The 99737-nt window shown below is 51.7% G+C and carries 74 protein-coding genes, 1 tRNA gene and 1 pseudogene (1 of these 76 running past the window's edge); 44 read left to right on the plus strand and 32 right to left on the minus strand.

Going from position 1 to position 99737, the window contains the following annotated elements; genetic code table 11:
* Positions 1–460 carry the 5' portion of a hypothetical protein gene (locus tag J2I46_RS28925; protein ID WP_207332589.1) on the minus strand. Its footprint begins 1307 nt before the window's first position, so 460 of the gene's 1767 nt are visible here — the first part of the coding sequence; the start codon lies at positions 458–460; its stop codon lies off the left edge, out of view.
* A gap of 577 nt (positions 461–1037) precedes the next feature.
* On the opposite strand from J2I46_RS28925, the gene J2I46_RS28930 reads away from it, so the two are divergent.
* Entirely contained in the window at positions 1038–2561 is a 1524-nt protein-coding gene (locus J2I46_RS28930; protein ID WP_207332590.1) for a capsule assembly Wzi family protein, read from the plus strand.
* Positions 2562–2679: 118 nt separating this feature from the next.
* Here J2I46_RS28930 and J2I46_RS28935 read toward each other — a convergent pair whose 3' ends face one another.
* Positions 2680–3684, minus strand: a complete 1005-nt coding sequence (locus J2I46_RS28935; protein WP_229380006.1) for a cation diffusion facilitator family transporter — start codon at positions 3682–3684, stop codon at positions 2680–2682.
* A gap of 51 nt (positions 3685–3735) precedes the next feature.
* On the opposite strand from J2I46_RS28935, the gene J2I46_RS28940 reads away from it, so the two are divergent.
* Complete coding sequence (locus J2I46_RS28940) at positions 3736–4284, plus strand: NUDIX domain-containing protein (protein ID WP_207332591.1); 549 nt, start codon at positions 3736–3738, stop codon at positions 4282–4284.
* A 109-nt stretch (positions 4285–4393) separates the two neighbouring features.
* Positions 4394–5041: a LysE family translocator gene (locus tag J2I46_RS28945; RefSeq protein WP_207332592.1), complete on the plus strand. Its 648-nt coding sequence runs from the start codon at positions 4394–4396 to the stop codon at positions 5039–5041.
* A gap of 88 nt (positions 5042–5129) precedes the next feature.
* Here the strand turns inward: J2I46_RS28945 and J2I46_RS28950 are convergent, their stop codons facing one another.
* Both J2I46_RS28950 and J2I46_RS28955 read right to left on the minus strand, forming a co-directional pair.
* Positions 5130–5291: a hypothetical protein gene (locus J2I46_RS28950; RefSeq protein ID WP_207332593.1), complete on the minus strand. Its 162-nt coding sequence runs from the start codon at positions 5289–5291 to the stop codon at positions 5130–5132.
* A gap of 11 nt (positions 5292–5302) precedes the next feature.
* Complete coding sequence (locus J2I46_RS28955) at positions 5303–5539, minus strand: adhesin (protein WP_207332594.1); 237 nt, start codon at positions 5537–5539, stop codon at positions 5303–5305.
* A gap of 95 nt (positions 5540–5634) precedes the next feature.
* Between J2I46_RS28955 and J2I46_RS28960 the strand changes: the two genes are divergently transcribed.
* Positions 5635–6663 carry a glycoside hydrolase family 130 protein gene (locus J2I46_RS28960; protein ID WP_207332595.1) on the plus strand — a complete coding sequence of 343 codons (1029 nt, stop codon included), beginning with the start codon at positions 5635–5637 and terminating at the stop codon, positions 6661–6663.
* 142 nt (positions 6664–6805) lie between these two features.
* Here the strand turns inward: J2I46_RS28960 and J2I46_RS28965 are convergent, their stop codons facing one another.
* Positions 6806–7897 carry a hypothetical protein gene (locus J2I46_RS28965; RefSeq protein ID WP_207332596.1) on the minus strand — a complete coding sequence of 364 codons (1092 nt, stop codon included), beginning with the start codon at positions 7895–7897 and terminating at the stop codon, positions 6806–6808.
* A 201-nt stretch (positions 7898–8098) separates the two neighbouring features.
* On the opposite strand from J2I46_RS28965, the gene J2I46_RS28970 reads away from it, so the two are divergent.
* The gene (locus tag J2I46_RS28970) at positions 8099–8896 is read left to right on the plus strand and encodes an OmpA family protein (RefSeq protein WP_207332597.1); all 798 of its coding nucleotides are present in this window, start codon (positions 8099–8101) and stop codon (positions 8894–8896) included.
* 65 nt (positions 8897–8961) lie between these two features.
* On the opposite strand, the gene J2I46_RS28975 is transcribed toward J2I46_RS28970, so the two are convergent.
* The 4 genes from J2I46_RS28975 to J2I46_RS28990 form a co-directional block, all read right to left on the minus strand.
* Complete coding sequence (locus J2I46_RS28975) at positions 8962–11727, minus strand: T9SS type A sorting domain-containing protein (RefSeq protein WP_207332598.1); 2766 nt, start codon at positions 11725–11727, stop codon at positions 8962–8964.
* A gap of 196 nt (positions 11728–11923) precedes the next feature.
* Positions 11924–12811 carry a DMT family transporter gene (locus J2I46_RS28980; RefSeq protein ID WP_310589098.1) on the minus strand — a complete coding sequence of 296 codons (888 nt, stop codon included), beginning with the start codon at positions 12809–12811 and terminating at the stop codon, positions 11924–11926.
* Between the two features lie 102 nt (positions 12812–12913).
* Positions 12914–14962, minus strand: coding sequence for an NAD(+) synthase (gene nadE / locus J2I46_RS28985; protein ID WP_207332599.1), 2049 nt, complete (start codon positions 14960–14962; stop codon positions 12914–12916).
* A 120-nt stretch (positions 14963–15082) separates the two neighbouring features.
* Positions 15083–15784 (minus strand): HAD family hydrolase, encoded by a 702-nt coding sequence (locus J2I46_RS28990; RefSeq protein ID WP_207332600.1) that lies wholly within the window; start codon positions 15782–15784, stop codon positions 15083–15085.
* Positions 15785–16111: 327 nt separating this feature from the next.
* Between J2I46_RS28990 and rpoN the strand changes: the two genes are divergently transcribed.
* The 9 genes from rpoN (at position 16112) to J2I46_RS29035 (ending at position 28365) form a co-directional block, all read left to right on the plus strand.
* Positions 16112–17569 carry an RNA polymerase factor sigma-54 gene (gene rpoN / locus J2I46_RS28995; RefSeq protein ID WP_207332601.1) on the plus strand — a complete coding sequence of 486 codons (1458 nt, stop codon included), beginning with the start codon at positions 16112–16114 and terminating at the stop codon, positions 17567–17569.
* Positions 17570–17678: 109 nt separating this feature from the next.
* A complete protein-coding gene (locus tag J2I46_RS29000) occupies positions 17679–18317 on the plus strand; it encodes a hypothetical protein (RefSeq protein ID WP_310589099.1) in 639 nt (212 codons plus the stop codon).
* A gap of 13 nt (positions 18318–18330) precedes the next feature.
* The gene (locus tag J2I46_RS29005; protein WP_207332602.1) at positions 18331–19563 is read left to right on the plus strand and encodes a helix-turn-helix domain-containing protein; all 1233 of its coding nucleotides are present in this window, start codon (positions 18331–18333) and stop codon (positions 19561–19563) included.
* A 108-nt stretch (positions 19564–19671) separates the two neighbouring features.
* A complete protein-coding gene (locus J2I46_RS29010) occupies positions 19672–20859 on the plus strand; it encodes an acyltransferase family protein (RefSeq protein ID WP_207332603.1) in 1188 nt (395 codons plus the stop codon).
* Positions 20860–21143: 284 nt separating this feature from the next.
* Positions 21144–22184, plus strand: coding sequence for a sugar phosphate isomerase/epimerase family protein (locus J2I46_RS29015; protein ID WP_207332604.1), 1041 nt, complete (start codon positions 21144–21146; stop codon positions 22182–22184).
* A 191-nt stretch (positions 22185–22375) separates the two neighbouring features.
* A complete protein-coding gene (locus J2I46_RS29020; protein ID WP_207332605.1) occupies positions 22376–22666 on the plus strand; it encodes a Dabb family protein in 291 nt (96 codons plus the stop codon).
* Positions 22667–22708: 42 nt separating this feature from the next.
* Entirely contained in the window at positions 22709–26320 is a 3612-nt protein-coding gene (locus J2I46_RS29025; protein WP_207332606.1) for an alpha-L-rhamnosidase, read from the plus strand.
* Between the two features lie 165 nt (positions 26321–26485).
* The gene (locus J2I46_RS29030) at positions 26486–27451 is read left to right on the plus strand and encodes an NADP-dependent oxidoreductase (RefSeq protein WP_207332607.1); all 966 of its coding nucleotides are present in this window, start codon (positions 26486–26488) and stop codon (positions 27449–27451) included.
* A 5-nt stretch (positions 27452–27456) separates the two neighbouring features.
* Positions 27457–28365, plus strand: coding sequence for a helix-turn-helix domain-containing protein (locus J2I46_RS29035; RefSeq protein WP_207332608.1), 909 nt, complete (start codon positions 27457–27459; stop codon positions 28363–28365).
* Between the two features lie 17 nt (positions 28366–28382).
* Here the strand turns inward: J2I46_RS29035 and J2I46_RS29040 are convergent, their stop codons facing one another.
* Positions 28383–30827 (minus strand): ABC transporter permease, encoded by a 2445-nt coding sequence (locus tag J2I46_RS29040; protein WP_207332609.1) that lies wholly within the window; start codon positions 30825–30827, stop codon positions 28383–28385.
* A gap of 319 nt (positions 30828–31146) precedes the next feature.
* On the opposite strand from J2I46_RS29040, the gene J2I46_RS29045 reads away from it, so the two are divergent.
* The 3 genes from J2I46_RS29045 (at position 31147) to J2I46_RS29055 (ending at position 33402) form a co-directional block, all read left to right on the plus strand.
* A complete protein-coding gene (locus J2I46_RS29045; RefSeq protein WP_207332610.1) occupies positions 31147–31941 on the plus strand; it encodes an enoyl-CoA hydratase/isomerase family protein in 795 nt (264 codons plus the stop codon).
* A gap of 49 nt (positions 31942–31990) precedes the next feature.
* Positions 31991–32064 (plus strand) — tRNA-Arg (locus tag J2I46_RS29050).
* A 105-nt stretch (positions 32065–32169) separates the two neighbouring features.
* Complete coding sequence (locus J2I46_RS29055; RefSeq protein WP_207332611.1) at positions 32170–33402, plus strand: site-specific integrase; 1233 nt, start codon at positions 32170–32172, stop codon at positions 33400–33402.
* A 2-nt stretch (positions 33403–33404) separates the two neighbouring features.
* Here J2I46_RS29055 and J2I46_RS29060 read toward each other — a convergent pair whose 3' ends face one another.
* Positions 33405–34364 (minus strand): hypothetical protein, encoded by a 960-nt coding sequence (locus tag J2I46_RS29060; RefSeq protein WP_207332612.1) that lies wholly within the window; start codon positions 34362–34364, stop codon positions 33405–33407.
* Positions 34365–34368: 4 nt separating this feature from the next.
* Positions 34369–34968: a master DNA invertase Mpi family serine-type recombinase gene (locus J2I46_RS29065; protein WP_207332613.1), complete on the minus strand. Its 600-nt coding sequence runs from the start codon at positions 34966–34968 to the stop codon at positions 34369–34371.
* A 344-nt stretch (positions 34969–35312) separates the two neighbouring features.
* Between J2I46_RS29065 and J2I46_RS29070 the strand changes: the two genes are divergently transcribed.
* The 4 genes from J2I46_RS29070 to J2I46_RS29085 all read left to right on the plus strand — a co-directional run bounded on the left by J2I46_RS29070 (position 35313) and on the right by J2I46_RS29085 (position 38395).
* Positions 35313–36005, plus strand: coding sequence for a hypothetical protein (locus J2I46_RS29070; protein WP_207332614.1), 693 nt, complete (start codon positions 35313–35315; stop codon positions 36003–36005).
* A gap of 484 nt (positions 36006–36489) precedes the next feature.
* The gene (locus J2I46_RS29075; protein WP_207332615.1) at positions 36490–36828 is read left to right on the plus strand and encodes a hypothetical protein; all 339 of its coding nucleotides are present in this window, start codon (positions 36490–36492) and stop codon (positions 36826–36828) included.
* Positions 36829–36989: 161 nt separating this feature from the next.
* Positions 36990–37502, plus strand: a complete 513-nt coding sequence (locus tag J2I46_RS29080; protein WP_207332616.1) for a hypothetical protein — start codon at positions 36990–36992, stop codon at positions 37500–37502.
* A 239-nt stretch (positions 37503–37741) separates the two neighbouring features.
* Positions 37742–38395 carry a hypothetical protein gene (locus J2I46_RS29085; RefSeq protein ID WP_207332617.1) on the plus strand — a complete coding sequence of 218 codons (654 nt, stop codon included), beginning with the start codon at positions 37742–37744 and terminating at the stop codon, positions 38393–38395.
* A 56-nt stretch (positions 38396–38451) separates the two neighbouring features.
* On the opposite strand, the pseudogene J2I46_RS33605 reads toward J2I46_RS29085, so the two are convergent.
* From J2I46_RS33605 to J2I46_RS29110, 5 genes and pseudogenes are all read right to left on the minus strand, one after another.
* Positions 38452–38787 (minus strand): annotated as a pseudogene (locus J2I46_RS33605) (SMI1/KNR4 family protein); the annotation flags it as partial.
* A gap of 1939 nt (positions 38788–40726) precedes the next feature.
* The gene (locus J2I46_RS33665; RefSeq protein WP_229380007.1) at positions 40727–41089 is read right to left on the minus strand and encodes a hypothetical protein; all 363 of its coding nucleotides are present in this window, start codon (positions 41087–41089) and stop codon (positions 40727–40729) included.
* Between the two features lie 385 nt (positions 41090–41474).
* Complete coding sequence (locus J2I46_RS33035; RefSeq protein WP_207332618.1) at positions 41475–41891, minus strand: zincin-like metallopeptidase toxin domain-containing protein; 417 nt, start codon at positions 41889–41891, stop codon at positions 41475–41477.
* Positions 41892–41974: 83 nt separating this feature from the next.
* Entirely contained in the window at positions 41975–43621 is a 1647-nt protein-coding gene (locus J2I46_RS29105) for a sensor histidine kinase (protein ID WP_207332619.1), read from the minus strand.
* Between the two features lie 87 nt (positions 43622–43708).
* Positions 43709–44140, minus strand: a complete 432-nt coding sequence (locus J2I46_RS29110; protein ID WP_207332620.1) for a BLUF domain-containing protein — start codon at positions 44138–44140, stop codon at positions 43709–43711.
* A 456-nt stretch (positions 44141–44596) separates the two neighbouring features.
* Here J2I46_RS29110 and J2I46_RS29115 point away from each other — a divergent pair, with 456 nt between their 5' ends.
* Positions 44597–47161 (plus strand): bifunctional glycoside hydrolase family 9 protein/polysaccharide deacetylase, encoded by a 2565-nt coding sequence (locus J2I46_RS29115; protein ID WP_207332621.1) that lies wholly within the window; start codon positions 44597–44599, stop codon positions 47159–47161.
* A 26-nt stretch (positions 47162–47187) separates the two neighbouring features.
* Here the strand turns inward: J2I46_RS29115 and J2I46_RS29120 are convergent, their stop codons facing one another.
* From J2I46_RS29120 to J2I46_RS29135, 4 genes are all read right to left on the minus strand, one after another.
* A complete protein-coding gene (locus J2I46_RS29120; RefSeq protein WP_207332622.1) occupies positions 47188–48258 on the minus strand; it encodes a dipeptidase in 1071 nt (356 codons plus the stop codon).
* Between the two features lie 42 nt (positions 48259–48300).
* Positions 48301–49419 (minus strand): D-TA family PLP-dependent enzyme, encoded by a 1119-nt coding sequence (locus tag J2I46_RS29125; protein ID WP_207332623.1) that lies wholly within the window; start codon positions 49417–49419, stop codon positions 48301–48303.
* Positions 49419–49895: a RidA family protein gene (locus J2I46_RS29130; RefSeq protein WP_207332624.1), complete on the minus strand. Its 477-nt coding sequence runs from the start codon at positions 49893–49895 to the stop codon at positions 49419–49421. Before J2I46_RS29130 ends, J2I46_RS29125 begins: the two co-directional genes overlap by 1 nt.
* A 114-nt stretch (positions 49896–50009) precedes the next feature.
* Positions 50010–51125, minus strand: a complete 1116-nt coding sequence (locus tag J2I46_RS29135) for a family 20 glycosylhydrolase (protein WP_207332625.1) — start codon at positions 51123–51125, stop codon at positions 50010–50012.
* A 275-nt stretch (positions 51126–51400) separates the two neighbouring features.
* On the opposite strand from J2I46_RS29135, the gene J2I46_RS29140 reads away from it, so the two are divergent.
* Complete coding sequence (locus J2I46_RS29140; protein ID WP_207332626.1) at positions 51401–52483, plus strand: SDR family oxidoreductase; 1083 nt, start codon at positions 51401–51403, stop codon at positions 52481–52483.
* Between the two features lie 313 nt (positions 52484–52796).
* On the opposite strand, the gene J2I46_RS29145 is transcribed toward J2I46_RS29140, so the two are convergent.
* Positions 52797–54119 (minus strand): hypothetical protein, encoded by a 1323-nt coding sequence (locus J2I46_RS29145; RefSeq protein WP_207332627.1) that lies wholly within the window; start codon positions 54117–54119, stop codon positions 52797–52799.
* Positions 54120–54344: 225 nt separating this feature from the next.
* On the opposite strand from J2I46_RS29145, the gene J2I46_RS29150 reads away from it, so the two are divergent.
* The 7 genes from J2I46_RS29150 (at position 54345) to J2I46_RS29180 (ending at position 65776) form a co-directional block, all read left to right on the plus strand.
* Entirely contained in the window at positions 54345–55040 is a 696-nt protein-coding gene (locus J2I46_RS29150; RefSeq protein WP_207332628.1) for an RNA polymerase sigma-70 factor, read from the plus strand.
* On the plus strand, positions 55037–56038 hold the full coding sequence (locus J2I46_RS29155; protein ID WP_207332629.1) for a FecR family protein: 1002 nt from the start codon (positions 55037–55039) through the stop codon (positions 56036–56038). The genes J2I46_RS29150 and J2I46_RS29155 overlap by 4 nt, the downstream gene beginning before the upstream one ends.
* A 30-nt stretch (positions 56039–56068) precedes the next feature.
* On the plus strand, positions 56069–59551 hold the full coding sequence (locus tag J2I46_RS29160) for a SusC/RagA family TonB-linked outer membrane protein (RefSeq protein ID WP_207332630.1): 3483 nt from the start codon (positions 56069–56071) through the stop codon (positions 59549–59551).
* Between the two features lie 41 nt (positions 59552–59592).
* Positions 59593–61056 (plus strand): RagB/SusD family nutrient uptake outer membrane protein, encoded by a 1464-nt coding sequence (locus J2I46_RS29165; protein ID WP_207332631.1) that lies wholly within the window; start codon positions 59593–59595, stop codon positions 61054–61056.
* A gap of 287 nt (positions 61057–61343) precedes the next feature.
* A complete protein-coding gene (locus J2I46_RS29170) occupies positions 61344–62402 on the plus strand; it encodes a cellulase family glycosylhydrolase (protein WP_207332632.1) in 1059 nt (352 codons plus the stop codon).
* Between the two features lie 134 nt (positions 62403–62536).
* On the plus strand, positions 62537–64255 hold the full coding sequence (locus J2I46_RS29175; RefSeq protein WP_207332633.1) for an arylsulfatase: 1719 nt from the start codon (positions 62537–62539) through the stop codon (positions 64253–64255).
* A 363-nt stretch (positions 64256–64618) separates the two neighbouring features.
* Positions 64619–65776 carry a formylglycine-generating enzyme family protein gene (locus tag J2I46_RS29180; protein WP_207332634.1) on the plus strand — a complete coding sequence of 386 codons (1158 nt, stop codon included), beginning with the start codon at positions 64619–64621 and terminating at the stop codon, positions 65774–65776.
* A 114-nt stretch (positions 65777–65890) separates the two neighbouring features.
* Here the strand turns inward: J2I46_RS29180 and J2I46_RS29185 are convergent, their stop codons facing one another.
* Positions 65891–67483, minus strand: a complete 1593-nt coding sequence (locus J2I46_RS29185; RefSeq protein ID WP_207332635.1) for a M28 family metallopeptidase — start codon at positions 67481–67483, stop codon at positions 65891–65893.
* Positions 67484–67739: 256 nt separating this feature from the next.
* Between J2I46_RS29185 and J2I46_RS29190 the strand changes: the two genes are divergently transcribed.
* Positions 67740–68750: an alkaline phosphatase D family protein gene (locus J2I46_RS29190; protein ID WP_207332636.1), complete on the plus strand. Its 1011-nt coding sequence runs from the start codon at positions 67740–67742 to the stop codon at positions 68748–68750.
* 73 nt (positions 68751–68823) lie between these two features.
* Here the strand turns inward: J2I46_RS29190 and J2I46_RS29195 are convergent, their stop codons facing one another.
* Together J2I46_RS29195 and J2I46_RS29200 are read right to left on the minus strand one after the other, a co-directional pair.
* Complete coding sequence (locus J2I46_RS29195; protein ID WP_207332637.1) at positions 68824–69285, minus strand: VOC family protein; 462 nt, start codon at positions 69283–69285, stop codon at positions 68824–68826.
* Positions 69286–69486: 201 nt separating this feature from the next.
* Positions 69487–72768 (minus strand): S41 family peptidase, encoded by a 3282-nt coding sequence (locus tag J2I46_RS29200; RefSeq protein WP_207332638.1) that lies wholly within the window; start codon positions 72766–72768, stop codon positions 69487–69489.
* Between the two features lie 244 nt (positions 72769–73012).
* On the opposite strand from J2I46_RS29200, the gene J2I46_RS29205 reads away from it, so the two are divergent.
* Positions 73013–73321, plus strand: coding sequence for a plasmid stabilization protein (locus J2I46_RS29205; RefSeq protein WP_207332639.1), 309 nt, complete (start codon positions 73013–73015; stop codon positions 73319–73321).
* A gap of 103 nt (positions 73322–73424) precedes the next feature.
* On the opposite strand, the gene J2I46_RS29210 is transcribed toward J2I46_RS29205, so the two are convergent.
* The 3 genes from J2I46_RS29210 to J2I46_RS29220 all read right to left on the minus strand — a co-directional run bounded on the left by J2I46_RS29210 (position 73425) and on the right by J2I46_RS29220 (position 79788).
* The gene (locus tag J2I46_RS29210; RefSeq protein ID WP_207332640.1) at positions 73425–74909 is read right to left on the minus strand and encodes a calcineurin-like phosphoesterase C-terminal domain-containing protein; all 1485 of its coding nucleotides are present in this window, start codon (positions 74907–74909) and stop codon (positions 73425–73427) included.
* An 8-nt stretch (positions 74910–74917) separates the two neighbouring features.
* Positions 74918–76351 carry a SusD/RagB family nutrient-binding outer membrane lipoprotein gene (locus J2I46_RS29215; RefSeq protein WP_207332641.1) on the minus strand — a complete coding sequence of 478 codons (1434 nt, stop codon included), beginning with the start codon at positions 76349–76351 and terminating at the stop codon, positions 74918–74920.
* Positions 76352–76593: 242 nt separating this feature from the next.
* Entirely contained in the window at positions 76594–79788 is a 3195-nt protein-coding gene (locus tag J2I46_RS29220; protein WP_207332642.1) for a SusC/RagA family TonB-linked outer membrane protein, read from the minus strand.
* Between the two features lie 415 nt (positions 79789–80203).
* Here J2I46_RS29220 and J2I46_RS29225 point away from each other — a divergent pair, with 415 nt between their 5' ends.
* The 3 genes from J2I46_RS29225 to J2I46_RS29235 are packed head-to-tail and all read left to right on the plus strand — an operon-like array spanning position 80204 to position 85066.
* On the plus strand, positions 80204–83251 hold the full coding sequence (locus J2I46_RS29225) for a PVC-type heme-binding CxxCH protein (RefSeq protein ID WP_374758111.1): 3048 nt from the start codon (positions 80204–80206) through the stop codon (positions 83249–83251).
* The gene (locus J2I46_RS29230; RefSeq protein ID WP_207332644.1) at positions 83251–84081 is read left to right on the plus strand and encodes an RpnC/YadD family protein; all 831 of its coding nucleotides are present in this window, start codon (positions 83251–83253) and stop codon (positions 84079–84081) included. The genes J2I46_RS29225 and J2I46_RS29230 overlap by 1 nt, the downstream gene beginning before the upstream one ends.
* Before the next feature lie 34 nt (positions 84082–84115).
* Positions 84116–85066, plus strand: coding sequence for a hydroxypyruvate isomerase family protein (locus tag J2I46_RS29235; RefSeq protein ID WP_207332645.1), 951 nt, complete (start codon positions 84116–84118; stop codon positions 85064–85066).
* Positions 85067–85167: 101 nt separating this feature from the next.
* Here the strand turns inward: J2I46_RS29235 and J2I46_RS29240 are convergent, their stop codons facing one another.
* Entirely contained in the window at positions 85168–85476 is a 309-nt protein-coding gene (locus tag J2I46_RS29240; protein WP_207332646.1) for an isoamylase early set domain-containing protein, read from the minus strand.
* Positions 85477–86204: 728 nt separating this feature from the next.
* Between J2I46_RS29240 and gyrB the strand changes: the two genes are divergently transcribed.
* From gyrB to J2I46_RS29255, 3 genes are all read left to right on the plus strand, one after another.
* Entirely contained in the window at positions 86205–88193 is a 1989-nt protein-coding gene (gene gyrB / locus J2I46_RS29245) for a DNA topoisomerase (ATP-hydrolyzing) subunit B (protein WP_229380012.1), read from the plus strand.
* Positions 88194–88327: 134 nt separating this feature from the next.
* A complete protein-coding gene (gene ppk1, locus J2I46_RS29250; protein WP_207332648.1) occupies positions 88328–90667 on the plus strand; it encodes a polyphosphate kinase 1 in 2340 nt (779 codons plus the stop codon).
* A gap of 23 nt (positions 90668–90690) precedes the next feature.
* Positions 90691–91263 (plus strand): Uma2 family endonuclease, encoded by a 573-nt coding sequence (locus J2I46_RS29255; RefSeq protein ID WP_207332649.1) that lies wholly within the window; start codon positions 90691–90693, stop codon positions 91261–91263.
* Between the two features lie 54 nt (positions 91264–91317).
* Here J2I46_RS29255 and J2I46_RS29260 read toward each other — a convergent pair whose 3' ends face one another.
* Positions 91318–91617: a DUF6429 family protein gene (locus J2I46_RS29260; RefSeq protein ID WP_207332650.1), complete on the minus strand. Its 300-nt coding sequence runs from the start codon at positions 91615–91617 to the stop codon at positions 91318–91320.
* Positions 91618–91759: 142 nt separating this feature from the next.
* Here J2I46_RS29260 and J2I46_RS29265 point away from each other — a divergent pair, with 142 nt between their 5' ends.
* The 3 genes from J2I46_RS29265 (at position 91760) to J2I46_RS29275 (ending at position 95437) form a co-directional block, all read left to right on the plus strand.
* Complete coding sequence (locus J2I46_RS29265; protein WP_207332651.1) at positions 91760–92998, plus strand: NupC/NupG family nucleoside CNT transporter; 1239 nt, start codon at positions 91760–91762, stop codon at positions 92996–92998.
* A gap of 105 nt (positions 92999–93103) precedes the next feature.
* The gene (locus tag J2I46_RS29270) at positions 93104–94756 is read left to right on the plus strand and encodes a D-alanine--D-alanine ligase family protein (RefSeq protein WP_207332652.1); all 1653 of its coding nucleotides are present in this window, start codon (positions 93104–93106) and stop codon (positions 94754–94756) included.
* A gap of 210 nt (positions 94757–94966) precedes the next feature.
* On the plus strand, positions 94967–95437 hold the full coding sequence (locus J2I46_RS29275; RefSeq protein ID WP_207332653.1) for a hypothetical protein: 471 nt from the start codon (positions 94967–94969) through the stop codon (positions 95435–95437).
* A gap of 33 nt (positions 95438–95470) precedes the next feature.
* Here J2I46_RS29275 and J2I46_RS29280 read toward each other — a convergent pair whose 3' ends face one another.
* Positions 95471–95701, minus strand: a complete 231-nt coding sequence (locus J2I46_RS29280) for a helix-turn-helix domain-containing protein (protein ID WP_207332654.1) — start codon at positions 95699–95701, stop codon at positions 95471–95473.
* 5 nt (positions 95702–95706) lie between these two features.
* Positions 95707–96429: a DUF2975 domain-containing protein gene (locus tag J2I46_RS29285; RefSeq protein WP_207332655.1), complete on the minus strand. Its 723-nt coding sequence runs from the start codon at positions 96427–96429 to the stop codon at positions 95707–95709.
* Between the two features lie 179 nt (positions 96430–96608).
* Here J2I46_RS29285 and J2I46_RS29290 point away from each other — a divergent pair, with 179 nt between their 5' ends.
* The 3 genes from J2I46_RS29290 (at position 96609) to J2I46_RS29300 (ending at position 99635) form a co-directional block, all read left to right on the plus strand.
* The gene (locus tag J2I46_RS29290) at positions 96609–98369 is read left to right on the plus strand and encodes a phospho-sugar mutase (protein ID WP_207332656.1); all 1761 of its coding nucleotides are present in this window, start codon (positions 96609–96611) and stop codon (positions 98367–98369) included.
* Between the two features lie 465 nt (positions 98370–98834).
* On the plus strand, positions 98835–99056 hold the full coding sequence (locus J2I46_RS29295) for a catalase family protein (protein WP_207332657.1): 222 nt from the start codon (positions 98835–98837) through the stop codon (positions 99054–99056).
* A gap of 111 nt (positions 99057–99167) precedes the next feature.
* The gene (locus tag J2I46_RS29300; RefSeq protein WP_207332658.1) at positions 99168–99635 is read left to right on the plus strand and encodes a catalase family protein; all 468 of its coding nucleotides are present in this window, start codon (positions 99168–99170) and stop codon (positions 99633–99635) included.
* Positions 99636–99737 lie beyond the last annotated feature (102 nt).

Genomic DNA, 99737 nt, shown 5'->3' on the forward strand with positions numbered 1-99737 from the left:
TTCCGCTTTCGACAGTGAAAAAAGGACTGTCGATAACTAAACAATCTGAATTACAGTGCTCTCCTGAGAATGGGTGGTACTTATATGGCAACTCTACGATAGAATTTACCGGTTTTATCGTAGACATCTCAGCTTGGCGCAGTTTTACCGTCAGATCGTTGAATTTAGAATTGCGAAGCGGTGTACTTACCAGCTTTTTATTTCTCCAAACGCTTCCGACGTTAATAACAACCAGACACTCAATACCTATTGACTTTATCGTTTTCCGTTTTACGAAATTCTGATCGGTCTTTTTTATATAACTAATGATGGTGGGGTCTTTTTCATATCGCTCGTAGTCGATGGCAACCAGATCAACCTCAATCCGGTGATCGCTCTCATAGATCCCCACTGGACCTACCCAAGAGAGTAGCCAATATTCACCATCGTCTGGAAATTCTGTAATTGTATAGTTGTGCATCTTCCCCAAGTTACGGTGGTAAACCTAAACGATTCTCATGTGCTTTTGTAATTTCTTATCTTCTAATGTAATTCACAAGAGCGTATAACAGCGCGCTGGCACCACTAAGGACAGCACTTGCCACCAAATACGCCAGGCAAGCAACAAAAAATGCGGCCGAAGCAGCGCTATTTGCCTGTAATCTGACCTGCCCCATCAACCTGACGTGTTGCCAGGGATCAAAAAATACCAATAAGCTTGCTACGCTGGCGGCTGATCTAGCGTCGGATAAACTGAATGACGAAACGGGCATAATTGCAGCCATATCAGGGGCGCAAACTGCCGCCGACGCTGCCCACAAGTCCTTACAGCAATTCAACAATACATCGTGCCCTTTTGCCAACGCAACCTCCAACTGCGTGACCTCGCGGTTTACGGCAACTACGCTCGAACAGGCGGCCAGAGAACTTCTTAAAGATCTTACTGCCGAACAAAATGTAATTCTTCCTCCCCTATTTGACCAAAGCAGGGCGGCCAACACAGAAAAAAGTAGAGCATCGACTGCGTTAAGCCTGTGTCAGCAAACGAATAACTGCCAATGATTTTAGGGATGCGCTACAGGCAGTTTATCGCCACCAACGTCATTGGCCTGGTGGTAACCGGCCTGTTCAGCCAGGCTGTTCGGGGTCAGGTAGCCCACCCACTTCACGCTCAAATTGAAACGGGGGGCATTACCTCATCTTGCGGCGAAACGCCGTTCTGGTTACGAGTGAATCAGTTTGGAATTATTCCGCAAGCGGCACCCCTGGCTATGGTCCGTGTTCGGGTGTCGAGAACAGACAATGCAGTAGATACTGCAACACACCAGACTAACCGGTTTGGCTGGGGATTTGCGCTGAATCCGGTGCTGAATCTGGGGAGCCGAAACCAGCTTTTACTGCCAGAAGTCTACGTGACCGTGCGCAGTAATACGTTTGAGATGTGGGCCGGACGTCGGCGCGAATTAATCGGATTGGGCGACTCGCTGCTTTCTTCCGGCTTTGTCATTGGCTCTGGAAATGCACTGCCAATCCCTAAAATTCAGTTGGCTACGCGGGGCTACGTACCGCTGAAATTTCTGAAGCGTTTCGTAGCAATCAATGCAGGCTACGCCCACGGCTGGTTTACCAATGCTTACATTCAGGGATCATACCTGCATCAGAAATACCTGTACTGGCGATTTGGTAAACCAAAATCATTCTTGAAAGTACACCTGGGTCTCAACCATCAGGTGCAGTGGGGCGGGCAGGCCGATTATCTGCTAACCTCACCCTATGCGTTGAACGGACGTTTACCGGCTTCCTTTTCATATTATGGCAACATCATCATGGCTACCCGGCCCAACGATATCGAGAATGATGATTATAACAGTTTCGATGGAGCCTACCGGATTGGCAATCACGTTGGCGGGCACGACCTGGGCATCCAATTAACAACCACGCGCGAAACAATACTGCTCTATTTCCAGCACCCGTTCGAGGATGTGTCGGGCCTGCTTTGGCAGAACCTTCCCGACGGACTAATCGGCTTTTCGTGGCGACGACTGGTCATCGACAGATTGGCTGCCGGTCAACTTGATCACTTCGTGCTTGAGTACCTGACCACTCTGGATCAGAGCGGTTCCACATTCTGGGTGCCCAATTCGGCTTATCAGGGAGCCGACAATTATTTCAACCATGCTCAGTACCGTGAAGGATGGAGCTACCATGGCCGGGCAATTGGCACACCATTTATTGCGCCCCAAACCGAACTTCGTTCAGCAATCAATCGGTCCGTTTTTTTCGCCGACAACCGGGTAGAGGTGTATTATGCGGGTGCCGAAGGGCGATTAATAAACAAACTGCGCTGGACAATCAAGCTAGCATACAGTTGGCACTATGGTACGTATGCTGAACAGTTCGATCGTGCGCTGACTCAATATTCGTTTTTGCTATCCACCCGGACAGGACTGGGTAAACTCAGCAAAACTTGGTTGCAAACCGCTATCGCGCTCGACTGCGGAGAGGTGTACCCCAGCACGCTTGGCGCATCCCTGAGTCTGTCACATACTATTTTCGGAAAGACGCGTAGCTCCACAAACTGAAAGTAGCCCACCCAAGGCGCGACATCATTACGGCATATTATTACACGAAGGAGTGCTGGGCTGGTGACTTTTCTGAACTTGCCGTTACACGTACCTGGTTTCCAATACATTATACCCCCTATTCCAAATCCCCCAACGGCACAAAGTGCTTCTGATTCAGCGGCAAATTCTCGGCCGTCCAGACAATATCCCGTACAAATTCGTGGACCCGAACCGGGCAGTTGGCGACCCGACAATAATGACAGCATTCTTCGAGGCAGGGGTCAGCATGGACGAAAATTTCTACTTCGCTGGAAAAACCCTGTTGCAAGGTTTCTTCAAAGCGGTGCACTTCATCGTGGGTATTCAGCAGATCCCAATAGTAGGGTAGTGTCAGGTGGCAATCGATGTGCAGGTCGGCACCGTATTTCTGCACGCGCAGATTATGCACGTCAATCCAGTTTCGATGGCGGTTTTCGGCCAGTACAGTCACCACCTTGTCTATAGTTGGCATATCGGTTTCGTCGAGCAAACGACCAACCGATTCGCGCACCAGCGACCAGCCATTGTAGATGATGAACAACGACAGGGCCAGGGCCAGCACCCGGTCGAGCCACATCCAGCCAGTGAACCAGACAAGCCCAACCCCAACGATTACTACTACACTGCTCACACTATCGACCAGCAGGTGTTTGCCATCGGCAACCAGCGCCAGCGAATCGGCTTGCTTTCCCTGCTTTGTCAGCGCATACCCCATCAGGGCATTGGCGGCCGTTGTAGAGGCAATCAGGGCCAGCCCCCAGCCCAGGTCGGTGAGGGTGGTTGGTTCAAAAAAGCTGACAACCGCTTCATAAATAATCACCAGCCCGGCCGACAGAATCAGGGCTCCCTCAAACCCCGACGAGAGGTACTCCACTTTTCCGTGGCCATACGGATGGTTCAGGTCGCGGGGCTGACCAGCTATATACAGGCTGTAGAGCGCAAAGCCACTGGCAATTACGTTCACGATCGACTCCAGCGCATCGGTAAGAATAGCCGTGGAGTTGGTCAGGAAAAAGGCCGTGAATTTGAGTACCAGCAGAATAGTGCCAACCAGCAGAGAGAGGGCCATCCAGCGGGTTTTGGCATCTTGTAATAGCTTCATAGAGCCCATAAAGATACGGCTAACCGGCCAAATCGTTCGTATTTTCGCCGCATGGACGCAACGCAAAACCCCTGGCAAACGCTCGACTCAGAGGTCAGGTACGAAAATAATTGGCTGTCGATCAGGCACGAAAACGTAATTACGCCCGCCGGTACCCCCGGCATTTATGGCGTAGTCAGTTTCAAAAACAAAGCGGTTGGCGTCATTCCGATCGATGCAGAGGGCTATACGTACCTGGTAGGGCAATACCGGTATGCACTCAATGAATACACCTGGGAAATACCGGAAGGTGGCTGCCCCGTTGGCACGGACATGCTGGAATCGGCCCAGCGCGAGTTGCAGGAAGAAACCGGATTTGTTGCCGCAAAATGGACGAAGATGGCCCGTATTCACACATCGAATTCGGCCACTGACGAAGAAGGCTTCATCTACATTGCCGAAGACCTGACACCCGGCCTGCACGCGCCGGAAGAGACCGAAGATCTGCAGTTACTGAAAACACCCCTGTCTGAAGCCGTGCAGATGGTCATGGATGGCCGAATCACCGACTCAATCAGTATGGCGGGCTTGCTGATGCTAGCCCGTCTGCGCGGCATCTGAAAACAAAAGTGCTCAATTGGCAGTAGCAGTAAACAGTGCAGTTACTGTAGAGGCGAGTACACTAGCTCAATGCTACGCAGGCTGCTACTTGTGCCAACTATACCTTTTTATGTTCTTACCTATTCTCATCGGCTTTCTGACAGGTGTGGCGTTGTGCCTGACCTTCGGAACCGTTTTTTTTGCCCTCATTCAGAACAGCGTCGACAACGGGTACAAGGCTGGGTTGACCATCACACTCGGCGTTGTGCTGGGTGATGCTATCTACGTTACGTTCGCCTTACTGGGTACGTCGATTATTCCCCATTCAACGGCGCTGGAGCCTGTTCTGGCGGCCGTAGGTGTTGTGTTCCTGGTAGCGCTGGGGCTGTTCAATATTATAAAAGGCACCCCACGCATTGCCTACCCCAAAACCAAATTTGGTAATTATGCTTACTACTTTACAACGGGGTTTCTCCTGAATGCGCTGAACCCGATCAACTTCGTGTCGTGGGTTACTATAGCCGCCTATATACGGCACTCGCTCAATTACGACACCACACAACAGGTTGTTTTCATGGTATCAGCGTTACTTGGCGTAGCCGCGGCCGAGTCAGCACTCGCCATTTTTGCGCACAAATTGAAGCGATTTTTCACTCCGAAAGTGGCGCTGGCTTTCAATCGAATCACGGGTGTTGTCTTCATCGTCGTCGCTGCCCGGCTAGCCTGGGTCAAGCTCTACGAACCCGTAACGGCACTGATTCACACAATGACCAATTAACAGCTAACAAATATCAACGTACCCGGCTACCCGAAACTCTGCTCTCTGTTCGGGTAGCCGGGTACGTTGATTTTTGTTAACTGAAAAATTACCGCCCGCCTTCTGCCGGTTCGTTTACCCGGCTTCCGGTTTTTTCTTCGTTGATCTCGGGGTTGTTACGTTCGCCTTGGGCAGAGTCTGCCGACGACTGGGTTTCGCTATCGGGCGCTGTTGAGTTGTCCGTGGCTTGTTTTTCTGCTTCCTCTGGCATCGTTTCGTTACTTAAAGGTCATCATCTTCATCATCAAAGTCATCGCCCCGCAGGTCATCGTCGGGGTCTACTTCGAGTGGCTCCTCTATATCTTCATCGTCGCTTAATTCATCGTCGATGGTATCGCCGTAGCCGCTTGTTGCGCCGGAGCCTTCATCGCCAAATTCAGCATCGTCGTCATCTGGATCTGGATTCATCATCAGTACGTCGTCTTGCTCATCATCGAGCAGGTTTTCGTTGTAAGCCATTGTGTGTGTTGAATAGGTTTCTGAACCACTTAACCGACCGAATCGCGGTTGGTTAGTTAAGCTACTATGAATTGAGCCAACGGGCTTCTACTCCGATGCAAAAATACACGCTCCAACGCTACAGTGACCAACCTGTTTTAACAACAACTGATGTAAAACCCTACGGCGACGGCTTCGAGGTACTGGGTGCATTCAACCCGGCAGCCTGCCGGTTCGGCGATGAAATTCTACTGCTACTTCGGGTAGCCGAAGCACCCAGCCCAGCAGCTGGCCGGTTACACGTACCTATTGTCGAAACGATCAACGGTAATTCAGTACTGACGGTAAAGTCGTTTCCTGAGCCCGAGGGGCCCTACGACCCCCGTGTGGTATCGCTCGACGGGCAAACGTACCTGACATCCCTTAGTCACCTCAGACTGGCACGAAGTCACGATGGTATCCACTTTACGATTGATGAGAAACCGTTTATGTTCCCGGCCCGACCCGATGAGGCGTTTGGGCTGGAAGATGCCCGCATCACCCGGATTGATGATACCTACTGGATCACCTATACGGCCGTATCGGCCAACGGACCCGGCGTAGGCTTAGCCAAAACGACCGATTTCGTCCACGTCGAGCGCGTAGGCATGGTGTTGCCGCCGCCAAATAAGGATGCCTGTCTATTCCCCGAGCGCGTGGACGGCAATCTGGTGATGCTGCATCGGCCTATGGTCTCGGATATTGGTAAACCGTCTGTCTGGATTTGTGAATCGCCGGATGGCATTCACTGGGGCAACCACAGGTACGTCTTCGGCGCCGCCGGGTCGGCCTGGGACTATCTGAAGATTGGGGCGGGCCCTGAACCTGTACGTACCGACGAGGGTTGGCTGGTACTTTACCACGGCGCCAGCGAGCAACACGAATATGCGCTGGCGCTGGCGCTGCTATCCATCAACGACCCCGGCCAACTCCTTGATCGATCAACCGCGCCGCTGCTGACACCCGAACTCATCTGGGAAAGGGAGGGCTTCTTCCCCAACGTTGTTTTCAGCAATGGCTGGGTGAGCAAGGGGCCAAACGAATGGTGGGTATACTATGGAGCGGCCGATTCGGGGGTTGGACTGGCTATTCTGACACGTCATTAGGCTTCGCCGTACTGAATTATCATTTCTTTTATCAGAATGAATGGCTATTAAACGATACCGAAACACACTGATTGCCAAGCAAAAGCCCCCAGTTCGTTGCCGAATCGGGGGCTGACTTTCATAGAGGAAGTAATCCGAAAAGTTAATTCTCTTCAGCAGAAGCCGCTACTAACAGCGGTTCAATGACCGTGTTCAATCGTTCGCGAACGAAGCTCTCCTGCAGGTACGTTGGCAGCTTGGCTACCAGTTGGCGATACCGGTCGATGCCCAGTGCTTTAGCGATGTAGGCTTCGTGAATCGAGTTCACATGCGCCACAATGCTGACCAGACTCTGGTGGAACAGCCGCACATCTACTTCCGAATCGACAAACCGTTCAATCTCCCTCGGCCCACCGTTGGGACTGGCTGAGGAAATACGCAGCCGGCTGAGCATGTCGAAATAGGTCGTGTAGCCAATCTGCCGGGCCAGTACTTTGTACTGTTCAGGGCCAAACTTCTGCAGGATCTCACCCGTACGCGCCGAACGGATAGCCGTTTTCGGATTCTTCTGAACGGCATTGCGTAAAGCTTTTATCCGCTGGTCGCGCGTGGTTTTCAGGAACTGCGCTACTTCAATCTGAGCCGATGTGTTCCGCGATGGCAGATTCAGGTCTAACCGACCCGCTTCAGCCATTCGTTTGGCCATAGGCAGGCGCTGAATACGGTAGCTATTGATGGGGCCAAGCGCGTAATAGCCTACTGAGGCCGGATAATGCCCACGAACAACCATATTACCGATCCGCTTACGGATCAGCTCTTCGTTACTGACATTGATGTTCTGGGTGGCTAAAAAAGCCCGGGCGCTAAACAGAATGCTATAGTACGCCTGCGGGAATGTCCAGTGCAATGAACTTTGCAGGTATTGCTCCGAATCGGCCGACCGATCGTTAAGAACGGGCGTGATTCGCAGGGCGTATTCGGCACTCCAACTGTTCAACAACAACTTCTCTAAGACCGACTGCCGATCGGCCGCCCCGAGGCCGCCAAATTGACGAAAGATCGGAAACTTAGCCAGATCGAACAGGTCGTTCTGATGCTGGATGTGGTAATCCATGGCGAAGAAGTGATTCAAAAACACCTGCGCCGGGATCGACTTTCGCTGGACGTCAGTCCGCCAGTTTTCGTCTACCGGAGCAGGCTGCACGGGCATCTGCGTAGGCATAGAAGCCCTCGACACGTTGGTTGTTTCTCTCATACACTATTAACAAAGAAGGCTACTCACGCGTTCATTTTTCACCCCATTTCGCACGAAGCTAAATCACTATAAATCAATAGTTTATAAACAATTTTCTGGACCTTTTTGTCACTCATTTTCACCACGTATAACAAGTCTTTTTTGTGGTTTATCAGCGGCTTCCACGTACTTTTAGCCTCCATTTCCCGTTGCTTAGGTAGTATGACCATATTCAGTAAAGCAGGCCTTATTCTGGGCTTTTTTTGTAGTACGTTACCTGGGTTTAGCCAAAACGATAAGGCATCGCTTGAAGGGCTTGTACTTGACGCCGCTACCCGGCAACCCATTGCCAGCGCAACCGTCATGGGAGTAATGGTGAACGGCCGAACAGTTCAATCCAAGTTCACGGCCACCGATGGTAGTTTCCGGTTAGAGTTGGGCACCAAAGAGCCGTTCAGAGTGGTGGTTAGAGCGCAGAGCTATGTTCCGTATGAGGAATCAATGAATTTTTCGGATGGCCGGGTTAATCGAAGAACAGGGAAAATAATTCTGCTCAACAAAGCCGTGATGCCCCCTGCGCCTGTAGCGGCGGCAGCATCTTCCCCGAAAAAGGTTTCGATTGCTCCAAAAGCCGACCCGGTGAGCACGCCTGCCAAACCGCCGCTGACCATTACCGATCAGACGATTGAGCTGAAGGCCATCCAGTTTGTACAGAGTACAGCGGATATGGTGCCCGAAGCCCAAACCGACCTTGACCGGGTACTGACCTTCCTGACCCAGAATCCGTCGGTGAGTATTGAAGTAGCCGGGCACACCGATAATCAGGGTGATTTTGATCAGAATGTCACGCTATCCAGACAGCGAGCCGAAACCGTGAAGGCATTTCTTGTCGGCAAAGGCATTGCGGCCAGCCGGATCACGACAAAGGGCTATGGTGGCACCCGGCCGGTGGCAACCAACAACTACGAGAAGAGCCGTCAGCTGAACCGGCGCGTGGAGATGCGAATCATAAAGCCCTGACCGGATAATGGGTATCAGCAATGCAGTAGCTGATACCCATTATCCGGTCAGGGGGTGTTTGCCCGCTAGCGGGCAATCAGAAAACGCTTCGATGCAGCCGCCGTACCTGCTTTGATCTTTGTGATATACATCCCCGGGCGCCAGTTTCCGACGTGCATAACATATTGCTGACGTGCCTCGCTACCAGCCAGGTGCTGTGTGTAGATCAATCGGCCGGCCAGATCAACCACCTCCAGCGTAACGGCATCGGCAGTGGGCATCTGGTACAGGTACGTTACGTAGTCATCGGCCGGGTTAGGTGCCAGTTCCAGTAGTGCGGCCGTCTTCGACTCGTCGGTGTCGGGGCACCAGACAATAGGGTCTGGCTCAGACGATGGCACGCCGAAATCAAACCCTATCGTATTTTTGGGACCGGCCGTTGCGCCTTTCCAGACCGTTGCCAGATTCCCGTCCAATGCCGCCATGAAGCCGTTGCTAGTCGTGCTGGCCCCGCTGCCGAACGGTGTTCCTTTCAGCTTGCGATTGCCCATGTAGAACTCAATTTCGGTTAGTTCACCAAAACAATTCCGGGCGGCAACGTACCTGACATAACGCCACGGCTGATCGGCATTGACAACGAAATCGTTCCAGCCCCGCGCAGGCTCGTGCAGAATGGCCAGGGTAGTCCAGGTGGTGCTGTCCTGCGAGCCCTGTATAAGTCCACTACGACACCGGTCGCTACAGGTTGGGCACGCATCTACCCCAAAATTTACCCGAACCCTCGACACGACCGGTACCGGCCCTGTCTGGTTGCAATTCAGGCCGGGAATCTGCGGACAGTACAGATCGGCAATCGCTTTCATGCCAGCATTACCGGGAAACCGTTTCACCAGGCTATCGGCACGGGGCCAGTCGGCCGCCCCCGACAATGCCGCATCGCCACGAATACAGGCCAGGTTTACGAATTGCCATCCCGTTTCATCAGCGACCTGACGAAGTACAGCGTTTGACTTGCTTTGGCCAGGTAAAAAGGAATTGCGTAAAACAACAACGCCGGTTGTCAGGCCGGTCGACACAACCAGTTTCAGCAGTTCGTCTCTGAACGTGGCGGCGTTGAAGTTGGTCTGACTAACATTTTCTGACAGTGAAATGAGCACCAGATCGGGTTTGTTGCCAGCCCATAGGGCCGCTACTTTATCGGTTACTGCCGTTTTGTACGGAAATGTTTTGCTGGCATACGTCTGCTCCCACTCGTCGAGCCGGAGGCGTTGCACAGACACGTCAGCATTCTGCTCTTTTAGTTTTTCTGTCAGCAGACTCACATAATCGTTGGCACGGCTGGTGGCTGCCATGCCCCAGGGGCCACCCGTCCAGCCAATTGACGGGTCCGGGTTCTTTTCGGTGATCGCATTGCCAACCACCAGTACCCGGCTATATCGGGGTGCCTCCTGCGTTGCCGGAAACAGTATATCATCCTGTTGCAGAAAGTTCACGGGTTGCCCGCCGCTCTGATCAAACGTTGTTCGCCAATCCTTATAAGCCTGACAATCATTAGCATACGAATCTCTGTTGGTGCTACATCCATCGGCATACAAAATACCTGACGTTGTGTAGGTAGCCGTCTGTTTTGGCGGTCTGATAACCGGATTGGTGTTAGTTGTATAGCGTTCAGCCGCTTCTTTGAACGCCTCACGGTCGGCTGGGAAGGTAAAGTCGAAATTGAATACGGTTACGATATGGGTACCGTGTTCGAAACATTCCGTGAACTGTTTAAGTAACTCATCTTTGAAAATCGGATTGTTACGCCGCCCAATGTTGCCTTCAATCTCATTGACGATGAGTTTCCCCGGCGAGTTGCTCCGAATCATATCGGTAGAGAAGCGGTAGTCTGAGAAATGGCCATCGTTCATCTTGATGCCATCCAGACTTTCGCCAAGATCTTTAAAGCTGAACGTACCCCGCCGAACGGTCAATTTATCGTAAACTGAGCCATACTCATGAATCACTTTATAGCGATTGTCTACGTTTTTGATAGCTGCCGACGCTTCATACAGAAATGTTTTCATAGCGCTGTAGCGATACCGATACCAGTCCTGACCAGCTTCCCCTTCAAACGCACTCTTCCAGGTGCCGCTGGGCGCCTTGGGGCGAATCTCATCAAAGCTGTTACTAGGCTGTCCGTCGCCCCTCCAGGCGGCTTTCAACCGGCTGATCGACCCTCTGTATTTTGATTTCAGCCAGGTACGGTAGCCACGTACCATGGGCTCAGAGTAATCATACAACCGCTCAAAATCACCTTCCAAACCCCGTGTCGTGTACATTGGATAGGCAAATTCAGCCCCAACCGTAGTCACGGTTATAAAGAGCAATTCATTCGAATCCAGCAGATAGCGGTAGCGCTCAGCCGCACGGGTGGCAAATGACGTTGCCTTATCAATGGTAGCTGGGGCGGCATAGCTGGTCAGCACCCGGAACGTACCTTTTTCCTGATACAGGCCATCAAACTGCTGGAATACCCTGAGATTCTGCCCAAACTGGTTGAAACCCTGCATCCGGTCGGCGGCATCCCATCCATTCATACCGTCAGACAAGTCATCACCCGGGAACGATGGCACATCGAATCGTTGGTTATCGACCCAGAGCCGAATGGCCACCTTCATGCCGTTGCGGCGCGCCGCAGCAATCTGATCGTCATACTGCTTCCAGGGGTTCGGGTTATCTTTATACCAGTTGTTAACTGTACTCCAGAGCATGGTAACCAGAACGGCATTTCCCCCATTGGCTTTGGCCTGATTGATTGTTCCGATACCATCGTCACCATTACCGATATAGTTACTGATGAGCGTAAGCATTACATAACGCTGGTTGTCCTGAGCTGACACCCAAATGGTCATCATACAGAACAACGATAGTAGCAAGGTTCGATAAAGTCGCTTCATAACTGACTAATTGATAGATTTAACGATGAATAAAGGTAGCACGTCAGGTACGTTCCTGCGCGGTTTCCTATGCCCGTAACGAACGTATTCGTTTCATCATATACATAAATTAGTTTGTTGCCACGCTGGTCTGCCGCCCCAGACCCAGACCAGCCACAACCAATATAGTGCCTACCACAGTGTAGGTGGTTATAGGCTCGCCGAGGAGGACCGAGGAGTAAGCGAATCCGAAGATTGGGCATAGAAAAAGCCACATCGAGGCTTTTACGGCATCGGCACGAACCAGCCGGAACCACAATTGCAAAGCGACGACCGACACTGGAATGATGAGCCAACTCACTGATGCCCAGAATCGCCCGTCGAAGGTTGACGCGCTGATGTCGGTCGTAAGCAAGGTTACGGGCAGGATGAGAACCCCGCCGATAAGCACCTGCCAGCCGTTGATCACCAGGTTAGGCAGCCGCCACTCGTAACGGGCATAATAAACCGTTGCCGCAGATATCGACAGCATACTGACCAGCAAAATCAGCAATCCTTCCACGGTGGCGTAAGCTTGACCCAGCAACGGATAGGCCGCTACACAGACGCCCAGCAACCCAAGCAATAGCCCGGCCACTTCGCGCCAGCGTAAGGGTCGCCGCAGAAAAATAGCCGACATCATACTGATAAACAACGGATTAGTGGCCGTAGACAAGCTGCCAATACCGGCCGACACCTGCTTGAGAGCCAGAACAAAAAGCCCCAGGTAAATGGTTGTATTCAACGCAGCGAAGATGGTAAGCCGTTTCCATTCTACGCCCGATGGCATGGGGTTACCCTTCTGGAACACGTAGGCAACCAGCAGCATACTACTTCCCGCAATGAGGAAGCGAACCGTGGCCAGCACCAGTGGCGCCGCCGATTGTACACCAAATTTCGTGGCCACCGACGCCGACGCCCACAGCATGGCAAACAGCAGGCCCGGCACAACCAGGCTGGAACGGGGGGATGAATTCACAACAACAGAAGGGGACCAGTCATTATGCTACGCGGTCATTCATGGAAAACGAGCAATGACAATCAATGACTACTTAATGATCGCACAGCGTAATAGCCTACATTAAAAACCAATCTTGCCTTTCCGGGCACTTTTGCCGGTTTGTTCATTGGCCCATTCGCGCATGTAGGCTAGTTCTTTCTCGAAACCGCCCGACAGGATCGGGAAGCGCATCCAGGTACGTGGGTCGAGGCTGTGGTCGTCGAGGTGGAAGCTGGGGGCGTAGCGTTCGCGTTTCCACTGGTTGCGGCTCCAGAGCTTGAAGAACCGCTCGACCCACATCAGCAGGTTCTCGCGGCTGTGCTGCCCTGCAAACGTTGCCTCGATCAGTTTAAACACGTCTACCGGTGCCTGCTTATCCCGGATACCGGCGTTCTCGATCTCGTTCAGCACGTCGTAAGGCATCAGATCGCTTTCGTCGGTCTGGTTTCGGTCGAGCGGGCGTAACTCGGCGGTGGGTTGCAGGTTATTCACGCGGTTCAGGCCGGTTAGTTTAATGCGCGCATCCGGGCTTGGCGTATTGACCACGTTCAAGCCTTCTGTTTCGAGCCAGCGCAGCCAGCCCCGCAGAAAATGCTTGTCGATACCGGTGATGGGCGAAATACTGCCTGCCGTGTCGCCATCCATTGTGGCATAGCCAACGGCGGCTTCTGACCGGTTCGACGTACTGAGCAAGAGGGCATTTTTCAAGTTAGCCAGCATCCAGACGCCCGGTGCACGCACCCGCGCCTGAATATTTTGCAGGGCCAGGTCATCCGTGTCCCACAACAGTTTACGGCCAATCTGCCCTTCGATCAGGCCCGTATACGTATCCACCAGCCCGTCGATATTGATGTTCATGAACGTAGCACCCAGACTCTCGGCCAGCTCTTTGGCCGAGTTGAACGTATCGTCTGATGAGTTGGAGGTACCCTGGTAAATCGTGGTCAGCAGTTTACCCACCATCGCTTCGGCGCTGTCGCAATCCTGCACCGCTTTCAGGTGGTGCAGTTTTCTCTTTACACCATCGAGGCCAATGTTTTCGACCGCCATACGCACCATCAGGTATACCGTAGCGGCAATGGCCGACGAATCGGCCCCACCCGAGAGACTGAGGACATACCCTTGTGACCGGCTTTTTCGAAGGTAATCGAACAGGCCAAGCGCCACGGCGCGGGCAAATTCTTCTTCTTTAATGCTGCCAAATCGCTCCCAGGGTTCCAGTTCTGCCCGTTGCACCACCGGGCTTATCTCCGGCCAGTTGAAGCGATCAGTTACGCGCAGGTTAGGCAGAGCAAAGGCCAGGTTTCCCCGGTTCTGCGTCTGGTTAAGCCGTGTCATGTCCACGTCCACTACTGCTGGTACAATGTGCATATCCTCATAGCTCAGACGAGGGCCCGATACCAGCAGTTCACCGTTGGAAGCCACCATGGCGTCGCCGTCGTAAATAGCCCGGCCCGCCTCGTTGCCCAACAGGTTGGTATACACGTAGCTAACACCAAACGACCGCGACGCATCAACCACCAGCCGTTCGCGGGTGACCGATTTACCAAACGCAAAATGGCTCGCCGACGGGTTCAGAATAATGTCAACGCCGCGTTCATACAGCGCCCGGCCCGGCCGATTGGCAATCCAGGCATCTTCACAGATCTCGAAACCTACCCGAACGCCAGACAAATCGAATACGATGTCGCCAAAGGGGTAGTTAAACTCGCCGATGTGGGTTTCATCGCGTACGCCCACCGTCCAGGGCTGAAACCAGCGTGGTTCGTAATGAATGCCGTTACCGGGTAAGTACTGCTTGGCTACAAAACCCAGAATACGCTTGTTGACGATGAAGCAGGCTACGTTGAACGTGCGGTTGTTGTGGCGCATGGGTAATCCCACCGACACCGCGATATCGGCCGTATGCCCCACAATATCGAGTAGCGACGCAACAGACTGATCAATGGTATTCTGCGCGTAGAACATGTCTTCGCAGTTGTAGCCGGAGATGCAGAGTTCGGGTAAACAGAGCAGACTTACCCCTTGTTGGCGGGCTGCCTCAATGGCATTGATAATATTTTGCTGGTTGTGGTCCCAATCCAGCGGGGTCTGGTTCAGCACCCCAGCGGCTACTTTTATCAGTTTCATTCAGCGAAAGAGTGACAGAGCGATAGTGCGAACGAGTGACAGACGTACACTTACGCTAACCCATGTATGCGCACAAGGTGAACAAAGATGCATGAAAATAGATTGACGGCGATTGCTACGTTACTCCAGCAGGGCGCAGATATCGGGGGCAGTATGGCCTGGGTACGTTGTTTTGTTGCCTGCGGTTACCAGCAACGTACCCAGGCCGAGGGCTTCGGCACCGGCCATGTCGCGCTCGGGACTATCGCCGATAAACAGGACTCGGTGGGGCGGGCAATCGAACTGGTCGAGGGCCTTTTGGAACAGCTTCGGCGATGGCTTGATCAGATTGTGGTCGGAAGAGAAAACCAGCGTGTCGAACAAATGATGAATGTGGCAACGCCGGAACGACCGCACAAACAGCGCCTTCTCTGACCAGAGGTTACTGACCAACCCCAGCCGATGCGTTTTGGCCAGTTTGTGCAGGGCATGGCAGTGGCTGTCAGGTACGTGTCCGAGTTCGTGATGGGCAAACACATTATGCAGTCGGGGAGCATCGGTTTGAGGGAGGCCCAACGTCTCCAGCGTTTCGGCCACATAGAGGCTGGCAGGCCGGAAATTCTCGTGGTAGGCCGGGTCTGCGTAATGCTCGTTCATGGTATCATATACCTGCTGAATAACCCATTGTACCTCACTATCAGAATGATAGGTACCGCCTAATTTCCGGTAAGTCTGGGCATAGGCCTGTTCATCAGAAAACCGGTTGCCGCCAAACATAAGGGTGTCCATCAGGTCGAGCAGGATCACATCGAACCGGTCTATAAAGCGCTCAGAAGAAGTCATATCATCTCTAACCCGAAACAGCCGCTTAGGTTACCGGCGATGAGCAAAGCGTCCGTACGCTTTATTTAAACAAACATAGTGTCATTTTAGCATTACAAACTTTTTTCCTGCTCAGCCTAACGTGGATTAGAGCTGCTCTTTCCTCAAAAACAATCAGTTACAACGTACCCTGTCAACGGCGTATTATCCGGGCTCCGAAATTTTTCTTGACAGTACCAACAAAACAGGGCTAAATTGGTCTGATAATTGAGGGGCCGCTCTTTACCCAAGCATCTTTTATGCTTAGCTCGCTTATCTAACCCACTCCGCTTCGGCACAACTTTACGTATGCAGAAACTTAGCCTAAGCCAGTCACTACAACAGAAACTGTCGCCACAGCAGATACAGTTTATCAAGTTGCTGCAGATACCGACGGCTGAACTGGAAACTCGTATTGAGGAAGAGTTGGAAATCAATCCAGCCCTTGAAGAGGGAATGGACGAAGAGTACGACACAAAAGACGAATTTGATGAGAGCGGAGAATATGAGGATAAAGACGACTACACAGACCGAAGCGACGATCTAGACATTGATGGCTATCTGGCCAACGATGAGTTTGCGGGGTATAAAATGCAGGGCGACGGTTCGTATAATGAAGAAGACCGCGAGATGCCCATTGCCACGATGTCGAGCCTGATGGATTCGATGATGCAGCAGTTTGGGTACCTCCGCCTCACTGACGATCAGAAGGCAATTGGCCTGCAGCTACTGGGTAGCATTGAGAACGACGGCTACATCCGCCGGTCGTTACAGGCGATCGTGAATGACATGGCCTTTTCGCAAAACATCTTTGTTGATGCCGACGAAGTGGAAGAGGTACTGCACAAGATTCAGACGTTTGACCCACCGGGCATTGCCGCCCGCGATCTGCAGGAATGCCTGCTGCTGCAGCTACGCCGCAAAGATTCGTCAGATCCGTATGTACAATTGGCTATTCGGATCATCACTGAGTTTTTTGAAGAATTCTCTAAGAAACATTACGACAAAATTCAGCGGCGACTTAATGTGAGTGACGAAGCCCTGAAGCGGGTAGTCGAGATCATCATTAAACTGAATCCGAAGCCAGGCTCAGTTGAAGGCGACGACAACACCGTACAATACCTGATGCCTGATTTCCTGCTGACCAACAACGGCGGGAAACTGGAGCTAACACTAAACTCACGCAACGCACCGGAACTGAAAATCAGCCGGTCGTTTGCCGATATGCTCGATACCTACGATAAGAGCAACAAAACCAACAAAAGCCTGAAAGAGACCGTCAGTTTCGTGAAACAGAAGCTCGACGCGGCCAAGTGGTTTATCGACGCCATCAAACAGCGGCAGCAAACCCTGTTGAAAACCATGAACGCCATTGTTCGGTATCAGTATGATTTCTTCCTGACCGGCGATGAGAACAAGCTGCGGCCAATGATCCTGAAAGACATTGCTCAGATGATCGACATGGACGTATCGACGATTTCGCGGGTGGCCAATAGCAAAGCCGTTCAGACTGAGTTTGGCATCTACCCCCTGAAGTACTTCTTTTCGGAAGGAATTGCGACTGATTCGGGCGAGGACGTCAGCAGCCGCGAGGTGAAGAACATCCTCAAAGATATGATCGACACCGAACCGAAAGTCAATCCGCTGTCGGATGATAAGCTCGAAAAAATGCTGAACGACAAGGGTTACAATATTGCCCGCCGCACGGTGGCCAAATACCGCGAACAACTAAATATTCCCGTGGCCCGGCTGAGGAAACAGCTTTGAGGAGTTTTCTGTTTACTGTTCACTGTCTTCTGCTGCTCCGCCGCTCAGAAGTGTGTTGTTAACTTAGCGGAGCAACAGAAGACAGTGAACAGTAAACAGAAAACTCATTTTGCATCCCCGTCTCGCTTACTTCCTGTCTGTTATTTTTCATCCGTTGCTGATGCCCACGTGGCTCATCGGGCTTTTGCTCTTTATTGCTCCCGCCCGCCTCAACGTTGATACCTACTCGCCTGATCTCCGGGTCAGTCTGCTCGTGCTGGTCTTCATCGGTACGTTTGCCGTTCCGAGCCTGCTTATCTATTATTTATACCGGTCGGGTGTTCTCACCGATCTGACTATGCCCGATCGTACCGATCGGCGGCTCCCCTACCTGCTCTCCGGCATTGTGTATCTGGTGGTAACGTACCTGTTCGCGTTCAGGATGAGCCTGTTTTCAGAAACGTCGCCGGAAGTAGCCATTATCCTGGGGAGCATTACCCTGTCTATTCTGCTTGTGGGGCTGATCAATACTGTCTGGAAAATCAGCGCACATGCCGTAGGCATCGGCGGCGTACTGGGCACCGTCATGCTGATGCTGGCGAAGCATGGCGACACCGAGCTATTCGTGCCGTTTGTGATCCTCATCGCTCTGAGTGGCTTACTTGCCACCGCCCGGCTTCAACTCAATGCCCATACCCTCGGTCAGGTAAGCGCCGGCCTGGGCCTGGGCGTACTCGTGAGCGGACTCGCCGTTTTTTGGCTCGTTTAGGTAAGTTTGTGGTATGCGCCTTATACCGCCCCATCTCGATCTGTTTGGCCTGATTATCTTGCTTGGCGTAGCCCAGGGCTTGTTTCTTGGCCTCTTTTTTCTGACCGGCAACCGGGGAAGGAACGTGGCCAACCGTTGCCTTGGCTGGCTGATGCTCGGCACTTCAGCCGTTATTGGCGAAATCTTTCTGGGTTACAGCAATTATATGTTTCAGCTGTTGCCCTGGGTCGACTTTTCGGAGCCACTCAACTTTGCAATGGGCCCGCTATTCTTCCTCTATGTCTTTTCGCGCATTCGGGGTCGATTACCTGACCAGTGGGGCTGGCATCTGCTACCAACGATACTCTGGGCGGTTAATGCCATTACCTGGCTTTACCAGCCGGTTGAGCTGAAGTACAACAATTACCTCGAGGCCTGGCATCCAGAACTGGCGCTCGTTCAGGAACCGGCCGCCTACCTGCCCGAAGATTTTTTCCACCTGCGGCGTTACATTGATGAGCTGACCCTCAGTAGCTGCCTGCTATACAACCTATTGGCAATCAGGCATATCAAACGCGCTTTTCGCCAGTCAGGGCATCCATTTTGGGGAGGCATTCCTACTGTGCTGGTTCGGCTACGGAATCTGACGCTTTTGTTCACCTTGCTGCCTGTGCTAATCCTCCTGGTTAAACCACAATACCATGAAGATCTGGGCGATTTCCTGCTGGCCTGTTACCTGACAGGGGTGATCTACGTCACCAGTTTTCTGGTCATGAGCGGCTCCGATTTCTTCAGGGAGAACGTACCTGAGCAGGTACTCGATCTGCCCCCGGGCGGCCCTGGCAACGTACCAGAAATGGATGTTCCTGACGAGCCCAGAAAGAAATACGAGAAGTCGTCGCTGTCGGAAGAGGTTGAGGATGCCGTACTTCGGAAACTGGATCAGCTTCTGATTACTGAAAAACCTCACCTGCAAACCGATATGTCGCTACCGAAACTGGCGGCTCAACTCGGCACCAGCCCACATCACCTGTCGCAGTTACTCAACGACCGGCTTGGCCAGCGCTTCTTCGACTGGCTGGCGACCTACCGCGTTGCCGAGGCGCAACAGCTTCTGCGCAATGCCAATACGGCTTACCTGAAAATCGACGAGATCGCCGAACGCGTTGGTTATAACTCACCGTCGGCATTCCACACCGCTTTCAAGCGGATTACCAATCAAACGCCAGCCCAGTACCGCGATGCGGCGCAAACCGAGCGTAATTAATGTGTGGCCATACCTTCGTCCCGACCGGGACGAACTTCGAGACGATGGGCAAATAGGGCTTGCAGTAGCGAAAGGAGGCACTTTTGCTGGTAAACAAACGCACGTTGTATGCAACCGACTTCTGCTTCGTCAACGACTCCTGCTCCATTCACCAGCACTGGCCGCCGCCACGACCTCGACTGGCTTCGAATCATCGCCATCATTACGCTCCTTTTTTACCACACGGGTATGATCTACGTGTCGTGGGGGTGGCATATTAAAAGCGAAACGCACAGCCAACCAATGGAAGAAGTAATGCGCTGGCTACACCGCTGGCGAATGCCACTGCTGTTTTTCATTTCGGGCGCGGGTACGTTCTTTGCCCTGCAGAAACGCAGCTACGGAGCCTACGCCAAAGAACGCGTCTGGCGGCTGTTCATTCCGCTTGTTTTCGGCATGTTCGTTGTGGTGCCTCCTCAGATTTACATCGAATGGCTTTTCCGAGGCCGATTCACCGGCAGCTATTCCGACTTCTATCCGGAAGTTTTTCACTTTCAGTCGTACGAAGATGGCGGCACGGGTGGTGCCTTCAGCTGGCACCACCTCTGGTTTATTTGCTATCTGTTTTTTTATTCGTTGCTGAGTATCCCGGTTTTTCGGTGGTTGACAAGTCCCGGTGGTCAACGGGTCACCAACCGCTTGGGTACGTTGCTCAATCGCCCGGGCGGTGCATTGTGGCTGGTGGTACCCTTGCTGATAAACGATGTGGTGCTGGGCGGCTTCTTCCCGAATGAAACCCACGGGCTTACCGATGACTGGGCGTATTTTATGAAGAACCTGCTTATTTTCTGGACGGGTTATGTACTCATCAGCCGCCGGGAATTCTGGCAAATCCTGGCCGATCAGCGACGGTATTATCTGGTGGCGACTCTTGTTTGTACGGCCCTTTTGTATGGCTCGCGCGCTGTGTGGAGTGACGACGTTATTGATCAGCACGCGCTACTGAGAACGGTATACAGTTTCAACAGCATTAGTCTTACGTGGTTTTCGGTATTGATGACGATCGGCTATGGTTATACGTACCTGAACAGAAACCATCGCTGGCTACCACAACTGAATGCGGCCGTGTACCCGTTCTACATTCTCCATCAGACCGTTATCGTATTGATCGGTTATTACGTGTTAACCCGCACTTCGCTGGGTGTCTACACCGGCTTCCTGACAATCAGCTTCTCGTCGCTCGCGATCTGCGCAATAACGTACCTGGCCCTGATTCGCCCTTTTCAACTGATACGACTCTTTTTCGGGGTAAAGTAAGCTTTGTCGTTGTGTATTGCTTCACGCGCAAAAGCAACTAGTACGTTACCCGGTTTGTCGGCTGAAACGCTCAGTCTGTCGGCGTTTCAGAGCGAATAATCGAATTTAGTTGCACATTCTGGCGAAAAAACAGTGCTTTGGCCGGTTAATACCGGCGCAGTGCATCCAGCCTGTTTTGATGAGCCGGAGCGCCCAATCGGTAGTAGATGGACCGGTTAAACGCGTTTGCGCAGTAAAGCCGTCTCATTCCTGATCAACTAAATCCAGTTATAACCAACCAAACCATGAAAAACGCGTCTACTCGTCGTCATTTTTTGGGAACCACAGCCGCTCTTATTTCGGGAGCCATCATTGGAAGCCCTAAACTGTTTGGTGCACCTGCGCTTATTCGCAGCCTCGGCGATAAACCCAATTCGCTGATCGATGGTGTACAGATTGGCGTCATCACCTACTCATTCCGGGATATGCCCGACCAAAGCGCCGAAGCAACCCTGCAATACGTGCTGGATTCGGGCATCAGCGCTATTGAATTGATGGGTGGGCCTGCTGAATCCTTTGCCGGTGCGCCCAAAAATCCGGTCGACATGCGCGCGATCTTCCCCCTGATGCGAAAGCGGCGCGATAAGCAGGAACTCACCCAGGACGAACAAAAACTGCTGGCCGACGCCGATGCGCAGACAAAAGCGTACCGCGACGAAGTGGCCAAATGGCGGCTTTCAGCACCAATGGCCAAGTTTGAGCAGGTTCGGAAAATGTATAACCAGGCAGGTGTGAAAATCTATGGTTTCAAACCTGATGCTTTCGGGATGCAGAATTCAGACGCCGAGATCAACTACGGCATGCAGGCGGCCAAAACGCTGGGTGCCAACCAGGTCACGGTCGAACATCCGGGTAATGACGCACACACCTTGAAGCTTGGGCAGATGGCGCAGAAACACGGCATCCGCGTAGGATACCACGGCCACGAACAACAAACGCCTACCTTCTGGGATACCGCCCTGGCGCAGTCGCCCGGCAACGCCATGAATTTTGACCTGGGGCACTACCTGGCCGCCGGTCAGCCCGACCCGCTGGCGTTGATTCGGCAAAAACACGACCGGATTGCCAGTATGCACATTAAAGACCGCCAAACGCCCGCTCACGGAAAAGGAAACCTTCCCTGGGGACAGGGGGATACGCCCTTATTCGACGTCCTGAAGCTCATGCGCGACCAGAAATACACCTTCCCCGCCACCGTTGAACTCGAATACCAGATTCCGACCGGCTCAAACGCCGTGGCAGAAGTAAAGAAATGTGTTGCCTTTTGCCGGAACGCGCTGAGTTAGGAATAGCTGGTAACTAATAGGCCTATTAACGATTCAATCTATTGGTTACCAATTGTTTACTAAAAAAATGCGCAACTGGCCAAGCGGTAAGAACCGCTGTCAACAAAAGCTATTCCGCATCCAATCAACCCTTCTTCCTGGCGGGCTTGGGTCAGTTCTTCCGTCTAAAGAACCTCTAGTATCGATTCCCCATGATTACCCACACCGTTTTCTTTACCCTGAAACATCCGTCAGACTCTACTGAAGCGAACCAATTTTTCGATGCTGCCCGGGAATTAGCCGCCATCCCGGGCGTACAGCAGTTTACCTGCCTGAAACAGATCAGTCCGAAAAACAAGTTTGACTTTGGCCTGTCGATGGTATTCGATACGCAGGCGCTCTATGATCAGTACACGAATCACCCAGACCATACTCGCTTCGTTGCCCAATATTGGACAAGCAACGTGGCCGATTTTATGGAGATCGATTATCAATCATTCTAGAACTACCGGCCCGTAACCGATCCCATGACGTACCCACCACCTATGAAACGCCTCCCCTTTCTTCTTCTGCTGCTTTTCGTTGTCAGTACCGCATTCGCCAATGTCTCGATCGTTAACCTGAACGTCGATTATCAGCCCACACCACTGGGCATTGATCAGGCGACGCCTCATTTTTCATGGCAAATGAAAGCACTGGATACTAAGACCGGGTACGTTCAGACAGCCTGGCAGCTCGTCGTCACTGACTCGAAAAACCAGGTGGTATGGGACTCAAAACGGGTCAATTCAGACCTGTCGCACGGCATCGAATACGCGGGTAAGGCCCTGCAGCCCACCACCCGCTACACCTGGCGCGTCACGGTTTGGGACAATAACGGGCAAATGGCCACCAACGCATCCTGGTTTGAGACCGGTCTGATGAACCCCGACATCACCGCCTGGTCGGGTGCAAAATGGATTGGCGGGAGCAACGATGATCTGGTGTTCTATTCGCATTACCTCTCGGTTTTCAAATTTCAGGTTGGTCTGCAATTAGACCAGGCCACCAACTCCACCAGAGCGGCGTTTGTGATAGGCGCCAATGACCGTCGACTGATGGACAAAAACCTAAATCTGATGGGGATGCAGAACAGCCACAACCAGTGCTATATCGCCTTCGAGCTTGACATATCGACGGTAACGGATTCGCCGGATGGTCTGGCCAGACTGAACATCTACCGAGTTGGCTATGCCCCCACCGACAAAGCTGACGTTCCGTTTAAGCGCCTCGATATTCCCCAAATGCTGATCAACAACGCCAATAAATACGCGAAGCACACCATTGGGGCCGAATGCAATTTTGGCCTGTTTGAGCTGTTCATCGATGGGAACGATGAGGCCCATAAGCTGAAAGAGAAGAACGCGGCCCCACAGTCGCCCTTCGCCGCGCGCGGTATCAACCTCAATCCGGTAGGTAGTGGCAATAACTTCATCAGCTTTCCGATGGTGGCCGATATCGGCTTTAACGTACCTGAGAAGCAGACAGCCCATTTTTCGCAGGTGGAGATCAGAAACTTTCGGTATCCGTCTAACGCCTTATTTGCAGAAAATCTGAGTAATCAGCCATACAGCGGCATCTTTAAATCGGGCAACCTGAGCGTTGGTAACGGACAATACACGGTGAAAGGCGGGGCGCTGATTACCGCCAACCCCAGCCGGAATGCGGCGCCAATGCTTAGAAATACATTTACCACGCAGGCCAAACGCATTGCCAAAGCGCGGCTGTATGTGACGGCACGGGGCATTTACGAGCTGTACCTGAATGGCAATCGGGTGAGCAACGATTATTTCAATCCGGGCCTGACCCAGTACAACAAGCATCATATGTACCAGACCTACGATATTACGGGGGCGGTGAAGCAGGGGCAGAAGAACGCGATTGGGGCCTGGCTGAGCGAAGGATGGTGGAGCGGCAACATCACCTATAGCGGCGAAAGCTGGAATTATTTCGGCGACCGGCAGTCGCTGTTGAGCAAGCTGGTTATTACCTACGCCGATGGTACGGAACAGATCATCACCTCAACCCCCGGCGAGTGGCGGTTTTTCAACGATGGCCCTGTTCGGTACGGTTCGTTTTTCCAGGGAGAAGTGTATGATGCCACGAAAGAAGCGCTGGTGACGAACTGGGCCACGCCCGCCTATAACGACGCCAGTTGGAAGCCCGCCGTAGAAGTGCCGCTGGTAGGTACGTCCTATCAGGGCACGTTCACCGATCCGTTGGGCCGGACGTCAACCTTCGATTATGCTGACTTTAAACTGGTTGGGCAGATGGGCGATAATGCGGGAAAAGTAAAAACCATGCCCGCCCTGAGCGTTACGGAAGTTCGCCCGACCGTGTTTGTGTACGACATGGGGCAGAATATGGTGGGCTTCCCGCAGATTCTGATCAAAAACGGCAAGAAAGGGCAGATCGTCACGATGCGCTACGCCGAGGTGAAATACCCGAATCTGGCCGAATACAAAGACAACACGGGCATGGTGATGATGGAGAACATCCGGGCCGCACTGACCCAGGACACCTACACGCTGAAAGGCGGAGACGAAGTTATTCAGCCCCGATTCACCTTTCATGGCTACCGCTATCTGGAGCTGACCGGCATCGACAAGGCCATTCCGGTGGCCAACGTTAACGGCATCGTTATCAGCTCAATCTCGGCGCTGTCGTCGCAGTACGAAACCTCGAATAAGCTCGTCAACAAGCTTTGGCAGAACATTACCTGGTCGCTCCGCAGCAATTTCCTATCGATTCCGACCGACACGCCCGCCCGCAACGAACGCATGGGCTGGAGCGGCGATATTTCCGTTTTCTCGCGCAGTGCAACGTACCTGACCAACGCCGATCTGTTTCTGCGTCGGCACCTGCTGGCCATGCGCGATGTCCAGGCCGAAAGTGGTCGGTTTACTGACGTGGCTCCGATGGGTGGCGGTTTTGGCGGTACGCTCTGGGGCAGTGCCGGCATTGTGGTGGCCTGGGAAACGTACCGCCAGTATGGCGACGTGGCCCTCTTGAAGGAACATTACGACGCCATGAAACGCTACACCCAGTTTCTGGAAACAAAAGTTGACAAGACAACCGGTATTCTGAACGAAGGCCCGCTGGGCGACTGGCTGAGTCCTGAAGGAAATAAGAACGACAACACCCTGTTCTGGATGGCCTACTACGCCTATGACCTGGGCATTCTGGCGAAGGTGGCTACGGTTCTGGGGAAACCCGACGAAGCAGCTCAGTTCGCGAAACGGCAGGGCGAAATAAAAGCTACCTGGAACACCATTTATCTGGACCCAACAACGCACAGAACGATTAAATCGGGCGTAAAAACGGGCTTCATGGGAGCGCCTAATGAGCAGCAGCTGACCCAAAAAACGGACAAAGGCGAGTTGATTGACACGCAGGCGTCATATGCGATTCCACTGGCGCTGGGCGTGGTCAATGAGGCAGGCAAACCGGCTGTTGTCCGGAACCTGAACGCGGCGATCGAGCGGAAGAACAAGGACGACGGCGGTGTTGAACGCCCCGCTTATTCCCTGATGACCGGCTTCATCGGAACGGCGTCGATCACCGATGCGCTTTCCGAAAATGGCAGTTCGGCCAATGCCTATCAGTTGGTACAGCAGCAGCAATATCCGTCGTGGCTTTATTCGGTAGTGAACGGCGCGACCTCTATCTGGGAACGTTTGAATTCGTATACCGTCGAGAACGGATTCGGCGGCAACAACAGCATGAACTCGTTCAACCATTACTCATTTGGGGCCGTTGCCGCCTGGATGTACAACTACTCTCTGGGCATTCAGCGCCACCCCGACAAAGCTGGCTTTAAAGAGATCATCCTGAAACCCACCCCCGACCCGACTCACAAGATGACCTTCGCCAGAGGCTACTACGACTCTGTCTATGGCCGAATCAGTGGCGAGTGGACGTGGGAAGGAGCCAAGTGGAGGTATACCACAACGATACCGGCCAATACCAAAGCAACGCTCTACCTGCCCGCAAACAGCACAAGTCAGATTACCGAAAAGGGCAAACCGATTGATCAGCTAACAGGCGTCAGTCAGGCGAATGGCCAGATCCGTATTCCGTTAGGTTCAGGAAGCTACTCGTTCGTCATCAGTCAGTAATCATGACTTGTGCAGCCTCAGTCCGAAAAGCACGTTGGCAAAGGCTGGGTACGTTCTCTTTACTGGCTACGGCTGGTTTGGCTTAAAGAAAGGGCATTCTCACTAAATCTGCTGCCCATCGCCGGCTGACCTTTGTTGCATCAATCAACTAAAAAACGGTTTGTGATGAAGGCAGTTAGAATTCACGAGTTTGGTGGACCCGAGGTACTGAAACTGGAAGACGTGGAGCGGCCTGTTCCCGCGGCTGATGAAATCCTGGTGAGCGTGTATGCCAGTGGTGTGAACCCCACAGACTGGGCGATTCGGGAAGGCGGCAACGATCTGTTGAGACCTTTGTTGACGTTACCGCTGACCCCTGGATGGGATGCGGCAGGTGTTGTTGCCGAAATTGGCAGCGACGTAACCGGATTTAAGAAAGGCGATGCGGTGTATGGGGTTCCCAACTTTCCCGGCGACGGCAGCTACGCCGAGTATTGCGTAGCCAAAGCAGGCCAATTTGCGCTCAAACCGGCAAGCATTAGCTTCAATGAAGCGGCGGGGGTTCCTCTGGCTGGACTCACGGCCTGGACGGCCCTCTTCGAGTACGGCAAGTTGCAGCCCGGACAACGTGTGCTGGTGCAGGGTGCCTCGGGGGGCGTTGGTAGTTTTGCCGTACAGTTTGCCAAAGCTAAAGGTGCGTATGTGATTGGGACCGCTTCGGCCGGCAACCTGGATTACCTGAAACAACTCGGTGCCGACGAGGCAATTGATTACCAGGACCAGTCAATCTCAGCATTGATTAGCGACGTTGACGTTGTACTGGAAGCGTCGCCTCTTCGCAACAACACAGAGCGGTTGAAATCGGTCAGCCTACTGAAAGAAGGGGGCGTACTGGTAACCGTCAATATCGATTTGCCGTTTAATGATGCAGTGTTAACGGCACTTGCCCAAAAACAGGCCAAAGGCGAACTGGCTGCCAACCAACCCAGGCAGGACTGGTTAATCGAAATTGCCCAACTCATTGATGCAGGCAGCGTAAACGTCTTCGTCAGTCATGTGTTCCCGTTGGAACAGGTGGCTCAGGCACACCGCGAAAGCCAAACCTGGCATGTTCGGGGCAAATTGATTCTGGAAGTGCGCCAAGAAAAATAGACGGCATGAAGCAATTTAAAACGATCAGCGAGTTTCATACATTCAGGAATTTACCCCGGCCACTACATCCGCTGATCAGCCTCATCAATGTCGGCGACGTAACGCAGTTGCATCGCGATGAGCCGACGAATCTGGTCTTTGATTTTTATAGTATCGCCCTGAAACGGGTATCCAACGTTAGCGTGCACTACGGGCAGCAACCCTTTGATTTTACTGAAGGCGTTCTATCGTTTATAGCACCCGGTCAGGTGATCCGTCTTGCGCGTATAGATGACAACGAATCCGTTAGCCAATCGGGATGGGTGTTAAACATCCATCCCGATTTTCTATGGAATACTACCCTGGCCAGGACCATCAGGCAATACGACTTCTGGAGCTATTCCCTGCATGAAGCCCTGTTCCTGTCGGAAAAGGAAGAAGCCACCCTTAACCACCTTATCCAGAGTATTCAGCAGGAATATCAGGCTAACATTGACCAGTTTAGCAAGCCGATCATTATTTCACAACTCGAAACGTTACTGAATTATTCCGACCGGTTTTATCAGCGTCAATTCATTACGCGGGAAAAGGCGAATCATCAGCTGCTCGACCGTTTACAAAGCCTGCTTGATGACTACTTCGACAACGATTCCTGGGATAAAGGCGGACTACCAACGGTTCAGTCCATTGCCGATCAGCTCCACCTTTCCCCAAAGTATTTAAGTAATCTGTTACGCACGCTGACTGGACAAAACACGCAACAGCACATTCACGACAAGCTGATCGAGAAAGCAAAAGAGAAGCTCTCAACCACCGATTTATCAGTTAGTGAAATTGCCTATACACTGGGTTTCGAGCATATACAGTCATTCAGCAAACTGTTCAAAACAAAAACAAATCAGTCTCCCCTGGCTTTTAGAGCTTCGTTCAATTGACAAACGTCGGCTTTCCCCTACTCGCTCTTTAGCACGTCCACCGGGTTACTCCTGGCGGCTTTCATTGTCTGCGAGCCAATCATGATAAAGGCAATCAGCCATACAACCAGCAGACCGGCCAATAGCTCAGCAGCTTGTACGGGTACATGATACGGAAACCTGGTAAGCACCACGTTTTCGAAGAACAGGTACGTTACTGGCAACGCAATAAGCGCCGACAGCGACAGTTGGACGAGGAAACCGCGACTCAGTCCATAGACAAGGTTACCAGCGCTTGCGCCCATCACTTTGCGGATGCTGATCTCCTTCAGCCTGGTTTCGGTTGTGTAGGCCACCATCCCAAACAAACCCATCGAGGCAATTGACATAGCAAGTACTGACAGAAAGCCAATGATCTTGATCATGGCCGATAGTTCGCTGTATGCCTCCTCTATAGCGTCATCGTAAAATTCAGCCTGCAGTGGATGAACCCGATCGATCTTCTTCCACGCCGCTTCGATCTTAGCCCTGGTCGCCAGCAGGTCAGTGCTTTGAATTTTAGCGTTGACGACCGTCTGGTCTTCGGGCGTCCAGCACATGAGGGCCACCGGCTCAATGAGGTTGTCGATCTTGCCGTAGTGAAAGTCGTTCATCACGCCAACAATGGTCATCCGGCGGGTTCCGTGGAAGCTCCTGAAGGTGATTTCCTTCCCAATGGCCTTTTCGGGGTCATTGTTACCGATGTTGAATCGCTTCAAGACCTGCCGGTTAACAATCACTTCGGTGGCCGCTGCGGTTGTGGCGGGGCGTGCCTTGAAATTTCCCCCGGCAATGAGCTTGTACTCATGCAACGCCATGTACTGTTGATCGACGTGGTTGGTCATGACTAGCGCAGAATCACGCGAATCGGTGTAGGTCATGTATCCACCCCAGGCATTCCCCACGCTGGTGACGATCAGCGACCGCGATACGCCCTTTACCTCTGGTATCTCGCTCAGTTCCCTGACAAATGCGTCGGGTTTATTTCCCTGCATCGGTATATTCAGAATATTTTCGGTGTTGAAGCCAAGGTCGAAAGCAAGTATGTTTTTGTATTGCACGTAGCCGATGGCGGTTGTGGTTATAAAGATCAGGGTGAGCGTGTACTGAATCACCACCAGGGCCTGCCTGAGCGTGACGTGTTTGACTGCTTTCAGTGCCGGAGCAGCTCCATTCCTGAGCGCACTGATTGCGCTGACTTTTGAAAAGAAAAGAGCAGGTAACAAACCGGCAGTTACCCCCACCGCGACCGAAAAAACAATGAAGGCGATGATCATCATCGGGGTAAGTTCGAGCTTCACCGTACGCTGCATCTCTGGGGCCAGACTGATCAATTGCGGCCGTAAAATCAGAAAGAAGACGAACGAAAGGAGAAGGGCCGCCAGGGAAATCAGGATTGCCTCGGCCAGAAACTGTTGCCCGATCTGTCTCTTTCCGGCGCCGATTGCTTTCCGAAGGCCTATTTCTTTGTAGCGGCGTATGGCACGGGCCATAGACAGATTCGTGTAGTTGAAACACGCCGATAAGATCACAACAAGGGCGAGTCCGCCGAGTATCCAGAGTACAATCGGAGGCATATGAGGGCCCACCGAGCCAGGCCCACCCTCAGACTGGCGGAGGCTCTCGCCGACCACAATTTCGTGTAACGGCTGAAGCTCAAGTTGGATTTTCACACTTTCATCAGCCCGGTTTTCCTCCTGGGCAAGGGCATCAAGCTGAGCCTGAATTGATGTCAGGTCGGCAGTTTCGGGCAGCAGCAGGTATACGAAGTTCGATGACACACTGGTCCATTTACCGACCTTATCATTGCTTCTGTTAAGCTGCTCAACCGTGGCGAGTGATACCAGCGCGTCGAAGTTGATGTGTGAGAAAAAGGGAACGTCTTGCATAACGCCGGTCACCTGGTAATCGAGCGTATCGAATCTGATGGCCTTACCAAGTGCCGATTGGTTACCGAAAAGCCGTTTCGCTGCTGTCTCCGTAAGCACAATCGAGTAAGGTTCTTTCAAGGCTGTCTCGGGGTTACCTTCCAGCATCGGATAGGTAAAGACCCTGAAAAACGACGGATCTGTCCAGAAACCCTTTACTGGGATAATGTTGTCACCAACTGTTGCATCCTGCGAAAAGTCGTTGCGCAGAATAGCCACATCTGCACCAGCGTATCGGTCAGTGCCGGTCATTTTCTGGCGGATGAGCCTACCGACCCTTAGGGAGGAAGTAGCAAATTTGCCGCTCCGCTGGCGGTTTTCGGTCAGTATGCTGGTAATGCGATAGATGCGCGCTCCATTCTTGTGAAACCTGTCGTACGAATACAGGTCGAGCACGAAGGCAATCAGCAATAGACCAACAGACATACTAATGGCCAGACCAATGATATTGATAAACGAGAACAGCTTGTTGTGCAGCAGGTTGCGTCTCGCTGTCTTGATATAGCTCCCGATCATGATTCAGATGAAGAAAGGATTTACAATGTATTGAATGCACGAGTAACCTGCCGCAAGAATACCAGGTACGTAGAGGCAATAGGAAAAAATGGGGTGAACAGGGCTAAAAATGGGATGAAGTAGACCTGCCGTTTTCACGAATAGGCATCAACTCTGCGCTAAGCTAGCCAGAAGCAATTTGCTGTGTAGTGTACTCTCCTCGCCTTGCCAGACTAACCTGCGCGCAATAAAACAGCGCAAACGGCCAAGTATAATCCAATGGTTTTCCCTGGAAAATCAGTATGCTTGCATACTAATTAGTACAAGACATCTAAAATCCGTGTTCGAGAACCTACTGTATTCTGTTGAAGAGGGCATTTGCCGCATTACGCTTAATCGCCCCCAGGTCTACAATGCCCTCAGTCCCGGCCTCATCAGCGATATGACCGCCGCTATCAATGCCGCTGGTGCCGACGAAGCCGTGCGCGTCATTGTGCTGACCGGAGCGGGCGAAAAAGCGTTCTGCTCGGGGGCTGATCTGAAAGAAGGATTCGCCAACGCGCAGGCATCGGGCGGTATGGCCCTGGGTAAGTCGCTGCGAAACGGCTATAACCCCATGATCATGGCCATGCGTAACGTACCTAAGCCAATTATTGGGCGGGTAAATGGTGTGGCGGCGGGTGCGGGTTTCTCGCTGGCACTGGCCTGCGACGTACTCGTTTGCAGCAATGAGGCCTACTTTAGTCAGATCTTCGTCAACATTGGCCTCATGCCCGACGCAGGCTCAACATTCTTTCTGCCCCGGCTGATCGGTTCCCAGAAAGCCTTTGAGCTGTGCAGCACTGGTAGACGGGTTTACGGCCCCGAAGCGGCGGCGCTCGGCCTGGTTAACCGATCGGTATCAGCCGGTGAGTTAGACAATGTCGTGGGGGAATTAGTGGCCTATTATGCTGCCGCGCCTACCCTGGCGATCGGTGCTATGAAAAAAGTTTTGAATCAATCGCTCTATTCCAACCTGGCTCATCAGCTGGAACAGGAGGCTGACAATCAGGACTATTTAGGTCAAACCAACGACGTAGCCGAGGGTATTGGCTCGTTCCTGATGAAAAAAATGGCAAGATTTCAGGGCCGCTGATTTGACAAAGCCCTTTTTTGCACTACTTTTGCAATCCCAACACGGGAATGCTTTCGTAGCTCAACTGGATAGAGCACCTCACTACGGATGAGGAGGTTTGGGGTTCGAATCCCTACGAGAGCACGAAACAGTGCCGAAACCCCCCATACACAACGTATGGGGGGTTTTTCGTTTCCTAACCCCTTTCCTAGACAGAATTTTCGGCCTCTTTTTCCTACTATCATCCTAATGGGAAACAGTACGTATACCCCCCAGAATACCAATAAGAAGGTGATCATCAAGGATGACTACATCCGAAAAGATGGTCGATCGGCGCTCTACATCTATGTTTCTGTTGATGGCGAATGGGATCGAATCCCCTTAAAACTGTACTGGCCGACAGAATTTTTCGATAAGGAGGCTGGCCGTATTTTGCCGCGGGGGAAGGAGGATAAAGATCATTCGGACTATCAGATCATGATCGATACCGAAACGAACAAGGTGAATGAGATCTTCAAGGAATACCGACTGGCCAGCAAGACACTGACCATTGGGCAGTTGATGAGGGATTACAATTCGTTTACGGCCCGTAAGGATTTCTTCAGCTTCTATCTCAATGACGCCAAAGAACGGCTGAAACGGAGAAAGATCGAGAAAGGCAGTTATAAGGGTCAGGTATCGACGCTCAACAGTATGATAGAGTTTTGGGCCTGGGAGCAGAAGCGTGGGAAGAAAACAGAGGTTTCAGATCGGCTCCCCTTTTCGGGCTTAACGCCGAAACTACTGGAGAACTTTCGGGCGTGGCTTAAAGCGCACAAAAACAATATCCCCAGCACCGTCGAGAACCACATGAAGAATGTTCGTATCTATGTTAAGCGGGCATTGGCAGAGGGGAACGTCTTTGATGACCCGTTCAAGGTTGTGAAGGTAACGAGGCCCGAAACTTGGCCGGACGTGCTGATAGAAGAGCAGCTTCAGGAGTTAATGAAACTGTTTACTGATCCAGGCACACCTGACAACTGGAAGCAAGTGCTGCGTCACTTTCTCTTCTCCTGCTTCACCGGCCTGCGGATCAGCGACGTCAAATCAGTTCACCACGAGAATATTAAAGGAGATTGGTTGGTGCTCATGCCTAAGAAGACCCTAGGCAAACAAAAGACCGTGCGTGTTCCACTTCATCCAATGGCTCGTAAGCTGGTTACGTCACTGGCAGGTCATCTATTTGAAACCTTCACCGAGCAATACACTAACCGGTTACTCGATAAAATCGGTAAGGCGGCAGGCGTGGATTTCAAGATTAAGACTCATACAGCTAGACACACGTTTGGAACGCTGTTCATCGAACTAGGTGGCGACGTTGTAACGCTTCAGGATTACATGGGTCATCGTGACATTGGAACTACCATGAAATACGTCCATATCAGTGAGAAGCGGAAGAAAGAAAAGATTAACGTGTTTGATAAGCTATTTAAGACAATATAGACCTATTCACACTCCCCTTCCAAGCTTAAAACTGGGATTTCTATATCTCGCGTAGATGGCGTATTTGGTGAAAGTACCCAATTTTCACCTTCATGCCTTGCTGCAATTCGCTTCCATTTAGCCCTCCCACCTTCTTCATCAGAACATAACGATTTTACAGGTTGTAAGGTATAAGCTTTTGTTTCGACATCATAACTAGTCACTTTATACATAGAAGCTGAATATAGTTTCAAATGGTTTTTAGTATAAGCTTCTCCTAATGCTACATTAAACCCTGTCCTGTTGCTTTCTACACTAGGATAAATAAATCCTTCCACAACTCTGTCATTTTTTAAATAAGCCATGAAATTTCTACATATAGAACTTGTGATAAGATATAGGTTCTTATTATTATTGGAAACTACTTCAGTGAACAATTCTCCCATGTAATCGTCTAACTCTTTTATCACTTTAGGCGTATTCTCCTTAAAGGTATCATCTTGGTAAAGAAGGTTTTTAAAGTCCACATCGCTCTCTTTTAAATTCTCAAGAATCTTTTTTACTCCTAAAACAACTCCGTTAAATACTATAGGTATTTCATTAGTATTATAAGGGTTGTCATTATTAACAAAAGATGACAACACAACAAAGTCACCTTCTTTCGCTCTAATTTCAAATATTGGTACGCCGTTATCGCTAGACCCATAAAACATAGGTTCACCCCTCCAATTACAGCGACTCATTTGCGCCTTGCATTTCGGAGCAATACCTAACTTACTTATATTATCAAACCACTCTTCTCTTTCATTAGACACAGCTCGAAAAAGCATCGGTACACGATAGTAAAATGCACCCTTGTTGTATTTAATCGCAACAAGGAATTCTCTTATTTTTTTAAATATTTTCTCCCTATCTATAGGATAGCTCATAACACGGCTATGAAGTCTCTTTAAATCGGATAAGTCACTGATGATGCTAGACATAGTTTTAAATAATTTTTCTGCTAATAACGAAAGAATTTACTGTTTGTCTATCAACACCCAAAATTCGGGCAATGGCTGAGTAGGATACTTTTGACTTCAGCAGTTCCCGGATGACGTCTTCCTTTCCAGTCAGCTTTACCTCTTTATTCTGGCTGCCCACTGGCCGGCCAAGTTTCATCCCTTCCGCCTTCTTTCGCTCCAGAGCTTCCCGGGTTCGCTGGCTGATTAGTTGTCGTTCAATTTCGGCTGACAACCCAAAAGCAAAGGCCAAAACTTTACTGTTGATGTTGTTTCCAAGTTCGTACCCTTCCTTAATGGCGTAGACCCGGGCGTCCTTTTCCATGCACTGGTGAAGAATGGCCATGATTTCCATCAGTGACCGGCCAAGGCGTGAGAGCTCTGTCACGTACAAAATATCACCGGCCTTCATCGACGCCAGCAGTGGCCCCAACTCTCGGGCCTCGGCTGACCGGGTTCCGCTGACTGTTTCCTCCAGCCACTGGTCAATGTAGACCCGATCCAAAGCGGCTTTCTTCAAGATTTCGTACTTCTGGTTTTCGGCCGTTTGCCGGTCGGTAGATACTCTGATATAGGCGTAAATCATGGGCGCGGGGTTTAACCTATCTTACCCTATAAATATACGCAATTATCGAGGGATTGTAAGGAAACTTAGTATACCCCATTTATGGATGAAGAAAACGAGCGTTTTTATACCACATTCTGTAATCTTGCTTTCAGGGTACTCATATACCATAAATGCTTCAAACACTCTTCGGTAAAGTAATAATAAGTTTATATGTGTCTAATCAAGGTTTGAGTAGCAGATAGACCGCACAACCATAGCGCTAGGGAGATTCAACTCTGAAAAACCGCTGTATCCTGCTTAGTATTCATTTAACTCACTACTTTAGAAACTTCAACGATTGTATACTGTCTGTGAGTTTACTAATGCAAACCAAGCTACTCTCCCCACGCCAGCGTAAACCGAGTTTCTGGCTCTGGCGGGGGGCTATACTCGCTTTGTCAGTCTGGATTGGTGTGGATCTGCTGGTGCCACATCGAAGTAGCATTCGAGACTTCGATCCGGGTGAAGTGGCGCGGTTGGAAACAGCTATGTGGCGCTCGTACTACGATAAAAAGCCCGTGTTATTATTTTGGCAATTAGCGAAAGGGTTACGTGAGCAATTTCATGCGCCTTTCTGGCGCTCATTCAAATTAGGGTTCCAGGCTACAAAGGCCGCTTTTGTCTTCAAACAGAGTGGTGGCTTGCGTACGTCCAACCAACAAGCACTGCCTGAACTAATTGCTTATTATAGCGCTATTCAGGAGCTTACCGTAGAGCGATTCGACGTACCGAGAGTAGCCAAATTGGAGTTAGAATGGTGGATCGTTCATCGGCAACGTGAACGCTACTCATACGCTGATTTAGCGAACGCCCTAAAACTGACCACTTCAGCTTTATATAATCAGCCTGCAAGTTCTTTTACTACTTATGGACGCTTACGAGCCAATGCTATGCGCTTATGCGATGAAGTACGTCAACAGCCTGGTGGAGCTACTCAAGCAGACTGGCAAGGAATCAATCTGGAGTTAGTACAGGCTTGGTGCGCTTTACATGAATCCGTTCAGCCAGGTAATTGATCTATTCTGGTTTCGCTTAAGACTATTATCCAGTGCATATTTGAATGCCCACGTCAGTAATCTTAGCCTGAAAAATATTGTGACACCCTGCCCGCAGAAGGGCATTAGCTTGAGTGTTTAGATTCTGATTGCTGGTCTATACACGGGCGCATTCGAAAACTTTCTGGCCCGTACTTTTGGGAACTATTTGATACATGAGCCTACCTAACCGGACACTTTTTAGCTCAGGGTATAGCTGATTGATGTATAAAGGTGTTGGCTTATTTCATAGATGAGAACGATGGCATTGGTGTTTGGGGCAACGAAGCGACTTTCACGCAAGGCTACAAATAGCTGAATGCCTCGATTTTACAAACGTGCTATCAACGTCGTACGATTGTAAAATGAGAACATCCCACTATACTGATAGTAGCATCTTACTGAATGATTTTTTAGTTTCGTTAGGGGCAAGGTATGTCCACAACGAAGCTAAAAATAGCTGCCCATGAAAACGCATGAAGAGTTAGTCGAAGAAATCTATAACCACCCGGGTTTCAAGAATGAATTTATGAGCTATGCTCGTTTAAAGTCTACACTTGAAGCGGAATGGCAGAGTAAGCCCAAAGCACCTGCTGCACTTAATCCAGCGGGAGTAAGGTTTATTTCTTATTACGATATAGGGGCTAAACCTACCGTTGAACCGGATTCAGTATTGGTGAGCAAATGCAAGCGAGGCATTTGTTTCTTGTACTCCTCGCTATTCAGGGCCTTGTCCACTTCCTACAACTTAGCTTCTGAAGAAACAAGGCGGTTAATCTTCGCTGTGGCTGACCGGTACTCATAAAGCCTAAAGCGTTGAGCTATCAACGCTTTTAAACATAACTTCACTTATACAACACCCTTAATCAATGAAAACCTATAAAGACAGACGGCAACTTATTCTCTTGATTTGTTATTAATCAATAAATAGATGTTATATAGAGTATTAATTCAGCCTGTTCCACTATGAAACTCCCATTCGGATTCCTCAGTATATTCTCTTTCATCACTCTACTTTTCCCTATTTTTGCAAATTCTCAGCCATTAAAGAGTAATAGTATAATTTATTTGTTCTCGAATAAGACTAAAGCCGAATTAGATTCAACAATCAATGTTTCTAAACTTTCAATAGCAGAGAGTTATTCTTTAATAGATACGATTTATCAGGTAGATAAACGATACCGAGACAGTTTAAATAGATATAATTCTGGTACAACAAAATTTAGATATTTTATAAGTATGATTGCTATAAATGATGCGGTAAATCAGAAAATACTTTTAAAAGTTTTAAGAAAGTATGGTTGGCCTTGTAAAAAACTACAGATAGCTGATAAGGCTTCTCTAATTGCATGGCACTCTAATTTATATACTTTTCAAGAATTTTTTAGCTATATTAATAAATGTAAAGATTCTATTAATGCAGGATTATATTCACAGTTTGAAGATAGAGCCAAGGCTTTTGAGAAATTGCGTAATTAAAGATTTCTATATTTTTCATTGTTTAATATTACAAATATATGTTTGGGACTGATAATAAAATCCCTCTTCTAAGAAATATAGATAAAATAAATCTTATGATACTTCAATAAGCTGAATTCAATATTTCTTATTTTAGTCTCATAACATAAGTGTAGCTATAGAACGGAGCCTAAAAATATACAAACTAACTTGGGGTCAGGCATTTGTATATTTCTAAGCTCCGTTCTATAGCTCATTTTATGTTATGTGAAATTTCTAGTATTATTAGTAAAGAAGAGTATCAAGCTCGAATTAAAAACATTCAATACCTTATAATACAAGTGATGAGTCCTAGCAATGTTTCTTTGATCGAAAAAATTCATCATTTCTCCCTACTTGAGTTCGAGAAAAATCCATCTCCACTAGATACAAGTTATCAACTGTTCTTTGATGATTTTGTCAGTTTTCTACCCGAATTGACGAGTGCGATTAGGAGAGCTAACGAGCGCGAACGTAAGGAAATAATTCGTGCAGCTTTAACAAGTCTAAACGATAGTAATATTGAAGAATATGAACTCCTTCAAAATCTAAGCAAGGCTACATTGATGCTAGTTTGTGAAGAGCAGTTGTTATCTGTCACTGACATTACGAAGTTAATGGTTTCTGAAGCTAAGCATTTTGTTGAGGATGCTAACCGATGGGCCTATGAAGTTTACGGGTGGACTTTTTCGGCATATGCTATCGACTACTCAATTTCTGATATTGTAACTGCCGTCAATCAGTCGTCACACGGAGATGTATTTAGCTTTCTAACCGTGCTAAAACAGATCCGTCCTGAAGCGCAAGAATGGGAAGAAGTCTCTAATCTGTTGGATATATTGATTGAGTACATTCAAAAAGAAGGGACCCATTAAACTGTTGTATAAGTGCCATTATGTAAAAGATTAAGCTATCAGTAGGTAAATCCGAATTATTCGGAATATGCATTTTCAATCAAGAACTGGAAGAAGTCTTCATATTCAGTATCTCGTAACACGCCCATTTCGTCAACATATAAGATCTGATTGTTACCCGTTGACGAAAAGCAATATAATCCACCTGTTCCGTCATCAGAGAACGGAATTAAGTTAGAGGGTAGATGTTCTTCAGCCGATTTATACATCTGAACAATATACCAATCACTATGTGGGGTAAGCGTGAAGACGTTTATTAAGCCAAAATAGCCACCTCCAAACTTTATACAGAAATCGATATAATCTTTAGGCAGGGACATGCCTAGTATCTCTTCTACATTTTGTATGTCGGTAGTATCAGGTAGTGGCTCTTAATCAAAGGATTCAAAAAGTGGCAGGTTTGCAAACCTTGAATGGTATCTTACGAAGTCCTCTATACTCATTAATAGGGTTTAAATTTCCGTTGTATAAGTGGCTAGTATGATAATTTAACGGAATCAATATGTAAACTGCTTTTTTACAAATGGAACAGTAATTATCCTACCTGAATAATCGTACTGAAATTTAATTCGACATATAAATGAACTTGACATTCGAGTAAAAAGAAGGTTTATATCTCTATCCCAGGCGGCCATCTCTTCCATTGTGCTAGAGCCAAAGCTTTTCTCGTTTTCCCTAGTCCACTCACTATCTTTAAAGTAGAAAATAGTTGATTGGGTTGAATCGACCTTTACACTTTTTATAGCGTGTTCTTGAATCTGTTTGTAATGATCCTCGGAATGCCAAGTTGAGAAACCTTTAGCCATGTAAACAACACAACCGGTTGAATTTTCATCACCCATACAGTAGCCATTAGCTAATAACACAAATACTAAAGGTCTACTCGTATAAATGTACCAGGAACATGCTATAATAAGGGATAGAAGAATCAACCACCAAATTCTGTAAGTCTTAAGCATAATCTATTATACAATCAAATGGTATGCTCAAAAGCGTTAAGCTGGCAAGATATAACGCCAGTGGTAGATTTAAGCGATTAGGCGGATAAACCCTAGTTTTACAAACGTATGACGTTGGTAGTGCGTCTGTAAAGTAGTTGACATATAGTGTCTCGTCCTTAACTGGTTTCCGTTAGCTTTTTGACTTATAGTTAACAGGGCTATTTGAGACATAATTTTTACTATCCCCAGCGCATCTGTTGCGGGTTCTATCGGCTTGATAAGTAAGTCTCTTGATCTGGGGCCTATTATACTCAAGATAGGCTTGTAAACAGCTTGTGTTCATGTGTGTAAAACGTCTCACACAGTGAAACTCCCTTTTGAGAAAGTCACAACACACAAAAACCCTCAAATCAGCCTGATTTGAGGGTTTTTGTGTGTTTTAGTAGGACGTAGCGGGCTCGAATCGATTACTCTGAAGTATAATCATTTGATTTGTATAAATGCACTAAACCAAGAGGGTAATAAAGCATTATCCTTGGACTGTAGTTATAGACATCTCTTGCTGTTTGCTACATAGAATAAATTAATCTAATAAGCGTCTGGTGATTAAATGTATTAAGTTGTCCTGTCCGGACCGCGATGAATGACTGTAAAACCTGAATTTACTTACCTATCTATAGCTCTATGTTTCGGCCAATAGACTGCCAATGTAATTCAAGGTGATCATGCTCCGAAACATAGTTGCACGTATGGCTTCAGTCGATTAAGCGAGTTTGCTTTCCTAATGAGTGTTTCCAAACCTTAGTCGTTATAAGCAATCTATGAATAGATGGTTGCTACAACAAAATTCCTGTGTGTCCCAAACAGTCTGATTATAACCAAACTCCGCTTCTCTTGATACAGTTTTGATACAGTCCCCATAATTGTTTAGCTAAAATTCTGATTATCAATACCATTTCGTAGTCCCTACGAGAGCACAGAAGCCAGTCAGCAATGACTGGCTTTTTTGTTTTCACCAAGGCGGGCACCCAGCATCAGATGAGCGGTTGGGACAGCATTTCAATATAACTTATTTGAGGGAGCGTATGAGTACTTTTGAGCCGTACCAATAATCCCCAAGTTTAGTGTGCTTAACTGAATTTGCTACTAGACCGTCGCCGGGTTTGATGCGGTCACCGTAGGCTCAGCCTCCATCCAAAGCCTCGAATCTACGTAAGGGGTTAAGTTAGAGCATTCTTAACAGACATTCGCTTAATCGCTTCACCAAATAGGGCTCGGTTAAACAGTCGATCGGCGACAGGTCATTTAAAGCAGGTACTCTTTGTTTAACTATCGGCGTACCGGGTGGCGATTAAATTACCCGCCTCATCGTAGCGGAATTGGGTAACCTGACCCAGGCTGTCCGTTTTCGCCAGTAGTTGGTTGTAGTCGCTGTAGACCCACTGCTGCCGGTTGCCCAGCGGGTCCTTCTGTTTAATGACAACTCCGTTTTGATGAACGTACCTGGTTTGCTGGTCGTAGCTGTCTCAAACCATCGTTGTGTGCTTGTCAACGTACGTACCCAAGCGTTGTGTCGAAGATCCCCCATCGCCCCATGTGTGTATACACCGCGCGGGCAGGCTAGGCTGGTCTTGTTGCCCTCGGCCAGATAATACAGCGCATTGGCTCTATCAGCCCGTTTACTAATCGCCGACACCAGACCAATTGCATCCACCTACGGAGCTATCCCATCAACATAGCCACTTTGAGTCATTATATAGAGCGCTTCTTTCGAGTCGTCGCTGATGTACATAAAATGGTCATGTTGCTCAAACAAGCTTTTAAGAGTCAAGTACGAAACCACCCAAATTGGTTTTAATCGCCCATCTCTGAGCTTGATATCTCTAGAAAATTTTGCGGTAAACCCCTCAGACTCATCGTAGCCCATTTGGTTAGCCAATAGAATATCTTTAGCAATAGAAATAGCGTCTTGTTCTGTAAGATTTGTCGTGAGATGTATTACTTACTAATTGGACCTAAACCTACCTTGTCTCTAATACTATTTAAATAGTCCGTAGCGTGGGTTATCTCACGCCCCGTCAGTTTGCCGGGATCTTTCATCAGTTGATCAAACACATGATTTTTTTTAATCTGGAAAGTTTGCCATAAGCGTCTTTACCTAACTCTGCACACTGTTTTGCATGGGTCATTTCGTGGGCTACCTCATAGGCAGTTGCTCCTTTGCGTACATACACTTTATTCGCAGCAGCATCAAATCCAGCCTGCGCATTGGCTTTATCCATCATTTTGATGACCTTCTTGTCTTTAACGACCTCAAGTTCATCCCCCAAACTCTTATCTTGCTCCTTAAACTTACTTAGGGGGTCTGATGCGGATGTACACTTGCAGAGAGCCTCCTCCGCTATCTTCGGGGACAAAATTGGTTTGCAGGCCGGTGCAATAGGCACTGGAAAACTAATGGTCTTCAGCGTGGCCCTTCGACTAGGCGTCAGCAATCTTATCTGGTAATCGTCCACAACTCACGTTAGGATAGTAATCAGCAGATGCGGCAAGATGTGAAGAGAAAAAAGGGCGAGTGCTTAAAACGGCTCACTTTACCTTATGCGGGTAGGTATACACTAAACGTAGCCCCCTGCCCAAGTTGGCTGCTGGCGGTAATCAGCCCACCGTGGTAATTTACAACCCGTTGGCAAATAGCCAGACCAATGCCCGTGCCAACAAATTCGTTCTTCCTGTGTAGTCGCTGAAAGACTTGAAAAATGCGATCCAGGTATTTTTCGTCGAACCCCACCCCATTATCGCTTATATCAATACGGTGATAAGCCTCTGCCTGGCGGGCGGGCCTGAGTGCAGGTGGTAACTGCGAATAGGCGGTACGCTGCGTACGAATCGTTATATGCGGAATGGCGGGGTTTCCCGCGTTATCAACACGGCTAAATTTAAGCGCATTGTTGATTAAATTCTGAAAGAGTTGACCCAGTTGAAGAGCATCGCCCATCACCACAGGTAATGGTTCGGCATCAATGACCGCCTGACTTTCACTAATGACTAACTCTAAATCAACCAATGTCTGGGCTAAAACGCTATCCAGCGGTATGCTCATTACCACCTGCTCCCGTGTGGAGATGCGGGAGTAGATCAGCAAATCCCGAATCAGGTTAGACATACGGCCCGCTGCTAACTGCATTCGGTCTATGTAATTATTTTCCTGCTCAGACTGATTGGCGTATTCGGTCTTCAGCAAGGCCCCAAACTGCTGAATCTTACGCAGTGGTTCCTGCAAGTCGTGGGAGGCTACGTAAGCAAACTGCTGGAGGTTATCGTTTGTCCGCTTCAGGTCCTCATTGGCCTCTGCCAACTCGCGGGTACGTTGCGCTACGCGTATCTCTAACTCCTCTGACAATAATCGATAGCGTTGTTCACTCTCTCGTAAGGCCACGACCTGCGCCGTAACATCGTTAGCCGTATTGATAAGGCCAAAAATGGTTCCATCTTGCGCGTAGACAGGGTTACAGGAAAAATTAAACCAGGACTCCTGCCACTGCCCATCGACCATAATTTGCCCCACCGCTTTATCGTTGTGGTAGGACTCCCCCGTATCATATACTCGCTGTAGTAACTCCACAAACGGTTGTCCCGCCAGTTGGGGCATAACTTGTTGTAGCGGTTGACCCATCACAGACTCATCTTTACCCCAAATTTGCAGCATGGGCGCATTGACCGTGTCAATCACGATGTCTCTGCCCACGAAGAAAACGGTGGCTGTAGGCGAATTGACGACCAGACTACGGAAACGGGCCTTACTGATCTCGAGTTGCTGCCGAGTTCGCACCTGCGCAGTAATGTCACGGACCACTCCCGATAAACGATAGGCCGATCCCATAATGTCTACGTAGGCCCGTCCCTGGGCGTGTAACCAACGGGGAGGGTCGATCAATGATGCCCCACTAACCCGAAACTGCACATCGTAATGGCCCGTTGAGGATAGATTAAGCGTTGACTCAATGGCTTTTTCAATCCGTGGCCGATCCTCCTCATCAACCAGCATTAGCATTTGGCTATAACTGACCACGTTCTGCCCCTCATAGCCAAACAACTCCCGGCAACGCTCGTCCCACCATAGCTGCTGTTGGTTGATATCGAGATTCCATGTACCTACCTGCGCAGCCTGAATGGCGTATTGCAGACGTTCCTGCTCGGCTTGACTACCTGACCAGAAGGGGAAATTGGTTGATTGATCAGTCATAAAGTGACTTAACTCAAGTTTATACAGAACGAGCCTGGCAATGGGTTTTATTAATTGCAGGCTCTAACCGGCACACGCATTATGAATCTAGCTCACCCGACGACGGCTATTTAAGTCAAAAAAACCTTTGAGCATTCTCATGATGACCGGTTGATCAGCATCCCAAAGGGATTCATTCTGCGGATCAACAGGAAGAATGTTCCGTACTTCTTCGTACTGTCGGGTAGTTAGTGTTTCATATCCCATATACCAGTTATCAAACGACCGTTTGGTTATAGGTTGACTAATAACCGTTCGAACATCGGTATGGCGTGGGTCTGCCCGGATACTTTCATATAAGTCTTCGACCGCCTGCTGTGGGCCTTCGAGTACCTGCACAATACGTCCGTTGATGTAGAGCAGCACCCCCGTAATATTAAGTCGGGCATTTTTCTCCCGGCTAAGATTGACAATCTCAATAACGACCTCTTCGGTAGTAGAACTTACGGCAGAACTGAAGTAGGTTAAGCAATAATCCATTGATAATTGATTGGTAAAGGGGTTTCGTGATAGTTTACCGGATATTATGTCAAGCACGAAGTAAGTGAGTTGCAGACGAGCCAACGAAGCATAAGTTATCTCTGACACGGTGCCTGAAAAAAATACTCGTTTTGCTACTGCATTATAAAAACGAACAAAGGTCAATGACCTTGTTTAAATAACGCTCATTAATAGCAGATACCCTGCGATGAAAATGGGACAATTTGATTGAATGGGATGAAGTTCGTACTAATCAGCCTACGCATTACTGCAACAAAAAGGGTCGGGGAACCACCCTTACGAGTCTGACTAAACCAAAATAAACCGTTTAAGCAGAGGTGGCTTTCCTTCGTTCAGGCGTTTCCGCCACTTACCTATCGTATTGTGATTCACTTCATACGCCTTATCTATTCCAAATGCTGTCATGTGTAGTTTTGCGGCCTGATCGATAGCTTTATGACGACTCGCCTGATTCTGCTTTTTTTATTCACAATCAGTACTGCCTTCATACCGGTTCATCAGGAACCGGCGGCTGTTATTCGAATTAACCTGCTTGGCTACCGGCCATCCAGCCCGAAAATTGCCGTTTGGGGTAGCCTGACCAATCAGTCGGTCGGTCAGTGCACACTGGTCGATGCGCAGACAAATCAGGTTGTTCAACAAGTGGCCACCGGACAGGCGTTTGGAACCTACGGCCCCTTCCAACAGACACACCGGCTCAATTTCTCCGCTTTTCGAAAACCAGGACGCTATTACCTGCGCACCAGCGATGGGGCTCGTTCGCCCGTTTTTCGCATTGACGATGAGGTATATAAGGGTGCGGCCGACTTTTGCCTTAGGTACATGCGTCAACAACGAAGCGGTTTCAATCCGTACCTGAACGACTCCTGCCATACCCATGACGGCTACACCATGTATGGACCCATGCCCGACAGCACCCATATCGATGCTTCGGGTGGTTGGCACGACGCATCAGATTACCTCCAGTACGTAACCACGTCGGCCAACGCGACTTATCACCTGTTGGCCGCCCTGCGCGATTTCCCGAGTGCCTTCTCCGACACGCATCAGGCAAATGGACTGGCTGGTGCCAATGACCAACCCGATATACTGGATGAAGCCCGCTGGGGGCTCGACTGGCTTCTGAAGATGCACCCGACCGATACGTGGTTGTTTAACCAGTTGGGCGACGACCGCGATCATTCGTCGATGCGAATTCCCAGGCTGGATAGTATGTATGGTAAAGGCGCTGAACGGCCCGTTTATTTTGCAACGGGCCAACCGCAGGGCCTGTTCAGACACAAAAACCGGGCAACCGGCGTAGCCTCTACTGCCGGGAAAGTCAGTAGTGCCCTCTCGCTAGGCTATCAACTGACCAGAAAGAGCAGTCCTGACTACGCCGAAAAACTTTGGCAACGATCGCAGTCTGCGTATAAACTAGGACTGGCTAAGCCCGGCAATTGTCAGACGGCACCGGGTCGCGCGCCTTATTTTTACGAAGAAGACAATTACACGGATGACATGGAATTGGCTACCGTTGAGCAACTAAATGCGACCGGCGCCACCGGCGCGCAAGCAGCCAACTGGCGAAGAACGGCGTTGGCGTTTGCCCGGCAGGAACCAGTTACACCCTGGATGATAAACGATACGGCGCGCCATTACCAATGGTATCCGTTTGTCAACGTGGGTCATGCGGCACTGGCCAAACGTTTGCCGGTTGCGGGCCGGAAAACCGTCACTGACTATTACAAAGCGGGTATTGAAGCCGTTTGGCAACGAGCCCGGCAGAATGCGTTTTATCGGGGAGTGCCCTTTACCTGGTGCAGCAACAACCTCACTACCTCATTCGCCACACAATGCTTCTGGTATCGACAACTTACCGGCGACGACCAATTTGCAGCCTTCGAGCAGGCCAATTTCGACTGGCTGTTTGGGTGTAATCCGTGGGGAACGAGCTTTGTGTACGGCCTGCCAGCCAACGCCGATACGCCCACCGATCCACACTCGGCATTTACGCATCTGAAAAACTACCCCATCGACGGTGGCCTGGTGGATGGGCCGGTTCGTGGTAGTATTTATAGCAACCTGATCGGGATAGCCCTGCATGAACCCGACGAGTATGCGGCGTTTCAGAGTAAAGTAGCCGTTTATCACGACGATTATGGCGATTACAGCACCAACGAACCAACCATGGACGGCACGGCGTCGCTCATTTATTTGCTGGCTGCTAAAGACGGAGAAAAGCTGCTTTTGACCCGAAAAGCAAGCCAAAAGGCAACGGGCCCAATTACGCAACAACCACAAAAGCCACGCCCCGACAGCAAGTCAACATACATCAAAGGCGCCAAAATAAGAGGCGACACAACCGCCCGCCGACTGGCACTGGTCTTCACCGGCGATGAATTTGCCGATGGCGGAGCAGTCATTGCCCGGACCTTGCAGCAGCAGCAGGTTCGGGCTTCTTTTTTTCTGACCGGGCGCTTTCTGAGAAACCCGGCTTTCGCGTCGCTGATAAACCAGTTGCAACAGCAAGGCCATTACCTGGGCCCTCACTCCGACCAGCATCTACTGTACTGCGACTGGGCGAAGCGCGACAGTTTGTTGGTCAGCAGGCAACAATTCGATGATGATTTACGGGCAAACTACACAGCCCTGGCCAGGTTCGGCGACGTTTTTTCTACGGCAACAAAGCTGTTTCTGCCGCCCTACGAATGGTACAACGACAGCATTGCATCCTGGACACAGGCCGCAGGGATTCAGTTGATCAATTACACACCAGGTACGTTGTCGCACGCCGATTATACCACCCCTAAGGATCGAAATTACCGTAGCAGCGATACCATTCTACGGTCTATTTATGCTTACGAACAAAACCGTCCAGCCGGACTAAACGGCTTTATCCTGCTTATGCACATCGGTACGGCTCCGGCCCGAACGGATAAACTATATGAGCGGCTGGATGAACTTCTCACGGTTCTTCGGCAGAAAAACTATCAGTTTGTCCGGGTCGACAAATTATAACAATCGGCTAGGTACGTACCTACCCGTTATGCCCAGGCTTTACGCAAAAACCGCAACCAGTTGCCGTGCATGATGCCCGCTACATCAACTTCCGTATAGCCGCGCTGCCGAAGTAAATCGGGGATTTTTTGGAGATCGGCAATGGTCTCCAGATCGTAGGGACATTGTTCTTTCCCGAAAGCGCCATCCAGATCAGAGCCGATACCTACATGGCGCGCATTCCCGGCCAGCTGACAGATATGGTCGAGGTGATCAATCATCACGGCCAGATTGCAATTGGTGCTTTTGGGAGTTGACTGACCACGTACCCAGCCCGGCACCATCATCCAGGCATCCAGCGCACCACCAATCACGGCGTCGCGGGCAATAAGCGCCCTAATCTGCTCATCACTGTATTGTCGGTTGTGGTTTACCAGCGCACGGCAGTTGTTGTGGCTGGCCCATACCGGACCGTTAAAGTGGTCGAGCGCTTCCCAGAAACTATCGTCGCAGAGGTGGGTGGCGTCGAGGATGATATTGAACCGTTCCATTTCGTGCAGTAACTCGTGCCCAGCCGCGCCCATAAAGCCGGTGGCATCGGTACCCTGCGCGTAACGGCCGGGACCATAGTGAGCGGGCCCGATAGCCCGGAGGCCGTCGTGATACGCCCGTTCCACAAAGGCGGGGGTCACGATCGAGTCGGCTCCTTCCAGACTTAGGATATACCCAACTGGTTTGTGGTCGTTTGGCGAGCCGTCATGCCAGCGCGCGAGGTGTTTATCCAGCCCGGCCAGATCCCGAATCTGCACCATTTCGCCCGCTTCTTCCATCATCTGGTACCAGATGCGTTGCCCCTGCGTTTGCGCCCAGGCCTGCTCTGGCGAGTGCCAGCCCGGCAACGGATTATCGGGGGCTACATAGCGACCGATCTGCGTGGCAACGACCAACCCGATGTTGCCCCGGCGCAGGTCGGGCAACGACACGGTTGCTTTCCCCCGGTCGGGCTTATCGGTCATGCCTTTCTCCCGCTCCCGCAGGTAACCCGCTGGCTGGCGCAAATCACGATTCCATTCCAGCGCGTTCATACTCAGGTCGAGATGCGCGTCAATTGTAAACATAAACTATAACCGGCTTGGGGTGTATGCCCATTCGGCCTGCTGTTAATGGTGAATAAATCGGTCGCGGGCAATGGCTCGCCACTCGCCGGATACCAGCCCACTTTCGATAGTAAACGCCCGTTCGTATAAGGCGCAGGTTGGACAGATGTGATTAGGCAGCCCATACAGCACATCGCCCACCTTATAGCTGTGCCCCGCCCCGGCCTCAACGACCAGATGTTCTTCGCTTTGGCCAACGGGCCGTAACTCGGGCGCATTCAGGAACCTGACCCGCTGGCCTAATTCCGATTCGGCCGCGATTGACTTATGCCCTAAATCAAGGCAAAGCTTCGTGTCGTCGGGCAATGAAATAACCCGCGTTATAACCAACGCTCCGTGTAGAAATGGCTGTTCCGACAAAATAGTCCCGTAGCCATAATCCCAGTAAATGAACGTACCCGGACTACATTCCACATCTGCCCGGCGCGCATGAATCGGAAACGTGGGACTGCCACCGGCTACAATAATGGGCTTATCGAAACCCATTGCGGCCAGCGTGTCGGCCAGTTGTTTCACCGGCGCAAAAGCGGCATCGCAGGCTACTGTGCGCTCGGCCAGATCAGGGTGGCGAATGTGCCCGTCATAGGCATGGAGTCCCACCGGTTTTACGCCCGGCAGTTGGCTGAGCGCTTCATAAAGAGCCGGAATCTGGTTGTCGGGAAACGTACCTGTACGGTTCATACCCACATTAAGGTCGATATAAACCGGTACAACGACCCCTGCCCCTACGGCCCCTTCCGACAGTTGTTGTGCCGTGGTCAGGTTGTCGACCAGACAGGCAAATAGTGTGGCTGGATAGGTAGCAATCAACTCAAGGAACCGGTGTTGTTTGGTACCAACGGGTTGATAAGCCAGTAGTACATCGGGAGCACCCACCATTGCCAGCATCTCGGCTTCGGCAATGGTGGCGCACTTAAACTTCTGAATACCAGCCGCCAGCATCATCTGGGTGGCTTCGCGCGTTTTGTGCGTCTTTACGTGTGGCCGCAACCGGCTCGCATCATCGATCGCGCCAATCAGGTAGTCGATATTTTGCCTGACCCGATCGGGAAATACAACCAGCGCCGGACTATCGAGCTGAGCGATGTCGGTAATCTGGTACCAGGGGGTTTGCTCTGTCATCAGGCTAGCTCGAACAGGGCCTCTATTTCAACCGGGATATTATCGGGCAGCGACCCAAAACCGACGGCTGACCGAACACCAATTCCGTTTTCGTTGCCCCACACGGCGGCAAAGAGTTCGCTGCAACCGTTGATGACGTAGGGGTGCCGCTCGAAATCGGCCGTGCAATTGACCATACCAAGCACTTTAATGACCCGCTTCACCCGGTCGAGGCTACCCAGGTTTTCTTTGATCGTTGCCAGAATTGTCAGGCCTACCTGCCGGGCAGCCAGTTTCCCCTGCTCCATATCCATGTCGGCACCGACACGCCCGATGATCAGGCTTTTATCGTCCTGAACCGGGCCGTGGCCAGACACGTACAGGTACTTTCCATCAATCAGACAGGGCTTATAAACTCCCAATGGCTTGGGAGCAGGCGGAAGAGAGAGGCCGGTTTTGGCGAAAGCGTCGTCGGCCGTAGTAGCAGCAGTTTGCAAAATTGTAGGGTCTTAGTTTACATGAAACGATAGGCAAATAAAACACCGATCAGATCAACAACACATACACGTGCGAACGTACCTGATCAGGCGTTTACCTAACAGAGTTGATTATCAGTTTGATTCGCTTAGCTTCTTCAGCTCGCTAAACATGGCTTTAAAGCAGTTTGTCGCGGTATCATTACCCGCTTCAGGATTTACTTTCACGCCATAAAATTCATCAAGGAATGGGCCAGCACCCGACCATACGGTTTGCATCATACCCTGAAATCGCTCTTTCATCACCGGCGTTACCGAGTTTCTGAACCTGAGCATGTCCTGCGTTTGGGTAACGGCAAAATTCGGTTTCCGCCAGGGACAGGTAATCACGCTCAGGCCCTTAGTGGCGAAATAAACGGCCGTCTGATCAGGGCGTTCGTAGTGCCAATCGCAAATCATCACGTCCTTGGCAATCAGGTCAATGGCCCGATAGGTGTTGTTGAAGCTCCCTTCCCACATGCCGATTCCAGTCGTCTTTCCGTCAATGAGCCGGTCGCCCCAGATCCACAGTTTGCGGTTTTTCAGTGCCAGGTGATTTCGGATCTCGTTCACTTCCCCCGCAAACAGGTCAGCCTTGTCGCGACCCGAACAGCGGGGACATTTGTCGTGGCCGATGTAAAAAACTTCGTCCATGCCAGCATGAAAAGCGTCTGTTTCGAACACGTCGCAGATTTCATCCATCAGCGCAAACACCACACCATGAACGTCCGGGTGAAGCGGGCAGTAACTTTTGCAATACAGCCCATCGGCATTGGGCCAAACGTAGGTCGAGGGTAGTTGCACCTGCGGCGTTTCATCGAACTGAGGATACACCTTCAACAGGTTAGAGATCTTGCTGGCCCAGGACTGATGCCCCAGCAAGTTGATTTGCGGGATGATACGGATGTTGTGTTTTTGACAGGTTTTCACCAGCCGTTTCACCTCCCGCTTCGAGAGCGCCACGCTATCGCGCAGTTCAGGGTGCGAATCAAATTGGTACCCGTAATCGATCCGCAGAATCAGCGTATTCACCTGCCGGGGTGCCAGTTCTTCATCAATGAATTTGATGAACGCGTCGAGCTGTCTAGGCTGGGGGGCCGCAATGCAGAACCCCCGAACCGGAAACAGGCTATCAATCCGGACCTGCGCATGAGAATGACTTCCCAGAAAACATGAAAGGAACACAAAGAGAACGTACCTGATTAGGGTCATACTAAATGAACGTTTGTTGATTCTATAAATAAGTTAACCCTGACCTCTCTACTGACCCTATTGATTATTATCTCGCTAGTTGCACAAATCGTCTGGCTTTTTTGCGTGGCTACTCTCTACGCGTTGATTAACGTGACATTCGACTTACACAAGATCGCTTCACACCTCGTACCCGCATGTAAGACTAGTTCCCAATAGAAACTTATCCAGCTACGGAGCGTTGACTGAGTGACGGTACGACCGTCAATAAAGTACACTCAACGTTACGAACACGTATGCCTAACATTGCTTTGGTTGTTGGTGCCAGTGGTATCACCGGCAGTAACCTTGCCCACGAATTGATCAGTCAGGGCTGGAAAACCTACGGATTGGCCCGCAACCCAAATCACAACATTACCGATTTACACCCTATTTCCGCCGACCTGCTGAATCCAGAGAGCCTCCGGCTAGCGCTTGCTGATATAGCACCTACGCATGTATTCTTCACAAGTTGGATGCGGAACGAAACCGAGGCTGAGAATATCCGGGTAAATGGCAGCATGGTCCGTAATCTGCTCGACGCGTTAAGCCCTAAGCAGTCGGTACAGCATGTGGCGCTGGTTACGGGTTTGAAGCATTACTTAGGGCCGTTCGATGCTTATGCTAAGGAAGGTTTTCTGCCCCAAACGCCCGTCCGGGAAGAGCACCCCCGTCTGGACATCGAGAATTTTTATTACGCTCAGGAAGATGAGGTGTATGCTGCCGCCGCCCGGGATGGCTTCACCTGGAGTGTTCATCGCCCGCATACCGTCATCGGGAAAGCGGTGGGAAACATGATGAACATGGGCACTACGCTGGCCGTGTACGCAACCCTATGCCAGCAAACCGGACGTCCTTTCCGCTGGCCGGGTTCAGAAGCGCAGTGGAACGGACTCTCTGACGTAACCGATGCTCGTGTGCTGGCCAAACACCTGGTTTGGGCCGCCACCACCGAGGCTGCTCACAATGAAGCGTTCAACGTGGTCAACGGCGATGTTTTTCGGTGGAACTGGTTATGGCAGCAACTAGCCAACGCCTTCGGTCTCGACGCAGTTGGTTTTGACGGCACGATTCACCCGCTGGAAGAGGAAATTGCCAACGATGGCCCGCTTTGGCAGGAGATTGCCAGCCAGTATCAGTTGATTGAACCAAGACTGAACGTCGTGGCGTCGGCCTGGCATACTGACCTTGATCTGGGACGCCCCATTGAAGTAATGACCGATATGTCGAAAAGTCGAAAGCTGGGCTTTACGGTTTATCAGCGCACCGACGAGTCATTTTTCGATTTATTTGACCAACTACGCGCCGATCGGGTGATTCCTGCCCGGATCGAATCGTGAACAGGCTGGTAATCATTATCAACCATTCAGCTAGTTGAGCAGTTTCTGGTTGAATTTTACCAGTAAATCAAGCCATGTTCTTGTATTGATTCCCTAAATTGAATGAATCTTTTGGCCTCGTCAGGGCTATACAGCGCTGCGTCGGTAGAAACGATGATGTACCCACATTGTCAGCATGCCATAGATACGTAGCCGGGTTATGTGGCGTACCTACGGCACGCTGAGGATAGAAATGCATCGTCACGTTCTACCGACGCTACGCTGTTAAATACCTATGAGATTGCTCGATAATCAATCAGGGCAGAGAATGCTCTTATTCCAGCTTCACGACTACGCCCTGTACCGTATTGGTCGACTCTCCCTGGTTTTGAACAGAGCCATCGGTGTAGTGAACACCGTCAGCTTTCCTGCCCAGTCGGGTTGTTACGCGGCTGATTTTGTTATTGGACGTACCTGAGCGAAGCACCACCGACTCGAAGGCCGGATGATAACCTGCCTTCACCGCCCCAAACGAACTGATGACGGAGTTAGCCAGCGTATTACCCGAACAGGCAGCGCTAAACTGCCAGCTACTTTCAACGGTCGTGGAGTGTACAGTGATATTGAGCCCATCAAACGTACTATTCTGGCAATTGATATCTATGCCCCGGTGGCCCAGGTACGTTCCGCCAATGAAATGAACGTCTCTGGCCCCGTATACCTGAAACGGCCGACTGGTCATGTTGAAATTGCCACCCCTGACCGTAATTCGCTCCGTTGAGTTATGACCGTCATCAGTAATCGAGTATCCCACGGCCGTTTCCAGCGAGGCTATGGCTGTGTTGTTGTCGGCGAGCGCGTTCTTGACATTCACAAACTCGTAGGCGATGTCCTTTGCATTGACAGACCGGTTGCGGGCGTGGTACACGTTCGTGATCAGGCCAGACAGACTAGTCGCCATCCGGTATTTTTCGCCGCTGTTCGCCGCTTTATTCTCGAAGCGATTACGCACGATGGTCAGATTGGCCAACCGGACTTTATCGTACCCCTGCGACAGGATTTCCATACCCATCCGGGGAATATTGAGAAACGAACAATCGTGAATGTATAGGTCGGAAGACGACCCGCCGGATTTACTGACCGTGCTGTATTGAATGATGCCAAACGCATTGTAATTGCCAGTGCCGGTTCCGATGAAAGTACACCGGGCAATTTCCCAGCCGTGAAACGACACCAGGTCATTGGAAAACAGCATCGGGTATCCCCCACCGGTTGATGTGGAGCGAAACGTCAGGTTATCCAGCTTCACGCGGTTCATGGCCTGTGGCCCCTGAAACAGCAACGCCGTGCTGCCCGACGTCAGGATCGTTGCGCCTGTCGGAGCCGTTACCAGCACATTGTTCCAGGCTCCGGTTCGTTGTAAACCACTGGCACCGACGTTGTACGTACCCGACAGCAGCGCCCGTTTGTTGGTTTGCGGCGACGTGAGAAACCGGTTCAGTTCGGCCACGTTTCGAATGGGTACGTTGGTCATCACGGCCACGTTCACGCGGTTGCGGCTACTGTCGGCGGGGATGGTTGAAGAGCCAAAGCACGTAGGGAACGTACCTAGCCAACTAAGGACAAACGGGAGTACTGCCAGTTGATATTTCTTCATAACGTTGTATTTGTACCCTGTAATGCCGGGGCCGGGCGGCGCACCGCTCCGGCATTACAGGGCAAAGCTGCAATGCCTACTCGATGAAACGGCGATTACTTTACACTATGGCACCCTTTCACCTAAAATATCAGAATAACAAAAAAAAATCTGGGAATTGACTAAGGGATAGAACGGCTTGTAAGGACTTACTACTATACATGACCCGTTTAGCTTCTCCCGCTAATGGCCGAACATATACTCAACACCTCTATAACGTCCAGTCCTTTCCGACAGCCCAATGGCGATCCGGTTGTACTCGACACCGACTACCTGATCCGGCAAGCGTTTGCCGAAGATGCCCGGCGCGGCTGCGAACTGCTGTTCCGCCGGTATTACCGCCCGTTATGTAGCCAGGCAGTGCGCTTTGTGCACTCACGCGACGTGGCCGAAGACCTCGTTAGCGAGGTATTTCTGAGCTTCTGGAAAAACCAGGCGCACCAGCACATTACCACATCGTATCAGGCCTACCTGTACGCAGCTGTTCGCAACCGGGCGTATACGTACCTGCGGCAGGAATTTCAGCAGGAGGCCTCCCCGTCGCAGGCTGAACTGGACAGGACCGATCCGGTGGGTTCACTCGATCCAGAGCAATTGCTCCAGTATACCGAATTGTATCAGCGCATCGAAGACACCGTACGGACGCTGCCTCCGCAGTGTCAACGCGTATTTGTCATGAGCCGGTTCGAGGGGAAGAAGCACCTTGAAATTGCCGACGAGCTTAAGATTTCGCCCAAAACGATTGAAGCGCACCTGAGCCGTGCCCTGGCCAAACTACGTCAGGTGCTCCAGATGGGGCTCTTTTTCTGGCTCACCTGCTTTACCCAACCATCCACCTCACCGATGGCTGCGTGCATCGGCCAAACGTCTGTTGCCGAATGAACCAGCTCATCACCAAAGACATGCTGTTCGAGCACTTCGCGGGCCGGTCAACAGCCTTACAACGAACCTCCATCGCCGACTGGTTGAAGCAGCCAGCTAACCAGATTCAATACATGGTCTGGCTCGACGAGTGGGAGCGGCATAACCTGCAATACGCCGCCGACGATGACAAGGGGCTATCGACGCTCATGAATCGGATAGACGCCTGGGAGCAGCAGCAACGGGCAGGTACGTTGGCAGAGGAACCCCAGGTACGTCCCCTTCGCGTTCGCTGGCGCTGGCTGGCAGCCGCTTCTGCTGTGCTGTGCCTAACCGCGGGTTTGTACGCGGGCCGACAAAGCCTGTTATACCGGACGGAAGAAACCGCTTTTGGCGAAACCCGGCAGCTAACCCTCCCCGACGGGTCACAGGTGACGCTCAATGCACACTCAGCGCTTCGATTGCCCCGATTTGGGTTTGGCGATAAAACACGAACCGTCTGGCTAACGGGCGAAGCGGCTTTCTCCATCAAACACACGCCGACGCATCAGCGCTTTACGGTGCATACCAATCGTGGCGTAGAGGTTATCGTGTTAGGAACGGAGTTCGACGTATCGGACCGGCCTGGCGGTACCAAAGTAGTGCTGAGCAAAGGGGCCATTCAGCTGAATTATTCCAGCCCGTCGGCACCTGTTCGTCAGTTGCGGTTGAAGCCTGGCGATGCCGTCAGCGTGGATCCGGTTGGGCAGCTTACGGAAAGCCACACGACTCAGCCCGCCATCAGCACGGCCTGGCGCGACCATCGGTTCGTCTTCAACAGTACGCCCGTTCACGAGATCGCCAACCTCCTCCGCGACACGTACAACCTCCAGGTTGTGCTAAAAGATCAGGCCCTGGGCGAGCGGCGCGTCACTGGCTCGTTTCAGGCCGATGATGCCGATGAGTTTCTGCAGGTAGTGGCTGAACTGCTGGAAATCAACTACCGGCAGAAGGACAACACCGTTACTTTTTTCGAATAGTGACTTTACTACCCTTATTTATCTAGACATATGTGTTCACATTTTACGCCTACAGCGCTGCCGGTTCTGCTCGTTTGTGCGTTACTCAGCGGCCCGCAACCTGCCAGTAGTCAGACGCTCGCCATGGCCCGGCAACAGCCCCGCTCAACCGGCCTTGCCCCTGCCAACGTTACTTACCGCCTGGTGGATGTCTTGAACGATCTGAAGACCCGGTACCAGACCGATATTCTGTTTGAAGATAAAACCGTTGCCAACCTGACCGTTGCCGCCGACTTGCTGAGTGAGAGCAAGACCCTGGAGAATTCACTGAGCCGGTTATTGAAACCGTTCAACCTGCGTTACAAACAGGTAAAGACAGGTACGTGGGTGATTCTGTCGCGCAAAGCAATACCCGTTCCCAGCGAATCAAGGGCGGTTGTTGCGCCCCCGAGCGTACAGGCCGTTTCGGAAAACAATCAGGTCAACAATGTATCGGCTGCACCGGTAACCACGGTGATGGCGTCGGCACCCGAAGACATCTCGATCAGCGGCGTGGTTCGGGCGGCCGATAATAACGAGCCACTGCCCGGTGTCAGTGTGGTGGTGAAGGGTACCAACCGGGGCACCGCCACCGACGCCAACGGTCGCTATCAGGTGAGTGTCCCCGAACCATCGGCCGGTCAGGTGCTGGTGTTTTCCTATGTGGGTTATCTGGCCCAAGAGGCGACGGTGGGAAACCGGTCAGAAGTGAATATCGTGCTGAAAGAGGATAGTCAGGCGTTGAATGAAGTGGTGGTGGTCGGTTACGGCACCGTTCGGAAGAGTGATCTGACCGGATCAGTGACGTCGCTCAAAGCACAGGACTTGACCCGTGGCACCAACATCAACCTGCAGCAAACGCTGATTGGTCGCTCGCCCGGGGTACAGATCTACCAGAAAAGCGGAGAGCCCGGCGCTACCATGAGCGTGCAGATCCGGGGTGTCACCTCGATTACGGGTAATAACGACCCGCTGTACGTGGTCGACGGGCTACCCGTCAACGATGCGGCAGCGATCGGGTCGGCCAGCGCGGGCGGCACTACCAGCAACCCCAATAACCGAACACCCCTCAATAGCCTTAATCCGTCTGACATTGAGTCGATTGAAATTTTAAAAGACGCGTCGGCCACGGCTATTTACGGGTCACGCGGTGCCAATGGCGTGGTGCTGATCACGACAAAACGGGGCAAAGATGGCAAGCTGCACGTGGAATACAACGGCACGTATGGCGTTCAGAAAGTCTCGAACACGCAGCGCTTTATGACCGGCGACGAGTACACCAACGTCATCAACTCCATCATTGATCTGGGAAAACTGAGTACACCTAAAGTAACGGGTACCAACGCCAACACCGACTGGCAGAGCCTGCTGCTCAGAAGCGCACCCATTCAATCGCATGACCTGTCGTTCAGCGGATCGGGCGGTAATACAAAATATTACATCTCGGTCGGGTACTTCGATCAGCAGGGGATCATGCTTAGCTCGGGAACGCGCCGGTACAACGCCCGCGTGAATCTGGAGAATGGTGTTGCCCAGAAATACAATGTCGGCATTAGCCTGACCACGTCCTACACCCGCGACAATTACAACGCGACGGGTCTGGGCCTGAACGACAACGCCAGCGCGCTGTACATGGCCCAGAACTACGACCCCACCGCCCCACCGTATAACGCCGATGGGTCATACTACCGCTCGCCGCTGATGGCACCAATGGATAACCCGCTGGCTGTGATCAACGGCCAATACGGCCTCGGCGATACGTACCGCACGTTTGGGAATATTTACGCCGAATATTTCCTGATACCATCGCTGTCGGCCAAGGTTCGGGTGGGCGTTGACCTGAACGACAACCAGCGCTTCTTCTGGATTGACCCCAGCACGCTGACCGGCCTGTCGTACAATGGTTTTGCCGACGTGCGCGATGGGAAACGGGGCTATTACCTGACGGAAGGCACATTGAATTTCAACAAGACGATCGGCGACCACCGGATTTCGGCCGTAGCCGGTACTACCTACGAACGTTATACATCGAGCGTACTGATCGCCAACTCACGTTCATTTGCCCTGCCTGATCTCACGTTCGATGCCCTGGGTACCGGCGACAACACGCTGAACGGTGTGGGCAGTGGCCGTCAGGAAAACATCCTCGTCTCCTTTCTGGGCCGGGTAAACTACGGCTACAAAGGTAAATACCTGCTGACCGGCTCAATTCGGGCAGACGGATCGGCCCGGTTTGGCCCGAACAAACGGTTCGGTTATTTTCCGTCGGCTGCGGTAGCCTGGCGTATTCACGACGAAGATTTCCTGAAAGACAACAACACACTGAGCGACCTTAAATTCCGGGCCAGCTACGGCGTGACGGGCAACCAGCCAACGACCAACTACCTCTACTTCTCGACCTATTCGGCTGGCCGAAACGCGGTCTTCAACGAGAACAAAGTGAGTTCATTGCAACCCACCCGCAGCGCCAACCCCGACCTGCAATGGGAATCGGCTGTTCAGGCAGACATCGGCCTCGATTTCGGCTTCTTCAACTCGCGCCTGACGGGTAGCATTGACTACTACAACCGCAAAACGTCGAATTTGCTGTACGACATTCCGCAGCCGTCGAGCACGGGGTTTGGCAGCCGTACCGAGAACGTGGGCAGCATGCGCAACACCGGTTTCGAGTTTGCGTTGAAAGGCGCGATCACGAGCAACAAGGCTGTGAAAGTCGACGCCGGATTCAACATTACGACCCTTAAAAATCAGGTGTTGAGTCTGGGGAACGTAGCGCAGTCGATTGGGAACGGACCAGGCAGTATCGGTCAGGTCAGCATCCTGAAAACGGGCGAATCGATCGGTTCGTTTTACGGCTACATTGTGGATGGCGTGTGGCAAACGGGCGACGACTTCGGTAAGGCCCAAACGGGGGTACGTCCCGGCGATCTGAAATACCGCGACCTGGACGGCAACAACATCATCAACGCCAGCGACCGGGTCATCCTCGGCAAATCGCTGCCCGATTTCTACTACGGTTTCAATTCGAGCGTGGCGTTCAAGGGCCTGGTACTTGATATTTTCTTTGAAGGATCGAAAGGTGCCAAGATGCTGAACAGCAGCCTGGTCGATGCGTATTACCCGGTCGATTACCGGCGCAATAAACTCGCCGTTCCGTATCTGAACCGCTGGACGCCGACCAACCCGACGAACGATTATCCGTCATTTCTGCCCAATGACGTGCAGGGGCAACGCCAGGTCACGAACAAAACGGTTGAAGACGCCTCGTATCTGCGCCTACAGGCCATTCGGTTATCGTATAAGATTCCGATGCCTAAGAACAAGTATGTCAGCGGTGCTTCGGTATTCGTGAATGGCCAGAACCTGTACACATTCACGAAGTATAGCGGTTCAGACCCAGCCGCCAACGCCCTGGGCGACAACATCTTGCGGATCGACTACAACACCTATCCGCTCACCAGAACCTTCACGGGTGGTATCAACCTTCAGTTTTAAGCCCAACGCGGAAAACAACGGGTACTAAACCTGTATCTACCATGAAAAAGACGCTATCTTATATCGCTTTCGCTTGTTTGCTGGTGACCCTCTCGTCGTGCGAATCAGCGCTGAATGTAACGCCCAAGTCGGAGTTTTCGCCCAGCAACGTACTCACCTCCGAAAGCGGCATCAAATCGCTGTTGTTCTCGGCCTACGCGCAGCAGCAAACCCAGTCGAACTCCCGCTACGTCATCAATGATTCGGAAGTCTCGACCGACATGGGTTTCAACACCGGCGGGGCCGAAAACGGGCAACTCATCACGCTCGTGAATTTCACCTGGGACCCATCCATAGGTACGTTCAACGACGATATGTGGACGCCCAACTACCGCGCCATCCGCGATGCCAATGGTGTGATCGAGAACATCGCCAACGTGAATACGTCGGAAACGAACAAAAAACTGTTTAAGGCCGAAGCGCGGGTGATACGGGCGCAGGCCTACGCGATCCTGTACAATTTCTTTGGGCCCGTTCCACTCAGAACCTCGACCACACAGGCCGGTGATCTGGCCCGGGCGTCAGACGCTGACCTGAAAACATTCATTGAAACGGAGATCACGCAATCTGTTGCCGACCTGCCCGATCCGGGTAAAGAAGAAGCCTTTGGCCGGTTCAACAAGGGCGTTGCCAATGGTATTCTGGCTAAGTTTTACCTGAACACGAAACAGTGGCAGAAAGCCGCCGATGCTGCCAAAGCCGTGATGGATCTCAATTACTATTCGTTGAATCCGAGCTTTGTCGACCTGTTCCGGGTCGAGAACGAAGGCGCGGCCAATCGCGAGATGATCCTGGTGTTGCAATGCCGCACCGAAGACCCATTCGGCAACTGGTATCAGGCGGGTGCCCTGCCACCAGCTTATAAGAGTAGTCCGCAGTTTCCAAACTACGTGTATAAATCGACCATGTCGAATTTCGCCACGCAATACCGGCTCCGCACGGCCTTCACCAGCACCTTTGCCCCTACCGACAAGCGGCTTCAGCTAATCCTGACCAGTTACATCAACAACAGCAACCAGACCGTTGATCTATCGACCGGCGACAATGCGCGTAGCTTTAAGTATTGGGACAACAACACAGTGGGGAACAACAGCGGCACCGACGTACCTGTGATTCGCTACGCCGATATCCTGCTCACCCGCGCCGAAGCGCTGAACGAATTGAACGGCCCAACGACCGAGGCTTTCGCGCTCATCAACCAGGTACGTACCCGGGCGGGCATTCCGAACCTGACCTTGACGGACACCGGCACGAAAGAGGCGTTCCGCACGGCTATTTTCCGCGAACGTGGCTGGGAATTTGTCTCAGAGGGCAAGCGCCGCGAAGACCTGATTCGGCAGGGGACGTTCATCTCACTGGCGCAGGCGCGTGGCATCACTAATGCCAAACCAGAGCGCGTCCTGTTCCCGATTCCGCAGCCAGAGGTAGACGCCAACAGACTGATGGTTCAGAATCCGGGATATTGAGGGTGGAGTTGTGCTTTGTCAGTAAGTAGTATTGGCTGGTTGATTAGTTAACTGGTTAACTAGTTAGGTACGTCGTCGCTTGCCTATGGCGAGTAACCTTTATCGATAGGGCCTCTGGCCCGGTGGTGGCTACTGAAACGGTTTTTTAGCTAATGGCTGGTACTGCGAACCACCGGGCCAGAGGCCCTCTAGCTAGGAGTCGCTCGCCACAAGCAAGCGACAACGTACCCAGCTAACCAGTCAACCAATGAACCACTCAACCAATTAACCCCTTTACCAATCAATTCATGAAAAAAGTACTGATCGTATGTATTGGCCTGTTACTCACAGCCACTGGCCTGAATGCCCAATCCAGATGGACGCCTGAAAAGGCCAATGACTGGTATAAAAAGACGGGTTGGGTCAGTGGCAGTAATTTCCAGCCCAGCACCGCCATTAACCAGCTCGAAATGTTCCAGACCGCCACGTTCGATCCGCAAACGATTGATCGTGAGCTGGGTTGGGCCGAAGGGCTGGGTATGAACGCCATGCGCGTATACCTCCACCACATCGCCTGGACATCAGACAAAGCGGGATTCAAAAAAAATCTGGATCAGTACCTCCAGATTGCCAATAAACACGGCATCAAATCAATCCTGGTGTTCTTCGACGATTGCTGGAACGACGAATATCACCCCGGTAAACAGCCTGCCCCGAAACCCGGCGTACACAATAGCGGCTGGTTGCGCGACCCCGGCACCATGATCCTGAACAAGCCCGACAGCCTGCCGATGCTGGAAGCCTACGTGAAAGATGTGATGACGACCTTTAAAAACGACAACCGCATTCTGCTGTGGGACCTCTATAACGAGCCGGGCAACAATGGCTACACCAGCAAAAGCCTGCCCCTGTTGAAGGCCGTGTTTGGCTGGGCCCGCGCCGTGAACCCATCGCAGCCCATCAGCGCCGGTCTGTGGAACTGGGGTCCCCGCTTTACCGAACTGAATGCCTTTCAACTGGAGAACTCAGACGTGATCACGTACCATCAATACGGCTACATCGATAAACACGCTGATCGAATCAACGACCTGAAACAGACTGGTCGACCGCTGATCTGCACCGAGTACATGGCGCGCCGGAACGGGAGCCTGTTCCAGACCATTATGCCGTTATTGAAGCGCGAAAATATTGGTGCCATCAACTGGGGATTCGTGGCGGGCAAGACCAACACGATCTTCGCCTGGGACACGCCTATCCCAAGCGGAAAAGAGCCTGAACTGTGGTTCCACGATATCTTCCGACCAGATGGCACGCCGTTTAGCGCCGACGAGATCAAGACAATCAAAGCCGTAACCGGCAAGAAGTAATCTTTTTTTGTCATCCCGAGGTACGAAGGATCGTGGCGTCCCTTCTGATAGCGCCTGGCACTTTTGACAGGAACGCCACGATCCCTCATGCTTCGGGATGACAAAAAATATCATTCACGTTAGTACAAATCGTTATGAAAAAGTGGCTCATTGGCCTTTCAGTAGGCGTAACTGCCCTCTCTTCCGTTCTGCTCTTCAGCGGCTTCGGTAAAAAGAAAGTGGACATCTCATCGCCTGAAGCGGCCCAGCGACCAAACATCATTGTCATCCTGGCCGACGATCTGGGTTTCTCCGACATTGGTTGCTACGGTAGTGAAATTCACACGCCGAACCTCGATTATCTGGCCAACAATGGCATTCGCTACACCCAGTTTTACAACACATCGCGCTGTTGCCCAACCCGGGCGGCCTTGCTCACCGGTCTGTACAATCACCAGGCGGGTATCGGCAAAATGACCGAAGATGACAATACAGCCGGGTATCGTGGCCACATAACCGACAACGCCGTTACGCTGGCCGAAGTGCTGAAAACGGCAGGCTACCAGACAGCCATGACGGGTAAGTGGCACGTCTCGAACACGTTTGTTCAGAAGAATCCGCAGGAGCAGATGGCCTGGCTGACCCACAAAAAAGAGGGCGGTGATTTCTCCCCACTCGATCAGTACCCGACCAGTCGGGGATTCGACCGGTATTTCGGCAACATCTGGGGCGTAGTCGATTTCTTCGACCCGTTTAGCCTGGTAAGTGGTACCAAACCGGTGCAGAACGTCCCCAAAAACTATTACCATACCGACGCCATCAGCGACACGACGGTAGCCTATATCAAATCGTTCGCCAAATCGTCGGCACCCTTCTTCATGTACGTGGCTGAAACCGCGCCGCACTGGCCCTTACATGCGTTACCCGAGGATATTGCCAAATACAAAGACACCTACAAAGGTGGCTGGGATGCTATCCGGAAAACTCGCTATCAGAAGATGGTTAAACTGGGCTTGATCGATCCGGCAAAAACCAAACTCTCTGATCGCTGGAGTAATGACCTGAGCTGGGAAGCCAACCCCGACAAGGAATGGGATACCCGCGCCATGGCCGTTCACGCCGCCATGATCGACCGGATGGATCAGGGCATCGGCAAGATGATCAAAGCCCTCCGCGAAACTGGTCAGCTCGACAACACGCTCATCCTATTTCTGTCAGACAACGGCGCTAGCCCGGAAAGCTCGGCTGGCTACGGCCCCGGCTTCGACCGCCCCGGCGAAACCCGCGACGGTCGCAAGATCGTCTACGACCTGAAAAAAGAAGTGATGCCCGGCCCACAAACCACGTTCGCCTCGATTGGACAGCGGTGGGCCAATGTGGCCAATACCCCCTACCAGTACTGGAAAGCGGAGTCGTATGAAGGTGGCACCCACACGCCCCTGGTGGCATTCTGGCCTAAAGGCATTACGGCCAAGAAAGGCAGCTACAGCCATCAGGTTGGCCACGTCATGGATTTCATGCGTACGTTCGTCGAACTGACCGGAGCAACGTACCCAACTACGTACAAAGGGCACGCCATTACCCCAACCACTGGCGTCAGCCTGGCCCCGTCATTTGCCGGAAAGAAAATAGCCGGTCACGAAACGATCTTTAACGAGCATTTCGGTGCGCGCTACGCCCGCTCAGGTGATTGGAAACTGGTTTCGGCAAGCAAAGACACTACCTGGCATCTGTTCAACCTGGCGTCCGACAAATCGGAAACGCAGGACGTAGCCGCTCAAAACCCGGATAAAGTGCGCCAGTTGAGCGGGCTTTGGCGGCAGTGGGCCACTACGCATCAGGTGCTGCCCAAACCCCAGCCGAAGCGGAATTAGCGAGTTATTTTTGTGTGGTTTCGCGGGTTCTTACTCCACACGCCAGGGCTTATAAAAAGTGAAGCGGAATGTTGTCGGCCCATCGGGCCACAACATTGGTAGACAATACAACAGCCCACCAACCGAACGTCCCGTCAGGGAAACAACATTGGTACCTGGCTAAAACCGATGTTTTGTCCCTGACGGGACGTAACTTATCGGCGGCACCACACCGTTTCCTACCAATGCTGTGGCCCGATGGGCCGATCCAGTTTTCATAAGAAAGACTTCCTTCGTACACGAAAGCAACCAGCAACGTACCTGAAAAGTAAGTGAACGAATTCAGGTATCTTTGACTATCAAAACCAGTTCATTCAGGTACGTATGTTCAGTCGACTAGTCAGTCGGGCAAGTCTTGGGGTAGCAGTTCTGGTAGGGCTTGCCGCTTGTCAGCAAAACAGGTCAGACAACGCACAATCAAGCGCTACTGCGGTTTCCTCCGGCTCAACAATCGCCGATACCGCCATTACCAGTTGCCATGCCAGCCTGCCAGCCCGAATGGCGTCGGGTACGTCGGCACAGACGTTGACGGCAGGCCATTCTGCCGACCACAAGGGCATGGTCGCCATTCCCGCAGGTACGTTTCAGATGGGTGCAGATAATGACCAGGCACGGCCCGACGAATACCCGAAACACACGGTTTGCCTCGATGGCTTCTGGATGGATGCCGGAGAGGTAACCAACGCGGAATTTGCCCGGTTTGTGAAAGCCACCGGCTACATAACCACCGCCGAACGCAAACCCGATTGGGAAGAGATGCGCAAGCAACTACCACCCGGCACCCCAAAACCCGCTGATGACTTGCTGGTAGCCAGTTCGCTGGTCTTCACGATGCCCGATCAGGCCGTTTCGCTCAGCGATTATAGCCAGTGGTGGAAATGGGTGGCCGGAGCCGACTGGCGACATCCCGAAGGTCCCGGCAGTTCCATTGCAGGCAAAGACAATTACCCCGTTGTGCAGGTATCCTGGGACGATGCGCAGGCCTATGCCAAGTGGGCAGGCAAGCGACTACCAACCGAAGCCGAATGGGAATGGGCCGCGCGTGGAGGCCTAAAACAGGCCATCTATCCCTGGGGCGACGAACCTGTTGACGCCGGGAAGCCTAAAGCCAATAGCTGGCAGGGGACGTTCCCGAACAGGAATACCAAACGCGACGGATTCAACTGGACAGCCCCCGTAAAGTCGTTCACGCCAAATGGCTACGGCCTTTACGATATGGCCGGTAATGTCTGGGAATGGTGCAGTGATTTCTACCGCCCCGATTATTATGAGACGCAGGCCAGAGCCGGCGTTGTTAAAAACCCGACCGGCCCCCTGCAAAGCTTCGATCCCGACGAACCCACTGTGCCGAAACGGGTACAACGCGGCGGCTCGTTCCTTTGCAACGATTCGTATTGCAGCAGCTATCGTTCAGCCGCCCGCATGAAATCCAGCCCTGATACCGGCCTTTCCCATACCGGCTTCCGCTGCGTCATGGACTGACTGACTGTTTAGCTTCACGCTATCACGAATCCAACCAAATAGACCATAAAAATGCCCCTGCTTAAGCGTGAATTAGCTTAAGCAGGGGCATTTTTAATTCGCAACAGCTGACCGTTACCGGGCGGGAATCTGCGCGGTTGGAGCTACAGGCTCTTTTGCAGGAATTTTCTGATCACGCATGGCGGCGTTATACACGAAGGCTGCCACTACAGTAGCGGCCTGTTTCAGATCATCGGGTTGCAGGTGATCGTAGGTATCCATGTTCGTATGGTGGGTACGTGTGTTGTATTCGATCCGGTCCTGAATGAACTGGAATCCCGGAATACCCACCCGGTCGAACGACTGGTGATCGGTACCACCCGTGTTTTGGGCCGTTACGGTCGTTGCGCCCAGATCGTTGAACGGCTTCAGCCACTGCGAGAAAATTGGTCCGGCAGCTACGTTGCCCTGCAGATAAATACCCCGGATCTTACCCGTTCCGTTATCGACGTTGAAGTAAGCCGAAATATTCTCGCCGTCTTTCGTCAGCTTGCTGGTCTTGGCATCGACCAGGTGGTTCGTCACATAATTCCGTGAGCCGAACAGGCCCTGCTCTTCGCCGCTCCACAGCGCAATACGGATGGTCCGGCGAGGCTTCGCGCCAACGGCCTTCAGAATCCGAACGGCCTCCATCATGACCGAACTGCCAGCGGCGTTGTCGGTAGCACCCGTAGCGGCATGCCACGAGTCAAGGTGAGCACCGAGCATTACCACTTCATCTTTCAACTTCGGATCAGTACCCGGAATTTCGGCCAGTACATTGTAGCCCTTGATGTCGTCGGCGAAGAATTTGGTTTTCACGTCGACCTCCAGCTTCACAGGTACGTTCGCCTTCATCAACCGGCACAGCATCATGTAATCTTCCGCCGAGATCGACAGGTCGGCCAGATCATCAGGCACGGCACCCAGGGCCGCGTTGGCGTAGTCGCCGCTTACGAACAGCGTACCGTCTTTGCTGGTTTGCGTACTGTTCAGGATACCAACGGCGCCTTCCGTTTTGGCCATTTTGCGCATCTTCTGGTTGAAGACGTTACGGGTCCGCATGGTCTGCATCATCCGGCGCATGGTCGAATCACCACCCGCGCCACCGCGTTGGCCACCGCCACCCCGTGGGGCTTCTGCACTCGCCATTTTCTGCAATTCGTCATCCGTGTAACGATCGGCATCAGCTTTGAACGAAGGCGATATCTTATACGACTGGTCCATCAGAATAATCTTATTCTTTAGCTTACCCTTATAATTTTCCAGGGCCATCGTATCGGTATCCGTAATGAAAAGTATGTCGGCCGTTTGCAGCTTGTTCGTACTGCCGCTCCAGGCACGGGGAACGGCGATCATCGACTTGTAATACGGGGCGGTCATGGCGAAATAAGAGCGTTCTACGTTCCAGCCTTTTCCCCAATCGCCCCACGATTCGAGGCGGGCGTTTTGCAAGCCGTAACCAGCCAGTTTTCCTTTGGCGTAGTTGGCCGCATTGACATAACCAGGGCCCTGAATCCGGGGGCCATTCACGTCGGTCAGGTGAAAAGCCAGATCCATTACCTGCGACTTTTGCATTCCTTCCTGACGAATCTTGTCCATCGTAGCCATGTCAATTTTCTCGTCCTGGCCATAAGAAAGTAACGAACCGCCAACGAGCAGTCCGGTGAGTAGTAGTTTGTTTGTCATGAAATATGGTAAAGTTGGGGAAGTAGCCCGAAGATAACGATTTAGCGTTAGTGAGTAGTCATTTGGCAATACGTTACTGCTTTAGGTCTATATTTTCGCAGCCAAATGCTACATATGACAGAATATAGTTTTGTAAACTGAACATTCAGCAGAAAGCGCCAGTCCGATCACATTCCTTCATTAACAAATTAAGATGACTTATCTGGCAACGGGCTAAACGCCTACTTTTGTCAGGTCTACGATTCAGCTAATCCGAATGAAACACCTCATTACTCTTGGCCTGTTAGGCTGCGCCTTATTCACAGGCTGCCGGACCAGCCAGACAACCAGTTCGCAACAACCCGTCACCACCATTGCCTTTGGTTCATGCAGCGACCAGAAGCGGCCACAACCGCTCTGGGATGACATCGTGGCGCAAAAGCCCGACGTCTGGGTGTGGCTTGGCGACAATATCTACGGCGATTCGGAAAGTATGGACACGTTGCGTGCCAAGTACGATCGACAGAAATCGAACCCGGTCTATAAGCAACTACGCCAGTCGACACAGATCATCGGCGTTTGGGACGATCATGATTATGGCGTGAACGATGGTGGCAAAGAGTATCCGAAGCGCAAGGAAAGTCAGCAGGTGATGCTCGATTTTCTGGACGTACCGGCCACCAGCCCTCTCAGGAAGCAGGAAGGCGCATACTCGGCCCACACCTATGGGCCAAAAGGGCAACGGGTAAAGGTAATTTTGCTGGATGCCCGGTATTTCCGTGACCCGCTGAAGAAAAACGGGAAAGACAACGTACCTGACCCATCAGGCGATATGCTGGGGGAAGCCCAATGGCGTTGGCTGGAAAAGGAACTAACCAACTCCGACGCTGATGTACATGTCATCGGTAGCGGCGTTCAGGTGCTGCCCGAAGAACACGTCTATGAAAAATGGGCTAACTTCCCCACCGCCCGTCAGCGCCTGCTTGAGCTACTGGTCAAGACGATGCCCAAAGGTGCCCTCTTTATCAGCGGCGACCGACATATGGCCGAAGTATCGAAAGTGACCGTACCCGGCCTCAGTTATGCCCTTTTCGACATCACCAGTAGCGGCCTGACCCACGTATCGAAACCACACGTAGAAGCCAATAAACACCGCGTTGGCGAGATGGTGACTGAACTAAACTACGGCCTGATCACGATCGACTGGAACAAAAAACCGCTAACCGCCACAGTCAAGATCAACGGCGACAAACAGGCAACGTACCTGACGCAGGAAGTTACCTTTTAGCGTAGTTTCTTCGCTGGTTGAGTCCCCTGACTAGCCAGCGAAGAAACTACAGCGCGAAAACAATAGTCTACAGCTAGGCCTGTTCCAGCGCAGCGATATCGAGTTTGGTCATGTTCAGCATGGCGGCCATGGCTCGCTTTGCTTTGGCCGGATCTTTATGGCTAAGCAGACTACCTAGTGCAGAGGGCACCACTTGCCACGATACCCCAAATCTATCTTTCAGCCAACCGCACTGCCCTTTTTCGCCCCCATCGGATAGTTTCTCCCAAAAGTGATCGATCTCTTCCTGCGTTTCGCAGCTGATGAAAAGCGAAATACCATTGGTAAAGCTGAAACTCGGCCCACCGTTCAGGGCATAAAACGGTTGGCCATCGAGTTGAAACACAACAGACATAGCACTTCCCGGTTGGCCGGGTCCAGCGTCGCCGGATCGGCTTACATGGGTAATGGCTGAGTTTTTGAATACAGACGTATACAGCGTTGCGGCCTCTTCGGCTTGATTGTTAAACGTCAGGAATGTAGTGATCTTTTGCATGTTGTTTACCGGTTTATGAAGAGCAAATGTAACGCAGAAGCTGCTGGTCGGTAGTGGGTAAGAATGACAATGTGAGGGGGGAATCAAGCCAATACATGTGGATTGGGCCTACGAAAAACGCCCCGAAATAAAGCTATTCCGGGGCGTTTCTGCTTATTGTACTGGCCAGCGTGTATTGCGTCGAGCGACAGCACCAACCACTTACTTTCCGTTCATTACCTTACCCGACTTCGTCTCGTCGAGCTGTTTCGTCAATTCCTTCACCGCCGTGCTCAGCTGTAGATTCTGGTCGGTGTAGCTCTCACCGATGGGGCGCGACACAGGTACGTCGACGGGGCGGGGAGCCAGTTCCATGTCTTTGCCTGTGTTATCGGTAATCTTCGAGAAGGGCAGTCGAATCGACGAACCATCGATGAGTTGCGCTGCCGATGTAAAGATGATCCAGCCGGCGGTTGGTTCGCCCACCACTTTTCCCAGTTTCAGCGAACGGTACCCTTCCGTGAAATCCTCGGCATCAGACAGTGAATGTTGGTTCGTGACCAGAATCGTTGGCGTTTCCAATGCACGCTGACCCAGTTGTGATCGGGCCGGTGCGGCGGGCAACCCGCGTGATGTCATGGTCAGGTAGCCTTTCCGGGCGAATACATCGATGGCGTACGGATTGACGAAGCCACCGTTGTTGTTGCGCACATCTACGACCACGCCCTCGCGCGCATGATTGTCGGCATCCAGGTCAATGTACAACTGGTTCAGCGACTCGGCCGACATATCGAACATGTGAACGTACCCGAGCCGTCCGTTGCTGGCTTTGTCAACGAAGTCACGTTGCTGCTGAACCCACTGTTTATAGAGTAACCCCTTCTCCGTTGCCAGATTGACCGGCAACACGCTTACGTCTTTAGGCGCGGCCGTTGGGCCAGTTGCCACGGCCAGCGTAATGCGGCGGTTGATTTTGTTGTTCAGCAACTGGTCCAGATTGGTAGTGGCGTCGATCGTTGTCCCATCAACGGATAGCACGTAATCACCGGTTTTGATCGTTCCGGACAGGAAAGCGGGGCCCAGGTTAACTACCTCGGTAACCATCAGCTTACCCGTATTCTCGTAGGTGATCCGGTCAAAACGCAGGCCCAGCCGTCCGGTCGTAATGTCAACAGCGCCTTGCGGACCCGATACGCCCGAGTGTGACGCATTCAATTCGCCTACCATCAGGTTTAGTAAGCGGCGAAGTTCGTCGGGGGTTCTGGCTCCTGCGGCATAGGGTTCGTAGTTTGCTTTTATGTCGTTCCAGTTCGTGCCGTGGAACTCAGGGTCGTAGAAACCTTTGTTCTGCACGTCCCACGCCTGCTGGAACACTTGCAGTTTTTCGGTCGCAAAATCAACGTCCAGCTCAGCAGTCACGGCCAACGGTTTAGGCTCCCTCGATGTGAGCGAGATCGACTGAATACGGCCCTGCTCCAGGTAGTAAACGTCTTTCCCGTCGGCGGTGAACTGCGCGTTGCTCTTTTGCCCCGGCGTGGTTGTCAGCTGACGTGCCACAGGTCGTTCGCTACCTGTTTCGTCCAGTGAGTAGGTGTACAGATTCTGCCGACCGGCCACACTGGCAACCAGCAACAGCGTTTTTCCATCTTTACTGATCGTCTGCTGATCCACTTCGATTCCCACCGGCAACAGGCTGAGCCGCTGACGGATACCATCGAACACAACAGTTGTGTTTTCTTTCCCCACCCCTTTCGACTTTGCGGTTGTATCGAGTGGCGTACGACCTTGTGGGGCCGTTGACGTGCTGGTTGGCGTTGTGGTTCTCACGTTGCGGGGCACCTCCTCATTAAACAGGTCACGGAACTGATCTTCACGGAATTTAGGCAGCTTCGGCACCAGATCGACGCGGGCAATCTGGGCGGTTTCGGTACGCTGATTGGTACCAAACAGAATGTACTTGCCATCGGGGCTCCAGTTCACGTTGCCGCCAAAGGTATTGGCCAGAAAGCTCACCGGCTTAGCCTCACCACCAGCGATTGGCACCACCCACACATTGCGGAAGGTTTTGGTACCATAAGCCACAAACGCCAGCCATTTGCCATCGGGCGAGAAGGTCAACGTACCTGACCCGGCAAAGGGTGCCCGCCCCAGATAACCTTTGTACAGCACCCGGTCTTTCCTGGTGCCCATATCCATAATGCGTAATTCCTGCCCATTGCGCATAAACGCCACTGACTGCCCATCTGGCGACACCACGGGCGAACTGTCGTCGAGCGGTGAATTGGTCAGGCGGGTTTCGGCGTTGGTCGAAAAATCGTACTGGAACAGGTTGGCCATGCCATGGCGCGTGCTGGCGTAAATTAAACTGCGGCTGTTGGGCATCCAGGCCACCTGCGACTCTACGGCGGGGCTATTACTCACCCGAACGGCATCGCCACCATCTTTGGCCGACGCCGCAAACACCTCACCGTGGGCCGTAAACGCCACTTTCTTCCCATCCGGCGAAACGGCAAGATCCCGGAATTGCGTGGTCAGCTTCTGGTGATCGACAGACGAGCCAGCCGCTGCACCGCGCAGCCGAATGGCAACCGGCGTGGCCTTTTTCGAGGCAATATCATACGACCAGATCTGGAAATCACGCTCAAACACGATCGACTTCCCGTTGTTACTAATCGACGGCCACAGCACCCGACCATCTTTAAACGTGGTCAGCATGGTAGCCGCCCCTTTCATTGGCTTCGACCACAGGTTCTGGCTTCCGTTCCGGTCCGACATGAAGTAGATCGTCTGTCCGTCGGTGCTCCAGATCGGCCAGAGTTCCTTGGCCCCGCCTTCGGTGAGGCGTTCGTAGGTTGGTTTATCACCCTTTTTTGCCCCGATCTTGCATGTCCAGATCTCGGTCTGATCCAGGTGGCTGCTGCCTTTGCGCCACCACTGCGCCGCCGAAATACCGCGTGCTGAAAAAGCCAGCGTAGACCCATCGGGCGACGGTGTGCCAAAGAATTCGCTAGCGTAGCGGTCGGCCGTAACGGGCATCGGCGTTCCACCCGTAATGGCTACCCGGTACATGTCGTTCATGCTGGAAATATCCCGGCTTGTCGACTGGAAATACACCATCTTCCCATCTTTGGCCCAGGCCGTCAGGCTTTCGGCGCCATCGTCAAACGTCAGCCGACGAAGATCACCGCTTTCCAGCGTCAGCAGGTAAATGTCGCCGTTGCCCGAACGGGTCGACGCGAAGGCGAGGTATTTCCCATCGGGCGAGTAGAGCGGTCGCGACTCATTGTCGGCGTGGGCAACCAGCAACCGGGCTTCGCCACCAGCGGCAGGAACGGTCCAGATATCGCCACCTGAAACGAACGCGATTTCGTTGCCATCGGGCGAGATTGTTGGCTCGGCAAAGGCATATTTAGGGACCGGGCCAGCCGATTGCGCAAAAACCGTTGGATAACTACTAACCCAGCAGGCGAGGAAAGGAACGAAGAATCGTACACGTTTGAGCATAAGAGAATGCGTGATGAAGAAAGTTGTTGAACGTACCTGAAAAGCAGTATTCTAAATATAAATACTGAATAGATGCTGTTCACAACCAATTAGTTAAGCACGCCGAATAGCTTTGTTTTATCGCTTTATTTCGTCGAAAAGTTTTATTATATCAGTATACAAACGAGCGATAAGCCAGTTGAACAGTTATGTTATCTAGTAGTTCTATCGAAAAAATTGCTAATCGACTAAATCGACTACGACTATGCCACGGGGAGATAAATCGGCTTATACGGACAAGCAAATCCGTCAGGCTGAACACATTGAAGAAGGGTATGAAAAACGGGGAATGCCCGAAGAGGAAGCAGAAAGTCGGGCCTGGGCAACGGTGAATAAGATTTCAGGGGGCGGCAAGAAAAGTGGCTCTGGCCGTGGCCATGCCGAAAACAAAGAATCGTACGAAACAGGTGGTAAGAAAGGCGGCGCAGCCTCAGCGTCACGCACTGCCGAAGAACGCTCTGCATCAGCCAAAAAAGCAGCAGAAACCCGGAAGAAAAATGCGGCCGCAAAATAATTAGTTGGCTTCAGCCCCAACCCCCTAAAGGGGGCTAATGCTCCGTCAGTCTTCCTTCGCGGAGCATTAGCCCCCTTTAGGGGGTTGGGGCTGAAGCCGAAGCTTACGCCAATGTCATTGTTTCAGTGTACACTCCCCCAAACCGGTCGGTTGCGCGTACCGTGATTTTCTTCGCTGATACTGATGGCTGGAAGAAAAACAGGTGATCGGTCATGGTGGGGTCAACGAACTTATGCTTTTTGGGCAGATCGGGGCCCGCGTAGAGTTCAACCGCCCAGGGGTCATGAGCAACGCGCTGTTCGGGCGTCCCTTTCATAACGCCATCTTCGAGCCACTCCAGTTTCCACTTGGGGTCCCAGTTCCAGACGTTTACCGCCATGTGGTCTGGGGCCGTTTTTACGCGGCCTTTTTCGTAGAGCCGAAGCTGGTGCTCGCGTGGCTTGCCCGTCGATTTATAATACCAGCGAATATCGCCGCCATCGACTTCGTATACTGCGTAGCCGCTCGGTGTACCATCGCTACAGATTGGGCCAGTCCACCACGCGCCGCAAACGGTTCCGTGTACGTGTTCCATGACAGAGCCTTCTTCCCACTTTTCGTTCACGTGCGTATGGCCCGACATGATGTGTGCGTTGAACGGCTTCAGCATCTCGTACAACTGTTTCCGGTTCGACACGCTGCCGCCCAGTTCCTCTTCTTTCAGATTCTCGCGGCGTTTGTGGCCCGTCTGTGTCGGAATATGCAGGCTGACAACCACCGTTGTACCGGGCTTCACCAATTTTAGATCCTGCTCCAGCCAGTGTAGCTGGTTTTCGGTCAGGTAGCCGATGTACTTTTTCGCTGTGCCTATGAAAAATACATCGTCGAGCATCACGTAATGCACCTGCCCCCGGTTAAACGAATAATACGTCGGGCCGAATTGCTGCTTGAAGGTTTTCGCCGAGTAGTCGTCTGAACGCGCATCGAGGTCAAGGTCGTGGTTGCCGATGACGTTGAAGAAAGGCACACCGGTCATGCCGATCGCCTCTTTGTAGTCGGCATACAGCTCGAAATGATCCCATACCAGATCGCCGCAGCCGATACCGTGAAAGAGTGAGTCTTTCGGGTACGAGGCCACCAGATCGCGAAGGTCGGGGGCCGATTGAGCTTTTAGTTGCTCACCGTCTTTTTTAGAGATAATCTGTGTATCAGCCCAGACCACAAACTGGTGTTTTCGGTCATCGACAGCCAGCTTTTCCAGCTTGAAATCGGCTGTAAGCCCGCCATTTTTCGCGGTGATGGGCTGGAAGAACTGCGCCACACCACGCTCATGCGGAACGGCATAACCTGCTGGCAAACTGATATACACGAACTCTGCCGCCGCAGCCGCCGGTAGCGAATACTGCCCGTTCTTGTCGGTCACCACCACCGAATAACCATCCGTCACGGCCACATTGGCAATTCCTTTGCCGTTACCAAGAACACGGCCGGTAATGGTTCCAGGTACGTTAGTTGCCGGGTACGTATGGGCTACCGCTACGGGGGCCGCTGTTGTTACGGCCGCTCCCGACCAGCCCAGGTATTTAAGAAATGATCGTCTGTTTACCATTGGTTTTATTACTTAGCCCACCAGAGTTTGGCGTTCAGGTTATCCCCACCCATTCGGGTGGCGGCTTCGGTGTAATTTTCTTTATTCAGCGACTGCACCGATAACGGATAAGCCATGCGGGCGGGCATTTTACCATCATTTTCCAGACCCGGCCCTTTCGGCAACACCGGAAAACCCGTCCGACGGTATTCGGCCCACTGCTGCATTTCCGTGAAGAACAAGGCGATGTATTTCTGCGTCATTAACTGCTCCAACGTACCTGCGTAGGCTACGCCGTTGCGCGTCAGGAAATCGGCGGGCATGGTGGCTCCCCAGTAGGTCATCGAGGCCCGAATGCCTTTTTCATAATGGTCTTTGGGTGAATCGCTGCTGTAGCCTTTCAACGCCGCTTCAGCCAGCAGAAACTCCGTTTCGGCGTATTGCATGATGCTGCCCAGAATGGGTGATGTTTTCAGATTCTTGTGCAGTCGTGACGATGAAATGGCCGCTACTTTGGCCGCGTCGCCCAACGGATAACCACTCGGAACACCCACGAATTTGCCACTAATTTTGGTTGCCCACACATCGAGGCGCGGGTCTTGCCAGGTCGACAGCGTATTGACGAAGTAGGTCGAATAGGCGTTGGCCCCGTTGAAATCGTAATCGCGGTCATCGGCGAAGGGATTCAGCAGCGGGTTAACGGCCGTAAAGGTCAGCGTGGCACTTTCGTCGGTAGCCGTCATCAGCGGATACTTTGCCGGATTGGCCAGCATATCCCGGATTTTCTGCTTGAAATCGGCCGATTTTGCTTCGCCGCGCATCAGCAGCCGCAGCCGCAACGAGTTGGTGAACTTGCGCCATTTCACGGTTCCCGCCGCACTTTTATCGGCACCATACAGCGCATCGATACCCGGCGCCATGGTTTTAGTCACCTCGTACAGTGTGTTGGCCGAATCGAGTTTATTGACCAGATCGGTGTAAATGGCTTCCTGTGCGTCGAATTTGGGCGTAATCTGGTAGCTTGGGTAACCCTGCAACGCCTGTGAGTAAGGCACGTCGCCATAGGCATCGGTCAGGTTCTGAAACAGCCACGCCCGCACGGTCAGAGCGGCGGCCATCTGGTTACGGTTGTTGGTCTGCTTCGCCCGTTCGTACATATCCTGCACGTTCGTGAGCGTGAGGTAATAGTTATTCCAGAGATAATCTGACTCGCTCGGAATCAGCACGTAGCGATGAAACTGCCCGTCGGTCAGCGACACCGTTACCTGCATCATCTCGTTGTTCAGCCGGTGACTTCGGCTCAGTCCGATGTTCACTCCGTTCAGAACGGCCGTGTTCAAAAAGCTACCCGACGTGGCCGTTGTCACCGCCTCCGGGTCATTCAGTAGTCCATCCAGCGAGCTGGTGCAGCTCACTCCCGTCAGGAGGAGGAAGCCTAGAATAAGTTGTGTTAACGTCTTCATTGTTTGTTGGTTTGTGGTTTCCCCCCCGGCCCCTCCCGCGACGGCGGACCGCCCCCTACGGGAGAGGGGAGACGCACTACAGTAGCTTCGCACTATATTATTGGTGCCTCTTTCTTAGTGAGACAATCACTTGATTGGAATGAGCAAAGCACTACAAAGCAGAGCTAGTGTAGAGTAGCTCCCCTCTCCCAACGTGGGCGGTCCGCCGTTGCGGGAGGAGCCGGGGGTGAGGGGAAACGGGGTTACAGCGAAATAGTCAGATTTACACCCATCGTTCGGGTCGATGGGAATTGGGCGATTTCGAGGCCGGGGGTGATGGTTGAGTTATCGAGGGTTGATGTTTCGGGGTCGAAGCCGGGGAAGCTGGTCCAGTTATACAGATCACGGCCGTATATGCCGATGCTGGCACCGCGCAGGAAGGACTTGCTGAGCGTTTTGGCCGGAAATGTATAAGCCAGCCGTACCTCGCGGAGTTTGGTAAAGGTGGCGTCGAAGAGGTTGGCTTCCACGTTATCGCGGCCGTAAATCTTGCTGTAATACGTGACAATGTTGGTGGCCTTGGTGGTATTGGGTACGTAGGTGCCGTCGGCATTTTGGGTCACGCCTTCACCCACAATGCCATCGTAACGACCGGGCAACGTGGCCTTGATTTTACCCTGCTCGCCCAGCACCGAATTGGTCAGCGAATACACGCTTCCCCCCTGCTGCCGGTCAATCAGCACCGACATGTTCCAGCCCCGGTATTTGACATTGTTGGTCAGGCCGCTCCGCCATCTTGGCGTCGAATTACCCAAGTTTATAAACTGTTCGCTCAGCAGCGGATAGCCGGTTTTGTCGTAGACGATCTGTCCGTCCGGCGAGCGGCGGTAACCCAGGCCGTAGATCTCGCCGAGGGGTCGCCCTTCGCGGGCTTCTACCGTTACGCGGCTACCAACGTACCTGGCCAATACCACGTTACCCGTTCCGTTGTTCAGTTCCTCTACCCGGTTCCGGTTCATGGCCCAGTTCAGGGTTACGTCCCAGGTGAAGCCCTGCGGATTTTTTACCGGGCTACCCATCAGCGTGAGTTCAACGCCCCGGTTGGCCACTTTACCCATGTTGATCAGCGACGAGTTATAGCCCGATGCGTACTCGACCGGCGCATAAAGAATCTGATCGACAGTGAGTTGATGGTAAGCCGTCAGGTCGAGCGAAAGGCGATTTTTGAAGAAACGCCACTCGGTACCGATCTCCCACGATTTGTTACGCTGTGGTCGTAAGTTTGGGTTGGCGATGGTGTTCGGATTCTCCAGTTCGCCCGGAAACACGCCCGGCTCATACACTTTTTCGAGGTTATACGTACCCAGACGGGCATCGTACCCCACGCTGGCGTAGGCCCCGCGCAACTTGGCGTAGCTCACCCAACTCGGCATCGTTACGATGTCAGACGCGATGAGGCTCAACGTGGCAGAGGGATAGAAGAACGAGTTGTTTTGCGCGGGCAGGGTGCTGCTCCAGTCGTTCCGGCCGGTGATGTCGATGAATGCCACGTTTTTGTACGACATGTTCACGAAGCCATACAAACTGTTGATCCGTTTTTTGGCGCGGTCGCTGCGGGTTTGGGGCAGTTGCTCGCTGTTGGCCAGGTTATACACGCCCGGAATCACCAGCCGGTCGGCAAGTTGGTTGGTAAACGTCTGCTGCTGAATCAGGATATTCCCCCCCGCGTTGGCCGTCATCTGGAAATCACCCGTTGGGCGCACCTTATAACGGAGCAAAAAATCGGTGTTCGATTCCATGTTGAACACGTTCTGCTGCCGGTACATGCCTTCCTGAAACTTCTGCGTGTTCTTAGGCCGTTGCTGCGACCGGAATTCGTAACCCGCGTCCAGACCGCCGTGCAGGGTCAGATCCAGGTTTTTGATGATGTTGTAGGTCACTGACACGTTGCCCGTAATGTTGTGCCGGTTCGACTTGTTCAGCATCTCGTAGCTGATCAGATACGGGTTGTCGATCAGCGAGCTGAACGGGTGATTTTGTTCCACACCTTCGCGCCCCGGCACCCAGTATGACTTGTACCAGTCGAGGTCGATGTTCGGGTTTTGAAACGCTATGAAGTACATGATCGACTGGTTATTGTAGCCAGTCGTTGGCAGGTTATCGCTGAACTTGTTGTAGTAATTGATCTTCGTGTTCATCGACAGTTTCCGCGACACCTGCGACTGGTTCGAGAAGCCCAGGTTCAGACGCTGATAGCCGGTATTGGGCAAAATCCAGTCGTTTTGCAGATGCGAAATACTGAGCCGCGACGTACCCTTATCGCCTGTATTACTGATCGTTACGTTGTTCGACAGCGTTACACCCTCCTGGAAAAAATTCTTCCGGTTATCGGGGTAAGGCACCCAGGGCGTACGGGCTGTAAACGCACCCGATGCATCGCGCGGTGAATTGTACTGATAGAATGACTGCCCCTCGAAACGGGGTCCCCAGGCCGAACTAGTGCTTTGTGTACCCGGCCCGTCGGCGGTGGTGCCATACGAGTAGTAAGGCTGACCGGCTGTGCCCTGCCCATACTCATATTGGTAGTCGGGCCAGCGGTTTATCTGATCGATGCTCACATACGAGTTGACTGTCACGCCGATTCCTTTCTGTTCTTTGTTGCCGCTTTTGGTCGTGATGATGATGGCTCCCGCGCCGGCCCGCGACCCGTACAGGGCCGATGCGGCCGGTCCTTTCAACACGTTGATCGACTCAATGCTGTTGGGGTCAATGTCGGTGAGGGCGCTGCCAAAATCAACGGGCGAATCACCACCCAGATACGCGCCATGGCCCGCACCCTGAAACCCCGTATTGATCGGCTGACCATCCACCACGATAAGCGCGCCGGGAGAATTCAGATCCAGAATTCCTTCGCCACGTAATGTTACCCGGCTGCTGCCCATTGGCCCGTCAGTTTTGGTCAGGTTCAGCCCCGCAATCTTGCCCGATAACGAGTTGATCACGTTATTGGCGGGCGCATCGGTCACCGCCGCCCCGTCGAGCTTCTGGGTTGAATAGCCCAGCGCTTTTTCCTCCCGTTTGATGCCCAGCGCCGTCACCACCACTTCGTTCAGGCTACGCGTATCGGCGGCAAGTTGTACGTTGACCACCGACCGATTACCGACCCGAACCGTTTGTGACAGATAGCCCACAAATGAAAACACCAGGTCGGCCTGGTTGCTGGGTACGTTAAGTGTGTAGCGTCCATCTTTATCGGTTGTTGTGCCCTGTTGGCGGCTCGCTGGCCCGGCCAGTTTAAGCAGCACATTGACCCCAGGTACACCGTCGTTCGTTTGTGAATCGGTTACCTGTCCCGTAATGGCCACCTGAGCCAGCAACGGCGTATTGAGTAGCAGAAAGGCTATGGCACAAAGCCACACCGTCCGCCATTCTTGTGAATAGCGTAGACTAAAACGCATTGATAGTTGGTTGAGTTGGTTAAAAAGAGGATTACAGATATCCAGTCTGCTAAAGGACCAGCCTATTGAAGCCGCAAAACTATCTGCGCTGCATCAAGCCAGTTTTATCTAAATGTTACCGAATCTTTAAGATAATAAAGTAGGTACCCTATTTAATTAGCGTGCAAATCGGATATGTCATGTCGTTGCGAGCACACTGTATTGCTTCCTGATCTAGGCCACCATACGTCAGTAACAGGACCTCAACGTTTCTACAGATAATTAATCTTCTTCATTATCAACTTATTATAGCTTTTTTGACGCCTCGCCTATTATAACGGACTGCTTCTTTCCTTTCTGGATCAACATCCTGTCTTCCTTAGCCATGACTCGACAATGTACCGCACGAACGCTCCGATTGGCGGGTGCCGCAACCATGCTTTCCGGCGCTTTCTTCGTAGGCGCCTACTCTAACACCGACTTAAGTCGCGCTTCGAATCTGTTCCTGAATCGCTTCTTCGCTACACTTTCCGACGACGACAAGCACGACCCCAAAAATGCGGTGGCCAGCCTCAACGTCACGCCCGGTCTGCAGGCGTCGCTGTTTGCGGCTGAGCCCATGCTGAAAAACCCGACCAACATCGACGTTGATGCGAAAGGACGCGTGTGGGTGTGCGAAGCCTATAACTACCGGCCAGCTATAAACGGCAATCCAACAAACGACGCCGGTGACCGCATCGTGATTCTGGAAGACCAGAACGGCGACGGTGCGGCCGACGTGAGCAAGGTTTTTTATCAGGGGCCTGAACTGCAATCACCACTGGGTATCTGGGTGCAGGGCAACAAGGTCATCGTGTCTGACAGCCCTAATGTGTGGGTGTTTACCGATGAAGACGGCGATGACAAAGCCGACAAAAAAGAGATTCTGTTCACCGGCCTTAGCGGCGATCAGCACGACCACGGCATGCACGCTTTTGTGTTTGGCCCTGATGGGAAGTGGTACTTCAATTTTGGCAATGAAGGCCAGCAGATCAAGGATAAAGACGGCAAGGCTATTTTCGATCGGAATACGGGCAAAGCCATCGACAAACAGAGCTACCGGCAGGGCATGGTGTTCCGTTGTAACCCCGACGGATCGGAGATGGAAGTACTCGGGCAAAACTTCCGCAACAACTTCGAAGTGGCCATCGATTCATACGGAACGCTCTGGCAATCAGACAACGACGATGACGGCAACAAGAGCGTTCGGATCAATTACGTAATGGAGTACGGCAACTATGGCTACACCGACGAACTGACCGGCGCAGGCTGGAGCGCCAACCGGACTAACCTTGAAAAAGAAATTCCACACCGTCACTGGCACCTGAACGATCCTGGGGTTGTGCCTAACTTGTTGCAAACGGGGGCGGGTTCACCCACGGGTATCATCGTCTACGAAGGGTCCCTGCTGCCAGGTACGTTCCAGAATCAGGTCATTCATTGCGACGCTGGCCCCAATGTGGTGCGCGCTTACCCGGTCGAGAAAGACGGCGCAGGCTATAAAGCTACCATTGCCAATCTGGTTGAAGGTGTCCGCGATCAGTGGTTCCGCCCATCCGACGTTTGCGTGGCCCCCGACGGCTCGCTGATGATCGCCGACTGGTACGACCCCGGCGTGGGTGGTCACCAGGCAGGCGACCAGAACCGGGGACGGATTTTCCGGCTGGCTCCGCCAAATTCGGCCTGGTCGGTTCCGAAAACAGACGTTACAACTGGTGAGGGAGCTATTACAGCCCTGCAAAGCCCCAACATGTCGATCCGGTACATGGGCTGGACGGCGCTGCATAATCTTGGTACCAAAGCGGAGAAGCCACTGGCGAAATTGTATAAATCGGCAACGAATCCACGCATGAAAGCCCGGGCATTGTGGCTGTTGAGCCAGTTACCAAAGGGTCAGAAATATGTGGAAATGGCCTTGAAAGACGAGAACGCCGACCTGCGTATTACAGCCCTCCGTACCGCCCGCGAACAGAAAATGGACGTGATTGGGTACGTTAAGCAGTTAGTCAATGACCCGAGCGCTCAGGTACGTCGCGAATGTGCCATTGCCCTTCGTCGTAACCCGTCGCCCGAGGCCCCTGCCTTATGGGCACAACTGGCGGCGCAGCACGACGGCAAAGACCGTTGGTATCTGGAAGCCCTTGGTATTGGCGCTGATAATCAGTGGGATACCTATTACGCCGCTTATCTGAAACAGCTGAACAACGATCCGCTGGCCAATGCCGGTGGACGTGATGTAGTTTGGCGGGCACGCACTGCTGCTTCGGTGCCCATGCTGGCCCGCTTGGCGGGTGAAAAAGACGTTCCGCTGGCCAGCCGACTCCGGTATTTCCGGGCGTTCGATTTCAATCCTGGCAAGGTCGAAAAATCAAACGCGCTGTTGCAACTGATTCAGGAACAGAACAGCCCTGACGTGACGAAACTGGCCCTGCGCCACCTCGACCCGGCCTTTGTTACAAGCAGTGCTTCCGCCTCTCGGGCGCTTCAAAATCTGCTCGACCAGACCTACGGTACGGCCGAATACATGGAGTTAGTGCAGCGCTACAGCCCCGCTTCTGAGAATGCGCGCCTTCGCCAACTGGCCATCCTTAAACCAAACGACAACATTGGCCGCGATGCCGCCAAGCAGCTGTTAAAACAAAACGGGGCAGACATGGCTTGGGAAACCATCAACGGCTCGAACGCGGATGCCGCAACCAATATGGTCACGTCGCTTCGCCGGGTTGGCAGCAACGAATCGCTGGAGATGCTTAAAAGCGTAGCCCTCGATGAAAAGCGCGCCATGCCGCTGCGTCGCGAAGCGGCCCGGTCTTTGGGCGGCAGTCAGGACGGCGAAGATCTGGTTATCGTGTTACTGAAGTCGGGCAAACTGACCAGCGATCTGAAAGCGGCTGCTTATCAGGGTGTATCCACGGCCTGGCGCAAGATGATCAGGACTGAGGCGGCCAAATACCTCGATAGTAATCAGTCGGGTACGTCGACGGCATCAGCTAAAAAATTGCCCGGTGTCAACGAGTTACTGGCTATGAACGGTGATGCGTCACGTGGTCTGACGGTCTACAAAACCAACTGTTCGGTTTGCCATCAGGTCAATGGTGAAGGCATGGATTTTGGGCCTAAATTGTCCGAGATCGGCTCGAAGCTTGGGAAAGATGGTCAATATCTGGCCATTATCTACCCCGACGCGGGCATCAGCTTTGGCTTCGAAGGCTACGAGGTGAAGTTCAAAGATGGCAGTACCATGACCGGTATTATTTCGAGCAAAACCGAAACCGACCTGCAAATGAAGTTCCCCGGCGGGCTTGTTCAGAACTACAAAACCGCCGATGTAGCGTCGATGAAAAAGCTGGATACTTCCATGATGCCTTCCGGCCTTCAGGAAGCCATGAGCACCACAGAGCTCGTTGATCTGGTGGAATACCTGAGTGCGCTGAAGAAAAAATAATGGGCAAGAGTAAGTCCTATGACCGAATTTTTCGGGAGAATATTGAGCAGTTGGTTGTGCCATTGGCCAACCGGCTGCTCAATCTGACCCTGCCGGCACTACAAGAGATTCCCGACGACCTCCACCAGACGATCGAGCGTAAGCCGGACTTTTTGAAAAAAGTACTACACCCCAACGAAGCCGATAATTACATTCTGCACTTTGAGTTTCAAACCAAGGATGACGATGAAATGCTTGACCGGATGCTGGAGTACTACGCCATGCTTTATCGTAAATATGGTGTACCCGTCAGGCAATACGTATTCTACATTGGCGGCGGAATGTCGAAGATGAAATCCCACCTCTTCCACACGACGCTTTCGTTCAGGTACGAGTTGATCAATGCCTCTGAGGTAGACTATCACTTGTTTTTGAACTCATCTGTGCCGGAAGAAGTGTTGTTAACCGTGCTTGGCGACTTTAAACAGGATAAAGCCGATGATGTGCTGGAAGCGATCGTATCGAAACTTAGCGAATTGGTACCCCGTTCCTTAAGGCTAAAGCGGTATATCAAGCAGCTCGAAATACTTTCCAATCTGCGTAACTTGCAGGAGCTAACTATCAAAATTTCAGAAAAAATGGCACTGGTATACGATCTCAAAACAGATGTTCGATACAAGCAGGGCATTGAGCAGGGCATCGAACAGGGTATCGAGCGGAGCATCGAACTTATGGTTGAAAAGATGCTCCGCCAGGGTAAACTGAGCCACGAAGACATTGCAGATATAGCCGATGTAACCCTGGAGTACGTCGCTCACATCGCTCGACAACTTACTGACCAAAACCAATAAGGGTGCGTAACTACACTCCCGAAACCTCTCATTTATGACCCACCGCCGGGATTTCTTAAAAACAGCTCTTGGAGCATCGGGCCTGGCCCTGACTGGCCTATCGGGAGCGCAGGCATCCGTACGCGCTACCTCAGGTACGTTGCCTATCGTCGGCAAAAACAAGTTTAAGCTCGACTACGCACCGCATTTCGGCATGTTCGAGAATAGTGCAGGCAAAGACCTCATCGACCAGCTAAAATACATGGCCGACCAGGGCTTTACGGCTATTGAAGACAATGGCATGATGGGCCGCGAACCCGCCATGCAGGAAAAGATCGGCAAAGAGCTGGATCGGCTCGGCATGAAAATGGGGGTGTTTGTGGTTGATAAAGGTGGTAATGGCCAAAACACGCTGGCTGCCAATAAAAAAGAACACCTCGACATTTTTCTTAACGGATGTCGGCGCGCTGTAGAAACCGCCAAACGCTGCAATGCCAAATTCATGACCGTTGTGCCGGGCGATTTTGAGCGAAACCTACCTATCGGAATTCAAACGGGACATGTAATTGATGCGCTGCGTCGGGGATCTGAGATTCTGGCGCCAGCGGGGCTGACGATGGTACTTGAGCCGCTCAGTGACACACCTAACCTGTTCCTGCGTACCTCTGACCAGACTTATGAGATCTGTCGGGCCGTTAATAGTCCTGCCTGCAAGATTCTGTTCGATATCTATCACATGCAGAAAAACGAGGGCCACATCATCCCGCATATCAACTGGGCATGGGACGAGATTGGCTATTTCCAGATTGGTGATAACCCCGGCCGGAACGAACCCACCACGGGCGAGATCAACTACAAAAACATTTTCAAACACATCTACGATAAAGCTAAAGCCAGTAACCGATCCTTTATTTTCGGAATGGAACACGGCAAATCCATTGCCGGAAAAGACGGCGAAACGGCGCTGATCAAGGCCTACGTAGAATCGGATAGTTTTGCGGTATAACCACAGGAATAAATCGTTAAGAAGGAAGAATGGCTCTGCTGAAGCACCAATGGGTACTTTGGCAGAGCCATTCTTCCTTCTTAACGATTTATTCGAAAGTACTACAGTACAACAACCGAGTTTTCTTCGGCCGATACCGGGCTGGCTACGTATTTATCAGCGGCCCAGTCATTCGCCCACGTTTCGCCGTCGATGATGAAACGATATTGGTATTCAGAACCGATCGGTAGTTCAACCGTGGCTTTGAATGAACCATCTTTCTGCTTCTTCAGAGGCTGCGCATTTACATCCCAATCGTTAAAATCACCAACGAGCGATACCACTTTTGCACCGGATACGGCTTCAGCGGGAAGTTCAAACGTCACTTTGGCAACAGGCTTACTTTTGAGGAACTGCTTGGCAATAGGCATATGATATTTCGTTTTGGTTTTCGTGCAAAATTATATTTCACTAATTTTAAAATGCTAATTTATAGTTAGTTATAACTGTATATTCTTTTTATAGTACAATATTTTGTACATAACCTACAACTAGGCTTGTTTTTTCTGATACCTATCTGGTTACCTTCTTCAATCTTTCTTTGTTTATACTTCGCCAGAAATAATCCAAAAGGCCTCTCTTGTCGACAGCCAGGATTTGCATTCATTATATCGACACGAAATCATTTATCTCTGCCAACCGGATCTGGAGAAAACAGGTTGGTTGCTCCTTAAATGTCAACTCAACAGTGTCAACTAAACGTCTACTTAAGGCTGTCTGTTAACGGATTAGACTAATCTGCTTTAATGGCCATAAAACCAGAGGAGTAGGTATCCGGTTTTTTTCCGGGTACGTTGTTTTAACCGGCCTATAATTTGTATCTGGCTTTTTCTTAGTCTTCGGCCAAGCGCAGACAGGCCTGTTTACGGCCTCTTTAGACCTTTATTTTACTGCTGGCGCACGAACGAATTGAGTTCCATCAAAAACTTCACTTTAGGAAGACATAGCGTGATATTTCGCTGGGAAATGAGCGACAAATTTTGTATTTTTACAAGCTAGATACAGGCAGGCAAAATGCCCGTTTTCGGCTTTACCGGGACCCGCTTTCGCTTAAAACACATTCAAATACCGCATGACAAACGACGCTGTTGACACCGAAATGGAGGAAGAAGTTGCCAATCCCAATGGCCAGTATGGTTCCGATAACATTCAGGTACTCGAAGGGCTGGAAGCCGTTCGGAAACGCCCGGCAATGTATATCGGCGACGTAGGCGTAAAAGGCCTTCACCATCTTATTTGGGAAGTTGTCGATAACTCCATTGATGAGGCTATGGCTGGCTATTGCGATACCATCCAGGTCACCATCAACCCAGATAATTCAATCACTGTCAGAGATAATGGCCGGGGCATTCCGGTCGGTTTCAATAAGCAAACCGGTCGTAACTCACTCGAAGTAGTAATGACCGTGCTGCACGCCGGTGGTAAGTTCGATAAAGACACCTACAAAGTGTCGGGTGGTCTGCATGGCGTGGGGGTATCCTGCGTAAACGCGCTCTCAACGATGCTTCGCGTAGAAGTACACCGCGATGGCAAAGCCTATGACCAGGAGTATAGCATCGGCAAGCCGCAGTACGACGTGCGCGAGATTGGCACATCGACCGATACCGGAACGACCGTTCATTTTAAGCCCGACGAAACGATCTTTACGGAAACGACCGTATACCGGTTTGATACCGTAGCTGGCCGTTTGCGCGAGTTAGCGTACCTGAACAAAGGTATCCGCATCTCATTGACCGACATGCGCGAGCTTGATGAGCAGGGCAACCCGCTCTTCACCGCTGACTTCCACTCGGAGGGCGGCCTGAGCGAGTTCGTAAAGTACCTCGATGAATCTCGTCAGTCGCTCGACAACATGGCGCCGATCTACATCGAGAACGAGAAATACACGACGCCCGTACAGGTGGCCATGCTCTATAATATGGAGGCTGGCGAGAACGTGCAGTCGTATGTAAACAACATCAATACCCACGAGGGCGGTACGCACGTACAGGGCTTCCGCTCGGCCATTACGCGGGTATTTGGCCGCTATCTGGAGAAGAATCCAGGTCTGATTCCGAAGAACGCCAACAAAGTTAAATTTGAAGGCGGCGACTTCCGCAAAGGCCTGACCGCCGTTATTTCGGTGAAAGTGCAGGAGCCCCAGTTTGAAGGCCAGACAAAAGGCAAACTGGGTAACCAGGACGTTGTCAGCGCCGTTAGTCAGGCCGTGGGCGAAACGCTGGAAATGTGGCTTGAAGAAAACCCTAAGATTGCGCAGGCGATTGTCAGGAAAGTGTTGATTTCAGCACAGGCCCGTATTGCCGCCGATCTGGCCTACTCGCGCATCATGACCGACCGGAAAGACTTCATGGGCGGCATGGGCTTACCCGGTAAACTAGCCGACTGCTCAGATACGGACCCACGCGTGTGCGAATTGTATCTGGTGGAAGGTGACTCGGCCGGAGGGTCCGCCAAACAGGGTCGTAACCGGGCGTATCAGGCTATTCTGCCACTTCGGGGTAAGATCCTGAACGTAGAGAAGGCCATGGAGCACAAGATCTACGAGAATGAAGAGATCAAAAACATCTGGACGGCCCTTGGGGTACGTCTGGAGAAGAACAAAGAGACGGGCGAAACCGAGATGAACCTCGAAAAGCTTCGGTACCATAAGATCATTATCATGACCGATGCCGACGTTGATGGAAGCCACATCCGGACTCTCCTGCTCACGTTGTTCTTCCGTAACATGCGTGCGCTGATCGAAAATGGCTATCTGTATATTGCCCAGCCACCGTTCTACCTGGTAAAAAAAGGTAAAGAACAGCGTTATTGCTGGACGGAAGCGCAGCGCGAAATTGCTGTACGCGAACTGGCTGGCAGCGGCCGCGAAGAGGCCGTGAACATTCAGCGCTATAAGGGTTTAGGTGAAATGAACGCCGAGCAGCTCTGGGAGACCACGATGGACCCCTCGCAACGCAGCCTGAAACGAGTGACCATCGAATCAGCCGCTGATGCCGACCATGTGTTCTCCATGCTGATGGGCGATGAAGTACCACCCCGCCGCGATTTTATCGAACGCAATGCGAAATACGCCAAAGTAGACGTTTAGCAGGAAAACCGGGTCGAAAGGCCCGGTTTTTTGTTACATAACAAAAAGGTAATATACATCAGGTGACTGAATCACGATAAACGTACGTTGCCCCTGTAGCCTATTTTTGCATTGACGTCCTATACCATTGCCTTATGCGTAATCCTGACCAACCTCAACGCGGCCGTAACCTGATCGGCCATCTGGTATCTCGCCTAACCAGCCCCCGCCCGGCTACCACCGACCCTGGCAGTACCCTCAGCCCGGCAAAGTCGGCCGAACGCGCCAGTACGTTAATTGAGCAAAGCGATTATATTAGCCGGGACCTGAGTTGGTTGAAATTCAACGAACGCGTGCTCGATCAGGCACGCAACCCAAACCGGACGCTCATGGAACGGCTTAAGTTCCTGGCAATCACTGATTCTAACGCCGACGAATTTTTCAGCATCCGGGTAGGAAGCCTTTATAATTACCTGGATTATCACAAAGAACGGATCGATTACTCCGGTCTGCGCGAAGTGCCGTTTAAAAAGGCGCTATTCCGGGCCATGCAACAGTTCAACCTCGATCAGCAAACGGTATTTTCGGAGCAACTGCTGCCACTGTTTGCCGAAAACGGGTTAGCCCTGGCGAAGTATGCCGACCTGACAGAGGACGAGCAGGCGCAAGCAGCCAGCTACTTTGACCGGACAATTTTCCCGACGCTGACACCGATGTTGTATGACTACACGCATACATTCCCGGTGCTGCTGGCCAAGGTGCTGATCTTCGGGGTAGTTACCTTTACCCCCACCGGCGATTTCCGCGACCCAACGCCCGACGACGACAGCGACAATCACCGGCTTTCATTTGTGCAGATTCCGGCCAACCTGCCTCGGTTTATGACCTTCGAGCGGGATGAAGCCATCGTCTTTTTACCGATCGAAGAAGTTGTTCGTCAGCACCTGAGCAAATTGTATCGTAACGTCGAGATCTCGTCGGTAAACATGTTCCGCATTTCCCGGAATGGTGATTTTACGCTGGAAGAGAATGACGACGTGGAAGCTGATTTTCTGGATGAGATTAAACAGAAAATCAAAAACCGTCGGCTGGGCCGGGTGGTTCGGGTCGAGATCGAAGCCGGGCAGATAGAATCGCCGGCCTCGGCCTGGATGATCAGTTTGTTGAAAAAGCGCTGGGAAATCGATGATACGAACCTCTTTGAGGCCACGTCACTGATCGATTTTACCAGCTTGTGGCAGATCATCCGCCATCCGGAATTTAAGAATGATATGCCTGCTCCGCTCCCACCGGTTCCCCCCGTTGGCTTGGAGCGCGATAAGATCAACGACATTTTCGAGGCTATCCGGGAACGCGACATTCTGCTGCATCATCCGTATAATAACTTCGAGCCGGTGCTTCAGTTGCTGGAACAAGCTGCTGAAGACCCAAACGTGCTGGCTATTAAGCTGACGGTATATCGCCTGGCCAAGCGATCACGTATTACGGAAGCCTTGCTGAAGGCCGCCGAAAATGGCAAACACGTATCCGTGCTATTTGAGGTGAAAGCCCGTTTCGACGAGGAAAATAACATCCGCGAAGCACAACGGCTGCAGAAAGCAGGCTGCTTTGTCATCTATGGCATCAGCCGGTTCAAGACGCACACCAAGCTGTTGCTGGTTGTCCGGAACGAAGGCAGCCGGGTAGTTCGGTACGCTCACTTGTCGAGCGGGAACTATAATGAAGATACCGCCCGGATGTATACGGATATTGGCCTGCTGACGACCAACGAAACGTATACAAGCGACATCTCGGAGTTTTTCAACGTCATCACCGGCCATTCGTTGCCGAGCGGGTATCAGTACCTGATCACCGCCCCGCGGGATATGCGGAATCAGTTGATCGACCTGATCAGGGCCGAAGCGGATCTGGCTCGTCGCGGGTTGCCTAGTGGTATATGCATCAAGATCAATTCGGTGGAAGATAAGACCATCATTGATGAACTTTATGCTGCCTCGAAAGCAGGCGTACCTATTCGGCTGGTGGTACGGGGTATCTGTTGTTTACGGCCGGGACGTGAGGGACTCAGCGAAAACATTACGGTCCGTTCCATTGTCGGTAATTATCTGGAACACACGCGGTTATTCTATTTCCACAATGCGGGAGAACCTAAAATTTACGGGGGCAGCGCCGATGCCATGGTCCGCTCGTTCGACCGGCGGATCGAGTCGCTGTTCTACCTCGCCGATGTTCGGGTACGTCAACAGGCCATTCTGATTCTCGATTATAACCTGCGCGACACGGTAAATGCCTATGAATTGCAGGAAGACGGTACGTATAAAAAGTGCGAAGCGGCCGAAGGTATCGAACCATTCGATATGCAGGTCGCCTTTTTCGACATCAGCGAAACCGATGTTATGAATGCGCAATTATTTGAAGATACCGTTGCGCCACCCACCACCGACGTACCTGCCGACATGACCGAAGGCACCGAACGAAGCATCGCTACGATTTGATGAAACCCAACTAAATTGCCCCCATGGAAACGGTACGTGTGCATTTCCCGGAAGACTTACGGATGAACGATGATAAGCTCTTCCGTTTCTGTCGGGACAATCCCGGTTTGCGTTTTGAACGCCGTAAAAACGGCGATATCATCTTTATGAGTTTAACAGGGGGCGAAACGGGCAACCAAAATTTCGAATTAAGTATCGATTTCGGCATCTGGAACCGACAATCAAAATGGGGCTATTTTTTCGATTCGTCAACGGCTTTCCGCCTCTCCGACACGTCAGTAATATCGCCAGACGTAGCAGGCGTAAGCAAGTCTCGTTGGGAAGCGCTAACGGAAAAAGAACGCCGACGTTTTGTGCCGCTCTGCCCTGACTTCGTACTTGAACTACTATCCCCGTCGGATCGACTGGTAGACGCTCAACAGAAAATGGAGGATTGGATGGCCAATGGCTGTCAATTAGGCTGGCTCTTGTCGCCTGCTACCAGTACAGCCTATATATACCGTTCGAATCAGGAAGTAGTGGTGTATGAGACAACTCACCCACTATCCGGTGAAGACATTCTTCCCGATTTTATGCTAGATCTTAGCCAGTTATAAACCAACCCAGGTACGTTACAGAATAACGTACCTGAGTTATCTCTTGTGCATTGATCACACGATCCGCTCGGCGGTGACGGTAAACTCTTTGCCAAGCAGGCGCTTCAGGATCTCCTGCGCGCGGGCTTCACCTGCTTCAGTAATTTGAACCGACTTGTTCCGGCGATTGCCGTCAGTAAGTTGCTTGGCTGCCAGCGCATCGAGCGAGTCGAAGCTGTGGCCTTTCCAGTTGATGAGCGCCTTCCCTTGTGGATACCCATTTTCATCGGTCACTTCCTGCCGCCAGGCGGTCAGGTAAAGCACAGCAAGGGTTAGATCTTCTATATCTTCAGCGGTAATCTCGTTGGTTTGCATATGATTAATCGAAAAAGGACCTACAGGCAACTGCCGTTTCCTGATACGAAGGTAATAGCTAGCGGGCTGGAAAGGGGCGTTTTTTCGTACCTTCGTCCGCTAACATCAATAAGAACCATTTTTCTGCACCGTATCTGACCGCATGGAGCGTTTCACCGGATTACTCGGGATTGTCTTGATCTTGGGCATCGCCTTTGCGATGTCGAACAACCGCAAAGCCATCAATTATCGAACAGTAGGTGTAGGGCTGGCCCTCCAGTTTAGCCTTGCTGTTTTCGTCTTGAAAACCGACGTTGGGCAAAATGTATTTAACTACCTCGGCTTTCTGGTTAACAAGACGCTTGAGAATGCCGACAAAGGAGCTGCGTTCGTTTTTGGCTCACTGGTAAACCGGGATGTTCTGTCGCGGGCATTTGGCAGCGGTAACGATTTCATCTTCTTCTTTAAAGTTATTCCCACCATCATTTTCGTGGCGGTATTGGTGAATATCTTCTATCACCTGGGCATCATGCAGCGCATTGTGGCCCTGATGGCGCGAGTGATGAAGTGGCTGATGGGCGTCAGTGGGGCCGAGGCGCTCTCAAACGTGGCCAGTACATTCGTGGGGCAGGTCGAAGCGCAGATCATGATCAAACCCTATCTGTCTACCATGACCAATTCAGAGCTGCTGGCCTCGATGGCGGGTAGCTTTGCCTGTATTGCCGGTGGCGTTCTTGCCGTGTATATCTCGCTAGGGGTTCCGGCACCATACCTGCTGGCGGCCAGCATCATGGCCGCCCCCGGGGCATTAGTCATCTCGAAGATCGTTTTTCCGGAAACGGAAGCATCCAGTACACAAGGCGTTGTTAAAATCGAGATCAAGAAAATCCACGCTAACCTGGTCGATGCCATCGCCAGCGGTGCCAGCGAAGGGTTGAAAGTAGGCTTGAATGTAGTGGCCATGCTAATCGGCTTTATCGCGCTTATCTCACTCATCGATATGTTGCTGGGTAAAGCGGGCAGCCTGGCCGGATTCCCCATTCTTAGCCTGAACTACCTGCTTGGTAAGCTCTTTTCGGTGTTTGCTTGGGCCATGGGCGTACCGGGTAAAGACGTTGAAGCAGCCGGGGCGCTGATGGGTACCAAAATGGTAGTCAACGAATTTGTAGCCTACATTGAACTGGTAAAAATCAAGTCGACGCTCGACCCTAAGACCATTGCTATCACCAGTTTTGCCCTCTGCGGATTCGCCAATTTCTCGTCGATCGCGATTCAAATTGGCGGCATCGGCGAACTGGCGCCAAGCCGCCGGAAAGACTTGGCTAAACTCGGTTTCAAAGCCCTGATCTGCGGGACCTTAGCCAGCTACATGTCTGCCACCCTGGCGGGGCTACTTCTTTAAGTTTACAGTTTTCAGTTTACTGTTTTCTGTTGCGTTGCCTCCAGGCAAACGTTTCATTAAGCAGAGGAACTGAAAACAGTAAACAGCAAACTGTAAACTGTTAACATGCGTATCGGAATTTTCTTTGGTGGCCCTTCGCGGGAGCGCGATGTATCATTTGCCGGCGGACGCACCGCACTGGCTAACCTGAATAAAGCCCTATTCGACCCCGTCCTGGTGTTTGTCAGCGGCTGGGGACGGTTCTACATCGTTGAACCGGACTTTCTGGAAAACGCATCCATTCGGGCAGCTTTGCCTGAGCAGGATGGCTTTTCGGTGTATGACGAATCCCTGGAAGAGGAAGACGTCATTCCTGGCGAACAGGTTGATCCAGAATGGTTTGAAGATTATTTCGACATTGCCTTTCTGGCCATGCATGGCCCCGACTGTGAAGACGGCGCTATTCAGGGCCTGCTTGAATGGCATAAGATGCCTTATACCGGCCCAGGCATTCTGGGATCAGGGCTGGGCATCAACAAAATCCTGCAAAATAACCTGATTGCGCTGGTTAACGGGCAGCAGAAGAAAACGGCAACCGTGACGCGTGACGCCTGGAAACAGGCCGATCAAAGTGCTTTCTTCGAGTCGCTGATCACTCATTTGGGCCTGCCGATTGTGGTGAAGGCACCGCATCAGGGCTCGTCGATTGGGGTAGCGATCGTGCGCGAGAACAATCTGGGTACGTTCCAGCGGGCTGTGAGTCAGTGCTTCTTTACCACTACGCTTCACCTGGCCGACTGGGCCGATATGGATGAGCAGACCAAGCATGATTACGCGCAGAAAACAGCAACCCTGAGTTCTGCCATTGGCTATCCGCTGATTATCGAAAATACGGGTGAATACGCCATGCACCCCGCCGATCTGATTGAAAAGCTGGACGACGAGGCCGACGAAGACACCGATCGGATTTTTACGCTGGCTTCTGTCAATGCCGAAGACGAGCTACTTTTTGAAGAGTTTATCAGCGGCCAGGAGTTTTCGTGCGGCGTTATTCAGGACGATGATGGCCTGGCGGTGGCGCTCCCTCCTACCGAAATATACAATGCCGACGCGTTTGATTACGAGACCAAATACCTTACCAGCGTTGCCAAAAAGCGAATTCCGGTTGGTACCAGTCTGGAAAATAACCGGGCTATTCAGGTCGGTATCGAGCAGCTGTTTACGAAACTCGGTATCAATGTGTATTCGCGTATCGACGGCTTCCTGACGCCGGAAGGTCCTGATGGTGAGCCTCAACGTGTGCTTTTCCATGACCCAAACACCATTCCGGGCATGTCGCCAACATCGCTGATATTCAAGCAGATGGCTGAGATCGGCATGAATCTGAGTGATTCACTAACGTACCTGATCCGTCAGTCACTGCGGGAGCGGATTCGGACAGGGAAAGATACACACCGCCTGAAGCAGATGCTGACAGACCTGGACGCTAAACTGGCCGCTCGTAAAACAGCCGATTTGCCGGTGCAGGTCATTCACTTCGGTCCGTCGGATGAAGAGTGGAACCGGGGCAAGGCGGAATACAACGCCGCCGCCGCCCTGGCCGAAACACGCCCCGAACTGGTGTATCTGAAATCGAAAATGGAGACCTACGAAGTGCCGGTTTACTTCCTGTTCAAAGACACGCTGGCTGATCTGGAAGAGGCATTGACCACACCGCGCCACCCATTACTGATTGAGACGCAGGAACGGGCACGCCACATCACCGAGCGTTACGTATAGCTGGGAAAGACTAGTACGATGTATTGCTGACGCTTGGCCCTTCGACAAGCTCAGGGTGACAACTCACATCCATATGTTCATGACGAACTTGGGTAAGATTGTCACCCTGAGCCGGGGGCGCCGAGCCTGTCGAAGGGATCGCACGAGAAGCAACACACACCAGCACGAAGCCAACAAGCAACTCAGCCCCAACTCCCATTTACAGTTTCAGTGGATGCACTACTCAAAAAACTGAACCTCACCAATCAGCAGCATGCGCTGCTGGTGAACGTACCTGCGGAATTAGCGACGTTGATGACAGCGTTTTCTGAGCGCATGTCAGTTTCACAACAACCAGAATCGCTGGAGAAAGCCGATTTTGTGATGGGTTTCGTACAGCAACTGGCGCAAGTGGAACAACTCGCTGCCTGGACAGCCACCCATACCGAAGGCGATACCGTTGTGTGGATGGTGTACCCGAAGCAATCGTCTAAGAAGTATCGCTGCGAGTTCAACCGCGATACGGGCTGGGCATCGCTGGGTAAGGCCGGTTTCGAGCCCGTTCGTATGGTGGCGGTCAACGACGACTGGTCGGCGTTGCGTTTCCGGCGGGCGGCGTTTATCAAGACCATGACCCGCGACCAAAAACACATGCTGTCTGAAGAGGCAAGAAGCCGAACGAGCCAGCCAGCGAATCAATAGCCAGCCGATTGGTTAAGCCGTGGTTGCATGGGCTTAACCAATCGTTTGCTTTTCAGCCGTTTCAGGTACGTATTCGAGCAGATCGCCGGGCTGACAGTCGAGGGCGTTGCAGAGAGATTCGAGCGTACTAAACCGGATGGCTTTGGCTTTGCCCGTTTTCAGAATAGACAGGTTCGCCAGGGTTAAGTCAACCTTCTCGGCCAGTTCGGTCAGCGACATTTTCCGCCGCGCCATCATCACATCAACGTTTACAACTATGGGCATGATGATCAGATGGTTAACTCGTTTTCCTGCTGTAGTTGCGTGCCATACTTGAACACCTGCGCCAGGGCCAGTATGCAAAGGCCAGTCAGTGCCACCATTACGTCTGACGAAGGAGCGCTTACACTTAAGTTATAGGTCTGTTCAGATGGCTCACTGACAATAAACCCGTACGACTCCAGATATCCAGAGGCTCCCGCTTCGGCAAACCACTTGGTCCCTGCATTTAATACGCTGAATACCAGCAACCCCTGTCCAATTCGGGTTAGCCGGGTAGTCTGTTGTTCATCAAAAACATGTCGGTCGGCCAGACTTTGAAATAGCTTCATGAACATGTAACTGGTAAATATACCAAGCAGTGCCAGAAGTAGTCCGGTACTGCCCGCTAGCCATAATGACATTGGCAGCGTTGCCAAGTTGATAGGGCCTCTTACCGATAGATAGAGCGAGTTACTTACCCGACTAAGGCTTAGTGAATTTAATGGGCCATTTGTAAGGTCGAATGAGGGCTTAGACCATTGCTGAAGGTTTTTACCCGTCTCAGGCATCGATACTGGTGCCGAAACAGTTCCATTGATATTCGCCGTAATAGTCCATTTACTCCCTTCGGGAAGGCCGAAGGCAGCCAGATAAAGTAGAATACCTGCACAAAGAACATACCCAAGGATCTGACCGTAGAATAAAATGGCAAATAGCCGGGCCAGCCAGCGCGGGAGTAGTATAGAATTCATAGTAAAAGAGTTTAGTGTATTACAAACATCAGTAAATATTTATTGATAAACAATAAATATTTACTGATTATCAAAACAAGCAACTAGAAATTCAGGTACGTTATCCAATGAATTGCAGCACTTACCCGCATGGTGTAACTTCGCCCGTATAAAACCAGTCTTTCCCTTTTCAGACGTATATGACTACGCAACAACTTGATGCCACGACGCAACAGAACGTTGATACCTGGCTCAACGGCGCCTACGACGCCGACACCAAAGCCAGCATCCAACAATTACTCGATAGCGGTAATTCTACCGAACTGACCGACTCCTTTTACCGCAGCCTTGAGTTCGGAACGGGGGGCCTTCGTGGCGTTATCGGCGTGGGGTCGAACCGGATGAACCGCTACACGGTTGGCGCGGCTACACAGGGCTTTGCCAACTACCTGAACAAGTCGTTTGCCGGGCAGGATATCAGCGTGGCCATTGCGCACGATAGTCGCCGGATGAGCCCCGAATTTGCCCGGATTGCCGCCGATATTTTCTCGGCCAATAACATCAAGGTGTATCTATTCTCAGACCTGCGCCCAACGCCTGAACTCTCGTTTGCTATTCGGCAACTGGGCTGTCAGGGTGGCGTAGTGGTTACGGCCTCGCACAACCCGCCCGAATACAACGGCTACAAAGTGTACTGGAACGACGGATCGCAGGTGGTATCGCCGCACGACAAGAACATCGTTGATGAAGTAAGCGCCATTTCGAGCGTAGATGACATCAAATTCGATGGTGTCGACACGAAGATTCAACTCATCGACGAAGCGGTTGACGCGCCGTATATCGAGCGGGTAAAATCGAATGCCGTTAATCCCGGCGTCATTGCCCGTCAGGCCGACCTGAACATCGTTTATACGCCCATTCATGGTACCGGTATTACGCTGGTTCCCCGTGCGCTGGAAGCGCTGGGCTTTACCAACGTGAGCGTGGTAGAAGAACAAGCCAAGCCCGACGGTAATTTCCCGACAGTTAAATCGCCAAATCCGGAAGAGCGGGCGGCCATGCAAATGGCCCTCGATCAGGCGCAGGCGCAGAATGCCGATCTGATCATTGCCACCGACCCCGACGCCGACCGTGTTGGTGCCGGCGCGCGGAATCACCACGGAGAATTTGAGTTGCTGAATGGCAACCAGATGGCCAGCCTGATCATTTTCTACCTGTTGCGGGCCTGGAAAGATGCGGGTAAACTGACCGGCAAGGAGTTTGTCGCCAAGACCATCGTTACCACCGACCTGATCGATAAACTGTGCGAGCAGTATGGTGTAACCTGTTACAACACGCTGACGGGTTTCAAATACATTGCGCAGGTCATTCGCGAACTGGAAGGCAAGCAGCAGTTTATCGGTGGTGGCGAAGAAAGCTACGGGTACCTGATCGGTGATTTCGTGCGCGATAAAGACGCCATCGCTTCCTGCACGATGATTGCCGAACTGACCGCCGACGCCAAAGACAAAGGCCTGAGCCTGTTCGATCTGTTGATGGAAATGTATCAGCAAACCGGCTTCTATTACGAGGCGCTGGTTTCGCTGACCAAAAAAGGGAAGGCTGGTGCCGAGGAAATTCAGCAGATGATGGCCGATTTCCGGGCTAATCCACCTAAAGAAATTGCCGGATCGCCGGTAGTCCGGGTTGATGATTACGATGCGCTGACCCGTCTGGATATGGCGTCGGGTCAGACCACGCAAATCGAGTCAGGTACGTTGGGGATCGAGTCGTCGAACGTATTGCAGATCTTCACTGCTGATGGCACGAAGGTTTCAGCCCGTCCATCCGGTACTGAACCAAAGATCAAATTCTATGTCAGCGTGAATGAGCCACTGCCTAGCAAAGAGGCGTTCGATGATACTTACGCGGCCCTGAAAGCCAAAGTGCAACGGGTTATCGACGAACTAAATCTGAAATAGCAACTTACAGCTAACCAGCTATATATCAGGAAGGGCAGCCCGTTTTGGCTGCCCTTTTTTATTACTGGCCAATCATGGCTTACCCCAACTACCATACAAATTCCCTCTTTTGACTACAGAACATTAACTTTGGTTGGCCGCTAACTCTTCCACTAACCAAAGAGCGAACGAGCTATGCCAATCAGCCAGCAACCGTATGTCCGCTATTCGGATAACGTAGAAGTTAAACAGCCAAACGATGACGAATAGACACGCCAGGTCGTTGAGTCGATGGCTCGCGTGAATCGAATGATGTTCGACAAACACCGCCACGCAATTCGCGACGCCCATGCCAAGAGCCACGGCATTCTTCGGGCCTAACTACAGATCTACGGCAACCTGCCGGAGGAACTGGCACAGGGCCTTTTCAAGACGCCCAAAACGTACCCGATCATTATCCGGCTGTCAACTGCTCCGGGTGCCATTATGCCCGATGGACAACCTACGTTTCGAGGGTTTGCGATCAAGGTCGTTGGTGTTAGCGGCCAGAAATACTTACCGGAAGAGGCCGACACTGTAACACAGGATTTTTTGCTGGTCAATCATCCGGTCATTCCAACAGGAACGGTGGAAACGTACCTGGAGCAGCAATTGAAGCCGGAAAAGCAGGCGGGCTTGCCCGAAGAAGTACAACAGATACAGTCGTAACTCATAACGGGCGTCAACAAGGCGCTGGATGCCGTTGGCTTGAACCTGGAGCCGAACGATTTGGGCGTTGGCAAGCCGAATACGCATATTCTGGGCGAAACCTTTTTTACGATGGCCGCGATTCGCTACGGCGACTACATCGCCAAACTATCCGTTACGCCACTCACTGATAACGTGAAAGTGCTTACGGGTAAAGAGATTGACCAATCGAATGATTCCGCTCTACGCGGTCTTGTTGTAGATTTTTTCGTACGTGACGGAGCCGAATACGAACTTCAGGCGCAGCTATGCACCGATTTGGAAACGATGCCTGTCGAAGATGGATCCGTTGAATGGCCTCAGGAAAAGAGTCCGTACCGGCCCATTGGTAAAATTATCATTCTAGCCCAAAACGCGTATAGTCCCGCCCGACGTGTATATGCCGACGATGTTCTGACGTTTAATCCGTTTCACTGTTTACTAGAGCATCGCCCATTAGGCAGCATCATGCGGGCGCGACAGTTGGCATACGAAACCTCCAGCCAGTATCGGCACAAGATGAATGCTCAGCCCAAAGTGGAGCCAAAAAGCATCAACTAACTGCCTGATTGAGAAGGTAATACAGCCAGAGGCAAATCGATACAATTACACAAAAAAGGGGCTTATAAGCCCCTTTATTTACTTCAGCGTAATGGTACTACT

Origin of the sequence: Fibrella forsythiae (assembly GCF_017353175.1) — a bacterium.
Classification (GTDB): Bacteria; Bacteroidota; Bacteroidia; order Cytophagales; family Spirosomataceae; genus Fibrella; species Fibrella forsythiae.

Bases quoted from the DNA above. Each gene is read 5' to 3' on its own strand.
- J2I46_RS28930 (WP_207332590.1), top strand. From the start codon at position 1,038: ATGATTTTAGGGATGCGCTACAGGCAGTTTATCGCCACCAACGTCATT.
- J2I46_RS28935 (WP_229380006.1), bottom strand. From the start codon at position 3,684: ATGAAGCTATTACAAGATGCCAAAACCCGCTGGATGGCCCTCTCTCTG.
- J2I46_RS28940 (WP_207332591.1), top strand. From the start codon at position 3,736: ATGGACGCAACGCAAAACCCCTGGCAAACGCTCGACTCAGAGGTCAGG.
- J2I46_RS28945 (WP_207332592.1), top strand. From the start codon at position 4,394: ATGTTCTTACCTATTCTCATCGGCTTTCTGACAGGTGTGGCGTTGTGC.
- J2I46_RS28950 (WP_207332593.1), bottom strand. From the start codon at position 5,291: ATGCCAGAGGAAGCAGAAAAACAAGCCACGGACAACTCAACAGCGCCC.
- J2I46_RS28955 (WP_207332594.1), bottom strand. From the start codon at position 5,539: ATGGCTTACAACGAAAACCTGCTCGATGATGAGCAAGACGACGTACTG.
- J2I46_RS28960 (WP_207332595.1), top strand. From the start codon at position 5,635: ATGCAAAAATACACGCTCCAACGCTACAGTGACCAACCTGTTTTAACA.
- J2I46_RS28965 (WP_207332596.1), bottom strand. From the start codon at position 7,897: ATGAGAGAAACAACCAACGTGTCGAGGGCTTCTATGCCTACGCAGATG.
- J2I46_RS28970 (WP_207332597.1), top strand. From the start codon at position 8,099: ATGACCATATTCAGTAAAGCAGGCCTTATTCTGGGCTTTTTTTGTAGT.
- J2I46_RS28975 (WP_207332598.1), bottom strand. From the start codon at position 11,727: ATGCTTACGCTCATCAGTAACTATATCGGTAATGGTGACGATGGTATC.
- nadE (WP_207332599.1), bottom strand. From the start codon at position 14,962: ATGAAACTGATAAAAGTAGCCGCTGGGGTGCTGAACCAGACCCCGCTG.
- J2I46_RS28990 (WP_207332600.1), bottom strand. From the start codon at position 15,784: ATGACTTCTTCTGAGCGCTTTATAGACCGGTTCGATGTGATCCTGCTC.
- rpoN (WP_207332601.1), top strand. From the start codon at position 16,112: ATGCAGAAACTTAGCCTAAGCCAGTCACTACAACAGAAACTGTCGCCA.
- J2I46_RS29005 (WP_207332602.1), top strand. From the start codon at position 18,331: ATGCGCCTTATACCGCCCCATCTCGATCTGTTTGGCCTGATTATCTTG.
- J2I46_RS29010 (WP_207332603.1), top strand. From the start codon at position 19,672: ATGCAACCGACTTCTGCTTCGTCAACGACTCCTGCTCCATTCACCAGC.
- J2I46_RS29015 (WP_207332604.1), top strand. From the start codon at position 21,144: ATGAAAAACGCGTCTACTCGTCGTCATTTTTTGGGAACCACAGCCGCT.
- J2I46_RS29020 (WP_207332605.1), top strand. From the start codon at position 22,376: ATGATTACCCACACCGTTTTCTTTACCCTGAAACATCCGTCAGACTCT.
- J2I46_RS29025 (WP_207332606.1), top strand. From the start codon at position 22,709: ATGAAACGCCTCCCCTTTCTTCTTCTGCTGCTTTTCGTTGTCAGTACC.
- J2I46_RS29030 (WP_207332607.1), top strand. From the start codon at position 26,486: ATGAAGGCAGTTAGAATTCACGAGTTTGGTGGACCCGAGGTACTGAAA.
- J2I46_RS29035 (WP_207332608.1), top strand. From the start codon at position 27,457: ATGAAGCAATTTAAAACGATCAGCGAGTTTCATACATTCAGGAATTTA.
- J2I46_RS29040 (WP_207332609.1), bottom strand. From the start codon at position 30,827: ATGATCGGGAGCTATATCAAGACAGCGAGACGCAACCTGCTGCACAAC.
- J2I46_RS29055 (WP_207332611.1), top strand. From the start codon at position 32,170: ATGGGAAACAGTACGTATACCCCCCAGAATACCAATAAGAAGGTGATC.
- J2I46_RS29060 (WP_207332612.1), bottom strand. From the start codon at position 34,364: ATGTCTAGCATCATCAGTGACTTATCCGATTTAAAGAGACTTCATAGC.
- J2I46_RS29065 (WP_207332613.1), bottom strand. From the start codon at position 34,968: ATGATTTACGCCTATATCAGAGTATCTACCGACCGGCAAACGGCCGAA.
- J2I46_RS29070 (WP_207332614.1), top strand. From the start codon at position 35,313: ATGCAAACCAAGCTACTCTCCCCACGCCAGCGTAAACCGAGTTTCTGG.
- J2I46_RS29075 (WP_207332615.1), top strand. From the start codon at position 36,490: ATGAAAACGCATGAAGAGTTAGTCGAAGAAATCTATAACCACCCGGGT.
- J2I46_RS29080 (WP_207332616.1), top strand. From the start codon at position 36,990: ATGAAACTCCCATTCGGATTCCTCAGTATATTCTCTTTCATCACTCTA.
- J2I46_RS29085 (WP_207332617.1), top strand. From the start codon at position 37,742: ATGTTATGTGAAATTTCTAGTATTATTAGTAAAGAAGAGTATCAAGCT.
- J2I46_RS29105 (WP_207332619.1), bottom strand. From the start codon at position 43,621: ATGACTGATCAATCAACCAATTTCCCCTTCTGGTCAGGTAGTCAAGCC.
- J2I46_RS29110 (WP_207332620.1), bottom strand. From the start codon at position 44,140: ATGGATTATTGCTTAACCTACTTCAGTTCTGCCGTAAGTTCTACTACC.
- J2I46_RS29115 (WP_207332621.1), top strand. From the start codon at position 44,597: ATGACGACTCGCCTGATTCTGCTTTTTTTATTCACAATCAGTACTGCC.
- J2I46_RS29120 (WP_207332622.1), bottom strand. From the start codon at position 48,258: ATGTTTACAATTGACGCGCATCTCGACCTGAGTATGAACGCGCTGGAA.
- J2I46_RS29125 (WP_207332623.1), bottom strand. From the start codon at position 49,419: ATGACAGAGCAAACCCCCTGGTACCAGATTACCGACATCGCTCAGCTC.
- J2I46_RS29135 (WP_207332625.1), bottom strand. From the start codon at position 51,125: ATGACCCTAATCAGGTACGTTCTCTTTGTGTTCCTTTCATGTTTTCTG.
- J2I46_RS29140 (WP_207332626.1), top strand. From the start codon at position 51,401: ATGCCTAACATTGCTTTGGTTGTTGGTGCCAGTGGTATCACCGGCAGT.
- J2I46_RS29145 (WP_207332627.1), bottom strand. From the start codon at position 54,119: ATGAAGAAATATCAACTGGCAGTACTCCCGTTTGTCCTTAGTTGGCTA.
- J2I46_RS29150 (WP_207332628.1), top strand. From the start codon at position 54,345: ATGGCCGAACATATACTCAACACCTCTATAACGTCCAGTCCTTTCCGA.
- J2I46_RS29155 (WP_207332629.1), top strand. From the start codon at position 55,037: ATGAACCAGCTCATCACCAAAGACATGCTGTTCGAGCACTTCGCGGGC.
- J2I46_RS29160 (WP_207332630.1), top strand. From the start codon at position 56,069: ATGTGTTCACATTTTACGCCTACAGCGCTGCCGGTTCTGCTCGTTTGT.
- J2I46_RS29165 (WP_207332631.1), top strand. From the start codon at position 59,593: ATGAAAAAGACGCTATCTTATATCGCTTTCGCTTGTTTGCTGGTGACC.
- J2I46_RS29170 (WP_207332632.1), top strand. From the start codon at position 61,344: ATGAAAAAAGTACTGATCGTATGTATTGGCCTGTTACTCACAGCCACT.
- J2I46_RS29175 (WP_207332633.1), top strand. From the start codon at position 62,537: ATGAAAAAGTGGCTCATTGGCCTTTCAGTAGGCGTAACTGCCCTCTCT.
- J2I46_RS29180 (WP_207332634.1), top strand. From the start codon at position 64,619: ATGTTCAGTCGACTAGTCAGTCGGGCAAGTCTTGGGGTAGCAGTTCTG.
- J2I46_RS29185 (WP_207332635.1), bottom strand. From the start codon at position 67,483: ATGACAAACAAACTACTACTCACCGGACTGCTCGTTGGCGGTTCGTTA.
- J2I46_RS29190 (WP_207332636.1), top strand. From the start codon at position 67,740: ATGAAACACCTCATTACTCTTGGCCTGTTAGGCTGCGCCTTATTCACA.
- J2I46_RS29195 (WP_207332637.1), bottom strand. From the start codon at position 69,285: ATGCAAAAGATCACTACATTCCTGACGTTTAACAATCAAGCCGAAGAG.
- J2I46_RS29200 (WP_207332638.1), bottom strand. From the start codon at position 72,768: ATGCTCAAACGTGTACGATTCTTCGTTCCTTTCCTCGCCTGCTGGGTT.
- J2I46_RS29205 (WP_207332639.1), top strand. From the start codon at position 73,013: ATGCCACGGGGAGATAAATCGGCTTATACGGACAAGCAAATCCGTCAG.
- J2I46_RS29210 (WP_207332640.1), bottom strand. From the start codon at position 74,909: ATGGTAAACAGACGATCATTTCTTAAATACCTGGGCTGGTCGGGAGCG.
- J2I46_RS29215 (WP_207332641.1), bottom strand. From the start codon at position 76,351: ATGAAGACGTTAACACAACTTATTCTAGGCTTCCTCCTCCTGACGGGA.
- J2I46_RS29220 (WP_207332642.1), bottom strand. From the start codon at position 79,788: ATGCGTTTTAGTCTACGCTATTCACAAGAATGGCGGACGGTGTGGCTT.
- J2I46_RS29225 (WP_374758111.1), top strand. From the start codon at position 80,204: ATGCTTTCCGGCGCTTTCTTCGTAGGCGCCTACTCTAACACCGACTTA.
- J2I46_RS29230 (WP_207332644.1), top strand. From the start codon at position 83,251: ATGGGCAAGAGTAAGTCCTATGACCGAATTTTTCGGGAGAATATTGAG.
- J2I46_RS29235 (WP_207332645.1), top strand. From the start codon at position 84,116: ATGACCCACCGCCGGGATTTCTTAAAAACAGCTCTTGGAGCATCGGGC.
- J2I46_RS29240 (WP_207332646.1), bottom strand. From the start codon at position 85,476: ATGCCTATTGCCAAGCAGTTCCTCAAAAGTAAGCCTGTTGCCAAAGTG.
- gyrB (WP_229380012.1), top strand. From the start codon at position 86,205: ATGGAGGAAGAAGTTGCCAATCCCAATGGCCAGTATGGTTCCGATAAC.
- ppk1 (WP_207332648.1), top strand. From the start codon at position 88,328: ATGCGTAATCCTGACCAACCTCAACGCGGCCGTAACCTGATCGGCCAT.
- J2I46_RS29255 (WP_207332649.1), top strand. From the start codon at position 90,691: ATGGAAACGGTACGTGTGCATTTCCCGGAAGACTTACGGATGAACGAT.
- J2I46_RS29260 (WP_207332650.1), bottom strand. From the start codon at position 91,617: ATGCAAACCAACGAGATTACCGCTGAAGATATAGAAGATCTAACCCTT.
- J2I46_RS29265 (WP_207332651.1), top strand. From the start codon at position 91,760: ATGGAGCGTTTCACCGGATTACTCGGGATTGTCTTGATCTTGGGCATC.
- J2I46_RS29270 (WP_207332652.1), top strand. From the start codon at position 93,104: ATGCGTATCGGAATTTTCTTTGGTGGCCCTTCGCGGGAGCGCGATGTA.
- J2I46_RS29280 (WP_207332654.1), bottom strand. From the start codon at position 95,701: ATGCCCATAGTTGTAAACGTTGATGTGATGATGGCGCGGCGGAAAATG.
- J2I46_RS29285 (WP_207332655.1), bottom strand. From the start codon at position 96,429: ATGAATTCTATACTACTCCCGCGCTGGCTGGCCCGGCTATTTGCCATT.
- J2I46_RS29290 (WP_207332656.1), top strand. From the start codon at position 96,609: ATGACTACGCAACAACTTGATGCCACGACGCAACAGAACGTTGATACC.
- J2I46_RS29295 (WP_207332657.1), top strand. From the start codon at position 98,835: ATGCCCGATGGACAACCTACGTTTCGAGGGTTTGCGATCAAGGTCGTT.
- J2I46_RS29300 (WP_207332658.1), top strand. From the start codon at position 99,168: ATGGCCGCGATTCGCTACGGCGACTACATCGCCAAACTATCCGTTACG.